Raw genomic sequence first — 83,102 nt, 5'->3', positions numbered from 1 at the left:
ATTGAAATCTCCGGCTTGAAACAAATGTGGCTGCGCATTATACGGACTTCCGGCGGTTATTCCTATCCTGACAAGGCATCGATGGCTATAATCCTTCCACCTCTCCTTTTATAAACAGGAACGTCTATGATCCGCAGTATGACCGCCTACGCCCGGCGTGAAATCAAGGGTGAATGGGGGAGCGCAACCTGGGAAATGCGCTCGGTAAACCAGCGTTATCTGGAAACTTACTTTCGTCTGCCGGAGCAGTTCCGTAGCCTTGAACCTGTCGTTCGCGAGCGTATTCGTTCTCGCCTGACGCGCGGTAAAGTGGAATGTACCCTGCGCTATGAGCCAGATGTTAGCGCGCAAGGTGAGCTGATCCTCAACGAAAAACTGGCTAAACAGCTGGTAACTGCCGCGAACTGGGTAAAAATGCAGAGTGACGAAGGGGAAATCAACCCGGTTGATATTCTACGCTGGCCGGGCGTGATGGCAGCCCAGGAGCAGGATCTTGACGCCATTGCCGCTGAAATTCTCGCGGCGCTGGATGGTACGCTGGACGACTTTATTGTCGCGCGCGAAACCGAAGGTCAGGCACTGAAAGCATTGATCGAGCAGCGTCTGGAAGGCGTCACCGCCGAAGTGGTCAAAGTCCGCGCCCATATGCCGGAAATCCTGCAATGGCAGCGTGAGCGTCTGGTCGCGAAGCTGGAAGATGCTCAGGTTCAGTTGGAAAACAACCGTCTGGAGCAGGAGCTGGTTCTGCTGGCACAACGAATTGACGTTGCCGAAGAACTGGACCGCCTGGAAGCGCATGTCAAAGAGACCTACAACATTCTGAAGAAAAAAGAAGCCGTTGGTCGTCGTCTGGACTTTATGATGCAGGAATTCAACCGCGAGTCGAACACTCTTGCGTCGAAGTCTATCAATGCCGAAGTGACAAACTCCGCGATTGAGCTGAAAGTGTTGATTGAGCAGATGCGCGAGCAGATTCAGAATATTGAGTAACTCGTAACACTAATTCTTACTTTTCAGCCTTCACAAATGCCGCCCACTCAAACAGAGCGGCATTTTTCTTCCCCGCAACTTCAATTCTGTTTTGCGTGCCTGCTCCAGATTTTGCGATGTTTTTTTGCCCAGCACACTGAGAACGTGAGATACTCACAACTGTATATAAATACAGTTACAGATTTACTTTCTTTGCAATCGATATCACATGGAGTGGGCAATGAACGAACATCATCAACCTTTTGAAGAAATACGGCATTATGGCACTGAAGGGCAAGAATTTTGGTCAGCTAGAGAATTGGCACCGTTACTGGATTATCGGGACTGGCGCAATTTTCAAAAGGTACTGGCCCGCGCGACTCAAGCGTGCGAAGCCAGCAATCAAGCTGCATCTGACCATTTCGTTGAAACCACCAAAATGGTTGTATTAGGTTCAGGGGCTCAACGAGAACTTGAAGATGTTCATCTCTCCCGCTATGCCTGTTACCTGGTAGTACAAAACGGCGACCCTGCGAAACCGGTTATTGCGGCAGGGCAAACTTATTTTGCTATCCAGACCCGACGGCAGGAGCTGGCTGACGATGAAGCTTTCAGGTAACTTCGTGAAGACGAAAAGCGTCTTTTTCTGAGAAATGAATTGAAAGAACATAACAAACAATTGGTTGAGGCAGCACAGCAAGCTGGGGTAGCGACAGCTACTGATTTCGCCATATTTCAGAATCATGGTTACCAAGGGCTGTATGGTGGATTAGATCAGAAAGCCATCCACCAACTGAAGGGGCTGAAAAAGAGTCAGAAGATCCTGGATCATATGGGTTCAACAGAACTGGCGGCTAATCTCTTTCGAGCTACCCAAACAGAAGAAAAACTCAAGCGGGATGGCGTGAATTCAAAACAGCAAGCTAATACCACACACTTTGACGTGGGTAGCAAGGTGAGGCAAACCATTCAGGAACTTGGCGGAACCATGCCTGAGGAGTTGCCGACCCCGCAGGTCAGCATCAAGCAGTTGGAAAACAGTGTAAAAATTACAGAGAAGAAATAGCAGAAACTAAAAACTCTTTTTGTTGATTGAGACACCCGATGCGTAAGCCAAGGTCCAGGTGCAGTGAACACAATGGCTAAATATTGCACCTTTCTTTTCCCCCCTCAGTTTTAACCTATTTTTTCTTATGCATTTTCTCAGACAAGAAGTCAGAAGAATGCATCTCTGCTACAGAAAATAGCGATTTCACATAACTACAAGTTATCAATTTCCCCTCACCTTAAAAAATCTCAATCGTGACAATGCGCACAAATCGCTACCCTGCCAGACAGATTTTTAGGGAGAGAACCATGCTGTTACACATTTTGTATTTGGTTGGCATTACTGCCGAAGCCATGACGGGGGCGCTGGCGGCCGGACGACGGCGCATGGATACATTTGGCGTAATTATTATTGCGACCGCCACCGCAATTGGCGGAGGGTCAGTGCGCGATATTCTGCTGGGCCACTATCCGCTCGGCTGGGTCAAACACCCGGAATATGTGATTATCGTCGCTACCGCCGCAGTACTCACCACTATCGTTGCTCCTGTAATGCCTTACCTGCGCAAAGTGTTTCTGGTGCTCGATGCGCTCGGACTGGTGGTCTTTTCTATCATCGGGGCACAGGTTGCACTGGATATGGGGCACGGCCCAATTATTGCCGTTGTCGCGGCGGTAACCACCGGCGTGTTTGGCGGCGTTTTGCGCGATATGTTCTGTAAACGCATCCCACTGGTATTCCAGAAAGAGTTGTATGCCGGTGTCTCATTTGCCTCCGCCGTGCTGTACATCGCGCTGCAACACTATGTTTCTAATCATGATGTGGTAATTATCTCCACCCTGGTATTCGGCTTTTTTGCCCGCTTACTGGCGCTACGCCTTAAGCTGGGATTACCGGTCTTTTACTACAGCCACGAAGGACACTAAGGTTCAAAACCTGTGATCTGCTGGGCAGCCAGCCAACTGCCCAGCTTCTTGATTTGCGCATTTTCCTTCCATTCAATAACCTGTCTGGCGCGCCCCGATCCAGTGCCCGGCAGCTGCTGCCAGAACTGCTCCGTGCTAAATAAAAGTTGCGACCAGGACCGTTCATCACTGGCATTAAGCGCCGCCCGGGTTAGCGGTATTCCCATTGCCATCACCCAGCGAGTAAAAGGCTGCTTACGAGCCAGATTAAACTGATGCCATAGCTGCGCACTTTTACTTTTCGCGATCCCCGGCGTGTTCTGTAATTGCTCTGGCGTTAATAAAAGCCAGGAAAAGATATGCTCAAAGCGATGAGTCTGATGCAGCGCGCGCCAGCCGGCCTCACCAATGCCATCCAGCCCAAGAACCTGTTTTGCCCCCAGCCAGACTAAGCGTGAAATGAACTGTTCCTGACAAACATCAGAAGCAAAGTAGCAGGTCAACGAGTTAAAGCGGTTTTCTGGCGGTGTCGGTTTTGTACGTTCTGCACCGCGCCACACCACATCATCAATGCGAGGAATACCCTGACCGGCAAGGCTGACGAGAATCTGATCACCAGGCGCAATATCCCACTCCTGCCAGCGCCTGACGGAACCAATATTCACCCGCTGGACTTTTTTATCATCCAGCATGACAGGTGCGAGTGACGCAACCACCGATATTTTACCGCTCTTACCCACCGCAAACTGAATTGCCTTCACTTCGGCAACCTGAGCTACAGGTTGATATTTCCAGGCCACCAGCCACTCTGCCTGGCCCGGTAGCCAATGGCGGGATTCTGGCTCTTTCGCCGCTCGTACAACTACGCCATCGGTGACGAAGGGTAATTCCGCTTTCCACCACTCATTGCGTACGCGCGCAACTTCATCAGCATTTTTCACCGCACGGGTATACGTCTGCGTTAGAGTAAAACCTGCGGTAGCCAGCTCTTTTAAACGATCAGACATTAACTGCGGTCCATCCGGCCATGCCCAGACAAAAACGCCCAGAGAATTCAGCGTGTCGCTATCGTCCTGGCGCATCATCAAGCCAGCAACTTTTGCGCGGGCATTTATTCCCCCCATTTGTTGTTGGATATGCCCCTCGCGCTGGAGAAATATTTCCCCCTGAAGCGTACTGTTGGCTAAAGGCCCGCTAACGGTTTGCGGCACAGCGGAAATTAAGCTAACTTTCTGCGTCCAGTCCTCGCCTTTCAGGCCATTACCGCGACTGATTGCTTTGTTCAGTTTCCCGTCCCGATAAACCAGGGTTACCGCAACGCCATCAACTTTTGGCTGCACCCAAAGATCGCTACGTTCTCGCATCCACAGACTTAATGCGTTTTTATCCACCATTTTGCGTACACCCGTATGGGCAACCGGATGCATAACCGCACCATTTAAAGGCGGCATCATCACGTCGCGGGGCTCGCTCCCAAAGCAGCGTTGCCACTGCGTAAGACGGGCGCTTAACTGATCGTAAACACCGTCTTCCACCTCACTTTTTCCTTCCTTCCAGTAGTCATCGTCCCACTGTTTTATTTGCTGTTGCAGGCGGGAAATTTCTTCCTGTGCTCTGGCTGGCGACCAGGCCGGACAGACCGCCCACACAGATGATTGCCAGCACAAGATACTTATTAATATCGCCATCCATACTTTCATCATCACCTCCGCTGTAGGTAGTCAGGCAGATATACAACGTGATGAAAGCAAAGCCGAGTGGCAAAAACGGAGTCTGCGAGGACGCTTCCTGAAAATCGTCTTTATTGCAGTGAATGACAGGCAAATGCGGAAGCAGCTACGCAAAACGCAACAACTTTGCGCAAAAAGTGTGAGCAAGGGCTACGTCACATGGCCGCGCCGTGTATAATAAGCTCGTATGTAGGCTTTATTTCGCTAATCACATACGAAAGATACTCATGGCTCAAGGCACGCTTTATATTGTTTCTGCCCCCAGTGGCGCGGGTAAATCCAGCCTGATTCAGGCTTTATTAAAAACCCAACCGTTGTATGACACCCAGGTTTCTGTTTCACACACCACACGCCAACCGCGTCCTGGTGAAGTCCACGGTGAACATTATTTCTTTGTTAATCATGATGAATTTAAAGAAATGATTAGCAGAGATGCGTTCCTCGAACACGCAGAAGTTTTTGGTAATTACTATGGCACTTCGCGTGAGGCCATTGAGCAAGTACTGGCGACCGGTGTCGATGTTTTTCTCGATATCGACTGGCAGGGCGCGCAGCAAATTCGCCAGAAGATGCCGCACGCGCGGAGTATCTTTATTTTACCGCCGTCTAAAATTGAACTGGACCGCCGTCTACGCGGTCGCGGTCAGGACAGCGAAGAGGTCATTGCAAAGCGTATGGCGCAAGCTGTTGCAGAAATGAGCCATTACGCCGAATATGATTACCTGATTGTGAATGATGACTTCGATACCGCGTTGACCGATTTGAAGACCATTATTCGCGCCGAACGTCTGCGCATGAGCCGCCAAAAGCAGCGTCATGACGCTTTAATCAGCAAATTGTTGGCAGACTGAACCTGATTTCAGTATCATGCCCAGTCATTTCTTCACCTGTGGAGCTTTTTAAGTATGGCACGCGTAACTGTTCAGGACGCTGTAGAGAAAATTGGTAACCGTTTTGACCTGGTACTGGTCGCCGCGCGTCGCGCTCGTCAGATGCAGGTAGGCGGAAAGGATCCGCTGGTACCGGAAGAAAACGATAAAACCACTGTAATCGCGCTGCGCGAAATCGAAGAAGGTCTGATCAACAACCAGATCCTCGACGTTCGCGAACGCCAGGAACAGCAAGAGCAGGAAGCCGCTGAATTACAAGCCGTTACCGCTATTGCTGAAGGTCGTCGTTAATCACAAAGCGGGTCGCCCTTGTATCTGTTTGAAAGCCTGAATCAACTGATTCAAACCTACCTGCCGGAAGACCAAATCAAGCGTCTGCGGCAGGCGTATCTCGTTGCACGTGATGCTCACGAGGGGCAAACACGTTCAAGCGGTGAACCCTATATCACGCACCCGGTAGCGGTTGCCTGCATTCTGGCCGAGATGAAACTCGACTATGAAACGCTGATGGCGGCGCTGCTGCATGACGTGATTGAAGATACTCCCGCCACCTACCAGGATATGGAACAGCTTTTTGGTAAAAGCGTCGCCGAGCTGGTAGAGGGGGTGTCGAAACTTGATAAACTCAAGTTCCGCGATAAGAAAGAGGCGCAGGCCGAAAACTTTCGCAAGATGATTATGGCGATGGTGCAGGATATCCGCGTCATCCTCATCAAACTTGCCGACCGTACCCACAACATGCGCACGCTGGGCTCACTTCGCCCGGACAAACGTCGCCGCATCGCCCGTGAAACTCTCGAAATTTACAGCCCGCTGGCGCACCGTTTAGGTATCCACCACATTAAAACCGAACTCGAAGAGCTGGGTTTTGAGGCGCTGTATCCCAATCGTTACCGCGTAATTAAAGAAGTGGTGAAAGCCGCGCGCGGCAACCGTAAAGAGATGATCCAAAAAATCCTCTCTGAAATCGAAGGGCGTTTGCAGGAAGCGGGAATACCGTGCCGCGTCAGTGGTCGCGAAAAGCATCTTTATTCGATTTACTGCAAAATGGTGCTCAAAGAGCAGCGTTTTCACTCAATCATGGACATCTACGCTTTCCGCGTGATCGTCAATGATTCTGACACCTGTTATCGCGTGCTGGGCCAGATGCACAGCCTGTACAAGCCGCGTCCGGGCCGCGTGAAAGACTATATCGCCATTCCAAAAGCGAACGGCTATCAGTCGTTGCACACCTCGATGATTGGCCCGCACGGCGTGCCGGTTGAGGTCCAGATCCGTACCGAAGATATGGATCAGATGGCGGAGATGGGTGTTGCCGCGCACTGGGCTTATAAAGAGCACGGCGAAACCAGTACTACCGCACAAATCCGCGCCCAGCGCTGGATGCAAAGCCTGCTGGAGCTGCAACAGAGCGCCGGTAGTTCGTTTGAATTTATCGAGAGCGTTAAATCCGATCTCTTCCCGGATGAGATTTACGTTTTCACACCGGAAGGGCGCATTGTCGAGCTGCCTGCCGGTGCAACGCCCGTCGACTTCGCTTATGCAGTGCATACCGATATCGGTCATGCCTGCGTGGGCGCACGCGTTGACCGCCAGCCTTACCCGCTGTCGCAGCCGCTTACCAGCGGTCAAACCGTTGAAATCATTACCGCTCCGGGCGCTCGCCCGAATGCCGCTTGGCTGAACTTTGTCGTTAGCTCGAAAGCGCGCGCCAAAATTCGTCAGTTGCTGAAAAACCTCAAGCGTGATGATTCTGTAAGCCTGGGCCGTCGTCTGCTCAACCATGCTTTGGGTGGTAGCCGTAAGCTGAATGAAATCCCGCAGGAAAATATTCAGCGCGAGCTGGATCGCATGAAGCTGGCAACGCTTGACGATCTGCTGGCAGAAATCGGACTTGGTAACGCAATGAGCGTGGTGGTCGCGAAAAATCTGCAACATGGGGACGCCTCCATTCCACCGGCAACCCAAAGCCACGGACATCTGCCCATTAAAGGTGCCGATGGCGTGCTGATCACCTTTGCGAAATGCTGCCGCCCTATTCCTGGCGACCCGATTATCGCCCACGTCAGCCCCGGTAAAGGTCTGGTGATCCACCATGAATCCTGCCGTAATATCCGTGGCTACCAGAAAGAGCCAGAGAAGTTTATGGCTGTGGAATGGGATAAAGAGACGGCGCAGGAGTTCATCACCGAAATCAAGGTGGAGATGTTCAATCATCAGGGTGCGCTGGCAAACCTGACGGCGGCAATTAACACCACGACTTCGAATATTCAAAGTTTGAATACGGAAGAGAAAGATGGTCGCGTCTACAGCGCCTTTATTCGTCTGACCGCTCGTGACCGTGTGCATCTGGCGAATATCATGCGCAAAATCCGCGTGATGCCAGACGTGATTAAAGTCACCCGAAACCGAAATTAATGTTTTATGAACCCAACACGTTATGCACGCATCTGCGAAATGCTCGCCAGGCGGCAGCCTGATCTGACCGTCTGCATGGAGCAGGTCCACAAACCTCATAACGTTTCTGCGATTATTCGTACCGCAGATGCCGTTGGCGTACATGAAGTTCACGCCGTCTGGCCTGGTAGCCGCATGCGCACCATGGCTTCGGCAGCGGCGGGTAGTAACAGCTGGGTACAGGTGAAAACACACCGCACCATTGGCGATGCCGTCGCTCATCTCAAAGGCCAGGGCATGCAGATTCTGGCAACCCATCTTTCTGATAACGCTGTCGATTTCCGCGAAATTGATTACACTCGCCCGACCTGCATTTTGATGGGACAGGAGAAAACGGGCATCACGCAGGAAGCATTGGCCCTGGCGGATCAGGACATCATCATTCCGATGATCGGCATGGTGCAGTCGCTGAATGTTTCCGTTGCCTCAGCCCTCATTCTTTACGAAGCCCAGCGTCAGCGGCAAAATGCAGGCATGTACCTGCGTGAAAACAGCATGTTGCCGGAAGCAGAGCAACAACGCCTGTTGTTTGAAGGCGGCTATCCGGTGCTGGCGAAAGTCGCAAAACGCAAAGGCCTGCCTTATCCCCACGTCAATCAGCAAGGCGAGATCGAAGCTGATGCCGACTGGTGGGCTACTATGCAGGCTGCAGGGTAAGTGCCATGAAAGGTCGCCTGTTAGATGCTGTCCCACTCAGTTCCCTAACGGGCGTTGGCGCAGCACTTAGTAACAAACTGGCGAAAATCAACCTGCATACCGTGCAGGATCTACTCTTACACCTTCCCCTGCGCTACGAAGATCGCACCCATCTCTACCCCATCGGAGAACTACTGCCGGGCGTTTATGCCACGGTGGAAGGCGAAGTGCTGAACTGCAATATCTCCTTCGGCGGTCGGCGGATGATGACCTGCCAGATCAGCGACGGTTCCGGCATCCTCACCATGCGCTTTTTCAATTTCAGCGCGGCAATGAAAAATAGCCTGGCGGCGGGCCGCCGTGTACTGGCTTATGGCGAAGCAAAGCGCGGTAAATATGGTGCGGAGATGATCCACCCGGAATACCGCGTGCAGGGCGATCTCAGCACGCCAGAATTACAGGAAACGCTCACGCCGGTTTATCCAACAACGGAAGGCGTAAAGCAGGCCACGCTGCGTAAATTAACCGACCAGGCGCTGGATCTGCTCGACACCTGCGCCATTGAAGAACTCCTGCCGCCGGAACTGTCACAAGGAATGATGACGCTACCGGAAGCGTTGCGCACTTTGCACCGCCCGCCACCGACGCTACAGCTTAGCGATCTGGAAACCGGGCAGCATCCGGCGCAACGTCGTCTGATTCTGGAAGAACTGCTGGCGCACAACCTCAGCATGTTAGCCTTACGTGCCGGAGCACAGCGTTTTCATGCCCAGCCGCTGAGCGCCAATGACACGCTGAAAAATAAACTCCTCGCCGCCTTACCGTTCAAGCCAACGGGCGCACAGGCACGCGTAGTGGCGGAGATCGAGCGCGATATGGCGCTGGATGTGCCGATGATGCGTCTGGTGCAGGGCGATGTAGGTTCCGGTAAAACGCTGGTCGCCGCCCTCGCCGCGTTGCGTGCGATTGCCCACGGCAAACAGGTAGCATTGATGGCACCAACCGAATTACTCGCCGAGCAGCACGCCAATAACTTCCGCAACTGGTTTGCACCGCTCGGTATCGAAGTGGGCTGGCTCGCCGGTAAGCAGAAAGGTAAAGCACGGCTGGCACAGCAGGAAGCCATCGCCAGCGGTCAGGTGCAGATGATTGTCGGTACACACGCCATCTTCCAGGAACAGGTGCAGTTTAACGGCCTGGCGCTGGTGATTATCGACGAACAGCATCGTTTTGGCGTGCATCAGCGTCTGGCATTGTGGGAGAAAGGCCAGCAGCAGGGCTTCCATCCGCATCAGTTGATCATGACCGCCACGCCGATCCCCCGCACGCTGGCAATGACTGCGTATGCCGATCTCGATACCTCGGTGATAGATGAGCTGCCGCCAGGCCGCACGCCAGTGACTACGGTCGCTATTCCTGATACCCGCCGTACCGACATCATTGACCGCGTGCACCACGCCTGCATAACTGAAGGTCGTCAGGCATACTGGGTTTGTACGTTGATTGAAGAGTCGGAATTGCTGGAAGCGCAGGCGGCGGAAGCTACCTGGGAAGAGTTGAAACTGGCGCTACCAGAGTTGAACGTTGGCCTGGTACACGGGCGGATGAAACCTGCCGAGAAACAGGCGGTGATGGCGTCGTTTAAACAAGGTGAGCTACACCTGCTGGTTGCCACAACCGTTATTGAAGTCGGCGTTGATGTGCCTAACGCCAGTCTGATGATTATCGAAAACCCGGAGCGTCTGGGTCTGGCGCAGTTACACCAGCTTCGCGGGCGTGTAGGTCGTGGTGCGGTGGCTTCTCACTGCGTGCTGCTCTACAAAACGCCGCTCTCCAAAACCGCGCAAATTCGGCTGCAAGTGCTGCGCGACAGCAACGACGGTTTTGTGATTGCACAGAAAGACTTAGAGATTCGCGGACCGGGTGAACTGTTAGGTACGCGTCAGACGGGTAATGCTGAGTTTAAAGTGGCGGATTTACTGCGCGATCAGGCGATGATCCCGGAAGTTCAGCGCCTGGCGCGACATATTCACGAACGTTACCCACAACAAGCAAAAGCCCTGATAGAACGCTGGATGCCGGAGACGGAACGTTACTCCAACGCATGACCAGACTCATCACAAGACAAGTCACGCAGTAAATCTTCAATCTGGATAGTGAGGATATCCATTGCCTCATACGCATCCTGTGCAATTCGCGCCGCCATTGCGCCTTCCGGTTCACCACGCAGAATTTCAGCCGCTGCCTGTACGCCAGCCACAATCATTTCAGGTGTTAACATTTGGCGAAGAAAAGCGCGATTATCAGAGGACCAGCCATCTTTATGGCCTAATGGATGCCCCCAGCCTATCCATTCTTGCGACCATAACGGATTGGCTTCTATGGGATAAATTAGATGCGCGGCATACTGAATAGCACACACCGCTTTTCCTGGCGTATCCAGCGCCCACCAGCGCGACCAGAGAGAACGAATTAACGGCGCGGCCCCACCCAGAGTATTGAACACCGCCAGCCAGCAAAGAACGTTATTGAAACCACGCTCGTTATCCATACGCTGCAACGCGGTGTCCAGTAAAAATTGCCGTACCTGCTGGCGTTGGGAAGCATTCATCATCTCCTGCCAGAGATAGGGCCGACACAATGCCTTCATTAAGGATTCTTCGAAGTGATCACCATAACCGCCAGCTAAAACGGTTTCATGCCATTGCGCCAGGCAGAGCGGAAACAGATAGCGAAACAACTCTATTTGCATCGGTTCGTTATAAACGAGATTGAGTACATAGTAAGCACTCAAATCCCATTCGCTGATCTGCTGCCACTCTTTAGCCGCCAGCGCCTTGAGTTCGGCATCTGCGTAATCAAATTCCGTTTCCCATACACAGAGCACTGGCGGCTCATCACCAAAAATATGGCGACAGTGTTCACGTAGCGTTTCCGGTTCCTTCCGACGCTTTTTCATTTTTAACCGGCAAAAATCGGCAACATTAAATACAGCTTAATCACCAGCGCATTGACGATATCGATAAAGAACGCACCGACCATCGGCACCACCAAAAACGCCATGTGCGACGGGCCAAAGCGTTCAGTGATCGCCTGCATGTTGGCGATTGCCGTTGGCGTTGCACCGAGGCCAAAACCACAGTGACCCGCAGCCAGCACTGCCGCATCGTAGTTTTTGCCCATCATGCGCCAGGTAACGAAGATGGCATACAACGCCATGAAGATGGTCTGTACCACCAGAATCGCCAGCATCGGCAGCGCCAGCGAAGCCAGCTCCCACAGTTTCAGCCCCATCAGCGCCATCGCCAGGAACAACGACAGGCTTACGTTACCCAGCACGGATACCGCACGCTCAAAGACGCGGTAAAAGCCCATCATTGACAGACCGTTGCTCAGAATCACGCCAACAAACAGTACACAGACGAAGGTCGGCAGTTCAAAAGCAGTGCCAGCCAAAAGTTGCGCAACAATTTTCCCCACCGTCAGGCAGATAGCAATCAGCGCGATAGTTTCAATCAGCACCAGCGAGGTGATCATGCGGCCCACATCCGGCTTTTCAAACGCCGTCGGGACTTCCTGGTCATCCGGAATACCGTTCGGCGTGGTGGAGTGTTTCACCAGATAGCGCGCCACCGGACCGCCAATCAAGCCGCCCAGCACCAGACCGAACGTTGCACAGGCCATCGCCACTTCCGTCGCATTGGTGAAGCCATAACGTTCAATGAACAATTTACTCCACGCAGCGCCCGTACCGTGACCGCCGGAAAGCGTAATAGAACCGGCCAACAGCCCCATCAGCGGATCAAGCCCTAACAGGCTAGCCATACCAATGCCAATGGCATTTTGCATCACCAACAGACCAACAACCACAATCAAGAAGATGCCAACCACACGCCCACCGGCACGCAAACTGGCAATGTTGGCGTTCAGGCCAATGGTGGCGAAGAAAGCCAGCATTAACGGATCGCGCAGGGACATATCAAAGTTGACTTCCCAGCCCATGCTTTTTTTCAGTACCAGTAGCGCTAGCGCCACCAACAAACCACCCGCAACAGGTTCCGGTATGGTGTATTTCTTCAAAAAGGAGACGGAATGGACCAACTTACGCCCGAGCAGCAACGTCAGCGTTGCGGCAACAAGCGTTGCTAAAGTATCGAGATGAAACATAGTTACTCCTTTGTATCCGCATCACTCTTTCATACTCGTCATACTTCATCGCGCAGTGGCAACCTCATGAACTATGACGGGTATCGAGTTATGCTTTCCTGGGTCAAATTCTCAGCTGTTAATGAACAAATGGCATGGATTTTAAGCAGAAAAATACCAAAAGTTATATAAAAAAGTGCATTTATCTCATTTAAATATTTAGATGAGGATGTGGCAAACGTTTGCTTTTCTCTTTCGGTCAGCTAAAATGCCCGCTTTGCTACCACGGGATTGTTTTCGATGTCTGTTTCCACCCTCGAGTCAGAAAATGCGCAACCGGTTGCGCAGACTCAAAACAGCGAACTGATTTACCGTCTTGAAGATCGTCCGCCGCTTCCTCAAACCCTGTTTGCCGCCTGTCAGCATCTGCTGGCGATGTTCGTTGCGGTGATCACGCCAGCGCTATTAATCTGCCAGGCGCTGGGTTTACCGGCACAAGACACGCAACACATTATTAGTATGTCGCTGTTTGCCTCCGGTGTGGCATCGATTATTCAAATTAAGGCCTGGGGTCCGGTTGGCTCCGGGCTGTTGTCTATTCAGGGCACCAGCTTCAACTTTGTTGCCCCGCTGATTATGGGCGGTACCGCGCTGAAAACCGGTGGTGCTGATGTTCCTACCATGATGGCGGCTTTGTTCGGCACGTTGATGCTGGCAAGTTGCACCGAGATGGTGATCTCCCGCGTTCTGCATCTGGCGCGCCGCATTATTACGCCGCTGGTTTCTGGCGTTGTGGTGATGATTATCGGCCTGTCGCTAATTCAGGTGGGGCTGACCTCCATTGGCGGCGGTTACGCAGCCATGAGCGATAACACCTTCGGCGCACCGAAAAATCTGCTGCTGGCAGGCGTGGTTTTAGCCTTAATTATCCTGCTTAACCGTCAACGTAACCCTTACTTACGCGTGGCCTCACTGGTAATTGCGATGGCGGCCGGATATGCGCTGGCGTGGTTTATGGGCATGTTGCCAGAAAGCAACGAACCGATGACGCAAGAACTGATTATGGTGCCAACGCCGCTCTATTACGGTCTTGGCATTGAATGGAGTCTGCTGCTGCCGCTGATGCTGGTCTTTATGATCACTTCGCTGGAAACCATTGGCGATATCACGGCGACCTCTGACGTTTCCGAACAGCCAGTGTCCGGTCCGCTGTACATGAAACGCCTGAAAGGCGGCGTGCTGGCAAACGGCCTGAACTCGTTTGTTTCGGCGGTGTTTAACACCTTCCCGAACTCCTGCTTCGGGCAAAACAACGGAGTGATCCAGTTGACTGGTGTTGCCAGCCGCTATGTCGGTTTTGTCGTCGCGCTGATGTTGATCGTGCTGGGTCTGTTCCCGGCAGTGAGCGGTTTTGTACAACACATTCCAGAACCGGTTCTGGGCGGCGCAACGCTTGTAATGTTTGGCACCATCGCCGCCTCCGGTGTGCGTATCGTTTCTCGTGAGCCGCTGAACCGTCGGGCGATTCTGATTATCGCGCTGTCGCTGGCGGTTGGTCTGGGCGTGTCTCAGCAGCCGCTGATTTTGCAGTTTGCCCCTGAATGGCTGAAAAACCTGCTCTCCTCCGGGATCGCCGCGGGCGGTATTACTGCCATCGTGCTGAATCTGATTTTCCCACCAGAAAAACAGTAATTCACTGGCGGCGGTAAGATAATTACCGCCGCAGTCTCACCTCTTTAACCATTCCCGCCTTGAGGATTGCGCGTAAATCGTGCATAACTCCCTTATGTGCATTTCACGGGATGGAAGACCATGAAATTTATTGGGAAGCTGCTTCTCTACATTCTCATCGCTCTGTTAGTGGCGATCGCTGGCCTCTATTTTCTTCTGCAAACCCGCTGGGGAGCAGAACATATCAGCGCATGGGTTTCCGAGAATAGCGACTATCATCTGGCCTTCGGGGCGATGGATCACCGTTTTTCCGCGCCATCTCATATCGTGCTGGAGAACGTCACGTTTGGTCGTGATGGCCAGCCCGCGACCCTGGTGGCCAAAAGTGTCGACATTGCGCTAAGCAGTCGGCAACTGACCGAACCACGCCATGTCGATACCATCCTGCTGGAAAACGGGACGCTGAATCTCACCGACCAGACCGCGCCGCTACCGTTCAAAGCCGATCGTCTGCAACTGCGTGATATGGCGTTTAATAGCCCGAATAGCGAATGGAAACTGAGCGCGCAGCGGGTAAATGGCGGCGTAGTTCCGTGGTCACCAAAAGCCGGTAAAGTGCTGGGTACGAAGGCGCAGATTCAGTTTAGTGCCGGATCGCTTTCGCTCAATGATGTTCCTGCCACCAATGTACTGATTGAAGGCAGTATTGATAACGATCGCGTTACGCTGACTAACCTGGGTGCCGACATCGCCCGCGGGACATTAACCGGAAACGCGCAGCGTAACGCCGACGGCAGCTGGCAAGTGGAAAACCTGCGCATGGCGGATATACGTCTACAAAGCGAAAAATCGCTAACCGACTTCTTTGCGCCATTACGCTCTGTCCCGTCGTTGCAGATTGGTCGCCTGGAAGTGATCGATGCTCGTTTGCAAGGTCCGGACTGGGCGGTGACCGACCTCGATCTCAGCTTGCGCAACATGACCTTCAGTAAAGATGACTGGCAGACACAGGAAGGCAAACTGTCGATGAACGCTAGCGAGTTCATTTATGGTTCGCTGCATTTATTTGACCCGATTATAAACACGGAATTTTCCCCGCAGGGCGTAGCGCTGCGCCAGTTCACCAGCCGCTGGGAAGGGGGTATGGTCAGAACGTCAGGGAACTGGCTGCGTGACGGGAAAACGTTGATCCTTGATGATGCGGCAATTGCCGGGCTGGAATATACCTTGCCGAAAAACTGGCAACAGTTGTGGATGGAAACGACACCCGGTTGGTTAAACAGCCTGCAACTGAAGAGATTTAGCGCCAGCCGCAATCTGATCATTGATATCGACCCTGACTTCCCGTGGCAGCTCACCGCGCTCGATGGTTACGGTGCCAACCTGACGCTGGTTACCGATCATAAATGGGGCGTCTGGAGTGGCTCGGCGAATCTGAATGCCGCCGCCGCGACATTCAATCGTGTTGATGTTCGTCGCCCGTCGCTGGCGCTGATCGCCAACAGCAGCACGGTGAATATCAGCGAACTGAGTGCATTTACTGAAAAAGGCATTCTGGAAGCCACCGCCAGTGTTTCACAAACGCCACAACGTCAGACACATATCAGCCTGAATGGACGCGGTGTGCCGGTGAATATTTTGCAACAGTGGGGATGGCCTAAATTACCGTTGACTGGCGACGGCAATATTCAGCTTACCGCCAGTGGCGATATTCAGGCCAATGTCCCGTTGAAACCTACGGTTAGCGGGCAATTGCATGCCGTGAACGCCGCAAAGCAGCAAGTGACTCAAACCATGAATGCTGGCATCGTTTCCAGCGGTGAAGTTACATCGACGGAGCCGGTGCGGTAAACATCAATCTCGCCGGGTACGACTCAGACGTACCCGGCATTCCATCAATAGATTACAACGTAATTGTCAGCGCATTCCCTTGAGGCTTCACCACCAGCCCCTGCTCACTTTCAGCCTGCGAACCGTCTTGCAGACCATTTACTTTCACAACATTGCGCAGGCACAGTGTCCAGTTCTTCGCCTCGCCCGCACCAGTCACAGTAATCGTGTTGCCAGTACGTGCTGCTTTTAAAGTAAAGATCACCGATCCGTCAGCAGCGGGCACTTCACAGACGGCTTCATGCCCGTCTTGCAGATTAAAGAGGTGGAATGCCGTGCCTTCGTGCCACACGTAATCGGGACGTTGATCGTTGTTGCCCAGCGCCAGTAGAGTGTTATCACGCACATAAACGGGCAGACTCAGGAAGCCGTGCTGCTGTTTATGCCAGCGACTACCGTCGAGTTCATCGTTGTGCCACAGGTGTGTCCAGCGACCTTCCGGCAGGTAGAACTGCACATCGCCCGCTTCAGTGAACACCGGCGCAACCATCACGTTGTCGCCTAACATGTATTGACGGTCAAGGTAATCACAAGCCGGATCGTCCGGGAACTCCATCATCATGGCCCGCATCATCGGCGTACCCCGCGCGTTCGCACGCGCAGCTTCACGATACAGATACGGCATCATGCGGCATTTCAGTTGCGTGAAGAAGCGCACCACATCACAGGACTCATCATCGTAGGCCCACGGCACACGATAAGATTTGCTACCGTGCAAACGGCTATGGCTGGAGAGCAAACCAAACGCGCACCAGCGTTTGTAAACGTGCGCCGGAGCGGTATTTTCAAAGCCGCCGATATCGTGGCTCCAGAAGCCAAAACCTGAAAGGCCAATAGACAAACCACCGCGCAGGCTTTCCGCCATTGATTCGTAGTTAGCGTAACAATCGCCACCCCAGTGTACCGGGAATTTCTGCGCACCGACGGAGGCCGAGCGGGCAAACAAGACAGCTTCTTCCTCACCAACGGTGTCCTTGAGCACGTTCCACACCAGTTCGTTGTAGATGTACGCATAATGGTTATGCATTTTCTGCGGATCGGAACCGTCAAACCACTGAACATCAGTTGGGATACGTTCGCCAAAGTCGGTCTTAAAGCAATCAACGCCCATCGCGACCAGACCTTTCAGTTTGTCGGCGTACCATTTGCAGGCATCCGGATTGGTAAAGTCATAAATCGCCAGACCTGGCTGCCATTTATCCCACTGCCATAGCGAACCGTCCGGGCGTTTGAGTAAATAGCCTTTCTCTTGTAACTCTTTAAAGACGGGGGATTTTTGACCGATATAGGGGTTAATCCAGACGCAGATTTTCAGCCCTTTCGCTTTCAGGCGGCGGATCATCCCTTCCGGGTCAGGGAAAGTCAGCGGGTCCCACTCAAAATCGCACCACTGGAAGGCTTTCATCCAGAAACAGTCAAAGTGGAAAACATGCAGCGGCAGATTGCGTTCCGCCATACCATCGATAAAGCTGTTTACCGTCGCTTCGTCGTAGTTGGTGGTAAATGAAGTGGTTAGCCACAGGCCGAAGGACCACGCGGGCGGCAGCGCCGGACGACCAGTAAAGCGGGTATAACGATCAAGTACCGCTTTCGGCGTCGGGCCGTCGATAACAAAGTATTCGAGATATTCACTCTCAACGCTGAACTGCACTTTGGAGACTTTCTCCGATCCCACTTCAAAAGAGACACACTGGGGATGATTGACCAGTACCCCATAACCACGGTTAGTCATGTAGAACGGGATATTTTTATACGCCTGTTCAGTACTTGTGCCGCCGTCCCGGTTCCAGGTCTCTACCGTCTGGCCATTGCGCACCAGGGCAGTAAAGCGCTCTCCCAGACCGTAAACTGTTTCGCCAACGCCAAGATCAAGCCGCTCAAACATATAATTGCGTTGATTATTCGTGTCCTGCACGTAGCCATTATTTTTCACCTGACTACCGGTAATACGTTCGCCGTTGCGCAGAAAATCCAGTGACCAGAACTCACCTTTGCTGACACGCGCGCTTAAGTTGCCACTTTTAAACTCAGCATAACGTTCTGTGTTTTCGATTGTGACCTTCACGTCCTGCAAAATATTGAGCGGGTAATGAGGACCGTTATTCAGCGCCCCCTGAAAATGCTCAATCCGCACACCGACAATACCTTCCTGTGGGGAGAAAAAGCGCAGCGTAAATAAAGGCGTGTCAAGCTGCCAGGTACGTTCACGTACATCACGGGGGGCAGCATAGACCACCATTTCATTATCCTGCTGTTCAACCTCGAACACCTGAAGCGGGTGAATCAAATTGAGGCCAGGTTGAATCAACCAGTTTCCATCGCTAATTTTCATTGCCGTTCCTTAGTTCTGCACTTCTTGAGAGGTGAATTGTTGCTGGCAACGGCGTTTACCCTGAGCCAGCTGTTCCATAACGGTTTTCAGATTGTGCGTCGTGAGTGAGTAGTAGCGTTTAGCGATAATCGCGCTCAGCAAATAACAGATCGCCGGAACAATCGTGAATAGCGCAATAATGATGCTAATCGTGGCGCTGTTCTGCGCTTTTTCTGCCGCATCATATCCGCCATAAGCCAGCATCCAGCCGATAAGAGCGCCGCCGAAGGCCAACCCCAGTTTGAGCACAAACAGCGTGCCAGCAAAACTGATCCCGGTCAGGCGTTTACCATTGCACCACTCGCCGTAGTCGACGGTATCGGACATCATTACCCACTGGATAGGTGTCACCAGTTGATGCAACACACCAATCACGAAGATGAAGACAAACATAGTGATGCTGGCCTGCATGGGAACAAAGAACATCGCGAGGCTAATCACTGCCAGCAGGGCGTTCGTCCACCAGAAGATAGTGACTTTACATTTCCAGTCGGTCAGAGGTTTTGCCAGTGCGGAACCAATCAGGTTACCCACGCAATAAGTGGTGAGAAAAGCGACAAACACTTCCGGCGTGCCCAAAATCCATGTGACGTAATACATCATCGCCCCACCGCGTACGCACACCGCCAGGATATTGAAAATGGTTAGTAAACCGACAATCCGCCACTGGTCGTTTTGCCAGATATCACGTAAATCTTCCCGCATAGACGTTGTTGTAGGTGGTGCTTCAACGCGTTCTTTAGTGGTGAAGAAACAAAATGCCAGCATCATGAATGCCACCACGGAAAGGACCGCGATACCGCCCTGGAAACCGAGTGGTTTATTATCACCGCCAATTAAATTAACCAGTGGCATCATCAGAACAGTAGAAAGCATGTCTCCCGCGGTCGCCAGCACAAAACGCCAGGATTGCAGCGAGATACGCTGAGTCGGGTCATTGGTGATTACACCACCCAATGCGCAGTAAGGGATATTGACGACGGTATAAAGTAAGGTAAGTAGGGTGTAAGTAATTGCTGCATAGATCATTTTGCCGTTCATACTGAGATCTGGCGTGCTATAGGCCAGTACACAGACGATCCCGAATGGCAGTGCGCCAAACAGTACCCACGGACGAAATTTACCCCAGCGAGAGCGCGTTCGATCGGCCAACAACCCCATGCAAGGATCGGAAATCGCATCCAGTGCACGAGCGACCAAAAACATGGTTCCGACAAAACCGGCAGGAATGCCAAAAATATCGGTATAAAAGAACATCATATATAACATTACGTTATCGAAAATAATGTGGCTGGCGGCGTCTCCCATGCCATAACCAATTTTCTCTTTAACGGACAACACTTCACTCTTCATCTGCTTTTCCTCGATGCTATAGGGGTGCTGAGACCGATAACGCATTTTGTAAACCATCCCTGTGAGAGCGAATATTCCGATATCTGGTTATTAATTTATGATTCTTGTTTTATGTGATCGTGGTAGCGTTAATTCCGCTCATATATCATTGTAAAATATGGGTTTTATATGAACTATAATGCTTTCGTGATAATACGCTGCGTGTATTAGGCGGAAAAAACTGATCTGGGGGATGTAGAAACTCAAGGAAGTAGCTATAATGCGCCCCGCCTCCATGTAGCAATCGAGGCGCGGAAGATCGTCGTCTCCGGTGAGGCGGCTGGACTTCAAATCCAGTTGGGGCCGCCAGCGGTCCCGGGCAGGTTCGACTCCTGTGATCTTCCGCCAGTTTACCTCTTCTGAACTCTCCCAATGTCAATAAATCTCTTCTAATCCCTTGTATATCAGTATTTATTTGTATCCAGAGGTCAACCTACTTCACCCCGTATCAAGTTTCTTTTGGGGGTACTTTAGGGGGTGTTATTTCCTATTGAAATACCAGCACCCCCATAATAGGAAAAATGTGATATATAACAACGGCTTTTAACAACATCTTTGTTATACAAGGGGTGTATTGGGGGTATCAGGTTAGTTACTGGCAGAAATCCCCCTCAGGAACATGAATTCATCAAAAGCCGGAGGATGTCATGGCATTAACCGATATCAAAGTGAAAACCGCAAAACCCAAAGACAAACCCTATAAGCTTGCTGATGGCGGCGGTATGTATCTACTGATTAACACTAATGGTTCTAAATACTGGCGCATGAAGTACCGCTTTGCTGGTAAAGAAAAGATGCTTTCTATTGGCGTATACCCCGATGTAACGCTAGCCGATGCTCGCGAGAAACGCAGTGAAGCCAGGAAACTCCTCGCTGCTGGAGGCGATCCAGGGGAGGCAAAAAAGGAAGAAAAAATCGCGCAGCAAATGAGTCTGCAAAATACGTTCGAGGCTATTGCTCGCGAATGGCACCAGTCAAAAGCCGATCGGTGGTCATTACGCTATCGTGATGAAATCATTGATACCTTTGAAAAAGACATTTTTCCCTACATTGGCAAGCGCCCTATTGCCGAAATCAAACCAATGGAGTTACTGGAAGCACTGCGTAAAATGGAAAAACGTGGAGCTCTGGAGAAAATGCGCAAGGTCCGCCAGCGCTGTGGTGAGGTGTTCCGCTATGCAATTGTTACTGGCCGGGCAGACTATAACCCAGCCCCCGATCTTGCCAGTGCTTTAGCTACACCGAAAAAAGTACATTTTCCCTTTCTTACTGCTAATGAACTTCCCCACTTCCTCAACGATCTGGCGGGTTATACCGGAAGTATAATCACTAAGACAGCTACTCAGATCATTATGTTAACCGGCGTACGAACACAAGAACTGCGTTTTGCACGCTGGGAAGATATCGATTTTGAGACAAAATTGTGGGAGATCCCGGCAGAAGTAATGAAGATGAAGCGACCTCATATTGTGCCGCTCTCTGAGCAGGTCATTATGCTATTTAAGCAGCTTGAACCAATCTCAAAACATCATCCCCTAGTCTTTATCGGTAGAAATGATCCCCGCAAACCAATTAGTAAGGAAAGCATTAACCAAGTAATTGAATTACTTGGATATAAGGGAAGACTCACAGGGCACGGTTTCAGACACACCATGAGTACAATTCTGCATGAACAAGGCTTTAATTCCGCCTGGATTGAAATGCAGTTAGCTCATGTGGATAAAAATTCCATCAGGGGTACCTATAATCATGCCCTGTATCTCGATGGCCGCCGTGAAATGATGCAATGGTACGCTGATTACATTGATTCACTCTCCAGCCGGGAAAGTTAAGTCAAAAATACTTTTCCCTGATGTTTTCCTCAATTAAGTATTTTATCCTCTGGCCTACAAGGCTGGAGGATTTTTGTTATTATATTATTTTTTGCGTCTTCAAACTTATTACAAAAACATAATTAAAAGCAAATTGACATTTTTAAATTGGCAATTACAAAATACAGCCTTGCAGTTATTTCGATACCTTTAGCAAAGGAAAAGTTGATTCAGATATAATTTAGCATTTCAATCATCTGACATCATTATAAAAAATGAGATTCACATAAAGATAAAATTATTGTTCTCAAGGAAAGCATGAAGGGGCTTTGTAAGCAATATTCATTCAGTGCCAAGACAGGACTTGATACACAGAATCTCAACTTTTATGCTCTCAGACTATATCACCACATGTTTTACAGGCTCAGAAAATGAACGATAGATTATGCTTTGAAGTGCACGATAACCAGGGTTATTTCGTATTTCCGGATACCTGGTTTGGCCCATTGCTGGGGGAGTTTGAAGAAGTGCTTGATGCATACGACGCTGATGAAATCAGCGAGACGAGTTACATCAACAAACTCCGACGCCTTGCTCAACGGGAGCCGGACTTTATTGATATACACGTTCATCTGGCATATGCATTTCTGGAACAGAATGCCCCGCGTAAGGCACTGAACGCCGCTCTTAAAGGACTGGCGGCAGGTAATCGTATCATCCCGGAAAGTTTCTGTGGTGAAATAATCTGGATGCATCCCGAAAACCGGCCTTATCTGCGCGCGCTTTATGCAGCAATTCTCGCAAATGTGCACTTACAGCGCCATCAGGATGCGGTTATGCTCACTGATAAAATACTGGCATACAATCCTGAAGATAATCAGGGGGCTCGCTGGTTGTTGGGTTCAGAGCTGTTACGCACCGGCGATCATGAGCGAGCCTTCAGTGTACTGAAAGAGCATGCTGATGAATTTTCACCTTACTGGTATGAACTCGGTCTCCTGCATTTTCTGAACGGGGAACATGTTAAGGCCGCCACAGCTTTTCGCCATGGCTTTGCCACAAACACTTACATCGCAGAAATGCTGTGCGGAAATCTGCATCCATTTCCACTTGCTATGTGGCATGACTTCTCCGGCTCTCTGGATACGGCAGAAGATTACTATGCAACATACTCACCATTATGGGGACAATATCCGGAAGCATTGCTGTTTGTAAACTGGCTCTATAATCATTCCTCTGTGCTGCATGAACGGGCAGAAATCATTAAATGCGCCGAAATGCTGATGCAGGAAGATGATTTCGAAATATGCGAAAGTATTTTAAGACAGCAGGAGAAGTTGCGTGAAAGAATTGATGAGACGCTTTCTGAGAAAATTGTACAGAAATGCAGAAATATGAATGGTGAATATGTCTGGCCCTGGATATTGCCGTTTTCAGCGGCAGGCATGAAACATACTGGCATACAGTATCAGTAGATATTGCATTAGTGTATCCTGCACACAAGTAATAATTTATCCACCAATAATAACACTGTTAATGTCCCCTTCCCCTGGTTGTCAGCCAGGGGTTATCTTCTGAATATTTCTTTTGAAAAGGATAACACAGTAAATTATTTTTATGAATTATCCCATGGACTCATTAACACCCTTTCATAATGCTTTATTGTCAAACACGTTATGGCTGACATCAAAAAAAACCGGATTTCCTCTGCCAGCGGGTAATCACCTTCCCGGTGTTTTCGGTTGGTCTGGTTACTCCTGTCTGGTTATTAGCAAGATAATTGCTATAAACAGTGGAAAACTCATCGTACATAATCTGGTGATGAACATTACGTTTATTTTCCCTTGACCGGAAGAATCAGAGGCTGTGGTTTCAGTCATACAGTCCATCTCCTTTAATCGGAGTTGGCTCTTTCCCTGGCCGTATACGGCGAACAGATTCTCGTATTACCAGTTTCCCATACAAAAGTAATGCACCAACAGTTGCATCAGGACGTACAAGTCTTTGTTGTAACATATGTACCGCTTCAGTACCCAGTTCATCGCGAGGTACATGTACTGCCGTAAGTGGCACATCTTCTATTGCAGCCAGATTAAACCCATCAATACTCATTACGGACACATCTTGTGGCACTCGTATATTACGTTTTTTTAAAGCGTTAATTATACCTGCAGCAATGAAGTCCCCACTTGCCAAAAAAGCAGTCGGTAGCATACTTTTCTCTGTCATATCCAGCCATGCTCCGACTTTTTCTTCGGCTTCTTTGGCGCTGAAACTATTAATAGTGAGTAAATCTCTGTCATCTTTAAAGTTCTGATTCTGTCTCTCCCATGCTTCTTTAATTCCGGCAAGTCGCAGTTCCATTGTGTATCGACGTAAACACATAATGTTCATTACTCTGCGATGCCCCATTTCAAACAGAAAGTGAGACGCAAAAGCACCAATGTTTTTGTGATCTGGAGCAACTGTGGGAAGACGCATACGTCGATCATGGCAGTTAATCATTACGCACGGCTTAGAAAAATCTGCTGCAAGATCATGTATATGAGGATCATCAATACCAAGCAATATTGCAGCCTGTGTTTCTGCCTCATTCATGCGCGCCAGGAATTTTGAAGGTGTACTATCGAACTCATCAAGGGCACAGTAACGCAACCGAACCTCATAATGCGATAATGCCTTGCTGATGCTTTGGATTACGCGGAAATAAAAAATGTCTGTTCGCTCATCAAAAGCCCGTTGAGGAGCAAAAATGACAAGGTTGTTTAACAACATACGGCCGGATGCCATTCCATCCATAACCCCAAGCTCTCTGGCACACGCTAATACTTTCTCGCGGGCACGATAACTGGTATTAGCTTTACCCGCTAAAACCCGTGACACGGTGCTGGATGAAAGGCCTGTTCGCATGGCAATATCAGCAATCTTTAGTTTTTTTTCCATATTGTGATCTATCTCTAATTTCAAAATGAAAAAATTCTCATGGGATGGAATAGCCTGACTGCAAGGACTTCTGACTATTTTTAGAATTTATATGAACTACTTATGAAAAAACGTGCACAATACCAACTTTTTTTCATCGCCTCCCTCTTTTATTGTGAATGAGTAGTTCCGGTTTAAGTATTAAGCCGAAAGGTAAAGTGGGATGTGGCAACCCCGAGCTGCGTTGTCGCTCGATCATTTATTACATCCGGTGGGGTGATTATGAGTCAGGATATAAATAATAATATAGCTGTCAGCAAACACCGTCGAATAATAAGACAACTACGGTGGTGGATGTTAATCCTTTTTCTAATGGGTGTCACTGTCAATTATATTACCAGAAACTCATTAGGTATTTTGGCACCAGAGTTAAAAGACAGCCTTGGAATTACAACTGAACAATACTCCTGGATTGTTGGTGGATTTCAGCTTGCATATACCCTTTTTCAGCCACTTTGTGGATGGCTAATTGATGTTATTGGGCTCAAGATTGGATTTATGATTTGTGCTTCATTATGGGGAATTGCTTGTCTTCTGCATGCAGGAGCAGGAAGCTGGATACAGCTTGCGTTGCTTCGTTTTTTCATGGGAGGTGCTGAGGCTTCTGCGACACCTGCAAATGCAAAAATTATAGGTGAGTGGTTTCCAAAATCTGAACGTCCTGTTGCTGCTGGCTGGGCGGGTGTCGGTTTTTCTATCGGTGCAATGCTTGCACCACCAATTATTTACTTTGCACATGCGTCATTTGGTTGGCAGGGTGCATTTATGTTTACAGGTGCACTTGCAATTCTTTGGGTTTTCCTTTGGTGGGCGTGTTATAACACACCAGAAGAGCACCCAAACTTAAGTAAAAATGAGCTCAACTTTATCCGACAGGATAACGAAGCTCCTCCGGTAAAAATGCCTTTTCTGACCGCGTTAAAAACAGTTAGTAAAAATAAACGCTTTTATGGAATCGCTATCCCTGCATTTATGGCAGAGCCAGCATGGGCTGTAATGAGCTTTTGGGTGCCATTATATCTTGCAAAAGCATATGGCATGGACCTTAAACAAATAGCTCTGTTTGCATGGTTACCATTTCTTTGCGCTGATTTAGGAAGTATTGCCAGCGGATATCTGACAAAACTCTATACCCGTCTGTTTGGGTTAAGCAGAGTAAATTCTGTTATTGCGTCCTCTGTAAGCGGAGCATTTCTAATGGTTTCGCTTGCTGTGATTGCTTTTATCGACAATCCATATATTGCTATTGTACTTATCTCCATTGGTGGTTTTGGTCATCAGATAATTTCCTGCATGTTAAGTGCCCTGGTCGTTGAATCTTTTGATAAGGGGCAGATGGCCACTGTTAATGGAATGCGTGGTTCAGCCGCATGGATTGCCAGCTTTTTGTTCTCACTGATTATTGGCGTTACTGCTGACAAAATAGGCTTTAACCCGCTATTTATCGCCATGGGATTTTTTGATCTTATTGGTGCTTTTTTTCTGGTTACTTTTATTGCAGAACGTCGCAAAAAACGCATCTGAGGGAGTATGTGGAGATGAAAACATTAAAAAACTGGAAACTACAAAATCAGTCAGCCCATCATATAGAGCTATTAGTTGATGGTCAGCATTCTCTTTGCCTGTATATACTCGAAGAAAATATGTTCCGGGTTCTATTAAAACGGAAGGGGGTTTTGTCGCTGGACCGAACCTGGAGCATTGCTCCGGAAAAGGATGTCCCGTGGGAAGGGCGTCATCGCGAAGATATTAGCGGTTTTTCACTGCCGACCTGGAACATGGAGCAGAATGATGAATTACTGACAATCACGACCAGTTCATTACGCGTAATTATTCACAAGCCTTTATGGCTTGAATGGCATTATAAGGATAATGCTGGTCAGTGGCAGGAACTTGTTAATGATCGCCCTACCAGTGCTTATCTGATAAACGCTCATGGTGATGGTGTTGCACACTATCAAAGTCGACGTAATGACGAGCGTTTTTATGGACTTGGTGATAAATCCGGGGATCTGCAACGCACAGGAAAACGCTATGAAATGCGGAACCTGGACGCAATGGGATATAATGCAGTAAGTACAGACCCTCTTTATAAACATATTCCATTTACAATTACTCACCGTAGCGATATTAGCTTTGGATTATTTTATGATAACCTCAGCAATAGTTGGCTGGATTTAGGTAATGAAATAGATAATTATCATACAACTTACCGCCGTTGGCAGGCTGAGGCGGGAGATATTGATTATTATCTTTTCACTGGCAGATGTGTACTTGATATCACCAAAGCCTTTGTTCGTTTGACGGGGAAAACACTCTTCGGTCCAAAATGGAGTCTTGGGTACAGCGGTTCCACGATGCACTATACAGATGCACCGGATGCTCAGAATCAATTGATGCAGTTTATTCGTCTTTGTAAGGAACATGCTATTCCATGTGATTCTTTCCAGCTATCTTCTGGTTATACTTCTATTAATGGTAAACGCTACGTATTCAACTGGAATTACGACAAAGTTCCACACCCTAAAATGATGAGTCAGGAGTTTCATAATGCAGGGATACACCTGGCCGCTAATATAAAACCATGTTTATTGCAGGATCATCCTCGCTATAACGAAGTAGCAGAACAAGAGCTCTTTATTCGTGACTCTGAATACAACGTCCCGGAACGCTCCAGCTTCTGGGATGATGAGGGTTCTCATCTGGACTTTACGAACCCACAAACAGTCGCATGGTGGCAGGAAGGTGTAACCACACAACTACTTGAAATGGGAATTGATTCCACCTGGAATGATAACAATGAGTTTGAAGTATGGGATGGGGAAGCGCGCTGTCATGGTTTTGGCAAAGAAATCGCCATTAAACACATTCGGCCAGTAATGCCTCTTTTAATGTGCAGAGCATCTATGGAAGCACAGCAAAAATTTGCACCGAACAAACGACCATATTTGATTTCCCGCTCTGGATGCGCCGGATTGCAGCGTTATGTTCAGACATGGAGTGGGGACAACCGAACTAACTGGGATACCCTTCGATACAACACCCGCATGGGGCTGGGAATGAGCCTCTCAGGATTGTATAACATTGGTCATGATGTCGGTGGTTTTTCTGGTGATAAGCCTGATCCAGAATTATTTGTTCGTTGGGTTCAGAACGGTGTTATGCACCCCCGATTTACGATCCACTCGTGGAATGATGATCATACTGTCAATGAACCATGGATGTATCCGGAAGTAACACCCGCGATTCGTAGTGCAATTGAGTTACGTTATCGTCTTATGCCTTATTTATATACATTATTGTGGCAGGCACATGCCGATGATGAGCCAATATTACGTCCAACCTTCCTTGATCATGAGCACGATGTTCAGACATTTGAAGAATGTGATGATTTTATGCTGGGACGCGATATTCTGGTTGCAAGTGTCGTGGAAGCAGGGCAACGACAACGACGAGTATGGTTACCCGACAACAAAACAGGATGGTACGACTTTTACAATGGCGAATGGTTCTGTGGTGGTCAATGGATAACAATCGACGCGCCACTGGAAAAACTACCATTATTAGTACGTGCAGGTGCAGGTATTCCTCTTAGTGAACGTATAACATACGTGAGTGAAGCGGAAGATAATCATCGTAAATTGAAATTATTCCCAATTAAAGGAACGGGTAAATCCACCGGACTTCTGTTTGAAGATGATGGCGAAACTTGGGGATATACTGAAGGTAATGCTCTGTGGCTTGAATGGGAGCTGGACTGCACAGCCACTACAATTGAGTTAAGAATAAACACTCATGGAGATTATCGCCCTGCATGGGAAACATTGAAAGTGATAATTCCTCAGGGAGAAAGTCGTCAACTACTGATTAACGGCATTGAGGCTTATGAATGGAATATGAACCTATCCTGTAATGATTAATTTATTGTAGAGGGTAAATCATGGCCAAATAAAGGCACTGTAAGAGTAAAACTTATAGTGCCTTTATATACAAGCCAGATTATAACGCCATGCAATGAAACGCCCCCATGCATACGTAGATTAACTATCTCTTACCATTTTACATATCCGAAAGAATATGTTTTAACAGAAAGGTAAAACATGAGCAATAATAAAAAAGAGCACTTCCACAATGTAATAATAAGATGGGTTATTATTTTCGCCACTATTGAATACATATATTTATTTATAAAGTTTCTCTAAAGTCTTAATACCCATCCCATCAAAAAACAATGCGGGGTTGTTAAAATAACAACATAACACTGTTTTCATGAGAATAGTAAAGCGTTTATTCAAAACCGTTTATAGCAACCCCATAAACCCAACATAGCAATTGAGTTTAAAAAGGAGATTTCATTGCCCCCTATCAATTAAACTTCATGTTTTTTAGTTTGTTTATAAAACAACATCATATCTCCTATAAAATACTCAGCAGTATTAAACCACCTTATCTTTAACCAAACTATTTATTCCGCAAGCCCACACTTATGGATATTTACCGTTATGTCAACCAGAACCAATAATTATCCACCGGGCGAAGGTAGAAATTCAAATACTGGAGTTAACTTATGGCCTCTAAAGGTATTAACAAAGTTATTCTGATAGGGTATCTGGGTCAGGACCCGGATATTCGCTATATGCCAAACGGCGGCGCTGTGGCCAGCATTGCGCTGGCCACCTCCGAAACCTGGCGGGACAAACAGACAGGGGAGATGCGGGAACAAACCGAATGGCACCGCGTGGTGCTGTTCGGCAAACTGGCGGAAGTAGCCAGTGAATACCTGCGCAAAGGAGCTCAGGTGTACATCGATGGTCAGCTGCGTACCCGAAAATGGACCGACCAGACCGGCCAGGAACGCTACACGACTGAAGTGGTGGTGCATACCGGCGGTACCATGCAGATGCTGGGCTCCCGGCAGAATAGTGCACAGGGTGGCCGGGGACAGCCTCAACAACCACAACAGGGCAGACAGTTTTCAGGTAATTCGCCATCTCCGGGCAATACCGCCATGTCCGGCAGTTTCAGCGACGATGACGACAGTATCCCGTTCTGACGTTCGGCCTCCTCAGTCCCCTGCTTCCTGCATTTTCATCCAGAAATTCAATCATGCAACACAAAGTCAACGAGCAGTTTATACGCCGCAGCGCGTGGCTCTCCCCCGTCACCTCGCTGCTGCAGAATCCCGACTTCTTTGGCCCTGCCATCATGGCAATGATGATACTCCCGCTCTTTCTGCCGTTACTGACCCCGCTCAGTATCCTGGGCATGCTCTTTACAGGCGTCATCTTCAACAACCACCGCTGGCGCTGTCCCATGAGAATGCCCGCCACGCTGAAGTGTGACGACCCCAGCGAAGACCGTGAGGAGACAGCCCGCTTTCTTGGTGCGTGGAATTACACACGCATCAGGCCGGGTAAAGCACGGGGAGCATTCTTCCTCGGCACACAACGTGGCAGTGATGTCGGTCGCGAGCTCTGGTTATCCCAGGCGGACCTGGTCCGGCACATCATGTTCTTCTCCACGACAGGGGGCGGTAAGACAGAAACACTGTTCTCCCTGATGCTGAACTCACTCTGCCATGCCCGGGGCTTCACCATGATGGACGGCAAGGCACAGAACGACACGGCGAGGACCATCTGGTATCTGGCCCTGCGCTTCGGTCGTGAAGATGATGTGGAGTTCATCAACTATATGACCGGCGGACGCTCCCGCAGTGAACTGCTCCATGCCGGCGACAAATCCCTGCCGGAATCCAACTCCTTCAATCCCTTTGTCTACGCCACGGAGACACTGGTCACCGAAACGCTTCAGTCGATGCTGCCCCAGAACGTTCAGGGGGGCGAATGGCAGTCCCGCGCCATCGCAATGAACAAGGCTCTGGTGTCGGGTGTTAAATACCTGTGCGTCGCAGAAAAAAGGTGCATGTCAATGCAGCTGCTGCGCGAATACATGCCTCTGGAAAAGATGGCCGCGCTTTACGTGACCGGCGTCGATACCCGCTGGCCGGAAGAGGCGCTTTCCCCCCTGAAAAACTATCTGCAGGAGCTGCCCGGCTTCGACATGGCACATGTCAGGACACCGGCCATGTGGACCGAAGAACCGCGCAAACAGCACGGCTACCTGACCGGTCAGTTCTCGGAAACATACTCCACCTTTACCGAAACCTACGGCCACATTTTTGCCCAGGATGCGGGTGATATTGACCAGCGGGACAGTATTCACAGTGACCGTATCCTCATCACAATGATCCCGGCTCTTGAGCTGTCCTCGTATACCGCATCCGCGCTGGGGAAAATCATGGTGACGCAGCAGAGCATGATCCTCGCCCGTGACCTGGGTCACCGGATTGGCGGGACGGATGAAGAGGCACTCGAAGTCAAAAAGTACGCAACGACGTTTCCTTATATCAACTATCTTGATGAGATTGGTGCTTACTACGCAGAGCGAATCACCGCAATGGCAACGCAGGTACGCTCTCTCTACTTTGCCCTGCTGATGGCAGCACAGGATACGGAACGTATGGAAGGGACCGCAGGGGGGAACAGCGTTTCCACCCTGATGCAGAATGCCGGCGTCAAGATCAGCGGGAAAATCGTCAGTGATGAGAAAACCATGAACATCCTGCGTCGTGCAGCCGGTCAGGAAGCTCACGCCCGGATGGATACGCTGAAGAGAAAGGATGGCCTGCTGGGAACCGACTGGCAGGACGGTGATCAGACGAGGATTGTCGACAAAGACAAGCTGAAACTCAAAGACCTGATCAATCTTCAGGCAGGGGAAAACGTCACCATTTTCAACGGACATCCCGTGGCCGGCACATCCATGTATATTCCGGATTCAGAAAAAACGTCCGGCACTCCGGTCCAAATCAACCGGCTGATACAGGTCGACCCGATTCCGCTGGCAGAACTGCGGCATCTGGTGCCCCGGGAAAGTGAACGCCGCATTCCGCGACCGGAGAAAGTCTCCCGCCTGATCGGGATACTGAAGGGAGAAGTGGAAAGTCCCGTCGACAGCTTCACACTCATCAGTCCGGTGATGCGAAGACTGCACGATGAATGCGCCAGCCAGGTGCTCGACATGCCGGACATTTTCGACATCAGCGAAGCGGTTTACAACCTTTACAGCCTGCTGTATACGGCAGATATCCGTACCAACCGGATATCACTTATCAGCAATGCGCCTCCTCAGCTGTCGTCCGGGGATGGGGAGTGCGATATTATACCTTTCAGTCTGTCCGGCACCCGGCCTTCCCCTGAGCAGCTTTTCTCTGCAATGATGCAGGCAGCTACACGCTCAGGCGAAGATACTGCGGATGCTGACATGCAGAATGCCGGTACTGACGCTGGCGCGACGCCCTCAGCAGACGAGGCCTCATCCGGTGAGGACCACGACGAACTCTTCGACAAAGTGTTGTCAGGGTGCTGAAAATTTCACCTGTAAAACGGGGGCATGCGCAGTGATTAACGTCCCATCCCCGGCCCCTTATGACCAACCGGAGTCGGGCCATGAGCATTACCGTCCTGCTGTTGCTCTTCCCGATCCAGTTGTTCCGCCAGGTACTCTGCAACATACTGCCAGTTGCACGCATCCCGTTCGGATTTTTCAACCCGCTTCTGGTGTCTGCTCACAGCGGCCTGACGATAATCATCGGCATCTTTTCTGCTAATAATACGGATATGTGTAAGCGTTAACGGAGTGCCGTATTGACGCTTATTTATTGGTGAGTACTACATTCCATGGCAGGAGTTCGTTAACACGGTTGGAAGGCCATTGTAGTGGTCAAGTAATACTGGCCACGGTTTTACAGTAAAAATGGTATCTGTTCTCTGACTCTTCCGGCGTCAGCCCTCCGTTATAATGGTGAGGCCTGACGCTATTGTAATAATTCAGAATATAACTGCTGATTTGCTGCCGGGCCACGTCTTTGCCTGTGTAGCCATCGGTTGGCACCCATTCTGTTTTCAGACTGCGGAAGAAGCGTTCCATTGGACTGTTATCCCAGCAGTTTCCCCGTCGGCTGACACTTTGCTTTATCCTGTAACGCCAGAGAAGTTGTTGATATTTCAGTCCTGTATATTGACTTCCCTGGTCGCTATGAAACATGACGTCCCGCGGCTGACCACGCACCTCATACGCCATCCGCAGGGCACTGCTTATCAGGGCAGTATCGGCATTCGCTGACAGGCTCCAGCCGATAACCCTGCGGGCAAAAAGATCCATGCCGACCGCCAGATAGCACCAGCGATTTCCTGCCCAGATATACGTAATATCTCCGCACCATACCCTATCTGGCTCGGGCACAGCGAACTGGCGCTCAAGCAGATTCGGCAGGCAGGTATGTTCCTGACGAGCATTTTTGTACTGATGTTTTCCGGGCTGACAACTGCTCAGGTTCAGATATTTCATCAGACGCCCGGCACGGTAACGGCTCATCGGGACGCCGTTTTGGGTCAGCATTTCAGCCAGCGTGCGCGCCCCCGCAGAGCCCCTACTTTGGTTCCACGCCCGGCGTATTTCGCTGCACAACCTGACTCGCGCCGGATTAACCGTATCGCGTCGTTTTCGCCAGTACCGGTAACTGCTGCGGTGTATTTCCAGAGCAGAACAGAGGCTGACAACTGAGTGGCTGTCACTCAGTCTGGCAACTATCGTGAACCGTTCAGCGAGTCGGACATCAAGAGCGCGGTAGCCTTTTTTAATATCGTATTTTGTTCCTCCAGGCGGCGAACCTGCTTTTCCAGTTCGCGGATACGTTGCTGGTCTGGAGTAATAGGTGTGGCAGAGGGCGCAATCCCCTGACGCTCTCGCCTGAGCTGGCGCACCCAACTCTCAAGCGTGGTAGAACCGACATTCATCGCTTCACTGGCTTGTCGATATGAGTAGCCCTTATCAACAATTAGCTGTGCACATTCCAGCCTGAATTCAGGGGTGAAAGTACGTTTGGTTTTCTTGTTCATTAAGTCACCTGTTTTGTGTTGTGGTGAGGATATCACCTTTAATCAGGTGGCCAAATTTACTGTGCCACTACAGTATGCAGGTAAAGCTTTTCCCCCAGAAAATCAGAACGGTCGAAGCCTCCGGGCCGATCGATAATATCCACCGCATTTGGCTAGTCAGGCGCATCCGGTACGGCAAATAAACGTCCATCATCCCGTTTGATATCGTGTGTGTCCTGATCGATAAGCATAAACTGCGCAAGGGATGGGGGCTGACCGTCTTTGTTTTCCCACGTTTTCACGTTGAGCGTTTTTGCTATAGCCGCAATATCATCTTTCCGGGCACTGTAGTCGCAGTCAACAGAAGTGGTGAGACGCTCATCAGGCAATCTGTCGCCGTATTGTGCATGATAATAGGATATCCAATATTGCACAGCCTGGCCGCCAACTGTGATAACGGCATGTTTGAGCTGGTCAGCGTTGCAGATCAACTGCTGATTTAGCAGGTACATCTGCTCATAGGGGGGAATAACGTCTTGAACTGGCATAAAAAAACCATCAGCGAATGATGGTTTATTGTGCTTCAAAGTTCAGGATCAGGCAAAAGCGATAGTATGGGAGAATTTGCTATTGGCTGACTTACTGAAACGGCTTTTCACGGCAGGCTTGTAACCGGCACGACCACGCAAAACCTGCACCGCTACGGCTTCGTAACGTTCATGCTGCTTTTGTTTAGCTTGTGCGGGAGACATAATTTTGTACCTGATGGTGGTTATATACAAATAAGCTGTAGTAACTATACGTCACGAATCTACGTCACGCAATAGCGTACTATTGTTGCAATTTTGATGTACTTCCAGACTACTGTCTCATTCTGCAGTGCTTCCCGTTCTGCCTGCATTCCTTATTTACCGTATGTCCGGCTCAGTTAACCGGATTCAAATTCCCGGTGTCCCTCCCGTCCTGACCGGTAGCAGACAAGCCCAGTCCTCCTGTAACAATAAAAGGGGTACCAAGTCGCAACCACCGAAATTTCCGGAATGCACAAATTTTGCGCTCGGCAACCTGTACGTAAGACCGCCGTTAACCGGACAGCAAAGAAATAGCTGCCTGGCGCGAAAAATCACTGCCCGTAACGTATCCATAGCTGGTACGAATAAATTCTCACTTACTGCACCATAAACGTACACGTTAAAACCTGCCAAACATGCTTCAAAGATCAACAAATTCGCTGTATCGGAAATTTCGGCGTTTCCAGCGTAGGGGGCAGCTTGGAATTCGGAAATTTTCCCACGCTAAGACTATTTTTTATACAGCAACATTTGCTGTTTCGCTCTAACTCTCAGAATTGTTTGCCGTGTGGTTCGGAGTTACGATAAAGCGACAGTGCAGGATGTGATGTTAGGAGCGATAGAAAAACGCTTTGGCGATAAAGTACCGGAACAGTCCATCCAGTGGCTGACAGATAACGGTTAAGCGTACAGAGCGCATGAAACACGGCAGTTCGCCAGAGAGCTGAATCTGAAGCCCTGCACAACGGCAATCAGTAGCCCTCAGAGTAATGGAATGGCAGAACGGTTCGTGAAAACGATGAAGGAAGACTACATCGCGTTCATGCCGAAACCGAATGTAAGAACGGCATTGCATAACCTTGCAGTGGCGATCGAGCATTACAATGAAAACCATCCGCATAGTGCGTTGGGTTATCGCTCTCCGCGAGAATATCGACGTCAGCGGGTAATGTTAACTTAAGATACAACCCCTGTCTGGAAATAAGGGGGCAAGAACATTAGGAATAATTTATATAAAAAAGGTTGTTGTCTCCATGATTTAAACTTAGTGTATATATATACTCTATAATAAATACAGGAAGTATCACGAGACGTCTGGATACGGTAAATAACTAGGAGAAAGTGGTAAGGTATAATGACACTTGTTTTTAATGGAAATATTATTTCTAATCTGTTCAATATCAATGAAATAATGTACTGCATGGTTGACAAAAATATGCATCACTAAAGAAAAATAGTATGAATAAGAATATACGAATTTTACAATTTCTGGTCAGTATAATTTATTCTGTGCAGTCTCATTTTTCTGGTGCGCAAACAATACAACTGAATGGTAATGGTATACCTAAAAGTATAACCAGGAGTATTACAGGTGTTGATGGAAACGCGGCGCTTAATATCAGCGTGCCGTATAAAACAAGTTATACTCAAAATATACTATCTGTTGAAAGCAGTATTAACATCAAAGGAGGAACAAGCAATACATCAATCGGTGGTGCAGGTGTCTACGGTGAAAACTTTACGCTAAATAATAATGGAAGTGTTTGGGGAGGAGATGGATATAATGGTGGAATTGCTGTTAGTGGCAACAAAATATCTATAAACAATTACAGAAATGTATATGGGGGTAATGGTCTTGGTGGCTCAGGAAGTAGCGGAGGTGCAGGGTTAAGCGGGGATGATATTATAGTTGATAATTACAGAAGTATATACGGAGGTGATGATGTAGGTGGGACAGGTGGTTCCGGTGTAACCGGTAGCAATATTACAGTGCATAATTCCGGAGGAATATTGGGCGGTAATGGCGTAAACGGTGGTGATGGTATTAATGGTAGTAATCTTTTCATTACTAACGACAACATGATATCTGGAGGATATGGAATAAAACAAGGGGGAGATGCTATTTCTGGAAATCAAATCACTTTGAATAATAACGGTATTGTTCAGGGGGGATATGGCCCCGACGGTGGTTGCTCTGTTTATGGAGAAGATATCCATATTAATAATCATGGTAATCTTTCAGGATTATATAATAGCCAAAAAGATGCTTATAATACATCAATAATTTTTTCTGGCGGGTATAATTCATTAGATATTTATTCAGATTCTGTGATTAATGGTGATATTAAACTAGCTAGTATACCTGTTAATGGTACAAATGAATTAATTATTAAAAACATCAATAACGCAACAGCAATTAATGGTGGGCTAATGATTGGGAATGGCTCATCTGTTTATCTGTCAGGCAAGAACTCCATTTTTAACGGAAATATAAGTATTGATGAAGACGCATCTATGAACCTGTCTGTAGGAAATGCTAATGTTCACGCAAATACTATTACATTAAAAAGTGATTCATGGCTTAATATAGACACATCAATTAAGAACTGGACTCAGGACTATTACACATTATTGTCGTCAGACACAGGTATCTCGATCGCTGATAATAGTCACATTGTACAATACAATGTATTACTGACAGAAGGTGCTGAAAGTTATGTTTATACGTCTTTAAATGACGACGATAACAAACTGATATCCATGCTGAGATGGAATAATACAAAAGGCATGGGATATGGAACCTTTAATATAGAAAAAGATGCCACTCTGAACATAGGCGTTTCTCTTTCCGATAATCTTTCACCTTTATTATATGATGGCTGGGACGGCAAAAGTCTGACAAAATCAGGTAATGGTACTCTTATACTTTCTGCAACAAACAATTATACAGGAAATACAGAGGTTAAATCTGGCGTATTAATTCTTGCTGCACCTGATGCTCTTGGTCGGACTGAGTATTTATATTTATCCCGTGGCGCAGAACTGGATATGAATGGGTATCCTCAGACAATAAGCAAACTACTGACGGCTGCAGGCTCTGTGCTGAACATTCATGGCGGAAGCCTGATACTGAATAATGGAGGAGAATCTGCAGGTACTATTGCAGGGGATGGTTCTCTGAACATAAATGGGGGAATGCTTGATATAACGGGTAATAATCGTAATTTTTCCGGTGTTTTTACCGTGAATAAGGGGGCTCATTTGGCTGTATCCACGGCTGATAATCTGGGGACAGCCTTTGTTGATAACTATGGCACATTAACTCTGAACAGTACATCAGCATGGCAGCTTACCAACAATATCAGTGGTTATGGTAATGTTCGCAAGACGGGAGCAGGTGCACTGAACATTAGCGATAACGCAAAATGGACCGGGATGACAGATATTATTCAGGGGACAGTGATACTGGGGAACGCAGATTCACCGGTGATGCTCGGCAGTAACCAGGTCATTGTTGAAGAGCAGGGCAAACTCTCCGGGTTTGGGGGCGTTGCAGGAAATCTGAGCAATAGTGGTATAGTCGATCTCACTACATATATGCCGGGTAATATACTGACTGTCGGAGGGAATTACACTGGCAGAAATGGACTTATTCTCCTCCAGACAGAAACAGGTGGTGACAATTCGAAAACAGATCGTCTGGTGATTAAAGGTAATGCCAGTGGCCGTACCCGTGTCGCTGTTACTCAGGCCGGTGGTACTGGTGCAGAGACACTTAATGGGATTGAAGTGATTCACGTCAGTGGCAATGCTGATAATGCTGAATTCATTCAGACGGAACGTATTACAGCCGGAGCTTATGATTACATACTGAAACGTGGTCAGGGGATTAACAGCACTAACTGGTATCTGATTAGCAGAAAAGACATTCCTGTACCACAACCTGAAGCTGTACCGGAAAACCATGATAATAATTTGCGTCCTGAGGCAGGTAGCTATGTTGCCAGTATTGCTGCTGCAAATAATCTGTTTGTAACGAATCTGTATGAACGACAGGGACAGGAGTTGTATATCAGCCACATGACAGGAGAAGAAAATGAAGCAGGTATCTGGATGTATAATAAAGGAAAACATAATCGCTGGCGTGACAACAGTAGTCAGCTGAGAACCCGGGGGAATAGCTACGTTGTGTTAATAGGGGGAGATATAGCTCAGTGGAGCCTGAATGGTACCGATCGCTGGCATACAGGTATGATGGCTGGCTATGGTCATAATAATAACAGTACGAATGCCCTGAGCACCGGATACCATTCGGAAGGAAGAATGAATGGATACACAGCGGGTCTTTATGCAACATGGTATGCCAATGATGAAACACACAATGGTTCTTATCTTGATAGCTGGCTGCAATACAGCTGGTTTGATAATCATATAAATGGAGAACGGCTGCCTGCTGAGTCATGGAAGTCAAAAGGGTTTACGGTATCTCTGGAAGCAGGATATTCATGGAAGGCTGGAGAGTTTACCGACAATTACAAGGGAAGTCATGAATGGTATGTTCAGCCGCAGCTTCAGGTTGTCCGGATGAATGTAAAATCAGACAAATATCATGAAAGTAACGGAACCAGTATTGAAAATACCGGTAACGGAAATATTCTCACCCGCCTGGGAGCAAGAACATGGCTTACCAGCAAAAACGGTAAAAATACGCGGTATGCGGTTCCGTTCAGACCATTTGTGGAGGCACACTGGTTGCACAATAGTCGTGTTTTCGGCACCAGTATGAATGGTGTAAGTATATACCAGGATGGTGCGCGTGATATCGGAGAAATAAATGGTGGTGTTGTGGGAATGATAACACCAGAAGTAGCATTCCGGGCTGATGCAGGCATTCAACTTGGAGAACATGGATACCATAATACATCTGCCATGTTGAGTGTGGAATATCGTTTCTGATGTGTCTTTACATTATAAATATCCTTCACAAAATATTGTTGATAAGACATAGTTAGGTGGTGAGCTGCCTCGGAAAATATGACGACAGTAATGATTTCTAAGAGATTTGAAATGCGTTGATAACAAAATCTGAAATATAGGAGTCTGTTTAGGATTGTGTGTAAATGCCTTTTCTCAAAAGTAACCGTCCAGGCGGTCACTGAATCCGATAATAAAGCGGCTTATTGCCATACCCCAGTCCTTCAACGGCATCGTCCATTTCGGGGACGATGCCTGTATTGCCAGACACACCACTTTTTTCACCGGCTCGTCTGTCGGAAACACTTACGCTTTTTGATCGCATGGCGGATCACGCTGTTTAGCGACCCGATGGCATTCGTCAGCGACAGCGACAACTCTTACCGCTGGAACGAAATGGATAAGCGCTTCAGTGTCGACGACACGCCGAACGAGCCGAACCGCTTCGGCTGGGTGGGGGAAATCGATCCATATGGTTATTTTTCAGAAAATAATAAGAACATCTGTGCTTTATATAACCAGATAAAACCACGCAATAAACATAAATATTAAAGGTGATAATACTTTTATTTATCACTTCGGTTATATTCAATAAACATAATAACTTTCTCTGAAATCACAGGTCCGGCCATTGCAGTTGTTTCAGACGTTGATTAGGATGCCAGTGCATTTGCAGGGATGGTTTGTGTATCCACCGGGTATAATGCGTGACATCATTAATTTCAACACTGACTGTGCGATTGTCTGTTATGCCTGCCCACAGGGTAGGCTTTTTTTCTGTATGCAGGAAAAGAATCACTGAAAAAATGGAAGCAGGTAAGAAAGAGTGCTGACCAGGATATTATTTCATCCGTTCACTGGCGAGATGATAAACGTTGCTACGTTCACGTTTACCTACTGCGACTACCGCAATAATTAACATATCATCAATAACCTGATAAACAAGACGAATGAATCGCCACAGGTTTAATAGACACCTCAGAGTCATTTAAGATGACTTAAAGAGAGGTGCCCATGAGCGGTAAGCGTTATCCCGAAGAGTTTAAAATTGAAGCAGTCAAACAGGTTGTTGATCGCGGTTATTCTGTTGCCAGCGTTGCAACACGTCTCGATATCACCACCCACAGCCTTTACTCCTGGATAAAGAAGTACGGTCCGGATTCTTCCACTAATAAAGAACAGTCAGATGCTCAGGCCGAGATCCGCCGTCTCCAGAAAGAGCTGAAGCGGGTTACCGACGAACGGGACATATTAAAAAAAGCCGTTGTAGATTCAATTGGTCAACGCAACAGTTATGTGAAAACATGGGGTTGCAGAGGTTTTTTGAATGAGACGAACATTTACAGCAGAGGAAAAAGCCTCTGTTTTTGAACTATGGAAGAACGGAACAGGCTTCAGTGAAATAGCGAATATCCTGGGTTCAAAACCCGGAACGATCTTCACTATGTTAAGGGATACTGGCGGCATAAAACCCCATGAGCGTAAGCGGGCTGTAGCTCACCTGACACTGTCTGAGCGCGAGGAGATACGAGCTGGTTTGTCAGCCAAAATGAACATTCGTGCGATAGCTACTGCGCTGAATCGCAGTCCTTCGACGATCTCACGTGAAGTTCAGCGTAATCGGGGCAGACGCTATTACAAAGCTGTTGATGCTAATAACCGAGCCAACAGAATGGCGAAAAGGCCAAAACCGTGCTTACTGGATCAAAATTTACCATTGCGAAAGCTTGTTCTGGAAAAGCTGGAGATGAAATGGTCTCCAGAGCAAATATCAGGATGGTTAAGGCGAACAAAACCACGTCAAAAAACGCTGCGAATATCACCTGAGACAATTTATAAAACGCTGTACTTTCGTAGCCGTGAAGCGCTACACCACCTGAATATACAGCATCTGCGACGGTCGCATAGCCTTCGCCATGGCAGGCGTCATACCCGCAAAGGCGAAAGAGGTACGATTAACATAGTGAACGGAACACCAATTCACGAACGTTCCCGAAATATCGATAACAGACGCTCTCTGGGGCATTGGGAGGGCGATTTAGTCTCAGGTACAAAAAACTCTCATATAGCCACACTTGTAGACCGAAAATCACGTTATACGATCATCCTTAGACTCAGGGGCAAAGATTCTGTCTCAGTAAATCAGGCTCTTACCGACAAATTCCTGAGTTTACCGTCAGAACTCAGAAAATCACTGACATGGGACAGAGGAATGGAACTGGCCAGACATCTAGAATTTACTGTCAGCACCGGCGTTAAAGTTTACTTCTGCGATCCTCAGAGTCCTTGGCAGCGGGGAACAAATGAGAACACAAATGGGCTAATTCGGCAGTACTTTCCTAAAAAGACATGTCTTGCCCAATATACTCAACATGAACTAGATCTGGTTGCTGCTCAGCTAAACAACAGACCGAGAAAGACACTGAAGTTCAAAACACCGAAAGAGATAATTGAAAGGGGTGTTGCATTGACAGATTGAATCTACAACCGCGCTCTTGATGTCAGACTCCCTGAACAGTTCTCGATAATCGGGAAACTCAGAGCGCATTATCCTGTGGTCACACTCTGCCATGTGTTCGGGGTTCATCGCAGCAGCTACAGATACTGGAAAAACCGTCCTGAAAAACCAGACGGCAGACGGGCTGTATTACGCAGTCAGGTACTTGAGCTACATGGCATCAGCCACGGTTCGGCCGGAGCAAGAAGCATCGCCACAATGGCAACCCGGAGAGGCTACCAGATGGGACGCTGGCTTGCTGGCAGGCTCATGAAAGAGCTGGGGCTGGTCAGCTGTCAGCAGCCGACTCACCGGTATAAACGTGGTGGTCATGAACATGTTGCTATCCCTAACTACCTTGAAAGGCAGTTCGCCGTGACCGAGCCAAATCAGGTGTGGTGCGGTGATGTGACCTATATCTGGACGGGTAAGCGCTGGGCGTACCTCGCCGTTGTTCTCGACCTGTTTGCAAGAAAACCAGTGGGCTGGGCCATGTCGTTCTCGCCGGACAGCAGGCTCACCATGAAAGCGCTGGAAATGGCATGGGAAACCCGTGGTAAGCCCGGCGGGGTGATGTTCCACAGCGATCAGGGCAGTCATTATACGAGCAGGCAGTTCCGGCAGTTATTGTGGCGATACCAGATCAGACAGGGTATGAGCCGGCGCGGAAACTGCAGGGATAACAGCCCAATGGAACGCTTCTTCAGGAGTCTGAAGAACGAATGGATGCCGGTGGTGGGTTACGTAAGCTTCAGCGAGGCAGCTCACGCCATAACGGACTATATCGTTGGATATTACAGCGCACTAAGACCGCACGAATATAACGGTGGGTTACCCCCAAACGAATCGGAAAATCGATACTGGAAAAACTCTAACTCGGTGGCCAGTTTTTGTTGACCACTTCATGTCGTTGAACTGCATAATACTGGCCCAAGCACCGCAACCAGTCTTGCTGCGCTTATCGCTTTATGTTCGATATTGCTGGCAAAACCAGTACAGGAACAGATGGTGGTGTTGGGCAGTATGACGCTTGGTGGAGTAATTAACCCGGTACAAGATCTTGCTGCCAGTTTACAGCTCGCCTTCGACAGCGGCGCAAAACGAGTTCTGTTGCCGATGTCCTCGGCTATGGATATTCCAACGGTTCCGGCAGAGTTATTTACCAAGTTTCAGGTGAGTTTTTACTCAGACCCGGTTGATGCTGTTTATAAGGCGCTGGGTGTGAATTAACGTAGTAACTATTTTAATGAACTGGAGAGGACAATGGCTCAAGAACGTTCTGTAATTAAATTCATCAGGCCTTGCCTCTCCATTCATGAATATAAAAATACTTACATCTGAGTATTGTTGGCTGTGTTTGAATAAAAAGAGAGCTGTTCAAATAAGCCTGTATAACTGTTCTTTACAAAAAATGGAGGAGCTATCAGCTAATTCAACACTGGAAGATGTTCGTCGAGTTGGATTGAACGCCCTGCGCAGACCGGGCATTTCGGATTAAGTGCTCGCACTTCCACAGTCCTGGAACAAGTCTGGCTGGTAGCTGTAAACATACTTTGTACATACCGCTCTGGAATAGATCCCCGTGCCACAGGCTTCACAGAACTTTTTCCCGGGAAAATGCTGCCCGCACATCACACAATGCCACTCCAGCACGACAGGTAATGGCGATAAAAACATCGCCATATCATCAATGTAAGGATGGGATTTTTCCGGATTCAGCACCACGCAGTCCGTCTTCTGTTGCGCGGTCAGGGCATGTAAATCATGCTCAAACCACGCCCCCTGAGCATCTGTCTGCAAAATCAACCGACCACGACAGGAAAGGCAGAAACAATGCCTGATATTTCTGCTGAGCGCAGAATCGGCACTGATAATGTGCTCACCTGGCGTGATCCCCAGCCCCGTTTTTAGACCGTTCATCCTGCCACTGCCTCCTCACTGAAACGCCCTGTATGACAGTGTGTGCAGTACTGCTCCCCATAATAATCGTGGTGACATTGTCTGCAGTGCCAGCTGGTTTTACGCACCACGGGTAAGGCATCCGGTACCCATTGCTGTAAGCGTTTAATCAACAGTATTTCTCTGCGCTCCGGTCTGGCATAAGGGCACTCATGACCGTGCTCAGCCAGCCCTTCGCCAGTGTGTTCAAACCAGGGACGTTCGGTATCGTATTGCGGGTGGTATCTGAGCGCACTGCCGCAAAGGTGACAGGTGTATCGATCGTAAGGCGCTGTCTGTGCAGTACGGGCACCGGTCAGGCGTCCGTTGCCATCGAATGCGAGAAAAGATTTTGCGTACATCGTCATATTCCTCAGCCGCCAGACGACACGCAGGCAGCAACCGTCCCGGTACGGGCAGCGTGGTCAGGGTGTGAATGGCGGTTCAGTTAAAAATCTGGAATGGGGGTGAGGTAAAACAGGCAGGCTGCTGTTACAGCACTGTGGTTGTCACACAATGGCCCACCGACGTAAAAAACTGTCTGCAAGCAGAGATGGACATCCAGCGCATGCAGCACCGTTGCAGCCATCAGGGGTTTTACTGGTGTGTCATGTATGGTTAAGTTTCCGTATAGTTTCGTTCATACGGAGTAACCACATCGTAAAAAATGCACAGTGCCTCTGAAGTGGCCTCCGGAACCGACTGCAAAGATTAGAGCCAGTCCGCAGTTGTCGCTCAGAACCTTATACCTGAGAACATATCCCCGGCAGGGTGCTGTCCAGTCGCGGTCGCCCCCGGTGACTTTTTTCAGGAAGCCTGCTGCAACCAAGAACGATGCCACATTCTTTCTGTTCTCGTTTGGCAAGGTAGCTAAGGAAGGTGCGAATAAGCAGGTCATTTCTTCCCAAGCTGACTCGCTGATTAAAATTTCGCGGATCTGGGCCGATTTTTTTCCCGCAAACACATCGAATCAGCCTATTTAGACCGTTTCTTCGCCATTTAAGGCGTTATCCCCAGTTTTTAGTGAGATCTCTCCCACTGACGTATCATTTGGTCCACCCGAAACAGGTTGGCCAGGGTGAATAACATCGCCAGTTGGTTATCGTTTTTCAGCAGCCCCTTGTATCTGGCTTTCACGAAGCCGAACTGCCGCTTGATGATGCGAAACGGGTGCTCCACCCTGGCACGGATGCTGGCTTTCATGTATTCGATGTTGATGGCCGTTTTGTTCTTGCGCGGATGCTGCTTCAAGGTTTTTACCTTGCCGGGACGCTCGGCGATCAGCCAGTCCACATCCACCTCGGCCAGCTCCTCGCGCTGTGGCGCTCCTTGGTAGCCGGCATCGGCTGAGACAAATTGCTCCTCTCCATGAAGCAGATTACCCAGCTGATTGAGGTCATGCTCGTTGGCCGCGGTGGTGACTAGGCTGTGGGTCAGGCCACTCTTGGCATCGACACCAATGTGGGCCTTCATGCCAAAGTGCCACTGATTGCCTTTCTTGGTCTGATGCATCTCCGGATCGCGTTGCTGCTCTTTGTTCTTGGTAGAGCTGGGTGCCTCAATGATGGTGGCATCCACCAAAGTGCCTTGGGTCATCATGACGCCTGCTTCGGCCAGCCAGCGATTGATGGTCTTGAACAATTGACGGGCCAGTTGATGCTGCTCGAGCAGGTGGCGGAAATTCATGATGGTGGTGCGATCCGGCAGGGCGCTATCCAGGGATAATCGGGCAAACAGGCGCATGGAGGCGATTTCGTACAGGGCATTTTCCATGGCACCGTCGCTCAGGTTGTACCAATGCTGCATGCAGTGAATACGCAGCATGGTCTCCAGCGGATAGGGCCGTCGGCCATTGCCCGCCTTGGGATAAAACGGCTCGATGACAGCGGTCATATTCTGCCATGGCAGAATCTGCTCCATGCGGGAGAGGAAAATCTCTTTTCGGGTCTGACGGCGCTTAGTGCTGAATTCACTATCGGCGAAGGTGAGTTGATGGCTCATGATGTCCCTCTGGGATGCGCTCCGGATGAATATGATGATCTCATATCAGGAACTTGTTCGCACCTTCCTAAGCTTTTTCTGCTTCTGTCGGTGGGATATGGCCCTGCCTTTCCAGCAATCGTCGATTGTTATACCAGTCCACCCACGTGAGTGTGGTCAGCTCATCATACTGACACGTGCATTACCCCTACCGCGATAATGCAACCGTACAATATAGGGCGTTTCCTAAACGCAGCCCTCATCACTCCAATCCAACAAGACACAGCATTTTTGATCACGAAGAAAGACAAATAATTTCCGTAAATGTTTCCGTTGTTACAAATAACAACAGTGTTTTACATTTCTTTGGCCTCAGGCCCGCGCATGTTGCCATTCGATGTCATTTTCCTGACACGTTTCTTCTTTATGGTGTAGTGTGATCTTCACTTTATGGATGCTAACAATATGAAAAGAAAAATTATTCCCGTGCTAATCGGTTGTACGCTCTCTTTCTCTGCCCTGGCGGCACAACCTACGGCTGAGCGCTATGTCGTCAGTTTTCCAGAAGGCACGCACGTGAACTACGCCGGCGCATTTGCCAGTGCATTCCCGAACGGCCTTCCGGTTGGGATAGGTTCTGGCCTGCTGTTCACCGGTAAACAGGGCGATGCCCTGACATTCGCAACCATTACCGATCGCGGTCCGAACGCGGATTCACCGAAAGAGGGGAAAAACGAAACTAAAATTTTCGTTACGCCAGATTTCGCGCCGCTGCTGATGACGATTCGTGTACAAAACGGCAAAGCGGAGGCCATCGATCCCCGTCCTCTGCATGACGATAAAGGCGCGATCAACGGTCTGCCGCTGGCAAGCGACGTGATTGGCTCCACCAATGAAGTGGCCTTCAGCGACACGTTACATAGACTGAAGGGGGATAATCGCGGGCTGGATACGGAAGGGATCACTCCGGATGGTAAAGGAGGTTACTGGCTGTGCGATGAGTATGGCCCGTTCCTGATTAACATCGACAGTAAAGGGAAAATCCTGGCAATCCACGGTCCGCAGGCGGCGGAAGGGGAAAAAGCGATTGCGGGCGGTTTGCCAAATATCCTCAAATGGCGTCAGGCGAACCGCGGCTTTGAAGGCCTCACCCGTATGCCGGACGGGCGTATTATTGTCGCCGTGCAAAGTACGCTGGATATCGACGCTAAGAGCAAGAACAAGGCGCTGTTTACGCGTCTGGTGAGCTTCGATCCGGCAAGCGGAAAAACCGCGATGTACGGTTATCCCATCGACAGCGCGGCCTACAGCAAAAACAGCGACGCTAAAATCGGAGACATCGTGGCGCTCGATAACCAGCACATCCTGCTGATCGAACAGGGAAGAGATAAAAACAACAGAATGCGTAACCTGATTTACAAGGTCGATCTCAATAAGGCGAGCGACCTGTCAGGCTTCGACAAGCCGGGTGAGTATCCGGAGTTTGATGATGAGAAAACCCTGTCACAGCGCGGCATTACCCTTGCGCAGAAAACGCAGGTTGTTGATCTGCGCTCCTTGGGCTGGCAGCAGGAGAAGGCTGAAGGGTTGGCGCTGATCGACAGCAAAACGCTGGCGGTGGCGAACGATAACGACTTTGGCGTGAAGGTGGCGATGCAACATCCGGTCGAGGGCAAGACATTCAAGGATTATCGGGTGAACGCGGAAGGAAAGCTGACGCTTGACGACAAGCAGGTTGAAACGACCCTCAGAGTGAAGCCACTGGAGAAACCGGAGTCTGACAGTGAACTGTGGATTGTGACGCTGCCGGAAGCGTTGAAATAAGTTTATAAGGTACGGACAGCAGTATCGCTTAGTTTTTCAAATTCATGTATGTGAACAATATTGGGGTTCCGGCGTAGACCCCCAATGAAAGCGTCACCACGTGAAAACATGCCTGCACGGTTTACACGTCATCCCATGGTGGCAGCCGGTTAACTTTCCTGCGCCACCAGTGGAAAAAGGCCATAAGCAGTCCGAACAAAAGTAAGCGTACAGCGAGGGCCGTATTGACGGGGATGTGTTATTCAGCTGGCAGTGCTATGCGCCACGGAAGCAGTTCGCTGACCCGGTTGACCGGCCAGTCTGCTATGACGCCAAGCACATGGCGAAGGTAGCTTTCTGGATCCACGTCATTCAGTTTGCACGTCCCGATCAGGCTGTACAGTAGCGCTCCCCGCTCACCACCATGGCCAGAGCCGAAGAACAGGGTCTTCATCTTTTCACGCAACCAGCTTTCCAGGGATTTCAACAGCGGTTTCGTTTTTCGCTGACGTTCAGCAAGCCGCTGCTCTGCCGGCATTCCCCTTATATCCGCCTCTATGGCGTACAACTGACCGATCTGCTCCAGGGCTTCTTCCGTCAGTGCTGACGGGATGCGGACGTGCACATCGTGGATCTTTCGGCGGGCATGAGCCCAGCAGGCAGCTTCCGTTATCCCACCATTGCGATACAGCTCGTTGAACCCGGCGTACGCATCCGCTTGCAGCACACCGCTGAAGCAAGCAAGATGAGTCTGCGGATGGATGCCTTTTCTGTCCGGGCTGTAAGCGAACCACACCGCAGGTGCCAACGCTGACTCGGCATTGCGGTCATCACGAACATACGCCCACAACCGCCCGGTCTTCGTCTTCTTATTACCCGGCAGCAGTACCTGGACCGGGGTATCATCGGCATGGAGTTTGCCGTCAGTCATGACATAGCCATGAAGCGCCTCTTCCAGCGGAGACAGCAGCCGGCAGCATGCATCCACCCAGCCCGACAGCAGTGAACGGCTCAGCTCCACACCTTGCCGGCCGTATATTTCTGACTGGCAATACAGCGGGGTGTGCTCTGCATACTTCGAGGTCAGCACGCGGGCCAGCAGCCCCGGTCCGGCGATACCCCGCTCGATGGGCCGCGAAGGTGCAGGTGCCTGCACGATGGCATCGCACTGAGTACAGGCATGTTTTTCCCGTACCGTCCGGATAACCCGGAAGGCGCTACGCATCAACTCCAGCTGTTCGGCGGTATCCTCGCCCAGATAGCTCAGTGAACCGCCGCAGTTCGGGCAGCACGGCGCCGCAGGCAACAGTCGCTTTTCGTCACGGGGTAGTGATTCAGGGAACGGCTTACGGGTGCGGGTCTGACGCAACGGACGCTGTACTGCCGGGTCATACACCCTACCAGTCAGCGTATCGCTCTCTTTCTGAAGCCGGTTCAGATCGGCTTCCATTTGTGCGATACGGCGGGAGACTTTTTCGGAACGACTGCCGAAGTTCATCCGGCGGAGTTTATCCAGCTGCGCCTGCAGATGGTCTATTTCGCGCTCCCGGTTGCTCAGCTTTTCCTGCAGGGCGTGGATCAGCGCTTCCTGTTCGGCCAGGCGCTGTTTCAGCAGGAAGATGTCGTCAGAAGAGATGTCGTTCATAAGCCCGTATTTTACCGGGCTTATTCTGTGACAACCAGGATAAAGAGATTTACAGCATGGTCAGGGAGGTCAGCAGCCGCTTGGGCTGTCGCCAGTCGATACCTTCCAGCAGCATCGCCAGCTGCGCCTGCGTAAGGAACACTTTGCCATCACGGGCTGACGGCCAGGCGAAGCGCCCACGCTCCAGCCGTTTGGTCAGGAGGCACAGTCCGTCACCGGTGGACCACAGCAGTTTAACCTGACTGCCGCTGCGGCCCCGGAAAATGAAAACATGGCCGGACATGGGATCGTCTTTCAGCGCCGTTTGTACTTTCGCAGCCAGGCCGTTGAAGCCATTTCTCATATCGGTGATACCGGCAACCAGCCAAATTTTGGTCCCGGAAGGTAACGGGATCATCGCTTCAGTTCCTGTATCAGCAGAGTCAGGAGCTTTTCGCTGACATTGCCATTGAAGCGGAGCGTCCCGTGCCGGAACGTTACCTCACAGCTGATACTGAGGGTTTCCGGGTCCTCTGCGAGCGATTCTGGCTGTTCGGCAGCTGCATCGAGAGTCACAGGAAGTAGCTGGGGGCTCTCTGAAGAAGGTAATGGCAGCTTTCCCTCGTGCCATTGTTGTCGCCATTTGAACAACAGATTGGCGTTAATGCCATTTTCAAGAGCAAGTTTTGAGATGGATATCCATACCCTGCGCCAACTGCAGCTTCTGCAACAGAACCGGTGAGTCTTACTCACCAGACTTCATTCCACTGACGCCAGCCTGAATACGGCTGGCGTTTTCGTTTATAAACCAAAAGGGAAACCGATAATGTCAAACATCACAATCTCCCATCCGGAAGTGGTCACCGGGAATACGGACGTTATCTGCTCCACCAGTATCCGACACGTTGTGACGGTACGGAATGCAGCACTGCAACAAACCGAAACGCTTATCCGGCAATTGACTGAAATCTCAGTACTGACAAAAAGCATTGGTGGTAAAAGCGCACGGGACTGGGCGATGAAACAGGATTTTCGCTGCGGATGCTGGCTCATGGAGAAACCTGAAACAGCAATGAAAGCCATCACCCGCAACCTTGACCGCGAAATCTGGCGTGACCTGATGCAACGTTCCGGGATGCTGTCATTAATGGATGCGCAGGCCCGTGATACATGGTACCGGTCACTGGAGTACGATAATTTTCCGGAAATCAGTGAAGCGAACATTCTGAGCACATTTGAACAACTGCACCAGAATAAGGATGAGGTGTTTGAGCGAGGGGTAATTAATGTTTTCAGGGGACTGAGCTGGAATTACAAAAACAATTCACCCTGTAAATTTGGCAGTAAAATTATCGTCAACAATCTGGTGAGGTGGGACAGATGGGGATTTCATCTGAACAACGGCCCACAGGCCGATCGACTTGCCGACCTGGAAAGAATGCTGCATCTGTTCAGCGGCAAACCGATCCCCGACAACCGGGAAAACATCACTATTCATCTGAATGAGCACATCCGGTCTGTTCAGGGTAAAGAGTGCTATGAAGATGAAATGTTCAGCATCAGATACTTTAAGAAGGGCTCCGCGCACATCACGTTCAGGAAACCAGAACTGGTTGATCGGCTAAATGATATTATAGCCAGACACTATCCGGAAATGTTACCTTCACAATAGAGTACTAAGAATTGATTCAATTATGTATTTTAGCTTCATTCCTTCATGCAAAATCATTTGGGGGTTCTTATGGGGGTTACTCATTTATCCAACACATACAAATTATTTAAGATCAATGCATTAATACTTATATTCGACTCCTGTGATCTCCGCCAAAATGCCTCTCCTGACGTTCTCCAACCCCTTGTAATACTGTCAATCCAGATATTTTCTACTGCTCAATATTCAATCGGCTTCAGGAATACCTGGTCTAAGGTTTTGTGATGGACGATGAGCGGCTGAAGAATCCGCCTGTCGGTTCTTCTGTCCTCGAACGCATCCGCGATATTCACGCCAGTATGCGCCGTGTTTATTTGCAGGTGATTTGCCCCCCTGCTGACTCTCAGCCAACTGTATCGCCATTAAGGTGAAGATGTTGTTTTACTCGCCCCAGAACACCCTTTTTTATACGACTATTCTATTTCTTTAACCGCTGGCGAAAAAAACTGACTATAAACTTCACCAATAATCAGACTGCCATCAAGATTAATTTGTTCATTTAATATATCAAATCAACTTGTTTTATTTTTACTATCAAAAATAGCTCATTACCTTACTATAATTAATATATAAATTCGGTAATTAATTCTTAACATGCTTTTGCTAATAATCTCAATTGCTGGCCCTATAATATTGCGCTAGCATTGCTTTCTGGTTGTATCAGCGATACTCAAAAATTCTTAATACAATACTCATTCGACTGGTACTTATTTGTAACTCAGTTATATTTTTTCGCCCGGTGATTCAGAAGAATGCAAAAAACGGCTACCACTCCATAAAAAATACTTGATCTCACTGCCGCGGCATTTTTACTTGTCGCCTTTCTGACGGGTATTGCGGGCGCTCTTCAGACTCCTACCCTAAGTATATTCCTCGCAGATGAACTGAAAGCCCGTCCTATAATGGTAGGTTTTTTCTTCACCGGTAGCGCTATTATGGGAATTCTGGTCAGTCAATTTCTGGCAAGGCACTCCGATAAACAAGGCGACCGTAAATTACTGATTCTGCTATGTTGCTTATTTGGAGTGCTGGCCTGCACGCTTTTTGCGTGGAATCGCAACTACTTCATTCTCCTCTCAACGGGCGTACTTCTGAGTAGTTTTGCTTCCACCGCAAACCCGCAAATGTTCGCCCTCGCCCGTGAACACGCCGACAGAACAGGCCGTGAGACGGTCATGTTCAGTACATTTTTACGTGCTCAGATCTCGCTTGCCTGGGTTATCGGGCCACCGCTCGCTTATGAACTGGCAATGGGATTTAGTTTTAAAGTGATGTATCTCACCGCTGCCATCGCATTTGTTGTTTGCGGACTGATAGTCTGGTTGTTTTTGCCATCAATACAAAGAAATATTCCTGTCGTTACCCAACCCGTAGAAATTTTACCCTCCACCCACAGGAAGCGGGATACGCGGCTACTTTTTGTGGTCTGTTCAATGATGTGGGCGGCGAATAATCTCTACATGATAAATATGCCGCTATTTATTATTGATGAACTGCATCTAACCGATAAACTGGCTGGGGAAATGATTGGTATCGCTGCCGGTCTGGAAATTCCGATGATGTTAATCGCAGGCTATTACATGAAACGTATTGGCAAGCGACTATTAATGCTCATTGCTATCGTGAGTGGAATGTGTTTTTACGCCAGCGTACTCATGGCGACGACTCCGGCGGTTGAGCTGGAATTGCAAATTCTTAATGCCATCTTCCTTGGTATTCTCTGTGGTATCGGCATGCTTTATTTTCAGGACTTGATGCCTGAAAAAATAGGCTCTGCGACAACGTTATATGCAAATACTTCACGCGTCGGCTGGATTATCGCCGGCTCTGTTGACGGAATTATGGTTGAAATCTGGAGCTACCATGCGTTGTTCTGGCTGGCGATAGGGATGTTGGGTATTGCGATGATTTGCCTGCTGTTTATTAAAGATATTTAGCTCACCAGTCTGGGCTAAGAAAAATCGGCGTGGCGCAAACAGAGCCATCCTCGCCATTTTTGCTATCATGCCTGCATACATAAACGACAAAACAGTATGCAGAGGGAAAAATGGGTTCCACCAGAAAGGGGATGCTGAACGTTCTGATTGCCGCCGTGTTGTGGGGAAGTTCAGGGGTCTGCGCGCAATACATCATGGAGCAAAGCCAGATGTCGTCGCAGTTTTTGACTATGACGCGTTTGATATTCGCCGGTTTGATTCTACTGACGCTGTCATTTGTTCATGGCGATAAAATCTTTTCTATTATTAACAATCATAAAGATGCCATTAGCCTGCTGATTTTTTCCGTGGTTGGCGCGCTAACTGTACAGCTCACTTTTTTGCTAACCATCGAAAAATCGAACGCAGCCACGGCAACGGTGCTGCAATTCCTCTCACCGACGATTATCGTCGCCTGGTTCTCACTGGTGCGTAAATCGCGCCCGGGCATTCTGGTTTTCTGCGCTATTTTGACATCGCTGGTCGGGACTTTTTTATTGGTGACACACGGTAATCCGACGTCATTATCGATCTCTCCTGCCGCGTTGTTCTGGGGCATTGCCTCGGCATTTGCTGCTGCATTCTATACCACCTATCCCTCAACGCTAATTGCCCGCTATGGCACGTTACCAGTCGTCGGCTGGAGTATGCTGATTGGCGGTCTGATTCTGTTGCCTTTTTATGCCAGACAAGGAACAAACTTTGTCGTTAACGGCAGTTTGATTCTGGCGTTTTTTTATTTGGTGGTCATTGGTACGTCCCTGACATTTAGTCTGTACCTGAAAGGAGCACAATTAATTGGCGGTCCAAAAGCCAGCATTTTGAGCTGTGCAGAACCATTAAGTAGCGCGCTACTCTCTTTGCTGTTGCTGGGGATCACGTTCACATTACCGGACTGGCTGGGAACGCTGCTGATTCTGTCATCGGTGATTTTGATTTCAATGGATTCCCGTCGCCGCGCCAGAAAAATAAATCGTCCGGCGCGGCATGAGTGAGAATTACCAGCCAGGCACCGCGCCACCGTTAAAAATGGTTTCTGCCGCTTTAGCGACTTCGGGTGATTGATAAGATTGCAGAAATTCCTTCACGTTTTCTGCATTCTTATTATCTTCCCGTGCCACCAAAATATTCACATACGGCGAATTCTTATCTTCAATAAATACGCTGTCGTGCACCGGAGAAAGCCCTGTCTGCTGAATGTAAGTGGTGCTGATAATCGCTACATCAACTTTGGGATCATCCAGTACGCGCGGGAGCTGCGCCCCCTCGAGTTCCATAATCTGCAAATGACGAGGATTATCGGTTATATCCAGCGCGGTAGGTAATAACCCTTTTCCCTCTTTCAGAGTAATTAGCTTCTCTTTTTGCAACAGTAAAAGTGCGCGACCAAGGTTGGTCGGGTCGTTGGGGATCGCCACTGTCGCGCCTTCTTTTATTTGCGCCACGGTTTTGATTTTTTTGGAATAACCCGCCATAGGGAAGACAAACGTATTTCCCACCGCTACCAGTTTATAACCATGCGCCTGATTATCTTGTTCAAGAAAGGGTCGATGCTGGAAGACATTCGCATCAAGTTCGCCATGATTTGTCGCATCGTTCGGTAGCAACGAACCGCTAAATCCTACCAGTTCAACATCGAGGCCATATTTCTCTTTTGCCACCTTTTTAGCGACTTCCGCGACATCTTGTTCTGCGCCATTTATAACGCCAACTTTAATGTGTTTTGCATCGCTGCTACTCTGGTCGCAACCTGCCAGCAGAATTCCGGCCAGCAATAATGCGGCCCCTGTCCGTAGATGATGTGTTGTCAGTTTCATTTTTTTATCCTTTTATTAATGATTACCTGACTATAGCGGTAAGGTCGCTGCGGTTTAAAAAACGAAACGCTATCGATAAGAATAAAAAGGAATAAAAGTGGAATATAAAGTCTGGCACTTCTTACTGACCACGCAAGCGCGTTTCGTACAGCATGATGAGAGCGATGAAAGCAAACTACACTTATGCTTCATTCGATACACATTTGTAAAAGGTTGAATCCATGAAACCAACGACACTACTGCTTATTTTCACTTTTTTCGCTATGCCAGGCATCGTATACGCCGAGTCGCCTTTTAGCTCACTGCAGTCCGCAAAAGAGAAAACCACGGTATTACAAGATTTACGTAAAATTTGCACGCCACAGGCGTCATTATCAGATGAAGCGTGGGAAAAGTTAATGTTGTCAGATGAAAACAATAAACAACATATACGCGAGGCCATCGTGGCGATGGAACGTAATAATCAGAGCAATTATTGGGAAGCGTTGGGTAAGGTAGAATGCCCGGATATGTAAGAACAGCAACAACTACTGACCAACGCTTCTTTACCTGATATCAGGATTTCTTCATTTTCACCTTTGCAGTAACCAACAATGCAGTCAGCAACATCAATGTGCCGGACAACATCAACGGCGAAGTCAGACCAATATTATCCAGCGCATAACCGCCGATTGCCGCGCCACAGGTATTAGCAAGCTGAATAACCGCCACCTGAATAGACCCGGCTTTTTCTGCCTGATCGGCCAGCGAGCGGGTGATCCACGTTGACCAGCCGACGGGAACCAATGCAAAAGTTAGCCCCCAGATAATCGCCACGCCGGTAGCAATGATTTTATCGCTTCCCCACAACGTCAGTACCAACGCACTCACAGCCAGTATTAACGGCGCGCCTGCTAAGGCCAGTTTTACCGAACGTTTAAGAATGAACGACGAAAGCGACGTACCAATAAAGCTGGCGATACCAAAACTCAACAGCACCAGCGTTAAGCCATCCACGCCGAATCCCGCCAGGTTCATATACACCGGGCGAATATACGTGAAGAAAGCAAACTGCCCGGCGAAAGACATGAAGATGGCGATCATCCCTGCCATCACACCCGGACGTTGTAATAAGCGGAAAGTATTTTGTTTCTGATGCGAGGGTTCGCCTGGCAGTGAAGGCAATGATTTGATAATCCAGAAAATACACAGCACGCCCATCACCGCCGCCGCATTAAAGACATTGCGCCAACCGATAAGCTCGCCTAAAAAACTGCCCAACGGCGCGGCAATCACCAGCGCAATAGAAACCGCGCCGAAGATCACCGACAGCGCCTTCGGCACCGTACGCGGCGGCACCAGACGCATGGTCAGCGACGCCGACATCGCCCAGAACCCGCCCAGCGCCAGCCCCAGACAGGCACGACCGATTAAAAGCAAACTGAATGAGTTAGCAAAGGAAACCAGCAAGCAGGAGAGCGTCAGCAAAACGGCAAACAAAATAACAACGTAGCGGCGGTCAGTAGCCTGAATTGTCTGGGTAATAAACAAACTGGCAAACATTGCCACAAAGGCGGTCACGGTCACCGATTGCCCGGCAACCCCTTCCGAAATGCCTAAATCCTGGGCCATTGGCGTCAACAAACTGACGGGCAAAAACTCAACGATAATCAGACAGGCGACACAAAACGCCACCGAGAAAACGGCTGACCAGTTCGGTCGGGTGATGGCATCCGCGCCGCGGTTTTCGGCAATAAATTCACTCATGGTGTTACCCGTGGCATGTTTCAGGGGAAAAGCCGACCACTTTAACATTGAAATGTGTGACGCATTTAACGTTTTTGCAACTTTTACGGTGTTGCTTGAGCTGGAGTTAAGATCGAAACGGAACAGGGCAAAGATTACCGGATGCGGCGTGAACGTCTTATCCACCCGACAGGTCAGGCGCGGTCTGTAGGCTGATAAGACGAAGCGGTTTTAATGCAGCCAGTGAACGCCCTCGGCAGGCTGAAAGAACGCGTTATAGCGCATCTGAAAAGCATTAATATCCTGCATTTCAGGTTCGGTTTCGCGCAGAAACCCCAGCGCCAGCCTGACCTGAGCATCGGTAATCGGCGCGGCAAGACGGGCTTTTTGTAAAATCCGATGCCATTGCAGCAGGTTCTGTTCGCTACCATCGACAATGACAATTTGCCAGATGAGCAACACCTGCGCGGCGTTTTGCAGGTGCGACTCATCCGGACGATGCAAATAACGTAAAAATTCGTCACCGGCTGACTTTCCCATTTGATCGACCATCGACTCCACGGGTATGACATCGATATTCAGCCGATCGCTGAGACGGCGAATCGCTTTTCTGGCCCCGGATGTCAGCACCCGAAAACCAACCACAAACACCACTGCCAGCGTGGCGAGCATTATCCAGATCATGAGTTCTCCTGCGTAATCAGAACTCATGATATCTGGAAACCCTCGCCAGTTACTAATCCACCAGAATAATCTTCAGTGCAAACAGAGCTGCGACCACCACCACACACAGGTTCAGATCGCGCCAGCGCCCGGTGCACACTTTCATGATGCAGTACGACATAAAGCCGAGTGCAATCCCTTCGGTGATCGAGAAAGTAAAGGGCATCATCACCGTGGTAATAAACGCAGGCACCGATTCGGTAAAATCATCCCAGTTAACGCGCGCCAGGCTCGAAGTCATCAGCACGCCAACAAAGATTAACGCTCCGGCGGTTGCGTAAGGAGGAACCATCGCCACCAGCGGTGAGAAGAACATAACCAACAGGAACATAACGCCAACCACAACCGCAGTCAGCCCCGTGCGGCCACCGACTGCCACACCAGAAGTACTTTCAATATAGGCAGTAACAGACGAGGTGCCGATAAACGCACCCGCCACCGAACTGACGCTATCAACATACAGCGCCTTATTCATATTGGGGAATTTACCGTTACCATCTATTAAGCCCGCTTTATCAGTTACACCAATTAATGTTCCTGATGAATCAAATAGGTTGATCAGCATAAAGGAGAAAATGATACCGGCGAGTTCAAGTGTTAACGCGCCGCTCAAATCTACTTCACCAATGACGCCGCTAATATCAGGCGGAATGGAATAGACGCCGCTAAAATGAACATCACCGAAAAATAATCCACAGCAAGACGTCACCACAATAGAAACCAGCACCGCGGCATGAAAATGACGTGATGACAACACGGTTATAATAAAAAACCCTAAAATACCTAACAACACGCCGTGAGAACTTAAATCGCCAATCATCACCAGCGTGTCTTTATTGGCGACAATAACGCCAGTATTTTTTAATCCCATTAAGGCGATAAATAATCCAATTCCGCTGGTGATACCAATACGTAAACTTAAGGGAATGTTGGAGATCATCCAGTACCGGATACGAAACAGCGTGAGCAAAAATAGTCCAACTGCGCCCCAGAATATTGCGCCCATCCCGGTCTGCCAGGAGATGCCCATCGCCCCCACGACCACGAAGGCAAAGAAGGCGTTCAGCCCCATTGCCGGAGCCAGCGCCACGGGTAAGTTAGCAAATATCCCCATCGCAATACTGCCGATACCGGCAATCAAACAGGTGGTAACAAACACCACTTTCGGGTCCATTTGTGCCGCGCCGAGGATTTGCGGGTTCACAAAAACGATGTACACCATGGTTAAAAAAGTGGTCATCCCCGCAATCAATTCTGTGCGGACGGTGGTCCCATGCTGAGGTAGTTTAAATAATCGCGAAAGCGTCCCTGATTCATTACTCACGTAATCGGTATTGTCATTATTCATTTTTTTGTCCATTGGAGGAGATTTAATCCCTTGCTTTTGTAAAACAAATGACAACAACGGTTCAGTGATAATTATCACATTTCAATTGCACATTAATGGATATTCTTTAATAATCTCGCGACGTTTCTTTATGATAAATAATAATCAAATTGATAAAATCAAAATGAGAAAAATATGAATAATTCTATTAACCATAAATTTCATCACATTAGCCGGGCTGAATACCAGGAATTGTTAGCCGTTTCCCGTGGCGACGCTGTTGCCGATTATATTATTGATAATGTCTCTATTCTCGACCTGATCAATGGCGGAGAAATTTCCGGCCCAATTGTGATTAAAGGACGTTACATTGCCGGTGTTGGCGCAGAATACACTGATGCTCCGGCTTTGCAGCGGATTGATGCTCGCGGCGCAACGGCGGTGCCAGGGTTTATTGATGCTCACCTGCATATTGAATCCAGCATGATGACGCCGGTCACTTTTGAAACCGCTACCCTGCCGCGCGGCCTGACGACCGTTATTTGCGACCCTCATGAAATCGTCAACGTGATGGGCGAAGCCGGATTCGCCTGGTTTGCCCGCTGTGCCGAACAGGCAAGGCAAAACCAGTACTTACAGGTCAGCTCTTGCGTACCCGCCCTGGAAGGCTGCGATGTTAACGGTGCCAGTTTTACCCTTGAACAGATGCTCGCCTGGCGGGACCATCCGCAGGTTACCGGCCTTGCAGAAATGATGGACTACCCTGGCGTAATTAGCGGGCAGAATGCGCTGCTCGATAAACTGGATGCATTTCGCCACCTGACGCTGGACGGTCACTGCCCGGGTTTGGGTGGTAAAGAACTTAACGCCTATATTACTGCGGGTATTGAAAACTGCCACGAAAGTTATCAGCTGGAAGAAGGACGCCGGAAATTACAACTCGGCATGTCGTTGATGATCCGCGAAGGGTCCGCTGCCCGCAATCTCAACGCGCTGGCACCGTTGATCAACGAATTTAACAGCCCGCAATGCATGCTCTGTACCGATGACCGTAACCCGTGGGAGATCGCCCATGAAGGACACATCGATGCCTTAATTCGCCGCCTGATCGAACAACACAATGTGCCGCTGCATGTGGCATATCGCGTCGCCAGCTGGTCGACGGCGCGCCACTTTGGTCTGAATCACCTCGGCTTACTGGCACCCGGCAAGCAGGCCGATATCGTCCTGTTGAGCGATGCGCGTAAGGTCACGGTGCAGCAGGTACTGGTGAAAGGCGAGCCGATTGATGCGCAAACCTTACAGGCGGAAGAGTCGGCGAGACTGGCACAATCCGCTCCGCCATATGGCAACACCATTGCCCGCCAGCCAGTTTCCGCCAGCGACTTTGCCCTGCAATTTACGCCCGGAAAACGCTATCGGGTCATTGACGTCATCCATAACGAATTGATTACGCACTCCCACTCCAGCGTCTACAGCGAAAATGGTTTTGATCGCGATGATGTGAGCTTTATTGCCGTACTTGAGCGTTACGGGCAACGGCTGGCTCCGGCTTGTGGTTTGCTTGGCGGCTTTGGACTGAATGAAGGTGCGCTGGCTGCGACGGTCAGCCATGACAGCCATAATATTGTGGTGATCGGTCGCAGTGCCGAAGAGATGGCGCTGGCGGTCAATCAGGTGATTCAGGATGGCGGCGGGCTGTGCGTGGTACGTAACGGCCAGGTACAAAGTCATCTGCCGTTACCCATTGCCGGGCTGATGAGCACCGACACGGCGCAGTCGCTGGCGGAACAAATTGACGCCTTGAAAGCCGCCGCCCGTGAATGCGGTCCGTTACCCGATGAGCCGTTTATTCAGATGGCGTTTCTTTCTCTGCCAGTGATCCCCGCGCTAAAACTAACCAGTCAGGGGCTATTTGATGGCGAGAAGTTTGCCTTCACTACGCTGGAAGTCACGGAATAATAAAAAAAGCCCGGCGTCATGCCGGGCAAAAGTCACCAGTTACGTTTATGCCACTGTCAACTGCTGAATTTTTTTCTCGCGGCGGATTTTGCGTTCTTCCATTACCGCCACTATCGCCATCAGGCAGATACAACCAATCGCGGCGATATCCAGCGCGGCGAAGGTGCCTGCCCAGCCGGTAAGGCCGAATACCGGCGTCCCATCGGCAATCATTCCCAGACCTAACTTGGCAAAGCTGTCACCAATCAGGTAAGCAAAGGTGCCTTTAATACCATCGGCAGCGCCAATCGCTTTTTTAGGTACAAAGCCAACAGCAGCCACACCAATCAACAATTGCGGGCCAAAGACCAGGAAACCCAACGCAAAGAGAGAAGCCAGATAGATATATTCGTTACTGGCATGTTGATACACACCGAGCGTGGCGATAATCAGCGCCAGCGCGATGCAGGCCACCAGGCCACGGCGACCGTTCGCCAGGTCAGAGAGCCAGCCCCACAGCAGCGTACCGACCAGCGCACCAGCTTCAAACAGCGTAAAGCCCTGAATCGCCACCGCTTTAGAGAGTTTCAGTTCCTGGAACGCGTATACGGTTGACCACTGGTCGATACCAATACGTACCACATAGAGGAAAATGTTGGCGAAGCACAGCAGCCAGATCACTTTGTTTTTCAGCACATACTCAACAAAGATCTGCCACTTGGTCATATCGGTAGATTCTGTCTCTTTGTCCTCTTCGCTGATCTCCTCGCCGAACAGTTCTTCAGCTTTGCCGAGGCCATAAGATTCCGGGGAGTCGCTGCCGTAACGCAGGCCGATAAAACCGACAATCAGCGCGATAATCGACGGGAAGATAAACATGCCGATGACATGGCCATCGAACAGGTAATTTGCCCCGAACAGCGCCACACCTGCTGCGCCTGCACCGCCAAGGTTGTGAGAAATATTCCAGAAACCGAGGAATGTCCCGCGTTTACGACGCGGCGTCCATTTGGTGATGGTGGAGTAACTGCACGAACCGCCGGTACTCTGGAAAAAGCCGCTTAAGGCGTAGAAGGCAATCATCAGGAACAGGCTAACCGAGCCGCTGCCCATACTGGCACTGAAGCCCAGCATACAAATAGCAGAGAGGATCAGCATGAACGGCAGGAATTGTTTGGTGTTTTTGCCGTCGGCGTAGTAGGAAACCAGCGTTTTACCCACGCCATAAGTGATGGAGAAACCCAGGCCGATCATCCCCAGCTGCGTCATGCTCAACCCGTAGGTCGAAATCATATCGTTCTGCGCGATGTTAAAGTTCTTGCGAATCAGGTACATCGTCAGGTAGCCGATAAAGACCACCAGGTAGGATTGCATGAACGGTTTGAACCACATTTTGCGCCGCACTTCGAGCGGAAGGTCCAGGGTCGGCTTGCGAACCTGGTTTAAGAAAGCCAGCATGGGTTACTCCTGAAATGAATACCTGCGTGAGGCATGCATTGTAAAAATCAGCAGCAAATCAGGCCTGAGATAGCGTCCAGGCAAAACCTGGAAAATTTCTTAGTTTTGCCGGATATGAAGTGAAAAGGTGAGATGCATCACGCTTCGCGCGGTGTCTGGGCGTTCAAAAAGGGCAGTAACAGCAGTGCGGAAATCCCGGCGGCGATAGAGATAACCACAAAAAATCCGCTCCAGTGCCAGGTATCGAGTACTTTCGCCAGCGGCCAACCAGCAAGCGACGCCCCCAGATAAGCAAACAAGCCGACAAACCCCGTCGCCGCCCCTGCCGCCTCTTTGTGGGAACACTCTGCCGCCGCCATACCGATTAACATCTGTGGGCCAAAGACAAAAAAACCAATGGTGAAGAAGCAGGTTGCCTGCATCACGTAGCTGGCAAATGGCATCAGCCACAGGGAGCCGACTGAAAGCAAAATTCCGGCGGCGAAAATCAAATTCATCGGCCCTCGGTTGCCGTTAAACAATTTGTCCGAGCCCCAACCGGCTACCAGCGCACCGATAAATCCGCCCAGTTCAAACATCGTCACTGCCGTATTCGCCGTGACCAGATCGACGCCCAGTGTCTCGGACATATACAAATTGCCCCAGTCGTTGATCGCCGCCCGGACCACATAGACCAGCACATAGCAAAACGAAAGCAGCCAGATATACGGATTCAGCAACACATATTTGGTGAGGATCTCTTTACGCGTCAACCCTGCCCCTTCTTGTTGTTGAGCAATTTCCAGCGCGTCGTGTCGCCATTCACCGACCGCCGGTAAACCTAACGCCTGCGGGCGATCGCGTAGCCGCCAGCAGAGAAAAATCCCCACGACTATCGCCATACAACCAGCAATCATCATCCCGGCACGCCAGCCGTAATGCAGCGCAGCCGCTGCCATCACAATGGGAATGAGTGCGCCGCCGACGTTATGCGCCGTGTTCCATAATGCCCACCAACCGCCGCGCTCGGTACGTGAATACCAGGCCGTTAACAGACGCGCACACACCGGTGAACCCCAGCCCTGGAAAAAGGCGTTCAGCACCCAGAGCACGGCAAACGCCCATAGCGACGTCGAGAAGCCAAACAGAATGTTGATAATGCCCGTGGCGATAAGCCCTATCCCCATAAAATAACGGGCATTTGAGCGATCGCTGACAATGCCGGAGACAAACTTCGACACGCCATAGGTAATGTAAAACAGGGTCGCTAACAGGCCGATATCGCTACGGCTGAGCACGCCGTTAGCAAGGATTTCTGGTACGGCGGCGTTAAAACTTTTCCGCGTGAAGTAAAACAGCGCGTAACCCAGCCAGATGGTCAGCAGAATATGCCGACGCCAGTAGCGATAGCGGGCATCAATTTCATATTTATCAGTCATTAATGGCGCATCGGCAGGCGCTTTCAGAAACGGCAACATCATCAAACCTTAGACATAGCGTTGAGGTAGAGAAACGCTGACACGCGTGCCGTGCAGACAGGAAATGTGTAATGTGCCACCCAGCGCCGTTACGCGCTCGCGCATTCCGGTGAGGCCAAAACCTTGTTGCCCGGAACCCGGCGGCAAACCGCTGCCATCGTCTTCAATAACCAGCATCAACCGTTCATCCTGCTGCCAGCCTTGCAGGGTGACCGCGCTGGCATCAGCATGTTTCACAATGTTGTTCAGCCCTTCCTGGCAGACACGAAACAGCGTCACGCGCTGGTTTTCGCTTAACGCTGATTCATCGATTCGCCATTCGAGATGGCTGACAATACCGCGCCCTTCCAGCTCCATTTCCCGCATCAGTGAGCGGATGGCCTGCTCCAGGGTGAGATCATCCAACTGGCGCGGACGTAACCGACCCAACAAACGGCGCACCGCGTCGTAAACGCCCAGCGATAGTTGTTCGATGAGCTGCCCGCTCTGCTTCACGCTGGCGTTATCTGCCGCCAGCCGCTGAACAATGCCCGCCTGAGTACGAATAGCAGTGATGGTCTGACCGATATCATCATGCAGCTCACGCGCCACATCACGGCGCACGCTCTCTTCGGTTTCCAGCAACCGTTCAGCCAGATGCTGATTGCGCGCCAGTTCCTTTTGCAGCGACTGGTTAAGTTCACGCAACCGCTGGATGCCAGCGCCAAGCAACAACCCTGTCAGACTTTGCACCAGCAGCGAGAGCAATAAATCCACCGGATGATCGCGCCAGGTTTGACTGGCGATCAGCGCGATGGCGTTCATCAACGTCGCAATCAGCGCCCCTTGCCAACCATAGTGCCAGGCCAGCGCGATAATCGGCAGCGCCAGACAGAATGGCGTAAAGCGCGACAGTTCGTCCGGCAATCCCAACTGGAGCCAGAGACTGATAACAAACAGCAGCAAGTACCAGACCAGATGTCGCCCGCGCCAGTTGATTGGCTGAGAAACCAGTGACGGACCGAGCGGCAGCCAGGTGTTATTGGCGAGATAGTGCCAGAACACCAGACATATCGGGGCCAGCGTCAGGCCGCCAGTTAAAGTCAGCAACAGCGCATTCCACGACTCTTTGCCGTGCCAAAGCCAGGGCAGCGACTGCAACAACGCCGCCGCCGTTAACGCCGCCCCCTGTAACAGCAAGGTGCGCCAGTCACGCTGATGGCGATAGCGCGAGATCAGCGCTACGGGCAGTAACGTCAGTAAACTACCGATCATCAATAACGGAAAATGGGTTAAACCGACCGCCTGCGTTAGCCAGTAAATCAGCAGCCACTCCGCGCCCAGCAATACGGGCCAGTATCCGCGCGGGCATTGCAGCATTAGCCCCAGACGCAGACCAAACGGAAATAACAGCACCGCCATATCAGGGCGCTCAACCAGATGCAGGCTGATACTCCACAGGCAAAACCATGCGGCAGAGAAGATAAAAAAGCAGGCAATAACGGTAATTAAGCGGGAGAACAACGTCTTCATCACCAGCCATCAAACATGCGGCGCGCCAGCTCTACGTCGTTACTGACGCCCAGTTTTTCCATCAGATTGGCGCGATGGACGTGTACCGTTTTCGGTGACAAGCCCAGTTCGGCGGCAATCTCTTTCACCGCCATTCCTTGCGCCAGTTTTTCCGCCACCTGGCGTTCACGTTTGGTTAGCGGGTCCTGACGACCGGATGCCAGTTTAATGGCAATATCCGGCGTCAGATAACAGCCGCCCGTGGCAACCGTATGCACCGCAGCAATGAGTTCATCCGGGCTACAGCGTTTGGAAAGAAAGCCGCGTGCCCCCGCGTTAAGCGCCTGCTCAACCAGCGCAGGACTGTCGTGAACGGAGAGCATAATCGTCGCCATACCTTTCGGCAGCTGGCTTAGCAGCTCCAGACCGGAGATATCGGGCATGGAGATATCGCAAATACACACCTGCACACCGCGCCCCGGCAGCCCCGCCAGCGCCTCGCGCCCCGAACCAAACTCGGCAACTACCTGCAAATCAGGTTCCAGCCCCAGCAGCTGCGCAAAGCCGGAGCGGACGATGAGGTGATCGTCTATAAGGGCAACGGTGATCATGGTCTTGTCCTGGCGGGTAAAAAAAATACGCGCTTACCTTAACGATAAGCGCGATGTTGTTCAAGCCTTGAGCGGTTACTGAAAAAACACCGCGATCTTGTTAAACATCGTCGGATCGGACTGATTACGCTGCACTTTCACGACATCTTCCAGCTTATCGATTTGGCTTATCATCTGCTCCAGACGCTGGTCGTCATTGACCAGTAGCCAGATATGGCTTTTGTCGCTGTCCTGAATCGGCAGACAAAGAATGCCTTCAACGTTAAAAGCGCGGCGGGCAAAAAGGCCACAAACGTGGGTCATTACGCCCGGATGGTTGCGAACGGTGAGCTCCAGAATTACGTTGTCATGAGTTGTGTTTTGCATGGCTTATTCCCCCACCATTTCAGTATTCGCCGCACCTGGCGGCACCATCGGGTAAACTTTTTCTTCGGCATCAATGCGCACATGGATCAGCGCCGGGCCAGGGCGATTGATGATTTCCTGCAATGAAGCCTGCGGATCGGCTTCGTTATTCAAATCACAGGTTTCGAGGCCGAATCCGGCGGCAATCTGCATAAAGTTGATTTTGCCCGGATAGGTGGCGGCAAAAACGCCTTGCTCGTAGAACAGACTCTGTTGCTGATGCACCAGCCCCAGCGCTTCGTTGTTCATCAGAATGATTTTGACATCCAGCTGATTTTCACTGGCGGTCGCCATCTCCTGAATATTCATCATCAGGCTGCCGTCGCCGGAGAAACACAACACTTTGCGATCCGGGTTCGCCAGCGCAGCGCCAATCGCCGCAGGCAGGCCAAAACCCATCGTGCCCAGCCCACCGGAGGTCAGCCACTGGCGTGGGCGATTGAGCGGATAAGCTTGCGCGGTCCACATCTGATGCTGACCAACGTCGGTGGTGATAATTGCATTGTCATCGACACAGGCGGCAACGGCGTTGATCAGGCCGTAATGGCTTAACGGATCGCACGCTTTCGGGATTGGACACGGAAACTCACGCTGCAAATCCGCTACCAACTGGTGCCACTCTGCACGCGGTTGCGCTTCCACCAGCGGGATCAACTGCGCCAGCACGTCATCAACATCCGCCTGAATCGCCACGTGCGGCTGCTTGATTTTACCCAGCTCTGCACGGTCGATATCGACATGAATGATTTTGGCATTCGGACAGAACTGCTCGGTTTTGCCAATCGCCCGGTCATCAAAACGCGCACCGAGCACTATCAACAAATCCGCCTCCTGCAAAATATAGTTGGTGCTGCGCACGCCGTGCATCCCCAGCATACCCAGCGACAACGGATGCGCTTTTGGCAACATGCCCAGCGCCATTAAAGTCATGGTGGTAGGCAGTTGCGCTTTCTCCGCCAGTTCACGCACCCGTGCGGGCGCATTGATCACACCGCCGCCCAGATAAAGCACCGGGCGTTTGGCAGCGTTAATCATCGCCGCTGCGTCACGAATGCTTTCTTCGCTAAAGGCGGGGGCGGCGGCTTTTTCTGCCATAGCGGGCTGTGTTTCAATCTCAAAAACTGCCGTTTGCACATCCTTAGGAATGTCTATCCACACCGGGCCTGGGCGGCCTGATTGCGCAATGCGGAAGGCATCGCTCATGACCTGCGGGAGTTCTTCGATATGTCTGACCAGATAGTTGTGTTTGGTGATGGGGATAGAGATGCCGTAGGTGTCCACTTCCTGGAAGGCGTCGGTGCCGATCATCGAGGCGGGAACCTGACCAGTGATGCAAATCAGCGGGATGGAGTCCAGCCGCGCATCGGCAATGGCGGTCACCAGGTTAGTCGCACCCGGTCCGCTACAGGCCATACAGACCGCCGGTTTACCGTCGGTGCGCGCCATTCCCTGAGCGATAAAGCCCGCGCCCTGTTCATGACGGGCCAGAATATGGCGGATTTGCGTGCTTTGGCTTAAGGCATCGTAAACAGGCAGGATAGAACCGCCCGGAATGCCTGTCACAATCTTAATGCCCTGCTGTTCCAGGAAATGAACGATAAATTCTGCGCCGGTAAAGCGCTTACGCGTCGATGTTGTGCCCGAACTTGCCATGCTCCAGTCCTTTTCTTCTGGGCCGACTTTCCGGGAGGTGCTTAAACGAAAAACCCCGCCCGGTTTGCGCCGGCGGGGTTTTGGAATCGTGTGTTGTTCCAGTCCCTACGGCGCATTGCCGACGACCACCACCACACGCACGACGACCACTGCGGCGGATGGCGCAGTTGGTAGTAGTTTTGCGTTGAGCATGGAAGTAGTCATTGGGGACCTTGTTGGTTTTGTGTTTAACAATATTTATACAAGCACAGCTTTACAGGGGAGACAATGGAAAATTTTTCAGCAAGGGAAAATTGAGGGGTTGATCACGTTTTGTACTGAATTGCAGATAACAAAAAACCCCGCCGGAGCGAGGTTTCGTCAGTCGCCTGCGGCTGGTAACCGCAAAGCACACTGTATTATGTCAACACTGAAAGTATACGTGTTCCGCGCAGAACGCGCAATTTCGGCACGAATTTTGACGTATTTAGTGCATAGTTGAGTATCGATCACAGTTTGCGTTTTGTCCAAATATTACTGTTTATTTATACAGTAAACTTCTATAATATCACTGTACGCAATGTGTTATGCGGGGGCCGCATCGTTACCCGGCGCACTAAGTCCTGGCTGAAACGGGTGGTGCCGTCAGCGCCTTAACCCCGCGTGAGCACACTGTGTTATGTCAACAAGCACAACGTTTCTCCTTGAGATACCGCGTGCACAACAGCTGGCAACAGGCAGCGGAAAGGTACGTCAGCTGGCAGTGCTCCTGAACCACAGGAGACGCGTATGAACCTGGTGGATATCGCCATTCTTATCCTCAAACTCATTGTTGCAGCACTGCAACTGCTTGATGCTGTTCTGAAATACCTGAAGTAATTCAGATTCAAGTCGCACCAAAGGGGAGCGGGAAACCGCTCCCCTTTTATATTTAGCGTGCGGGTTGGTGTCGGATGCGATGCTGACGCATCTTATCCGCCCTACCATCTCTCCCGGCAACATTTATTGCCGCTTTTGTTTACATATTCTGCCGCTAAACAATTCCCCATTCCTGGCGTATATCTGGCTAACATTCATCAATGTGATAGATTCCTCTCCCGCATTTATGGGAATGCGTAGTGACTTATTCTAATTATTTTTATAAAAGCATCCGTGATAATGAAAAGGCAAAGAAACGTCAATTTGTTATTGATGTTGGTATTACTCGTGGCCGTCGGTCAGATGGCGCAAACCATTTATATTCCAGCTATTGCCGATATGGCGCGCGATCTCAACGTCCGTGAAGGGGCGGTGCAGAGCGTAATGGGCGCTTATCTGCTGACTTACGGTGTCTCACAGCTGTTTTATGGCCCGATTTCCGACCGCGTGGGCCGCCGACCGGTGATCCTCGTCGGAATGTCCATTTTTATGCTGGCAACGCTGGTCGCGGTCACGACCTCCAGTTTGACGGTGTTGATTGCCGCCAGCGCGATGCAGGGGATGGGCACCGGCGTTGGCGGCGTAATGGCGCGTACTTTACCGCGAGATTTATATGAACGGACACAGTTGCGCCATGCTAACAGCCTGTTAAACATGGGGATTCTCGTCAGTCCGTTGCTCGCACCGCTAATCGGCGGTCTGCTGGATACGATGTGGAACTGGCGCGCCTGTTATCTCTTTTTGTTGGTTCTTTGTGCTGGTGTGACCTTCAGTATGGCCCGCTGGATGCCGGAAACGCGTCCGGTCGATGCACCGCGCACGCGCCTGCTTACCAGTTATAAAACGCTTTTCGGTAACAGCGGTTTTAACTGTTATTTGCTGATGCTGATTGGCGGTCTGGCCGGGATTGCCGCCTTTGAAGCCTGCTCCGGCGTGCTGATGGGCGCGGTGTTAGGGCTGAGCAGTATGACGGTCAGTATTTTGTTTATTCTGCCGATTCCGGCAGCGTTTTTTGGCGCATGGTTTGCCGGACGTCCCAATAAACGCTTCTCCACGTTAATGTGGCAGTCGGTTATCTGCTGCCTGCTGGCTGGCTTGCTGATGTGGATCCCCGACTGGTTTGGCGTGATGAATGTCTGGACGCTGCTCGTTCCCGCCGCGCTGTTCTTTTTCGGTGCCGGGATGCTGTTTCCGCTGGCGACCAGCGGCGCGATGGAGCCGTTCCCCTTCCTGGCGGGCACGGCTGGCGCGCTGGTCGGCGGTCTGCAAAACATTGGTTCCGGCGTGCTGGCGTCGCTCTCTGCGATGTTGCCGCAAACCGGTCAGGGCAGCCTGGGGTTGTTGATGACCTTAATGGGATTGTTGATCGTGCTGTGCTGGCTGCCGCTGGCGACGCGGATGTCGCATCAGGGGCAGCCCGTTTAAGCGCACGTCACCGCAGCATCGTCATCAGCTCCATGGGAGAACGATGCTGCTTTATCAGATCACGCATCACCCGCATATGCGGTGCGGAGTAAGAATAAAACGCCTGATAGCCCGCACAAAGCACGCTGTATGGCGTCTCCTGCCGAGCGTGCGGGCACAGGCGATGCCAGTCGCACGCCTGGCAGTCACAGCGCGGTTGCGGGTTTTCGCTGCCACACCATTTTTGTAAGGTGGCGTCAAAAAGCTCAATCGAGATACGACTGATATCTGCCCGCACCCAACACTCGAACAGGGCAATTAAAAATTTCCCCCACAGCTCTGCTGTCACCGAAGCGGCCGTCAGATCGCCCCGGTCATCAAATTCAAGATAGGGAATGAGCTGTACGGAGCGGATGCCCCGCTGTTTGAAATTGTGATAAAAATCGGCAGGTTGCAGAGCATCCTTGTACTCTACAACCAGTTTATGCCTGTCCTCTTCAGCATCAATGACCTGACTTCCTGTCATGCGACTCTCTCAATAAATACGATAAGTTGATGTATATGCGTTACAGCAAACAGTATTGCGAGAGATAACACCGCGAGGGAGATCAAAAATTTGTCACGGACTACGTGAAATTGGGAAAAATCGCTATTCGTGACATCCATTAAATTGCGATTACGGGTGTAGTGCCAGAGGATCAGCGCCACGATGGCGAGAATGCCAATCGAAATCCAGAATAACATGCCCGCCTGGTGCCAGTTGTGTTTGATAGCCAACGCCATCAACGCGCCGTAGCCCAGCATGGTACGAAACCACGCCAGTGATGTGCGCTCCGGCTGCAGTCCTGGGTCGGCAATGCGTCTGGCTTTGCGGCTATCCGGCATACAACACCAGTCCCATAACGATCACCGCCACGACCATCAATATTAAGCTAATGATTAATAAGCTGTTGGTGTAGGGCAGGTCCTCTTTCAGACGCATCGCTTTTTCATTGCGTAACCAGCGCAAGTAGCCATACATCGCTAACCCGCCGGAAAACAGACACAACAACAACGCCAGCAGTTCGCGAATGACGGGCGTGGCGAAATCTGGCGCAAGTTGATCAAGCCCAACCCCCGCCGCCAGAAATCCTAGTGCAGTACGGATCCACGCCAGAAAAGTACGCTCATTAGCCAGCGAGAAGCGGTAATCAGGCGCTTCTCCGAGGCGGGAAATTTTCATTGTTGCTCCTTTGCAATTTCACTAACGCTCTACCTTTAGCGGTTTTTTTAAGAATTTCGTCCGCCCGTTTCCTGATATGCTTTTGCCATCCGCTACAAGGAGGTCAGATGGGTATCATAGCTCAAAATAAAATCAGTTCATTGGGCATGCTGTTCGGTGCCATCGCTTTAATGATGGGGATTATCCACTTTTCATTCGGCCCTTTCTCCGCACCACCGCCAACGTTTGAAAGCATCGTGGCGGACAAAACGGCTGAAATTAAAAGAGGTCTTCTCGCCGGAATAAAAGGCGAAAAAATTACCACCGTGGAGAAAAAAGAGGACGTAGATGTCGATAAAATCCTCAATCAAAGCGGTATCGCACTGGCCATTGCTGCGCTACTTTGCGCATTTATTGGCGGTATGCGTAAGGAAAATCGCTGGGGCATTCGCGGCGCGCTGGTTTTTGGCGGCGGGACGCTGGCTTTCCATACCTTGCTTTTTGGTATCGGCATCGTGTGCAGCATTTTGCTGATATTCCTTATCTTTTCCTTCCTGACCGGCGGTTCACTGGTTTAAGCAGCCTGAATAATGCCCGCCGGGTGATCATCAGCGGGCATTATCGTCAGAACTTCTGTTTTTTCTCCTCCACCTTCACCCCTTGTGTCGGTAGGCCGGTGTCATAGTCGCGTACAACTGGCGAATAGCCATCTTGTGGACGTGGACGAAACGCCCCCATCCAGCGCGGCCGTGCATCTTTACGCCACGGACGCAGACTCCATTGGTAACTGCGGAACGGATCGCGAATTTTGTCCATGTAATCCAATAAGGCGTCATGCATTTTGCTGCGAACGTCTGCAAAACGGATATCATCGATCAGGTTATGCATTTCATTTGGGTCATTACGGCGATCGTAAAGTTCATCACTGGTGAAGAGGTTGAGTACCAGTTTAAAGTCATCCGTCACCCAGCAACGCACCGGAATAAAACCGCCAAAGCTGTCATGCTCAATCTCGTAGCGGTTAAATTCCACCATCACGCCGCGTGGCTCTTTCACGGCAAGGATATTTTCCCCCGGCAGAATCTCTGGTTTTTCAATATCTGCCAGCGCCATCATTGTCGGCAGTAAATCGATATGACTGACTGGCGTATCGACCTGTCGCCGCTCCCCTTGCGGCGAACGGATGATCAGCGGAATGCGGGTGATGTCGTCATACATCGCCGCCCCTTTACTGATCAGCTTATGTGCGCCCATCATTTCGCCGTGATCGGAGGTATAAATAACCCACGTATTTTCACGTTGCTCTGGCGTTAAGGCATTGATGACCCGTCCGATTTGGTCATCAACAAAGTCATTACAGGCAAAATAGAGCGGATGGTGATAAAGCCCGTCATCACCGACTGGCGATGGCATCGCCTGCGCCCATAAGCGGTGATGTTCCGGTTTGTTAGCCAGGTCATCCTGTGCTTTCTCGCCCAGCTCGTAGTAAAAATCAGCGTATTTCTCTAAATACTCCACCGGACAGGTGAACGGGTGATGCGGCTCATCATACGAAACCACCATCAGGAAAGGCTCGTCTGCGCGCGCAGGCTGTTGCAGAAAATCCACCGCCCGATTGCTGATACGATGCGCCCAGGTGAAGGTTTCGTCGATATGGTTCGCCTGTAAATCTTCGACGCTGTTTAGGCCATTGCGCCACAGGCTAATCTCTTTTTCCGTCAGTTCGCTAAGATAGTTCGCCCCATCGAACCAGTAATCAGCGTCCCACTCCGGCGGACACTCGCCAGTGCCGAAATAGTCATGACCGTCGAGATGCCATTTGCCGATGTAACAGGTGTGATAGCCGGCATCCTTAAAGTAGCGCCCCATAGTGGAGATGTTTTTGCCTGGCGCGACGTTGTTGGTCCACGGGCCGGACTGGTTAGCGTAGATACCGGTAAATAGTCCGGCCCGTGCAGGCGTACAAACCGGTGAACAGGTGTAGGCGGAATTAAAGCGAATACCTTCCGCCGCCAGACTATCAATATTTTGCGTATTCAGCGGTTTACCGCTATAGCAACCGACCATATTGGTGGCCTGGGTATCGGTCATGACGAACAGAAAATTGGGGCGTTTCATAGGCTATCCTTCCCGTCGGGAGTAAAGGTTACGGCTGGGTCGTGACGATGCCGCCAGCTGTCAAAAATCAGGTAGACAATCACTACGGCGGCAATGAAATAACTGATCATCGCTAACCAGCGCGTACCGTAGCCGCCGAATTCAGCCAGCCCGGCATAGACGCCAATCATCGCGAACAGGATGCCAATTGACGCGATCTTGACGTTTTTCCACGGTTTCATGTCCACCGCAAACGCATCTTTGAAGGTGAACGGCGTGGCGCGCGGTTTGATAAAACCGATCACCAGCATCACGACCACGTTGATGCAGAACGTACAGGCCAGCACATAGAGGAAATGGAAGTCGAACTTCACCAGATAGTTGATGGTGATGTAGCTGATTATGCCAATCCCCATCGCTACTTTTGCCGCCAGCGCCGGGATGCGCGGGAAGAAAAAGCCCATAATGATGATGGTAACCAGCGGCACGTTGTAAATGCCGTTGAGCTGTTTCATCCAGCTATACAGCCCCTGCGGCGCGTTGGCGATCCACGGCGCGACCAGCACCGAAACGATAGCGATAAAGAAACCAAATTTGCGCCCGACGGTGACCAGCTGCTGCGGCTCGGCATTCTGGTTAATGATGCGACGGTAAATACCCATACTGAATAACGTACTGGCGCTATTCAGAAAGCCGTTGAAGGTACTGATCACCGCACCAAATAACACCGCGCCGAAGAAACCCACCATTGGCACTGGCAGAACGTTATTGACCAGCGTCGGGTAGGCCATGTCGGCTTTCGGTAAATCCTGATACAGATGAAACGCAATCAACCCTGGCAGCACCAGTACCAGCGGGTCGAGCATTTTCAGCACCGCCGTTAACAGCGCCCCCTTTTGCCCTTCCGCCAGGCTTTTTGACGCCAGCGTGCGTTGCACGATGCCCTGATTTGTACACCAGTAAAAGGTGTTCACCAGAATCAAACCGGTAAATGCCGCGCCAATCGGCAAGGGATCGGTCGGGCCACCGATTGAGTTTAATTTCTCGGCGTGAACGGTGGTGAGTTGCTCAATGCCCTGCATAAAGCTGCCCTTGCCCATCGCGATCAGGCCAAATACCGGCACCATCAACCCGCCGATAACCAGCCCAATACCGTTGATGGAGTCCGCCACTGCCATTGCGCGCAGTCCGCCGATCACCGCATACAAAATTCCCGCCAGACCAAGCAAAATTACCAGTAGCCAGATAGCCGCACCGTGAGAAATCTGTAGCGATTCCCCGACGTGAAACAGGCTGTTGAGCGCCAACGCGCCGGAGTAGAGAACAATCGGCAGAAAGCAGACGCCGGTGGCAATTAGGAAGCAGAAGTCGATGATAATACGCGTCGTTTTATCATAACGTTCCTCCAGAAAATCGGGGATGGTGGCAATGCCGCGCTTCAGATAGCGCGGTAAAAAGATTAGCGCGAGGAAGATCAGCGTCACCGCTGAAGTCACTTCCCAGCCCATCACCGACATGCCGCTTTTGTAGGCCTGCCCGGAAAGGCCGACCAGTTGTTCCGTGGAAAGGTTGGTTAGCATTAACGAAGCGGCAATAACCGGCGCTTTTAGTGAACGTCCGGCAAGAAAATAGCCTTGTTGCGATCCGGTATCTGTTTTGCGGACCTTCCACCAGGTGATCACCGCCACCAGCAGCGTAAAACCGACAAAACTCAAGATTTGTAACGAATTCATCTCATAGCCCTTATTTATGTTTATGTCCCGGACGCATGAATATAGGGAGAGGTAAAATGCGTCGGGTCAGGCAGTCTGATTCTTAAAATACAAACGTCGTATCCCTGAACGGATTGTTTTCTGTTAAGTTCAGGTTGTGAGCATAATTCGCCGGAGGGATATTAAAATGAATGGAAAATTGCAAAGTTCAGATGTAAAAAACGAAACTCCGTACAATATTCCCTTATTGATTAACGAAAATGTGATCTCCAGCGGAATTTCTCTGATCTCGCTCTGGCATACCTACGCCGACGAGCATTACCGGGTGATCTGGCCGCGGGACAAGAAGAAACCGCTTATCGCCAACTCATGGGTTGCGGTGTATACCGTACAAGGATGTGGGAAAATTCTTTTAAAGAATGGCGAACAAATAACACTGCATGGCAACTGTATTATATTTTTAAAGCCAATGGATATTCACTCTTATCACTGTGAAGGTTTAGTCTGGGAACAGTACTGGATGGAATTTACCCCCACCAGTATGATGGATATTCCCGTTGGTCAGCAAAGCGTTATTTATAATGGCGAAATTTATAATCAGGAACTCACTGAAGTTGCTGAATTAATAACTTCACCAGAAGCAATAAAAAATAATCTGGCAGTCGCTTTTCTGACGAAAATTATTTATCAGTGGATTTGTCTTATGTACGCAGACGGTAAAAAAGATCCACAACGGCGGCAAATTGAAAAATTAATTGCCACTTTACATGCCAGTCTGCAACAACGCTGGAGCGTAGCCGATATGGCTGCCACGATCCCCTGTAGCGAAGCCTGGTTGCGTCGTCTGTTTTTACGCTATACCGGCAAGACGCCGAAAGAATATTACCTCGATGCGCGTCTGGATCTGGCGCTATCGCTATTAAAGCAACAAGGAAACTCGGTTGGCGAAGTCGCTGATACGCTCAACTTCTTCGACTCCTTTCATTTCAGCAAAGCCTTTAAACATAAATTTGGTTATGCGCCGTCAGCCGTGCTAAAGAATACGGACCAGCACCCAACGGATGCCAGTCCACACAATTAACGTAACTCTGGCCAGTACGCTTTGTTGGCCTCCAGCAATTCATCCAGAATAGCTTTGGCGACCGAGGCGCTCGGTACCGTTTTCGACAACGTAATCGCCTGCCACAGGTGCTGATATGAACGCTGTTCCCAGGCGTCCACGACCAGTTTTTCCACCGCCACTTGCTGACTCATTAACCCTTTCTGAAACTGCGGGATATCGCCGACCACCAGTGGTTCTGGTCCGTTGTGCCCAACCAGACACGGGATCTCGACCATCGCTTCATCATCAAAGTTATGAATTGCCCCGTTGTTAGGCACAATCAGCAACATCCGCTCCTGAGTGTTGAAGGCAATTGCCGCCGCCAGATCGACGATGTATGACGCATGTTCGTCAATTTCCAGCTTGCCCGCCGCTGAATTTCCTGCCGCCGTAATGGCGCGGCAAGCATCGAAAACCTGTTTCTCGCGATGTTCCATCACCTCATTCGCGCGGGTATGTTCAGGGTTGGAATGCTGAACGACGTAATCCGGGAAGAGATAATATTTCAGATAGGTGTTTGGTAATGTATCCGGGGCCAGTGCCTGGACATCCCGCGCTTTTGCATAGGTGTCGTTCCAGCTCGCTTCAGTATGCGTATCTTGCTGCGGTGGAACATAACCATGCTTAGAGACATATTGCCGCAGCTGGGGCATCAGGTCGTTGCCCTGCAAATCTTCAATTGATGTCCACCAGCCAAAGTGGTTCAGGCCGTAGTAGCGCACGCGCATCTGTTTGCGATCTTGCAGCCCAACAATTTGCGCCATCCGGCTTTCAATACCGATTGGCATGTCACAGATGTTGAGGATTTTCGCATTCGGGCGCAGACGACGCATGGCTTCTGCGACAATGGCTGCCGGGTTGGAGTAGTTGAGCATCCAGGCATTTGGTGAATATTTTTCCATATAATCCACCAGTTCCAGGACGCCACCAATGGAACGCATGCCGTACGCTATTCCGCCGGGTCCGCAAGTTTCCTGACCAACAACGCCGTGGCGCAGCGGGATTTTTTCATCCAGTTCGCGCATCGGGTATTTGCCGACGCGGATGTGCGCCATAACAAAATCAACGTCGCTGAACGCTACTTCAGGATCGGTGGTGTAACTAAACGCAATGTCCGGCGCTTTTTCTTTAAGGATGACTTTACAGGCTTCGGCAATCACTTCCTGCCGCGCACCATCGTTATCATAAAATTTCAGTGCACGAAGCGGGAAACGGTCCTGATTCGCCAAGAGCATCAACACGATGCCTGGCGTAAAGGTGCTTCCACCGCCTGCGACAACCACTGAGAATTTGGTCATTATACTGCCTCCGTAATGGCAACATTTTCTGCTGATTGATGAGAATTAATTAAGCTATCGAGCTGTTCACGCAGCTGAGATACATGCAGACCAATGATCACCTGAATGGCATCACCACTACGGAAGACGCCGTGCGCTCCCAGCTTTTTAAAGACTTCGTCATCCAGCGTTTGTGACATGTCATGCAGTGCAATACGTAGACGCGTCGCGCAATTGTTGATGCTGGAGATATTGCCGACCCCGCCCAGGGCTTGCAGGATACCGGCAGCCTGATCCAACTCTTTTTTTGGCTCTGCAGCGGTGGTTTGGCCTCGCGAGGCTTTATATTCGGCTTTTGAGTAGAGTTTCACTTCCGCATCTTCACGTCCCGGCGTACACATGTTGAACTGCAGTATCAGGGTGCGGAAAACCACGAAGTACAGCAGGGTAAAGCACAACCCAATGGCGATTTGGGTCAGCATCATATCCGCGTGGTTGCTGAACATCGGGATCCAGTTTTGCGGTAAAACCTGGTCAATCAGACCTCCGCCCATGTTGCCCACCACACCAAAGAGATACATTACGGTCGACATTGAGGCCGCAAGCACAGCGTGTACCGCAAACAGCAACGGTGAAATGAACAGGAAGGTAAATTCCAGCGGTTCGGTAATTCCCACCAGCATGGCGGTTAAGGTTGCGGGGATCAGCAAGCCCGCCACTTTTACCCGATTTTCCGGTGCGGCAGTGAAGTACATCGCTAAAGAAATGCCCACGGCACCAAAGATTTTTGAGTTACCGTGCAGGGCAAAACCGCCTTCCGGGAACAACGATTTCAGCGGCTCGGCGCTCAGACTGAACTCTTGCAGATGCTGCGCCCAGTACATCTGAATGCCGCCTTCAACAGCTGCCGGACCAAAGATAAACGGTCCGTAGATGAAGTGGTGTAAACCGGTTGGGATCAGAATACGTTCGAGGAAGGTGTAAACCCACACCCCAAGCGCACCCGCCGAACGCAGGAACGCTTGCAGAGATTCAATCCCCATTTGTACTTTTGGCCAGCCGAGCAATGTCAGCCAGGCACAGGGGATCATCACCAGGAAGGCGATAATCACCACATAAGACGTCCCCTGGAAAATGCCGAGAAACACCGGCAGTTTTTTATCGAACAGACGGTTATGCAGCGCCGTCACAATGCCGGAAATGATAATTGCGCCGATAATGCTGGTATCGAGGGTTTTAATCCCGGCCATCATTGTCAGACCGCTACCTGCCACCGCGTCCTGAGTGAAATCGACGCCGAAGTAACTTCCCCAGGTCATTCCCATCGCATTAATGAAATAGTTCCAGGTCAGGAAACTCACCATCACCGCCAGACAAGCACGCCCCTGCGCTTGCTTAGCAAGGCCAATGGGTAAACCGACAGCAAAAATCAGCGGCATATTACGGAATACCGTCCAACCGCCCTCTTCAATAATGTGTACGATTTGCGCGAATAAACTGTTCGGATCGGTCAGTGATTCCCCGACAAACATCGGGTTTTGCAACAAGATGGCAAGACCCACCACAATCCCGGCGAAGGGAAACAGCAGCACTGGCGTGAACATCGCGCCGCCAAAGCGTTGAATTTGACTGAGCATTTCCACATCCTCTTTTCTCAATTCTGTAAGTAGGAAGCCTGATTGGTTATGCGGCAGGCCTGGAGCGAGGATAGGAAGATGCGATCGGCAGAACATGACGACCCAATGGGATTCGTGATCGCTTTCATGCTTTTCGTTGGGCGGTAGAGATCTACGTTTTCGCGAAAAAGTAGACCTCTGTGAGCACAGGTACACAGCATCGAACACATCTTTAAAAAAAAGATGTTTTTTCAATCGATTAAGCAGAACTTGTGTGCGCATTACCCGGGCTTGCAGGCAAAAAAGAGATCTAGAGATGATCTACAAAAGCATTGCGGAGCGGTTAAGAATTCGACTTAACTCCGCAGATTTCACGCTAAACAGCCTTCTTCCCGGTGAAAAAAAGCTGGCGGAAGAGTTTGCGGTATCGCGGATGACCATCCTTAAAGCCATTGACCTGCTGGTAGCGTGGGGGCTGGTGGTCCGCCGCCACGGTAGTGGCACTTACCTGGTGCGCAAAGATGTACTGCATCAAACCGCCAGTCTGACCGGGCTGGTGGAGGTGTTAAAACGGCAGGGAAAAACGGTCACCAGCCAGGTGCTGATTTTTGAAATCATGCCTGCGCCTCCGGCCATTGCCAGCCAGTTACGGATTCAAATCAACGAGCAGATCTACTTCTCCCGTCGCGTTCGTTTTGTGGAAGGGAAACCGCTGATGCTGGAAGACAGCTATATGCCGGTAAAACTGTTCCGTAATCTTTCGCTGCAACATCTGGAAGGGTCGAAGTTTGAATATATTGAACAAGAGTGCGGGATTTTGATTGGCGGTAATTATGAAAGCCTGACGCCAGTGCTCGCCGATAGACTGCTGGCGCGGCAAATGAAGGTAGCGGAACACACGCCACTGCTGCGGATCACCTCGTTGTCATATAGCGAGAGCGGGGAGTTTTTGAATTATTCAGTGATGTTCAGAAATGCCAGCGAATACCAGGTGGAGTACCATTTACGGCGACTCCACCCGGAAAAGAGTTAACCGATACTCCAGAAGAGCACCGCCAGTAATTGGGGGGTGATAATGCGCAGGAACATTACCAACGGATAGACAGTGGCGTAAGAGAGCGCCGCCGCACCGCTGGTTGGATGAAGATTATTAGCAAACGCCAGCGCCGGAGGATCGGTCATGGAACCTGCCAGCATCCCGCACATGGTCAGGTAATTCATTTTGGCTAACATCCGCGCCAGAATGCCAACAGTAATCAGCGGAACGGCGGTGATCAGGGCACCATAACCAATCCAGCTTAGCCCTTCGCCATTGACCAGGGTATTCACAAAATCCCCACCAGATTTCAGACCAACGACCGAGAGGAACAGCACGATCCCCAGCTCCCGCAGCGCGAGGTTGGCGCTTGGCGGCATAAACCAGTACAGCTTGCCGATACTGCCGATACGCCCGAGGATCAACGCCATAATCAGCGGTCCGCCCGCCAGCCCCAGTTTCAACGCGGCCGGGAATCCTGGCACAAAGACGGGAATAGAACCTAACAATACGCCTAGCCCGATGCCAATAAACACTGGCAGCATCTGAACCTGTTGCAGTTTTTGCTGCGCATTCCCCAGCACATTGGCAACGGCATCAATTGCGGACGGACGCCCCACCAGATTGAGGATATCGCCGAACTGCAGGCTGATATCGCCACTGGCGACCAGTTCGACCCCGGCACGGTTCAGGCGCGAGATAACAACGTCATAGCGTTCTTTAAAGTGCAGGTCGCGAATACGTTTTCCGAGCACGTTTTCATTGGTGACCACCACACGCTCGACGCGCAAATCAGTGCCTTTCGTGGACAGCGAAGTATCGACCTCCTGACCAATCACCAGTTGCGCATTATGTAAATCCGCTGGCTGACCCACCAGATGCAGCAAATCGCCCAGTTGGATAATGGTATCTGGCGAAGGAACTTTTAGGGTTTCTTCGCGTTTCAGACGCGAGCAGATAATTTTGTCGCCGTTGAGAATCGGTACATCTTTAATGGCTAAATCATGCAGGTTAGGGTTCTCAACGCGAATATTGATAGTCTTGATCAGCGCGCCGCCATTGGTGCGTGAAGACTCGTGCTGCTGAGCTTCTGTCTCGACATTGACGCGGAAAATAACCCGCAACATCCACATGGTGAACAAAATCCCGCAAATGCCGAATGGATACGCCATCGCGTAACTCATCCCCATCTGATCGACCATTTCCATTGGTGTACCCAGGTCGCGCAAAATCTGCTGCCCTGCCCCCAGCGCTGGCGTATTGGTAACCGCACCGGAGAAAATCCCCAGCACTACCGGCAGTGGAATATCAAACAGTTTATGCAGGATGGCGGTAACCAGACCACCGATGATGACGATCAGAACAGCAAACAGGTTGAGGCGTAATCCGGAGACGCGCAATGAGGCAAAGAAGCCCGGCCCTACCTGAATCCCGATAGTATAAACGAACAGGATCAGGCCAAATTCCTGAATAACATGCAGCATATCGCTACTTAATGTCATCCCCGCCTGAGAAACAAAATGGCCGACGATGATCCCACCAAACAGCACGCCGCCAATACCTAATCCTATGCCGCGAAATTTGACGTTGCCGATAAACAAACCGACGACTGCCACCAAAGCCAGAATACTGACCGTTAATGCTATATCACTCATCGTCCATTTCTCTTGAGATAACATTTTAATTGCTACGGATTATGGCTGAATCGGTGAAGCAGATTTGCCTTATAGCGCACATTATCACGGGAAAGAACGTGCCGAAATATCTTAAACAGTCGAAATTTAACGCATTGTTGAGTAAGTAAGACAAAAAAAGCCCCACCAGAATGGCGGGGCAAAGAGAATAGCTAGTTAGCTATTTAACGCGGGACGTTCGCTGATAGCGATACGCTGCGCTGCGATGGGTTCAGGCTCATTACGAATTAAATCAATATGCAGTAAACCGTTTACGAAGGTTGCGCCAGAGACTTCCATATTTTCAGCCAGCGTAAAGCTCAGGCTAAATGGCTGATTCATAAGCCCTTGATGCAGCCATTTTTTCTCTTCTTTTGGCTGCTCCGGCGTGCCTTTTACGCTCAGGCGCGTACCTTCCAGTTGAATCTCTAAATCTTCCTGACGGAAACCTGCCAGCGCAAGGGTAATGCGGTAGTGGTTATCGTCGCTTTTCTCAATGTTGTACGGCGGGAAGCTCTGGCTTTCACCGGCGTTTTGCAGTGCGTTGGCCAGTTTGTCAAAACCGATCCATTGACGCATCAGTGGGGATAAATCGAAGTTACGCATAGTCATTTCTCCTTCTAAGAAGCGAGTAAGTACCTGCAAATCCGAAGATTCGCATATGCTCCCTGACGGCGAGCATGGAGATGTCAGGCCGCGCCAGGCGGCCTTAGGGAATTAGTTGATTTCGATACGGCGCGGTTTTTTCGCTTCCGGAATCACGCGTTCGAGATCGATATACAGCAAACCATTTACCAGGTTAGCACCACGAACATGAATGTTCTCAGCTAACTGGAATTTGCGTTCAAAGTTGCGTTCAGCGATGCCCTGGTACAGATAGGTGCGCTCTTTTTGTTCGTCGGCGTGAGCACCTTTCACCACCAGCAGATTATCCTGGGCGGTAATTTCCAGTTCGCTCTCAGCAAAACCAGCCACAGCGATAGCAATGCGGTAATGGTTTTCGTCTACCAGTTCAACGTTATACGGAGGGTAGCCGCCATTACTCTGGCTCTGGTTGTTTTCTAAGTGGTTAAACAAACGGTCAAATCCAATAGCAGAACGGTAAAGCGGGGATAAATCAAAGTTACGCATAATCAATAGCTCCTGAAATCAGCGAGAATGTAAGACCTTCCACAATGGACAGGTCAGGTAGCCAGAACACCCATCAGGCGCGTCCTCATCGGCTACGATGTAAAAATGGGTCTGGAAATGAACTTTTCAAGCCTTATCAGCGGACTTTTTTTTGCAGTTTATGGTCTATTGCATAGACTGAGGGGGCAGCACGAAACGTTAAAGTGCGATAGCCGCCACAGTGCGACGTAATGATGATGTTATTTTCAGCAAGGGATCGCTATAACTCATCAGGCCAACACCCACGATCAACAGATGAATTTATTATGATAAGAAATGTGTTGTTAGCGTTCATGATATGCAGCGGAATGACATTACTCGGAGGATGCTCCAGCGTGATGTCCCATACCGGAGGGAAAGAAGGAACGTATCCCGGCACCCGCGCCAGCGCAACCAT

67 protein-coding genes, 1 tRNA gene, 12 pseudogenes and 1 other annotated feature (1 of these 81 running past the window's edge) are annotated in these 83,102 nt (G+C 50.0%); of the genes and pseudogenes, 39 read left to right on the top strand and 41 right to left on the bottom strand.

Annotated features, from left to right (window positions below; translation table 11 throughout):
• Positions 1 to 126 precede the first annotated feature (126 nt).
• From AB4H76_RS23680 to AB4H76_RS23670, 3 genes and pseudogenes are all read left to right on the top strand, one after another.
• A complete protein-coding gene (locus AB4H76_RS23680; RefSeq protein ID WP_000621336.1) occupies positions 127 to 990 on the top strand; it encodes a YicC/YloC family endoribonuclease in 864 nt (287 codons plus the stop codon).
• 220 nt (positions 991 to 1,210) lie between these two features.
• A pseudogene (gene dinD, locus AB4H76_RS23675) lies at positions 1,211 to 2,035 on the top strand (DNA damage-inducible protein D).
• 290 nt (positions 2,036 to 2,325) lie between these two features.
• On the top strand, positions 2,326 to 2,943 hold the full coding sequence (locus tag AB4H76_RS23670; RefSeq protein WP_000924289.1) for a trimeric intracellular cation channel family protein: 618 nt from the start codon (positions 2,326 to 2,328) through the stop codon (positions 2,941 to 2,943).
• On the opposite strand, the gene ligB is transcribed toward AB4H76_RS23670, so the two are convergent.
• Positions 2,940 to 4,622, bottom strand: coding sequence for an NAD-dependent DNA ligase LigB (gene ligB / locus AB4H76_RS23665; RefSeq protein ID WP_000870047.1), 1,683 nt, complete (start codon positions 4,620 to 4,622; stop codon positions 2,940 to 2,942). The two genes, AB4H76_RS23670 and ligB, sit on opposite strands and share 4 nt — an antisense overlap.
• 257 nt (positions 4,623 to 4,879) lie before the next feature.
• Between ligB and gmk the strand changes: the two genes are divergently transcribed.
• Genes gmk through recG form a run of 5 tightly spaced genes read left to right on the top strand, consistent with a single transcriptional unit; the run spans position 4,880 to position 10,743 of the window.
• Positions 4,880 to 5,503 carry a guanylate kinase gene (gene gmk, locus AB4H76_RS23660; protein WP_001295237.1) on the top strand — a complete coding sequence of 208 codons (624 nt, stop codon included), beginning with the start codon at positions 4,880 to 4,882 and terminating at the stop codon, positions 5,501 to 5,503.
• 54 nt (positions 5,504 to 5,557) lie between these two features.
• Positions 5,558 to 5,833, top strand: a complete 276-nt coding sequence (rpoZ, locus tag AB4H76_RS23655; protein WP_000135058.1) for a DNA-directed RNA polymerase subunit omega — start codon at positions 5,558 to 5,560, stop codon at positions 5,831 to 5,833.
• A gap of 18 nt (positions 5,834 to 5,851) precedes the next feature.
• Positions 5,852 to 7,960, top strand: coding sequence for a bifunctional GTP diphosphokinase/guanosine-3',5'-bis pyrophosphate 3'-pyrophosphohydrolase (gene spoT / locus AB4H76_RS23650; RefSeq protein WP_000280488.1), 2,109 nt, complete (start codon positions 5,852 to 5,854; stop codon positions 7,958 to 7,960).
• Positions 7,961 to 7,966: 6 nt separating this feature from the next.
• Positions 7,967 to 8,656, top strand: coding sequence for a tRNA (guanosine(18)-2'-O)-methyltransferase TrmH (gene trmH, locus AB4H76_RS23645; protein WP_001070177.1), 690 nt, complete (start codon positions 7,967 to 7,969; stop codon positions 8,654 to 8,656).
• A 5-nt stretch (positions 8,657 to 8,661) separates the two neighbouring features.
• A complete protein-coding gene (recG, locus tag AB4H76_RS23640) occupies positions 8,662 to 10,743 on the top strand; it encodes an ATP-dependent DNA helicase RecG (RefSeq protein ID WP_000678419.1) in 2,082 nt (693 codons plus the stop codon).
• On the opposite strand, the gene AB4H76_RS23635 is transcribed toward recG, so the two are convergent.
• Together AB4H76_RS23635 and gltS are read right to left on the bottom strand one after the other, a co-directional pair.
• A complete protein-coding gene (locus AB4H76_RS23635) occupies positions 10,728 to 11,594 on the bottom strand; it encodes a hypothetical protein (protein WP_000747329.1) in 867 nt (288 codons plus the stop codon). The genes recG and AB4H76_RS23635 overlap by 16 nt on opposite strands.
• Before the next feature lie 2 nt (positions 11,595 to 11,596).
• A complete protein-coding gene (gene gltS, locus AB4H76_RS23630) occupies positions 11,597 to 12,802 on the bottom strand; it encodes a sodium/glutamate symporter (protein ID WP_000468836.1) in 1,206 nt (401 codons plus the stop codon).
• Between the two features lie 279 nt (positions 12,803 to 13,081).
• Here gltS and xanP point away from each other — a divergent pair, with 279 nt between their 5' ends.
• Positions 13,082 to 14,473, top strand: coding sequence for a xanthine/proton symporter XanP (gene xanP, locus AB4H76_RS23625; protein WP_001295238.1), 1,392 nt, complete (start codon positions 13,082 to 13,084; stop codon positions 14,471 to 14,473).
• Positions 14,474 to 14,593: 120 nt separating this feature from the next.
• A complete protein-coding gene (locus tag AB4H76_RS23620) occupies positions 14,594 to 16,303 on the top strand; it encodes an AsmA family protein (RefSeq protein ID WP_063084830.1) in 1,710 nt (569 codons plus the stop codon).
• Positions 16,304 to 16,355: 52 nt separating this feature from the next.
• On the opposite strand, the gene yicI is transcribed toward AB4H76_RS23620, so the two are convergent.
• Both yicI and AB4H76_RS23610 read right to left on the bottom strand, forming a co-directional pair.
• Positions 16,356 to 18,674 carry an alpha-xylosidase gene (gene yicI, locus AB4H76_RS23615; RefSeq protein WP_000702898.1) on the bottom strand — a complete coding sequence of 773 codons (2,319 nt, stop codon included), beginning with the start codon at positions 18,672 to 18,674 and terminating at the stop codon, positions 16,356 to 16,358.
• A 9-nt stretch (positions 18,675 to 18,683) separates the two neighbouring features.
• The gene (locus tag AB4H76_RS23610) at positions 18,684 to 20,066 is read right to left on the bottom strand and encodes a glycoside-pentoside-hexuronide family transporter (protein WP_088542853.1); all 1,383 of its coding nucleotides are present in this window, start codon (positions 20,064 to 20,066) and stop codon (positions 18,684 to 18,686) included.
• A gap of 292 nt (positions 20,067 to 20,358) precedes the next feature.
• Here AB4H76_RS23610 and AB4H76_RS23605 point away from each other — a divergent pair.
• From AB4H76_RS23605 to AB4H76_RS23590, 4 genes are all read left to right on the top strand, one after another.
• Positions 20,359 to 20,453 (top strand) — tRNA-Sec (locus AB4H76_RS23605).
• 299 nt (positions 20,454 to 20,752) lie between these two features.
• Positions 20,753 to 21,937, top strand: a complete 1,185-nt coding sequence (locus AB4H76_RS23600) for a tyrosine-type recombinase/integrase (RefSeq protein ID WP_001218910.1) — start codon at positions 20,753 to 20,755, stop codon at positions 21,935 to 21,937.
• Between the two features lie 410 nt (positions 21,938 to 22,347).
• Positions 22,348 to 23,391, top strand: coding sequence for a tetratricopeptide repeat protein (locus AB4H76_RS23595; RefSeq protein ID WP_032304069.1), 1,044 nt, complete (start codon positions 22,348 to 22,350; stop codon positions 23,389 to 23,391).
• Positions 23,392 to 23,533: 142 nt separating this feature from the next.
• Positions 23,534 to 23,764: a hypothetical protein gene (locus AB4H76_RS23590; RefSeq protein WP_001703923.1), complete on the top strand. Its 231-nt coding sequence runs from the start codon at positions 23,534 to 23,536 to the stop codon at positions 23,762 to 23,764.
• Between the two features lie 24 nt (positions 23,765 to 23,788).
• Here AB4H76_RS23590 and AB4H76_RS23585 read toward each other — a convergent pair whose 3' ends face one another.
• Entirely contained in the window at positions 23,789 to 24,859 is a 1,071-nt protein-coding gene (locus AB4H76_RS23585) for a LacI family DNA-binding transcriptional regulator (protein ID WP_000412404.1), read from the bottom strand.
• Positions 24,860 to 25,120: 261 nt separating this feature from the next.
• On the opposite strand from AB4H76_RS23585, the gene AB4H76_RS23580 reads away from it, so the two are divergent.
• The 5 genes from AB4H76_RS23580 (at position 25,121) to trbC (ending at position 32,326) form a co-directional block, all read left to right on the top strand.
• A complete protein-coding gene (locus tag AB4H76_RS23580) occupies positions 25,121 to 26,422 on the top strand; it encodes an MFS transporter (protein WP_420062621.1) in 1,302 nt (433 codons plus the stop codon).
• A 14-nt stretch (positions 26,423 to 26,436) separates the two neighbouring features.
• Complete coding sequence (locus tag AB4H76_RS23575) at positions 26,437 to 28,818, top strand: glycoside hydrolase family 31 protein (RefSeq protein ID WP_001313395.1); 2,382 nt, start codon at positions 26,437 to 26,439, stop codon at positions 28,816 to 28,818.
• A gap of 180 nt (positions 28,819 to 28,998) precedes the next feature.
• Positions 28,999 to 29,100 (top strand): small membrane protein YkgR, encoded by a 102-nt coding sequence (gene ykgR / locus AB4H76_RS23570; RefSeq protein ID WP_349802906.1) that lies wholly within the window; start codon positions 28,999 to 29,001, stop codon positions 29,098 to 29,100.
• Between the two features lie 365 nt (positions 29,101 to 29,465).
• The gene (locus AB4H76_RS23565; RefSeq protein WP_000157061.1) at positions 29,466 to 29,951 is read left to right on the top strand and encodes a single-stranded DNA-binding protein; all 486 of its coding nucleotides are present in this window, start codon (positions 29,466 to 29,468) and stop codon (positions 29,949 to 29,951) included.
• A 53-nt stretch (positions 29,952 to 30,004) separates the two neighbouring features.
• The gene (trbC, locus tag AB4H76_RS23560) at positions 30,005 to 32,326 is read left to right on the top strand and encodes an F-type conjugative transfer protein TrbC (RefSeq protein WP_420062620.1); all 2,322 of its coding nucleotides are present in this window, start codon (positions 30,005 to 30,007) and stop codon (positions 32,324 to 32,326) included.
• Between the two features lie 35 nt (positions 32,327 to 32,361).
• Here the strand turns inward: trbC and AB4H76_RS23555 are convergent, their stop codons facing one another.
• The 4 genes and pseudogenes from AB4H76_RS23555 to AB4H76_RS23540 all read right to left on the bottom strand — a co-directional run bounded on the left by AB4H76_RS23555 (position 32,362) and on the right by AB4H76_RS23540 (position 34,589).
• Positions 32,362 to 32,529, bottom strand: coding sequence for a hypothetical protein (locus tag AB4H76_RS23555; protein WP_001300931.1), 168 nt, complete (start codon positions 32,527 to 32,529; stop codon positions 32,362 to 32,364).
• Between the two features lie 151 nt (positions 32,530 to 32,680).
• Positions 32,681 to 33,894, bottom strand: a protein-coding gene (locus AB4H76_RS23550) for an IS3-like element ISEc31 family transposase (RefSeq protein WP_085950468.1) whose coding sequence is annotated in 2 segments (ribosomal slippage) — positions 32,681 to 33,600 and positions 33,600 to 33,894 — 1,215 coding nt in all. Because the reading frame shifts where the segments join, the coding sequence is not laid out codon by codon here.
• A gap of 35 nt (positions 33,895 to 33,929) precedes the next feature.
• Positions 33,930 to 34,385, bottom strand: a pseudogene (locus tag AB4H76_RS23545) (hypothetical protein); the annotation flags it as partial.
• A gap of 48 nt (positions 34,386 to 34,433) precedes the next feature.
• Entirely contained in the window at positions 34,434 to 34,589 is a 156-nt protein-coding gene (locus AB4H76_RS23540; RefSeq protein WP_000074142.1) for a hypothetical protein, read from the bottom strand.
• 619 nt (positions 34,590 to 35,208) lie between these two features.
• Here AB4H76_RS23540 and AB4H76_RS23535 point away from each other — a divergent pair.
• A pseudogene (locus tag AB4H76_RS23535) lies at positions 35,209 to 35,589 on the top strand (integrase core domain-containing protein); the annotation flags it as partial.
• Positions 35,590 to 35,867: 278 nt separating this feature from the next.
• Positions 35,868 to 39,365, top strand: a complete 3,498-nt coding sequence (locus AB4H76_RS23530) for an autotransporter outer membrane beta-barrel domain-containing protein (protein ID WP_001038839.1) — start codon at positions 35,868 to 35,870, stop codon at positions 39,363 to 39,365.
• 174 nt (positions 39,366 to 39,539) lie between these two features.
• Here the strand turns inward: AB4H76_RS23530 and AB4H76_RS23525 are convergent.
• A pseudogene (locus tag AB4H76_RS23525) lies at positions 39,540 to 39,745 on the bottom strand (hypothetical protein); the annotation flags it as partial.
• On the opposite strand from AB4H76_RS23525, the pseudogene AB4H76_RS23520 reads away from it, so the two are divergent.
• Positions 39,744 to 39,884, top strand: a pseudogene (locus AB4H76_RS23520) (alkaline phosphatase); the annotation flags it as partial. The pseudogenes AB4H76_RS23525 and AB4H76_RS23520 sit on opposite strands and share 2 nt — an antisense overlap.
• A 340-nt stretch (positions 39,885 to 40,224) precedes the next feature.
• Here the strand turns inward: AB4H76_RS23520 and AB4H76_RS23515 are convergent.
• A pseudogene (locus AB4H76_RS23515) lies at positions 40,225 to 40,332 on the bottom strand (type II toxin-antitoxin system RelE family toxin); the annotation flags it as partial.
• Positions 40,333 to 40,397: 65 nt separating this feature from the next.
• Here AB4H76_RS23515 and AB4H76_RS23510 point away from each other — a divergent pair.
• The 4 genes and pseudogenes from AB4H76_RS23510 to AB4H76_RS23495 all read left to right on the top strand — a co-directional run.
• Positions 40,398 to 40,643: pseudogene (locus tag AB4H76_RS23510) on the top strand (transposase); the annotation flags it as partial.
• A gap of 67 nt (positions 40,644 to 40,710) precedes the next feature.
• On the top strand, positions 40,711 to 41,862 hold the full coding sequence (locus tag AB4H76_RS23505; protein WP_032304071.1) for an IS30-like element IS30 family transposase: 1,152 nt from the start codon (positions 40,711 to 40,713) through the stop codon (positions 41,860 to 41,862).
• Between the two features lie 9 nt (positions 41,863 to 41,871).
• A pseudogene (locus AB4H76_RS23500) lies at positions 41,872 to 42,777 on the top strand (IS3-like element IS911 family transposase); the annotation flags it as partial.
• Between the two features lie 3 nt (positions 42,778 to 42,780).
• Positions 42,781 to 43,110 (top strand): annotated as a pseudogene (locus tag AB4H76_RS23495) (S16 family serine protease); the annotation flags it as partial.
• 264 nt (positions 43,111 to 43,374) lie between these two features.
• Here the strand turns inward: AB4H76_RS23495 and AB4H76_RS23490 are convergent.
• The 4 genes and pseudogenes from AB4H76_RS23490 to AB4H76_RS23475 all read right to left on the bottom strand — a co-directional run bounded on the left by AB4H76_RS23490 (position 43,375) and on the right by AB4H76_RS23475 (position 45,819).
• Positions 43,375 to 43,800: a putative zinc ribbon protein gene (locus AB4H76_RS23490; protein WP_032176724.1), complete on the bottom strand. Its 426-nt coding sequence runs from the start codon at positions 43,798 to 43,800 to the stop codon at positions 43,375 to 43,377.
• Positions 43,797 to 44,180, bottom strand: a complete 384-nt coding sequence (locus AB4H76_RS23485) for a putative zinc ribbon protein (protein ID WP_032176725.1) — start codon at positions 44,178 to 44,180, stop codon at positions 43,797 to 43,799. The genes AB4H76_RS23490 and AB4H76_RS23485 overlap by 4 nt, the downstream gene beginning before the upstream one ends.
• 381 nt (positions 44,181 to 44,561) lie before the next feature.
• Positions 44,562 to 44,717 (bottom strand): annotated as a pseudogene (locus AB4H76_RS23480) (hypothetical protein); the annotation flags it as partial.
• Between the two features lie 121 nt (positions 44,718 to 44,838).
• Positions 44,839 to 45,819, bottom strand: a complete 981-nt coding sequence (locus tag AB4H76_RS23475) for an IS5-like element ISKpn26 family transposase (RefSeq protein WP_032176726.1) — start codon at positions 45,817 to 45,819, stop codon at positions 44,839 to 44,841.
• Between the two features lie 444 nt (positions 45,820 to 46,263).
• On the opposite strand from AB4H76_RS23475, the gene AB4H76_RS23470 reads away from it, so the two are divergent.
• Positions 46,264 to 47,622 carry an esterase-like activity of phytase family protein gene (locus AB4H76_RS23470; protein ID WP_000823247.1) on the top strand — a complete coding sequence of 453 codons (1,359 nt, stop codon included), beginning with the start codon at positions 46,264 to 46,266 and terminating at the stop codon, positions 47,620 to 47,622.
• Between the two features lie 121 nt (positions 47,623 to 47,743).
• On the opposite strand, the pseudogene AB4H76_RS23465 reads toward AB4H76_RS23470, so the two are convergent.
• From AB4H76_RS23465 to tnpB, 3 genes and pseudogenes are all read right to left on the bottom strand, one after another.
• Positions 47,744 to 47,821, bottom strand: a pseudogene (locus tag AB4H76_RS23465) (DUF6404 family protein); the annotation flags it as partial.
• A 39-nt stretch (positions 47,822 to 47,860) separates the two neighbouring features.
• Positions 47,861 to 49,246: an IS66 family transposase gene (tnpC, locus tag AB4H76_RS23460; protein ID WP_032304074.1), complete on the bottom strand. Its 1,386-nt coding sequence runs from the start codon at positions 49,244 to 49,246 to the stop codon at positions 47,861 to 47,863.
• 49 nt (positions 49,247 to 49,295) lie between these two features.
• Entirely contained in the window at positions 49,296 to 49,643 is a 348-nt protein-coding gene (gene tnpB / locus AB4H76_RS23455; protein ID WP_000612591.1) for an IS66 family insertion sequence element accessory protein TnpB, read from the bottom strand.
• 408 nt (positions 49,644 to 50,051) lie between these two features.
• On the opposite strand from tnpB, the gene AB4H76_RS23450 reads away from it, so the two are divergent.
• The 4 genes and pseudogenes from AB4H76_RS23450 to AB4H76_RS23435 all read left to right on the top strand — a co-directional run bounded on the left by AB4H76_RS23450 (position 50,052) and on the right by AB4H76_RS23435 (position 53,907).
• Positions 50,052 to 50,897 carry a DUF4942 domain-containing protein gene (locus tag AB4H76_RS23450; RefSeq protein ID WP_000065752.1) on the top strand — a complete coding sequence of 282 codons (846 nt, stop codon included), beginning with the start codon at positions 50,052 to 50,054 and terminating at the stop codon, positions 50,895 to 50,897.
• 233 nt (positions 50,898 to 51,130) lie between these two features.
• A pseudogene (gene rhuM / locus AB4H76_RS23445) lies at positions 51,131 to 51,292 on the top strand (RhuM family protein); the annotation flags it as partial.
• Positions 51,293 to 51,718: 426 nt separating this feature from the next.
• On the top strand, positions 51,719 to 52,873 hold the full coding sequence (locus AB4H76_RS23440) for a sugar efflux transporter (RefSeq protein WP_063625243.1): 1,155 nt from the start codon (positions 51,719 to 51,721) through the stop codon (positions 52,871 to 52,873).
• A 110-nt stretch (positions 52,874 to 52,983) separates the two neighbouring features.
• On the top strand, positions 52,984 to 53,907 hold the full coding sequence (locus AB4H76_RS23435; protein ID WP_000535960.1) for a carboxylate/amino acid/amine transporter: 924 nt from the start codon (positions 52,984 to 52,986) through the stop codon (positions 53,905 to 53,907).
• A gap of 3 nt (positions 53,908 to 53,910) precedes the next feature.
• Here AB4H76_RS23435 and nlpA read toward each other — a convergent pair whose 3' ends face one another.
• Positions 53,911 to 54,729: a lipoprotein NlpA gene (nlpA, locus tag AB4H76_RS23430; protein ID WP_000779426.1), complete on the bottom strand. Its 819-nt coding sequence runs from the start codon at positions 54,727 to 54,729 to the stop codon at positions 53,911 to 53,913.
• 221 nt (positions 54,730 to 54,950) lie between these two features.
• On the opposite strand from nlpA, the gene yicS reads away from it, so the two are divergent.
• On the top strand, positions 54,951 to 55,244 hold the full coding sequence (yicS, locus tag AB4H76_RS23425) for a protein YicS (RefSeq protein WP_000805509.1): 294 nt from the start codon (positions 54,951 to 54,953) through the stop codon (positions 55,242 to 55,244).
• A gap of 40 nt (positions 55,245 to 55,284) precedes the next feature.
• On the opposite strand, the gene nepI is transcribed toward yicS, so the two are convergent.
• From nepI to adeQ, 3 genes are all read right to left on the bottom strand, one after another.
• On the bottom strand, positions 55,285 to 56,475 hold the full coding sequence (gene nepI, locus AB4H76_RS23420) for a purine ribonucleoside efflux pump NepI (RefSeq protein WP_001401341.1): 1,191 nt from the start codon (positions 56,473 to 56,475) through the stop codon (positions 55,285 to 55,287).
• Positions 56,476 to 56,685: 210 nt separating this feature from the next.
• Entirely contained in the window at positions 56,686 to 57,138 is a 453-nt protein-coding gene (locus AB4H76_RS23415; RefSeq protein ID WP_001300927.1) for a DUF1198 domain-containing protein, read from the bottom strand.
• A gap of 52 nt (positions 57,139 to 57,190) precedes the next feature.
• Positions 57,191 to 58,525, bottom strand: a complete 1,335-nt coding sequence (adeQ, locus tag AB4H76_RS23410) for an adenine permease AdeQ (RefSeq protein WP_001058151.1) — start codon at positions 58,523 to 58,525, stop codon at positions 57,191 to 57,193.
• Positions 58,526 to 58,699: 174 nt separating this feature from the next.
• On the opposite strand from adeQ, the gene adeD reads away from it, so the two are divergent.
• Positions 58,700 to 60,466, top strand: a complete 1,767-nt coding sequence (gene adeD / locus AB4H76_RS23405; protein WP_001065718.1) for an adenine deaminase — start codon at positions 58,700 to 58,702, stop codon at positions 60,464 to 60,466.
• A gap of 45 nt (positions 60,467 to 60,511) precedes the next feature.
• On the opposite strand, the gene uhpT is transcribed toward adeD, so the two are convergent.
• The 7 genes from uhpT to ivbL all read right to left on the bottom strand — a co-directional run bounded on the left by uhpT (position 60,512) and on the right by ivbL (position 67,724).
• On the bottom strand, positions 60,512 to 61,903 hold the full coding sequence (uhpT, locus tag AB4H76_RS23400) for a hexose-6-phosphate:phosphate antiporter (RefSeq protein ID WP_000879194.1): 1,392 nt from the start codon (positions 61,901 to 61,903) through the stop codon (positions 60,512 to 60,514).
• A 137-nt stretch (positions 61,904 to 62,040) separates the two neighbouring features.
• Complete coding sequence (gene uhpC, locus AB4H76_RS23395) at positions 62,041 to 63,360, bottom strand: MFS transporter family glucose-6-phosphate receptor UhpC (RefSeq protein WP_000936566.1); 1,320 nt, start codon at positions 63,358 to 63,360, stop codon at positions 62,041 to 62,043.
• A 9-nt stretch (positions 63,361 to 63,369) separates the two neighbouring features.
• The gene (uhpB, locus tag AB4H76_RS23390; protein ID WP_001295243.1) at positions 63,370 to 64,872 is read right to left on the bottom strand and encodes a signal transduction histidine-protein kinase/phosphatase UhpB; all 1,503 of its coding nucleotides are present in this window, start codon (positions 64,870 to 64,872) and stop codon (positions 63,370 to 63,372) included.
• On the bottom strand, positions 64,872 to 65,462 hold the full coding sequence (gene uhpA / locus AB4H76_RS23385) for a transcriptional regulator UhpA (protein ID WP_000633668.1): 591 nt from the start codon (positions 65,460 to 65,462) through the stop codon (positions 64,872 to 64,874). Before uhpA ends, uhpB begins: the two co-directional genes overlap by 1 nt.
• Before the next feature lie 75 nt (positions 65,463 to 65,537).
• Complete coding sequence (ilvN, locus tag AB4H76_RS23380; RefSeq protein WP_001181706.1) at positions 65,538 to 65,828, bottom strand: acetolactate synthase small subunit; 291 nt, start codon at positions 65,826 to 65,828, stop codon at positions 65,538 to 65,540.
• A 3-nt stretch (positions 65,829 to 65,831) separates the two neighbouring features.
• The gene (gene ilvB / locus AB4H76_RS23375; protein WP_000168475.1) at positions 65,832 to 67,520 is read right to left on the bottom strand and encodes an acetolactate synthase large subunit; all 1,689 of its coding nucleotides are present in this window, start codon (positions 67,518 to 67,520) and stop codon (positions 65,832 to 65,834) included.
• Between the two features lie 105 nt (positions 67,521 to 67,625).
• Complete coding sequence (gene ivbL, locus AB4H76_RS23370; RefSeq protein WP_001300753.1) at positions 67,626 to 67,724, bottom strand: ilvB operon leader peptide IvbL; 99 nt, start codon at positions 67,722 to 67,724, stop codon at positions 67,626 to 67,628.
• A 564-nt stretch (positions 67,725 to 68,288) separates the two neighbouring features.
• On the opposite strand from ivbL, the gene tisB reads away from it, so the two are divergent.
• Positions 68,289 to 68,378, top strand: coding sequence for a type I toxin-antitoxin system toxin TisB (gene tisB, locus AB4H76_RS23365; protein WP_001054909.1), 90 nt, complete (start codon positions 68,289 to 68,291; stop codon positions 68,376 to 68,378).
• Positions 68,379 to 68,501: 123 nt separating this feature from the next.
• Here tisB and ysdE read toward each other — a convergent pair whose 3' ends face one another.
• Positions 68,502 to 68,576 (bottom strand): protein YsdE, encoded by a 75-nt coding sequence (gene ysdE / locus AB4H76_RS23360; protein WP_211180519.1) that lies wholly within the window; start codon positions 68,574 to 68,576, stop codon positions 68,502 to 68,504.
• An 81-nt stretch (positions 68,577 to 68,657) separates the two neighbouring features.
• Here ysdE and emrD point away from each other — a divergent pair, with 81 nt between their 5' ends.
• Entirely contained in the window at positions 68,658 to 69,842 is a 1,185-nt protein-coding gene (gene emrD / locus AB4H76_RS23355; RefSeq protein WP_000828746.1) for a multidrug efflux MFS transporter EmrD, read from the top strand.
• A gap of 7 nt (positions 69,843 to 69,849) precedes the next feature.
• Here emrD and AB4H76_RS23350 read toward each other — a convergent pair whose 3' ends face one another.
• From AB4H76_RS23350 to AB4H76_RS23340, 3 genes are read right to left on the bottom strand one after another with little or no spacing between them, the layout of a single operon-like run.
• Entirely contained in the window at positions 69,850 to 70,347 is a 498-nt protein-coding gene (locus AB4H76_RS23350) for a radical SAM protein (protein ID WP_121689802.1), read from the bottom strand.
• Positions 70,344 to 70,706 carry a DUF202 domain-containing protein gene (locus AB4H76_RS23345; RefSeq protein ID WP_001113432.1) on the bottom strand — a complete coding sequence of 121 codons (363 nt, stop codon included), beginning with the start codon at positions 70,704 to 70,706 and terminating at the stop codon, positions 70,344 to 70,346. The genes AB4H76_RS23350 and AB4H76_RS23345 overlap by 4 nt, the downstream gene beginning before the upstream one ends.
• Complete coding sequence (locus AB4H76_RS23340; RefSeq protein ID WP_000703959.1) at positions 70,696 to 71,043, bottom strand: YidH family protein; 348 nt, start codon at positions 71,041 to 71,043, stop codon at positions 70,696 to 70,698. Before AB4H76_RS23340 ends, AB4H76_RS23345 begins: the two co-directional genes overlap by 11 nt.
• A gap of 107 nt (positions 71,044 to 71,150) precedes the next feature.
• On the opposite strand from AB4H76_RS23340, the gene yidI reads away from it, so the two are divergent.
• Positions 71,151 to 71,600: a protein YidI gene (gene yidI, locus AB4H76_RS23335; RefSeq protein ID WP_000511289.1), complete on the top strand. Its 450-nt coding sequence runs from the start codon at positions 71,151 to 71,153 to the stop codon at positions 71,598 to 71,600.
• Between the two features lie 46 nt (positions 71,601 to 71,646).
• Here the strand turns inward: yidI and AB4H76_RS23330 are convergent, their stop codons facing one another.
• Together AB4H76_RS23330 and AB4H76_RS23325 are read right to left on the bottom strand one after the other, a co-directional pair.
• Positions 71,647 to 73,140 (bottom strand): sulfatase-like hydrolase/transferase, encoded by a 1,494-nt coding sequence (locus tag AB4H76_RS23330; protein WP_000828527.1) that lies wholly within the window; start codon positions 73,138 to 73,140, stop codon positions 71,647 to 71,649.
• Positions 73,137 to 74,852, bottom strand: a complete 1,716-nt coding sequence (locus tag AB4H76_RS23325) for a solute:sodium symporter family transporter (protein WP_001087145.1) — start codon at positions 74,850 to 74,852, stop codon at positions 73,137 to 73,139. The genes AB4H76_RS23330 and AB4H76_RS23325 overlap by 4 nt, the downstream gene beginning before the upstream one ends.
• Positions 74,853 to 75,018: 166 nt before the next feature.
• Between AB4H76_RS23325 and AB4H76_RS23320 the strand changes: the two genes are divergently transcribed.
• Entirely contained in the window at positions 75,019 to 75,912 is an 894-nt protein-coding gene (locus AB4H76_RS23320; RefSeq protein WP_001013540.1) for a helix-turn-helix transcriptional regulator, read from the top strand.
• Here the strand turns inward: AB4H76_RS23320 and AB4H76_RS23315 are convergent.
• Positions 75,909 to 77,231: a 6-phospho-alpha-glucosidase gene (locus AB4H76_RS23315; RefSeq protein WP_121689801.1), complete on the bottom strand. Its 1,323-nt coding sequence runs from the start codon at positions 77,229 to 77,231 to the stop codon at positions 75,909 to 75,911. The two genes, AB4H76_RS23320 and AB4H76_RS23315, sit on opposite strands and share 4 nt — an antisense overlap.
• On the bottom strand, positions 77,231 to 78,847 hold the full coding sequence (locus AB4H76_RS23310) for a PTS sugar transporter subunit IIB (protein WP_000952127.1): 1,617 nt from the start codon (positions 78,845 to 78,847) through the stop codon (positions 77,231 to 77,233). The genes AB4H76_RS23315 and AB4H76_RS23310 overlap by 1 nt, the downstream gene beginning before the upstream one ends.
• Before the next feature lie 295 nt (positions 78,848 to 79,142).
• Between AB4H76_RS23310 and AB4H76_RS23305 the strand changes: the two genes are divergently transcribed.
• Positions 79,143 to 79,859 (top strand): GntR family transcriptional regulator, encoded by a 717-nt coding sequence (locus tag AB4H76_RS23305; protein WP_088538054.1) that lies wholly within the window; start codon positions 79,143 to 79,145, stop codon positions 79,857 to 79,859.
• Here the strand turns inward: AB4H76_RS23305 and AB4H76_RS23300 are convergent.
• The 3 genes from AB4H76_RS23300 to ibpA form a co-directional block, all read right to left on the bottom strand.
• On the bottom strand, positions 79,856 to 81,517 hold the full coding sequence (locus AB4H76_RS23300; protein ID WP_001279752.1) for a putative transporter: 1,662 nt from the start codon (positions 81,515 to 81,517) through the stop codon (positions 79,856 to 79,858). The genes AB4H76_RS23305 and AB4H76_RS23300 overlap by 4 nt on opposite strands.
• Before the next feature lie 195 nt (positions 81,518 to 81,712).
• On the bottom strand, positions 81,713 to 82,141 hold the full coding sequence (gene ibpB / locus AB4H76_RS23295; protein ID WP_001243431.1) for a small heat shock chaperone IbpB: 429 nt from the start codon (positions 82,139 to 82,141) through the stop codon (positions 81,713 to 81,715).
• 111 nt (positions 82,142 to 82,252) lie between these two features.
• Complete coding sequence (gene ibpA, locus AB4H76_RS23290) at positions 82,253 to 82,666, bottom strand: small heat shock chaperone IbpA (RefSeq protein ID WP_001243437.1); 414 nt, start codon at positions 82,664 to 82,666, stop codon at positions 82,253 to 82,255.
• Positions 82,660 to 82,732 (bottom strand) — a sequence feature (ROSE (Repression Of Heat Shock gene Expression) occurs in the 5'-region of heat shock genes and acts as an RNA thermometer to modulate expression.). (Overlaps the previous gene by 7 nt.)
• A 239-nt stretch (positions 82,733 to 82,971) precedes the next feature.
• Here ibpA and AB4H76_RS23285 point away from each other — a divergent pair.
• Positions 82,972 to 83,102, top strand: partial view of a YceK/YidQ family lipoprotein gene (locus tag AB4H76_RS23285; RefSeq protein WP_000620888.1) — the 5' portion only. The gene runs 202 nt beyond the window's last position; the window shows 131 of its 333 coding nt (coding positions 1–131); the start codon lies at positions 82,972 to 82,974; its stop codon lies beyond the right edge, outside the window.

This window comes from Escherichia sp. UTM R2, assembly GCF_048593455.1.
Taxonomy (GTDB): Bacteria; Pseudomonadota; Gammaproteobacteria; order Enterobacterales; family Enterobacteriaceae; genus Escherichia; species Escherichia coli.
Note: the sequence above shows the minus strand (reverse complement) of the source record. Positions and strands in the feature narration are given on the sequence as shown.

Bases quoted from the DNA above. Each gene is read 5' to 3' on its own strand.
- AB4H76_RS23680 (WP_000621336.1), top strand. From the start codon at position 127: ATGATCCGCAGTATGACCGCCTACGCCCGGCGTGAAATCAAGGGTGAA.
- AB4H76_RS23670 (WP_000924289.1), top strand. From the start codon at position 2,326: ATGCTGTTACACATTTTGTATTTGGTTGGCATTACTGCCGAAGCCATG.
- ligB (WP_000870047.1), bottom strand. From the start codon at position 4,622: ATGAAAGTATGGATGGCGATATTAATAAGTATCTTGTGCTGGCAATCA.
- gmk (WP_001295237.1), top strand. From the start codon at position 4,880: ATGGCTCAAGGCACGCTTTATATTGTTTCTGCCCCCAGTGGCGCGGGT.
- rpoZ (WP_000135058.1), top strand. From the start codon at position 5,558: ATGGCACGCGTAACTGTTCAGGACGCTGTAGAGAAAATTGGTAACCGT.
- trmH (WP_001070177.1), top strand. From the start codon at position 7,967: ATGAACCCAACACGTTATGCACGCATCTGCGAAATGCTCGCCAGGCGG.
- recG (WP_000678419.1), top strand. From the start codon at position 8,662: ATGAAAGGTCGCCTGTTAGATGCTGTCCCACTCAGTTCCCTAACGGGC.
- AB4H76_RS23635 (WP_000747329.1), bottom strand. From the start codon at position 11,594: ATGAAAAAGCGTCGGAAGGAACCGGAAACGCTACGTGAACACTGTCGC.
- gltS (WP_000468836.1), bottom strand. From the start codon at position 12,802: ATGTTTCATCTCGATACTTTAGCAACGCTTGTTGCCGCAACGCTGACG.
- xanP (WP_001295238.1), top strand. From the start codon at position 13,082: ATGTCTGTTTCCACCCTCGAGTCAGAAAATGCGCAACCGGTTGCGCAG.
- AB4H76_RS23620 (WP_063084830.1), top strand. From the start codon at position 14,594: ATGAAATTTATTGGGAAGCTGCTTCTCTACATTCTCATCGCTCTGTTA.
- yicI (WP_000702898.1), bottom strand. From the start codon at position 18,674: ATGAAAATTAGCGATGGAAACTGGTTGATTCAACCTGGCCTCAATTTG.
- AB4H76_RS23610 (WP_088542853.1), bottom strand. From the start codon at position 20,066: ATGAAGAGTGAAGTGTTGTCCGTTAAAGAGAAAATTGGTTATGGCATG.
- AB4H76_RS23600 (WP_001218910.1), top strand. From the start codon at position 20,753: ATGGCATTAACCGATATCAAAGTGAAAACCGCAAAACCCAAAGACAAA.
- AB4H76_RS23595 (WP_032304069.1), top strand. From the start codon at position 22,348: ATGAACGATAGATTATGCTTTGAAGTGCACGATAACCAGGGTTATTTC.
- AB4H76_RS23590 (WP_001703923.1), top strand. From the start codon at position 23,534: ATGAATTATCCCATGGACTCATTAACACCCTTTCATAATGCTTTATTG.
- AB4H76_RS23585 (WP_000412404.1), bottom strand. From the start codon at position 24,859: ATGGAAAAAAAACTAAAGATTGCTGATATTGCCATGCGAACAGGCCTT.
- AB4H76_RS23580 (WP_420062621.1), top strand. From the start codon at position 25,121: ATGAGTCAGGATATAAATAATAATATAGCTGTCAGCAAACACCGTCGA.
- AB4H76_RS23575 (WP_001313395.1), top strand. From the start codon at position 26,437: ATGAAAACATTAAAAAACTGGAAACTACAAAATCAGTCAGCCCATCAT.
- ykgR (WP_349802906.1), top strand. From the start codon at position 28,999: ATGAGCAATAATAAAAAAGAGCACTTCCACAATGTAATAATAAGATGG.
- AB4H76_RS23565 (WP_000157061.1), top strand. From the start codon at position 29,466: ATGGCCTCTAAAGGTATTAACAAAGTTATTCTGATAGGGTATCTGGGT.
- trbC (WP_420062620.1), top strand. From the start codon at position 30,005: ATGCAACACAAAGTCAACGAGCAGTTTATACGCCGCAGCGCGTGGCTC.
- AB4H76_RS23540 (WP_000074142.1), bottom strand. From the start codon at position 34,589: ATGTCTCCCGCACAAGCTAAACAAAAGCAGCATGAACGTTACGAAGCC.
- AB4H76_RS23530 (WP_001038839.1), top strand. From the start codon at position 35,868: ATGAATAAGAATATACGAATTTTACAATTTCTGGTCAGTATAATTTAT.
- AB4H76_RS23505 (WP_032304071.1), top strand. From the start codon at position 40,711: ATGAGACGAACATTTACAGCAGAGGAAAAAGCCTCTGTTTTTGAACTA.
- AB4H76_RS23490 (WP_032176724.1), bottom strand. From the start codon at position 43,800: ATGAACGGTCTAAAAACGGGGCTGGGGATCACGCCAGGTGAGCACATT.
- AB4H76_RS23485 (WP_032176725.1), bottom strand. From the start codon at position 44,180: ATGTACGCAAAATCTTTTCTCGCATTCGATGGCAACGGACGCCTGACC.
- AB4H76_RS23475 (WP_032176726.1), bottom strand. From the start codon at position 45,819: ATGAGCCATCAACTCACCTTCGCCGATAGTGAATTCAGCACTAAGCGC.
- AB4H76_RS23470 (WP_000823247.1), top strand. From the start codon at position 46,264: ATGAAAAGAAAAATTATTCCCGTGCTAATCGGTTGTACGCTCTCTTTC.
- tnpC (WP_032304074.1), bottom strand. From the start codon at position 49,246: ATGAACGACATCTCTTCTGACGACATCTTCCTGCTGAAACAGCGCCTG.
- tnpB (WP_000612591.1), bottom strand. From the start codon at position 49,643: ATGATCCCGTTACCTTCCGGGACCAAAATTTGGCTGGTTGCCGGTATC.
- AB4H76_RS23450 (WP_000065752.1), top strand. From the start codon at position 50,052: ATGTCAAACATCACAATCTCCCATCCGGAAGTGGTCACCGGGAATACG.
- AB4H76_RS23435 (WP_000535960.1), top strand. From the start codon at position 52,984: ATGGGTTCCACCAGAAAGGGGATGCTGAACGTTCTGATTGCCGCCGTG.
- nlpA (WP_000779426.1), bottom strand. From the start codon at position 54,729: ATGAAACTGACAACACATCATCTACGGACAGGGGCCGCATTATTGCTG.
- yicS (WP_000805509.1), top strand. From the start codon at position 54,951: ATGAAACCAACGACACTACTGCTTATTTTCACTTTTTTCGCTATGCCA.
- nepI (WP_001401341.1), bottom strand. From the start codon at position 56,475: ATGAGTGAATTTATTGCCGAAAACCGCGGCGCGGATGCCATCACCCGA.
- AB4H76_RS23415 (WP_001300927.1), bottom strand. From the start codon at position 57,138: ATGATCTGGATAATGCTCGCCACGCTGGCAGTGGTGTTTGTGGTTGGT.
- adeQ (WP_001058151.1), bottom strand. From the start codon at position 58,525: ATGAATAATGACAATACCGATTACGTGAGTAATGAATCAGGGACGCTT.
- adeD (WP_001065718.1), top strand. From the start codon at position 58,700: ATGAATAATTCTATTAACCATAAATTTCATCACATTAGCCGGGCTGAA.
- uhpT (WP_000879194.1), bottom strand. From the start codon at position 61,903: ATGCTGGCTTTCTTAAACCAGGTTCGCAAGCCGACCCTGGACCTTCCG.
- uhpC (WP_000936566.1), bottom strand. From the start codon at position 63,360: ATGTTGCCGTTTCTGAAAGCGCCTGCCGATGCGCCATTAATGACTGAT.
- uhpB (WP_001295243.1), bottom strand. From the start codon at position 64,872: ATGAAGACGTTGTTCTCCCGCTTAATTACCGTTATTGCCTGCTTTTTT.
- uhpA (WP_000633668.1), bottom strand. From the start codon at position 65,462: ATGATCACCGTTGCCCTTATAGACGATCACCTCATCGTCCGCTCCGGC.
- ilvN (WP_001181706.1), bottom strand. From the start codon at position 65,828: ATGCAAAACACAACTCATGACAACGTAATTCTGGAGCTCACCGTTCGC.
- ilvB (WP_000168475.1), bottom strand. From the start codon at position 67,520: ATGGCAAGTTCGGGCACAACATCGACGCGTAAGCGCTTTACCGGCGCA.
- ivbL (WP_001300753.1), bottom strand. From the start codon at position 67,724: ATGACTACTTCCATGCTCAACGCAAAACTACTACCAACTGCGCCATCC.
- tisB (WP_001054909.1), top strand. From the start codon at position 68,289: ATGAACCTGGTGGATATCGCCATTCTTATCCTCAAACTCATTGTTGCA.
- emrD (WP_000828746.1), top strand. From the start codon at position 68,658: ATGAAAAGGCAAAGAAACGTCAATTTGTTATTGATGTTGGTATTACTC.
- AB4H76_RS23350 (WP_121689802.1), bottom strand. From the start codon at position 70,347: ATGACAGGAAGTCAGGTCATTGATGCTGAAGAGGACAGGCATAAACTG.
- AB4H76_RS23345 (WP_001113432.1), bottom strand. From the start codon at position 70,706: ATGCCGGATAGCCGCAAAGCCAGACGCATTGCCGACCCAGGACTGCAG.
- AB4H76_RS23340 (WP_000703959.1), bottom strand. From the start codon at position 71,043: ATGAAAATTTCCCGCCTCGGAGAAGCGCCTGATTACCGCTTCTCGCTG.
- yidI (WP_000511289.1), top strand. From the start codon at position 71,151: ATGGGTATCATAGCTCAAAATAAAATCAGTTCATTGGGCATGCTGTTC.
- AB4H76_RS23330 (WP_000828527.1), bottom strand. From the start codon at position 73,140: ATGAAACGCCCCAATTTTCTGTTCGTCATGACCGATACCCAGGCCACC.
- AB4H76_RS23325 (WP_001087145.1), bottom strand. From the start codon at position 74,852: ATGAATTCGTTACAAATCTTGAGTTTTGTCGGTTTTACGCTGCTGGTG.
- AB4H76_RS23320 (WP_001013540.1), top strand. From the start codon at position 75,019: ATGAATGGAAAATTGCAAAGTTCAGATGTAAAAAACGAAACTCCGTAC.
- AB4H76_RS23315 (WP_121689801.1), bottom strand. From the start codon at position 77,231: ATGACCAAATTCTCAGTGGTTGTCGCAGGCGGTGGAAGCACCTTTACG.
- AB4H76_RS23310 (WP_000952127.1), bottom strand. From the start codon at position 78,847: ATGCTCAGTCAAATTCAACGCTTTGGCGGCGCGATGTTCACGCCAGTG.
- AB4H76_RS23305 (WP_088538054.1), top strand. From the start codon at position 79,143: ATGATCTACAAAAGCATTGCGGAGCGGTTAAGAATTCGACTTAACTCC.
- AB4H76_RS23300 (WP_001279752.1), bottom strand. From the start codon at position 81,517: ATGAGTGATATAGCATTAACGGTCAGTATTCTGGCTTTGGTGGCAGTC.
- ibpB (WP_001243431.1), bottom strand. From the start codon at position 82,141: ATGCGTAACTTCGATTTATCCCCACTGATGCGTCAATGGATCGGTTTT.
- ibpA (WP_001243437.1), bottom strand. From the start codon at position 82,666: ATGCGTAACTTTGATTTATCCCCGCTTTACCGTTCTGCTATTGGATTT.